Here is a 115343-nt window from a genome sequence, read left to right on the forward strand (position 1 = left end):
GTGCAAAAGCAGGTAAACACATCTTGTGTGAAAAACCAATGGCCATTTCTTCTAAGGAATGCGAAGAGATGATCGCAGCGTGTGATCGTGCGAAGGTTAAACTCATGGTCGCTTATCGGATTCAATACCAACCACACAACAGAAAACTCCGGGAACTGGTGCAGAACAAAACCTTTGGCGTGCCGAAGCTCATTGAAGCCTGCAACTCGCAGAGCAGTGCAAATCCGGCACACTGGCGACATAAAAAAGCACTTGCAGGTGGCGGTGCGCTACCCGATATTGGACTTTACTGCCTTAACACGAACCGGTTTATTTTAGGTGAGGAACCAATAGAAGTGTTCGCCTATCAGTATAGCACACCAGGTAATCCTTTGTTTACTGAAGTGGAAGAGTTGATGAGCTGGCAGATGCGCTTCCCTAGCGGTGTGATTGCGAGTTCTTCTACGGACTACAATGTGCACGAAAGCCGACGGTATCGCGTGATGTGTGAAAAAGGTTGGCTGAATATGGACAAAGCTTATGCGTACAAAGGGCAGAAACTGACTACAGCCCGCGCGGAAGGCAAGATGGAACGTCAGGAAGAGATCGGGCTAGCAGAGACGAATCAGTTTGCTGCGGAAATGGACCACTTCTCTGATTGCATCCTAAAGGATAAACGACCGTTTACACCCGGCGAAGAAGGCCTGCAGGACCATGTCCTGATGGAAGCGATCTATCAGTCGGCCAAAGAAGGCAGGCCCGTAAAGCTTACTCATAACGTTAACCGGCCGCTGCGCGGTCCGGAACCAGAACTTGATTCGTAGTACTAGGCCTCGAATACAGCAATTTCTGCCCTGGAACCAAATCTGATCGGCAACAAACTTGTGCCAAGTCCTTTAGATACGTAAAGATCAATGTCTCCGACGGTGTACCATCCTTTGATGTATTTGCCACTACCTCTGGGCAAAAAAGGAATATACCCAAACAGGTTAATTTGGCCGCCATGGGTGTGCCCGGAGATAATTGCATTTGGAGCCATTTCGGGTGCCAGTTCATTGGAAATACTTTCCGCGTACTGTGGGCAATGATTGAGGATGATGTGGCAATCGCTGGCTTTGTATTCTTGCATGGCAAGGCTGATGCTGGCATTTCCACCGATAAAATCGTCCACTCCAGTTATCAGGACTTGATTGCCCCTTATCTGGTACTGCCTGGCCTGATTAACCAGGAGATCGCAGTTATGTTTCATGTATAGTGTCTGAAGATCGGAGAGGTTAACGTTACCCCAATATTCCCAATTTCCTAAGATTGCAACTTTCTGGATGTCATGGCGGAGAAGCCCTAAAAACGCCTCCAGCACAGGTAATTGCTCGTTACTTTCTACAGCATCTCCCGTCAGGAAAATGAGGTCAGGATTTTGGGCATTGATTTGTTTGGCCAGCCGTTTCAACTGGCTGTTTACAGACTTAAGGTGAAGGTCAGAGATTTGAATGAACTTCAATCCCAAACTCGATCTAGCCTTGGATTTCAGGGTAAACCGGTTCGTTTCTATAAAAAACTTCTCTATCCAGAACGCATCAAGCAAGAGCGCTGCCGTTGATAAAAAGATTCCACTTTTGATAAAAGTACGTCTGGTCCAGACAGTTTTCAAGCGCTATAATTCTTTAACTCGTTTACTCTAATAGTCATTCAGCTGATCTTATAAAAGCTCTGCTTTTCAGATAGCGGTTGTCCTTACCTGCAGTATAGTTGCTTCAGTCAGAATGATTTCAGGAAATTAACACAATTTATCGACCTCTACTACTCTTGTGCCCAAATATCATTATAAACTAAGACGGCTTAAGGTCTCCCGTGAAACGCCGAGGTAAGCTGCCAATTGCGTTTTCGGAACCCGCTGCAGTAATGCAGGATGCTGCCGGACTAACTGCTCATACCTTTTCTGCGCACTGGAGGTCAAGAGCGAAAGGATGCGTCGCTGTGCAGCAAGGAAACCATAGATTGTTTTTTCAAGGAAGAAATGCTCGATCTTGGGCAATCCGGCACATAGTGCGCGATAGTTCTCCAAAGAAAGGCAAAGGACTTCGGTATCTTCGAGGCAAACCAGCGATAATGTTGCTGGCGACTGGGTGTAATATGCCTGGAAATCATTGTCCCACCAATCTTCCATGGCGAAGGCCAGAATGTGTTCTTTACCGGTCTCGTCTAAATAAACCAACTTCGTCAGGCCAGACACCACATAGTAGTTGAAGTGCACAAACTCGCCTTGCTGTACCAAAAACTGGTGCTTTTTATATCGCTTAGGCAAGAAATGTTTGGCAACAAATGCAAACTCCTCGTCTGTAAGCGGCACAACTTTTTCAATGTGGCTTCTTAGCTGTTGATTCATGGCTTACAAACATACAAGTTTAACAGGAACCAAGGCTGCAGTAACGGACCATGTTGTGCCGACCTTAGATCAATAGGTCCTTAGACTTGTTTAGATGATAGTTTTCCAGCTTGGTTAGAATTCTGATCAACTCAAACTTTTCGTGCTCCGTGATATCACCCACGACATCGACACTTGCCTGTCGGAATTTATCCATACTATTTTCAAGTGCTTCAATGCCTTTCGCAGTGATGCTGATGATTTTGTTGCGTTTGTCCTGATCACCCGGAGATTGTTCAACCATTTCATTCATGATTAATCGATTGATAATCTGGATACCTGCAGACTTTTCATGCACATTAAGACGTATCAAAGCGGTTTTCGTCATATTGCCAAATGCCCTAAGGTTGATCAGATAGATTAACTCGTCCGGGGTAGCGAAATTCGAGTTTGAAATAGCGGCTTTTGCATGTAACCTGGCATAGCGATACAGGTGCACCAAAGAGGTGTTGATTACACTTTCCGGGCTGCGGCCCTTGCTCTTGCCTGACCATTCGGGTTCAGGTTGGCTGGCTAAGCGCTCCGCTTCGATCCGCGAGAAAAGCCAGCGTCCGAATAACGCTACATCCTGCTCAGAAGTACTGGCGGTCTTTTCGTACGCTTCAACCAGAAGTACCAATTGATTTAATAGTTTATACATCATCTTTAGGTATATACAAATCTAGTGCAAATAGTGCTTAACTGCACTATATACTACATAATTAATGGTTATGTGTTAAGCATCACATCTTAAAGGGCTTAGCTTACATAAAAATTAGTATAATAATATACTTTATGGCATCTAAATTGTTCCACATGCTACACTAATGGTTCATTAAAAAACTAAATTATGAAAACAATTTCTGCTTTAAAAAAGACCGCGATGGTGTTTGCTTTAGCTGTAATCAGCATCGCCACCTCGTGTAAAAAAGATGATGATGAAATGCCGGTAATTTCCGATCAAAACATTGTCGAGATCGTAGTTGGTGATAACGACTTTTCACTTTTGGAGGCCGCTGTTAAACACGCGGACCTGGTAGCAACCTTATCCGGCAACGGGCCGTTTACGGTGTTTGCGCCTACCAATGAGGCATTCGCTGCCGTTGGCCTGGATACGGAAGCCAAGATCAATGCGCTACCCAAAGAAACCTTGAAGAAGATCCTGTTATACCATGTTGCCAGCGCGTCTATTCCGGCCTCAACAATCCCGGCTACAGCAAACACTGCTGTTAAATCCGCAGCTGACCTTGATCTTTATGTAACCAAGACCGATAGAGGAGTTTTTATCAACGGCGCAACCGTGACTCAGGCCGACATCATGGCAACAAACGGCATTATCCATGTAATTAACAAAGTATTGATGCCACCAAGTGGTAACATTGTTGAAGTTGCACAGGGCAATCCAAACTTCAGCTTTTTAGTTGCCGCGGTGTTGAGAGCAAGTCAGGGCCCGACGAATGTAGCTAACGTACTTTCTGGCGATGGTCCGTTTACGGTATTTGCACCAACGAATCAGGCCTTTATGGATGCAGGTTTTGCTAATGTTGCTGCGATACAAGCAGCTGATCCTGCTGCATTGACCAGCATTTTAACCTACCATGTTGTTGCAGGTCGTGTATTCTCAACGGATCTGGTAGACAATAGTTCACCCGCTACGGTAAACGGCGCTAATGTGACCATTACTTTAAATGGTGGTGCAAAAGTGAAGGGTGCTAAAAATGCGAGTGCTGCTACCATCTCCCCTGCAGACCTGGTAACCACGAATGGTGTGATTCATGTAATTGATCAGGTATTGTTACCATAATAGCGTTTCCATTTTATACTTAAAGCCGCCATAACGAAATTTGGCGGCTTTTTTTTGAATTCAATGCTCCTGCAAGGACTGCGCTAGCATACTGGTTATACCCTGAAAGGGAGATGCTTTGGGGTTGACCCGCCCTCAAGCCGCCCTCTACCCGGGGTCGATACGCCCTTGGCCGCCCTGCTGCCGGATCAAGGCCTTGCAGATACCCCTGCAAGGCAGGTTCAAGCCAATAGCAATTATACTTTCATAACTTTTTCGCTACCGCGCGTAACCTTAAGGCGCTCCGCAAGCCGGTTCTGCTTTTGCTCCTCATCCCCCAGGATTATGCCCCAAGGTTTCATGCTTTCTATCCGGTCGAAGATGATCTTCAATACAGCAATGACTGGGATGGACAGGAACATCCCTGATATTCCCCAGATCATTTCCCCTATGATCACACCAAGCACCGTTATTAATGCATTGATTCTCACCTTTGATCCCACAACAACCGGAAGTAAAATATTGCTGTCGATGAGATGTATCACCACAAGTGCAATTACGACGAGCAGGACTTTACTTAGCACCGTTGCAGTGGCAAAAGTGATTAAAGTGCTAAGTACGATAGCTATAAATATTCCGATATAAGGAATGATGTTTAGAATTCCGGTAATCAGCCCAAGCAAAAAAGCATACTTGATGCCCAGTGCCCAGAAAGTCAGGCTTACCGCTAAGGCGATAACCCCCATTTGGATCAGCAATCCAATGATGTATTTGCGGATGATGTATTGCACCTGTTCGATAATATCATGCACCAAGGATTTATTCTCCTCCAGAAAGACGGAGACAAGGAAACGCATAATGAGGCTTCTATAAAGCAGGAAGAAAAAGGTGTAAATAAAGGTAAACACCAGGAACAGCAGTATGGAAGAAAGTGATAGAACTGTTGCCCCAACCACCATAGAGCTGGAGGCTAGTGCTTTTGTAGTTGCAGAGTGTACATAATTTAACTGCTTAGCTGCGTCTATATCAAACCTGGATTCTATCCAGGTTTGAAGGTCGTTCAGGGTTACGGCGAGCTGCTCCTTAAATTGCGGCCAGTCACTTGCAAGCCTGCTTAGCTGCGAACCGATAACGTATAAGACCAAGCATACCGCAGTAAGCATTAACACGACAGAAATCATGGATGCCGCGCTTCGGGGCAGCTTTAGCTTTCGTTCAAAAAAGGCAGCCATCGGCAGGAGCAGGATGGAGAATAGACAAGAGAAAATCAGCGGAGATAAAATATCTTTAGCAATGATCACCAGGTAACCAAATGCGATAAGACTGACCAATACACACATGGTTTTCACGTAGAATGGCCTTTGGGGAATGTTTAGATCCATATTGTTCTTTAAGGTAACTTATGAACAACAAAACCCTGAACATAAAGTTGTGGATCATCAGGCGCAGTTTCCGCATGTTCCCACAAGCACACAGTTGAATTTCTCCACCTGGTAGGTTTCGGGAACAGAAAACTGAACCATCTCCCGCAAACATTCGATCGTCTGACACTTTATGCAGCGGAAATGGAAATGGTTTTCAGGTAAGGCTTGCTGGTCACATTTCTTGCACATGGCGAAATACTGCCTGCCATCATCAGCTACAACCTTGTGTACAATGCCGTCTTCGCAAAACTGGTTTAAGGCGCGGTAGACGGTAGCGCGATCAATCTCGATCTCTATCTTCTGCTCTATTGCTTCCTGACTCATCGCCCGGTTACTTGCACTAAGCACAGCGATCACCGCTTCCTTGGTTGGTGTATTCCTACGTTTCATCTTATTGCGACTATGTTGTAATAATTATTGCGATTTAGTTGCAATAATAGCAAGACTAATTAACTTTGCCAAACCGGTCTAAGAAAATAACGGGTACCTGTTCCACATATTTTTAAAACATTGCATATGAAAAGCAGCAAGAACTATGAAGTAATCATTATTGGCGGAAGTTATGCGGGTTTGTCTGCAGCTTTAGCTTTAGGAAGATCATTGAGGCACGTCTTGATCATTGATAGCGGCATGCGCTGCAACCGGCAAACACCGCATGCCCATAACTTCCTTACGCAAGATGGCGAAGCGCCTGGCGCAATTGCTGAAAAGGCAAGACAGGAGGTATTAAAATATGAGACCCTGGAATGGATCGATGACCTGGCGGTAAGCGGAAGCAAAACAGAAAACGGCTTTGTGATCAGCACCCAGCAAGGCGCCGAGTTTAACAGTCAGAAACTGCTGTTTGCATCAGGCATAAAGGATATTATGCCAGAGATTCCAGGTTTTGCCGCTTGTTGGGGTATTTCGGTAGTGCATTGCCCTTACTGCCATGGCTATGAATTCCGGAATCAGAAGACCGCAATTTTGGCGAACGGCCCCAGAGCTTTTCACCTGGCCTCCCTCGTGAGCAATCTAAGCAAGGAAGTCAGCATATTGGCCATGGGGAAAGCAAATTTCAGCGAGACAGAACGGGAGCGCTTGAACCGTCAACATATCGAGATTATTGAGGAAGAGCTTGCCGAAATCGTGCATGAAAATGGACATGTGAAACACTTAAGCTTCAAAGATGGCGGGGAAAAAACATTCGGTGCCGTCTATGCAGCACCCGAGTTTGTTCAAAGTTCAGACATCCCAGTAGCGCTGGGCTGTGAACTTACCGAGCAAGGTTTCCTTAAAGTGAATAACATGCAGGCTACGACCGTGCCCGGTATTTATGCTTGTGGTGATAACTCGGGAATGCTACGTTCCATTGCAAATGCTGTATACAGTGGCAATCTTGCCGGTGCCGTGTTGAATAAAGAGCTTACCGAGGAACAGTTCTGATGTAGAATGCTAAAGATCTGGGTAAAAACCGTACCGGGCATAGACATCAATGACCTTTCTTGCAGATTGCTCGATCAAAATCAACTTAGCTTTTCGAAGTTGAGCAAGTGCTTCCTCATCATGTATAGGATCATCCTGTGCGGCCTTGATCACCTTGTCCATATCCTCGATCCTGGACAAGTACCAGGTTTTAAATTCTAAAAGATCATTTTGCAGGTTGGAATCCATGGTAGATACATCGGGGCAAAAATGATCTCTAACAACGCGTCAGTTGCTTATATGCCTGCAGATCGTGTTGCAATTGTAATGCCGCCTTTAAAGCATTGTAAATTGAACCGTGGATGGCAGCATGCACTATTCTGTAACATAAACAGCAAGTAACGTTCACTTTACCTTAACATGCATGCCCCAAACTTTATTCATATTTGCAGTTCTAAAATATAGCATACTATGAAACGACTTTTAACACTTGGAATACTCGCACAACTGGCCTTATCAACCGCATCTTTTGCACAGACAAAGGTTGTTGCACACCGAGGTGCCTGGAAGCATACCGGCGCTCCTGAAAATTCCATTGCTGCGCTAAAGGAAGCGATAAAGATGGGCTGTGAAGGCTCAGAATTCGATGTCCATATGTCTGCAGATTCCGTGCTCTTTGTTAATCACGATGCGGACATCCAGGGCTTACCGATAGAAAGAACTTCAGCAAAGCAGCTGTCTGCCGTAAAACTTTCCAATGGTGAGACCTTGCCTACCTTGGAGGCTTATCTGAAGGAAGGTATCAAGCAAAAGAAGACAAGACTGGTACTGGAAATTAAACCTTCCGCTGTAAGTAAAGAACGGGGCATTGCTTTGACCCGCAAAGTAGTGGCTATGGTAAATGCGCTTAAAGCTGCTCCAAAGGTAGATTACATCAGCTTCGACTACGACATCTGCAAAGAGATCACCAAGATTGCTCCGAAAGCGACAGTTCAGTACCTCAATGGCGACAAAACACCTGATGAACTGCTGGCAGACGGTATACACGGTTTTGACTATCATTATAGCATACTGAAGAAGAACCCAAGCTGGATCAAGGAGGCAAAAAGTAAAAAGCTGATCACCAATGTATGGACGGTAAATGACGAAAAAGATATGGACTGGCTTATCAGCGAGGGAATCAGCCTGATTACCACCAATGAACCGGAATTACTTATTCAGAAACTGCGTAAATAAAACTTAAGAACCTTCAACGGAAAGAGTGATCTATTCAGGTCACTCTTTTTCATTTGAGGCATGCTGAACCTCGTTCAACTTAGCCATCAATCTTTCCTGTATCCTGCTGATCGTGCCCGCCTTATCACGCTGAAGCTGTTCTATCAGCGGTTGATCCAATCCCGGTGGATTATACAAAGATCCCCAAAGGCCGATCTCAACCAGCACAGGCACCAGGTCTATCCCCTTCTTGGTAAGATGATAAACGAACTTCGATTTCTCATCTGCCGCCATGAGCAATACTTTCGGCTTTGGCGGGCACAATGGCATCGTAATTTTCAAGAAGTTTATTTAATCACGATACGCTTTTTTACCAAATGGTAACTGCTGACTTAGTACAGGCCAATACATTTGTACTTTAAGAACACGAAAATGGCATGGCATGAACAAGCTTAAAACAGCATTAGCCTTTGGAGGGCTTCTTTCAGAGAGCAACATTGATCAACTCAGTATGCTTTTTAAACGGCGGACGCTCAAGGCTGAAGAATATGTACAGGAGTTCCGTACGATCGTGAAGGAGATTGTATTCATCCAGCAAGGTGCCCTCCGGGTCTATGGTGTGGACAACAACGGAAATGAGGTCACCAAATGTTTTATCCGGGAGAACCAGTTCTTTGCAAACCTCGAAAGCTACTATTCAGGCCAACCGACCTTCGATGCAGTTCAGGCGGTCATACCTACGGAAATCTACACCATTCCATTTTCGGTATTCGAAAGACAGTACGAACAAATCCCCAACCTGTTTATTTTCTCCAAGACGCTTGCGGAGATGACCTTATTAAATGGCATTAAGGACAACGACTTCCTGAACTTTGGAGATGCAAAAACTAAATATGCTGCATTTCTGCAACGGTATCCGCAGTTGGCCCAACAAGTACCGCAGCAGTATATTGCCTCCTACTTGAAGATTACGCCCCAATCACTGAGTAGAATCAGAAACCGCCTAGCCAAACAAAAATGAAAAGAACAATCTTAATCACTGGCTGCTCTTCCGGTGTTGGAAAAGCCGCCGCCTTATTGTTTGCTGAACGAGGGTTCAATGTAGTTGCAACCATGAGAGATCCCGACAAAGGCCGCGATCTTAGTGCTCTACCGGGTATTTATGTGCAGCGAATGGATGTGACCGATGTCGGTTCTGTTGAAAAAGCAATCAAAGCAGGTATTGCTTACTTCGGGAGCATCGATGTTTTGCTGAACAATGCCGGCATAGGTGTGCTCGGCGCTTTTGAAGCCGCAGATCCAGCTTTAATACAGCAACAATTTGACACCAACGTCTTCGGGGTCATGCGAACGATCAAAGCAATACTGCCACACTTCAGAGCAAAAAAGCAGGGCATGATCATCAACATATCCTCGGGTGTAGGTATCATTCCAATTCCCATGCAGAGCCTCTATGACTCGACCAAGTTTGCACTGGAAGGTTTCTCTGAGTCCCTGTATTATGAGCTTGCAGCAATTGGAATCAAGTTAAAAATTGTACTCCCGGGCGCTATAAAAAGCAACTTCTTCCATTCCATGCGCATTACAGATGTCACCGACTATCCGGATTACGGCACTTACCAGCGGACAGTGTTGCAGAACGTTAAGAAAAGTAACGAGCATTCCGGAGCAGATCCAAGACTGATAGCGGAAGTCATTTATCAGGCTGCGACCGATAACCGCAACAAGCTTAGATACCTGGCGGGTAAAGACATCAGGCTTTTTGCTAAGGTGAGAAGACTTCTTCCTGAAGGCCTATTTATGCGTATGGTCAAGAAGACCTTTGAAAAGTCCTGACTAGACATCTTGAGGCATTTGCCACCAAATACAAAAAGCTTAATATTGCCTTAACGGCATTCAAAATTGGGCATGTTAGTTTAGCGGTGTGAAAAAGAACCTAACCCTACTACTCGCCACAGGACTACTATGTTCAGGTGGCGTCTTCGGACAACAGAAAATCGATGTACAAGCGCATCGTGGAGGCATGGCCTTAATGCCTGAAAATACAATCCCTGCGATGCTCCATGCGGTAAAACTGGGCGTCAAAACCCTGGAACTGGACGTAGTCATTTCCGGCGACGGGAAAGTCGTTGTTTCCCATGATGCCTATATGTCTTCCGACTTCATGCGTAAGCCCGACGGCAGTGATATTAAAAAGGAAGAAGAGCGAAATATTGCGCTGTATAAAATGACCTATGACAGCATCAGCCGCTTCGATGCCGGCAGCAAACCACACCCACGTTTTCCAGATCAGTTGAAAATGAAAACCCATAAACCGCTGTTGGAGGACTTGATAGACAGTGTTGAAGCCTATGTGAAGACAAATAAGCTTAAACCCGTTTACTACAATATCGAAACTAAAATATCACCTGCCGGCGATGGTCTATATAACCCATCACCAGAGGTTTTTGTCAATACGATGATGGCTGTGATCAATTCAAAGTCGATCAAGGATAGGGTAATCATCCAGTCGTTTGATGTCCGTACACTGCAGATCCTCCATAAAACCGAGCCCTCGGTTAAACTTTCACTGCTAACGTTTGGAAAGCAAGATGCCTTAGCCAAACTAAGAACCCAGGGATTGTCTGCTGAAGATGAAAAGAAGCTGAAACAATCGCCCCTTTTCACAGGAAAAGGTGGCTTAGCGGATGACCTGGAAAGACTAGGCTTCAGTCCCGACATCTATAGTCCATACTATACTTCGGTAGATGCAGAAATGGTCGCTAAAGCACATGCCTTGAAGATGAAAATCCTCCCCTGGACCGTAGATGAAGAAAAAGATATGATTGCTTTAGGCGAGCTAAAGGTGGATGGCATCATCACCAACAGCCCCGACAAGATGATCAAGCTGTTTGGTAATTATCAAAAATAAATTTCAGGTCACACAATATAACTGGCATTTCTACGCTATATATCTGAGAGCGTTAATTTAGATAAAGGGGCTATGATCACAGATCATGGTCCCTTTGTTTTTAAATATGCTGATGCGAGCCCGCATGAACGCAAATTGATCTATATTTAAGGCCTGAAAGCAAACAGCATGAAAACAAGATTCCTAATACTCGCAATATCGGCATTGATGATCACCAGTTCATGTTATACGACAAGAACCGCAGGTAATAGCGGTAAAGTTCCTCCGGGACAAGCGAAAAAAAGATCAGGAGCAAAGTCTGCTAAACCTTTTGCACCCGGTCAGCGAAAGAAATAAATCCGGCAACACCGCCTTCAATGATGCAAAACACCTTCAATCCGCATCTTTCGCATTTCCTGAAAAAGTTAGCGGTCGGGTAGTTTGCAAGCTGAATACTATGGAATTCCAGATCCCGGTTCTGATATACGATAATGTTCATGTCCGTGCTTTTTAACAAATTACGCAGCAGACATTAATAGCATATCATGTAAATGTTAACGATTATGCGTACTAAAGAAATTAAGATGATTTCTCTATAAACGTTAAAGAAACCATCCCGATTTACCAGTGACTACGCTTGTAAAACGCTCCATGTAAACTGTTATGCGCGATCTACAGTAAGACCTGCAGCCTTTAGCATCAGGTTATGCAGTTCGAAGTTGCGTACAAATGGATTTAAAAGTTCAGCTCCCGGGCCAAGCATTGCCAATTCTACATAATCTGCGGAATGATCCATTGAACCCCAACCCACAGAAGTATAGGCGGTTTGCAGTTGTGCGAGCTCACGGTAGGGAAGTTTTCTCGGATTGTAAATGCCTTTTTCGTCCAGGGTCTGGTAATGTTTGAGTACTGCAGAAGCTTCTTCCTTAGTGATTGCATAACCTTGTGCCTCCACAATCTTCTCCATTAAAGTTGATGCACTCGTATTTTTATCAACCCCACTTAAGATCCACTCATTGGTGTGCTTAAAAGTCTGAATCCTGTCGAAGTTCTGGTTTGCCTTAGCGCCGGAAAACAGTCCAGGATTCGCATTTCCATGATCGGTTGTAATAACAACCAGGGTATCCTTATGCTTCGCTGCAAAGTCCAGAACAATCTTTAGGGTGTCATCAAAAGCCACCTGATCATAAAGTAATGCACCAATATCATTCGCGTGTGCCGCCCAGTCTACCTTGCCTGCCTCCACCTGTAAGACAAAGCCTTTAGGGTTCTGGCTAAGCTTCTTAATGGCTGTGGCAGTCATCTCGGCTAGCGTTGGAATGCTCTTAAGTAAGTTGGCATCATTCGCACGGTCCAGGGTATATGGCAGTCCGTCCTCGTTGAAAACACCAAGTAGTTTATTGCCGGTAGTATTTGCCTGCAGCAGGTCGTTTCTGTCTTTCAGGACAGCATACCTGGCATCACTAAACTTTTTAAACACGTCATCTTTATCCTCCCGAAGTGAGGAACTGAAGAATTCCAGTCCACCGCCTAAAAGAACATCGAAGCCTGAAGAAAGGTATTTCAACGCGATACCCGCCTGATCATTTCTACCTTTGCTGCTTACGCAGAAGCCCGCAGGCGTAGCATGAGTGATTGGCACGGTCGTCACACAGCCTGCAGATTTCCCTGCCGCCTTAAACTTCATCCAGATAGGTGTGTTTTCCGACCCATCGGGATTGGTGTTCAGCGATCCGTTATTTACCCGCTTGCCACCGCCCCAGGACGAACTTGCCGCCGCGGAATCTGTGACCAGTGAATTGGCGGAAGCGGTATCCATGAATGCGCGTTTAGCCTGGTTCTGCTCATAGAGTGAAATCCAGTTGCTCGGACGCCCTTCTTTTCTACGCAGCAGCATGTCCGTCATATTCAACGTACCGGTGCTCATGCCGTCACTGACCATGAAAATGATGTTCCTGGCCTGACCAGCATTCAAAGCTGTTTGCTCCTGTTCCTGAGCAAAAATTGCTGATGGTGAAATAAGTGAAGCACCGATCAGCGCTGAGCCTCCTTTAAAAAAATCTCTTCTTCTCATGGCGTAAAGAAAAGACTCTTATTTAACGTTAAATTAAAGTTATTGTAACCTAATCACACATATGGCTGCTACAGCGATGGGCTAGCCTACTTCACTGGCCTGTTCTTGTAGCGCTGGTAAGATACAATCGCCATGATCGCCACAACAATAACTGTGATATAAACCCAAGCTGGAATAGGTACTGGATCGCCCTGTGCATACGAGTGCAGACCACTCAGGTAATAGTTCACGCCAAAATAGGTCATGATAATCACCGAAAAGGCTAGTAGTGAAAGTAGATTGAACAAGTATTTGCCGCGTAAACCAGGAATCAGTCTGATGTGCAGTACAAACGCATATACAATCACCGAAATGAATGCCCAGGTTTCTTTAGGATCCCAGCTCCAGTAGCGCCCCCAACTTTCGTTGGCCCAGATACCGCCGAGGAATGTTCCGACGGTAAGCAAGAATATACCCACGGTGAGCGACATCTCATTCACAATCGTCAGTTCCACGATAGATGCTTTTACTTTGGCACTGATCTTTTTATGGTCAATGATGTACAGGATGAGCACCACGGTGCCCAGCAGTGCACTCAGGCCGAAGAAACCATAACTGGACGTGATAATGGCCACATGTATCATCAACCAGTAAGATTTGAGAACCGGAACGAGTGGCGTGATCTGCGGGTTCATTTGTGATCCACCATGTGCAAACCCCATGAGGATCACCGCGATTAAACATCCTGCCGCAGGAATAAAGGCATTGCTGTTGCGGTATAGTAACAAGCCCGACATCACCCCGATCCAGCTGATGAACATCACCGCCTCATAGCCATTGCTCCAGGGCTCATGCCCGGAAATGTACCAGCGTACGCCAAGCCCGAACATCTGCAGGAAAGCCGCAATACTAATCAGGGCTAAGACGAAATTCACGGTCTTAGAAAGCGCTTTCGAGTCTTTGAAGAGTCTGCCAAAGGCTAGTGCGAGAATCACAGTTCCTAGAATAGCATAGCTGATCATTAGGTTCAGGAAGATGTTCCAGGAATTATAACGCAGCTCCATCTCTATTTTGGTCGAAGACGGCACCACAGCTTTCCCTAATTCCGTCTGCACCTGTTTCAATGCTGTTAAACTTTGTTCAGCAGCATTCCAATCGCCGTTTCTGTTCGCTTGTAAAACGCTCATCAGGTACTGCGTGGCCGGATTTTGCGCCGCTGAAGCGTTTTCCGACGGTGTAGGTGCTACAATCCAGGTATTGTTCTTATCTCCTGCTACCGGAAAGATCCGGAGGTACTGCCCATTTAGCAGTTGCTGCATCACCTGCAGTTTATCGTTCAGGTCGATGACATCTTTGTCGTACGTATTCTGTTCAGAAGCTTTCTTGGCAAATGCCTTTAAATAATCCGCCTTAAGGCTATAATCCAGGCTGCCATCAGGTGTCAGTGCCAATAGGTTCACCATCGTCGTATAGCCTTCAGCATTTGCTTTAACGGTGGCAAGTAAACCAGGTCCACTTTTGCTGCCCACCTTAATCAGCGGCACATTTACCCAGTCGAACGGCAAAGTAGATATTGATAAGAAAAACTGGTTAGCACTAAGCCCATGAAACTTGTCCTTGTGGTACAATTTCCGAAGTATCTCCAGCGCCATTGTATTCACAGGCTCAATACGCCCGTCGATGTTCTGCACCAGCAGGCTACCGAAGCTATCCGCATGGGTAGCATCAATCTTAACAGCAGCTGCAAAGTCCTTCCCATTGACCATTTTACCCGCCAGAATACGTTCCAGGCTTGCTATGTGGTTATGATCTGGTGCTGCCGGTGCTTTGACCACGCTGTCCGGACCGTGATCATGATCATGACCGTCGCCATGATCGTGTGCATGGTCATGCTGAGTACCATCCTTGCCATGCATATCGATCTCCTGCCCGTGGGCTAATGCACCTGGCATCAGTAACAACAACACCAATAGCGTTTTAGAACGGGAGATTGTCTTCAGCTGCTGGTTTAGTTTAGAAAAGTGTGTTCCTTTCCAAAACAGTGTGACAAACAAGCCGCCGAAAAGCAGGATGTAGCCGAGATAGGTGATGTTGGTGCCCCAATAATCGTGATTTACGGAAAGCACGGTACCAAGTTCATCCTGATCGAAGCTCGCCTGAAAGAAGCGATAGCCATCCTGATCAAGGACATGGTTCATGAATATCTTGTAAGGACGCTCATTTGGCCCCTCTTGTATCATAATATCAGAAGAATAAGCTGCTGGGCTATTACTTCCGGGATATTTTTCCATTTTGAAGTCTACAAGCTTCAGGCTAAACGGCGTTCTGTATATTTTCGAACCATAACCCATGGCAATAGGCAATCCACCTACTGCGCCCTGATAATTGAAGTTCGTCAAACCTCTACCTCCATATATAGATACCGTATCTGTAGCTGAGGGGGTGGTGACTTCAACCCTAACCAGATCCAGGTCATGCTCGTGACTGCGTTTATCACCTTCATAATTGATGATATTTCCAGTTCGTGCAGGTTCAGGTATCACAAAAGCGAGGGCCCCATAGGTGTAAAGGCTCCGCAGGTGAAATTGCTGGGGACTGTCGGGCGCCACTGTTTTCCGCTCCTGAGTGGCCATAATCATGTAATTACCCTCATAAGGTGAGGTAATGGTATAACCTTCCCGGCCATCCGCAATATTAATTGCTCCGGTCGTCGGGGCATTATAACTAACCACCATCCCTGCAATCAGCTTTACACCACCACTTTGAATATATTTATTGACCCGTTTGCCTTCTTCCAGCACCACCAGGTGAAGTGTTGGCTTACCCGCAGGACTGAGTACAAGCGAATCCTGTGCCCTTGCGTAGAAGTCTACAACTTTCACTTTAACTCTGGAACCCTTGTAATCATATTCCGCGGCAAAAGTCTTTTTAAATGGCTTTAAATACCAGGGTATGCGGTTGGAAATAAGGGTAGCAGGCACATCATCATAGGCCAGGGCATCATCATTTTGCCCGATTTGAATTTTGAAGAAAGTGGCATCAGAAACCACCTCATCACTTGATGCACCCTCCCGGATATGCATGGAACCTTCGAAGCTGATGTACCGCGTTACAAAACCACCAATAAAGATCACGATAAACGCCAGGTGGAAGACCAGCAGTGGCAGTTTCTTGAAAGACATCAGCTGATATCTTTTAATATTTCCAACGAAATTAAGAATGAGGATGAGCATGATCAGCTCGAACCACCAGCAGTTATAAATCAAGGCTTTCGCCACCGGCGTACCATAATCATTTTCTACAAAAGTGGCCATGGCCATAGAAAATGCATAAAGAAGTAAGAGGGTACCCATCGTGCGGGTAGAGAAGAGAATTCGGGTCAGCTTTGCTATCATTTTCAGAAATCCTGCCGTCTACTTGCCGGCAAAGCCGCATAATAGATATTTTCCCCTAGGCGGGCCTAACTTTTCTTGAAAAAAGATAATCCTATGATATTTAACGGCAGGACATTATAGCCCTATCTAGGAAAAGTTATTTTTCTGATCTGATGATTTCCCCGATCGGTGATCAGTAGATTTCCGTCTACGTCGATCGCAATGCCTGATGGTTCAAAAAACGACGCCGAGTGCGCAGGTCCGTCAACAGCGCCATACTGGTCAGTTCCAGCGATTGTACTTACCAGACCAGCAGTGGATATCATCCTAATCTTATGGTTACCTCGATCCGCTACGTAGATATTTCCAGTCTTATCAATTGCCAGGCCCTGAGGGAGATTGAAGCTTGCTTCACTGGCCAGCCCATCCGCATGACCTGCCATACCAGAGCCGGCTACAACGGAAACTTCATCATTGGCGTTTATCTTCAAAATCTGGTGCTTTCCATAATCCGCTATAATCAGCTCCTTTTGGGCATTAATGGCAATGCCTAAAGGGAACCGGAATGGAGATTGTCCGTCGTCTATTCTCAAGCCGCCAGCTAAGGTCTTTATTTCTCCATCTTTTAGGCGCTTTACATAACTGGTAAACTGGGTTATATAAATAGAACCAGAAGCATCATCTATCGCCAATGCTGATGGCGAACTTAACCTGTTCGAGCCGAGTGGCCCATCTACATCGCCCTTCGTGGATCCTGCTATAAGTTTAATTTTCCCGGCTGGACTAATTTGTTTGATGTTATTATTCTCTGAATCGCCAACAAATACATTCCCATACCAATCTACCGCAATGCCTGAGGGCCCCGTAAATGCACTTGAAGCCAACTCGGTGTTTCCAGATCGCCCACCCGCAAGCGTTGACACGACACCTTCAGGTGTAACTTTCCGGACTGCATGATTAGCATAATCTGCGACATAAACATTTCCAAAAAGATCAATAGATATTGCTGTAGGGCTTAAGAACTTGGCTGTTTCACCTGTTCCATCCTTAAATCCGTGGTTAACACTGCCAGCAAATGTGGACACAACTGGCCCCTTCACTTCGACTTCTTCCGGCTCGTTCTTTTTATCCTTTTTACAAGCTACAAAGCAGGATAGAGAAATCAAAAGCAGGAACATTGCTTGCTGGCGTATTGCCGGATTGATATTCATAGATAGGTTTGGGTGTGAATTATTCGCTGTGCAGTTTACTTTCTTTTTCAAGATATGCAAGGATACTCACATTTCAAAGCGCAAGCGATTAATAGTCATCACGTTTCTTTCAATTCCAAATGTCAATCATCCGTTTTCCGTTTTCGTGTTCCTTTCTTACGCTCATTGATAGCCTTGTTAAGCAAGTATTCAATCTGTCCGTTGATACTTCTAAACTCGTCATTGGCCCAATCTTCGAGTTCTTTAAGCATCTCCGGACTTACCCTAAGTACAAAAGGTTTTTTATCAGCCATAACTATGTTGCTGCTGCCGCGGCATGTCTTTGTCTTGTTAAATGAATTTGCAAAGCTAAAAAGGCCAGTAAAAGCATCCAGCGATTTTGTTGAGCCTGCACATCAATATAGATCACCGGCATCTTAAAACCCCTGCTTTTGATGCTTAACAATGCTGTGCCATCTTCCGCTTTCCAAACCGTTGTATTCTTCCAAATGGAAGGTTTCGTAAAGGTCGCCCTGAACCCATCATGAGCACTGAAGGTAACTGTTGTTCCCAAAAGATTACCAGAGGTTGTTGCAGAAGAACCATCGGTAGTACTATTTATCTCGGCACCTGACCATCCCTTGCCCGTAATTACCCAATTTCCATCTGCAGTCTCAATGATCGACTTTGTACGCCAAAAACCTTCATGACGGAGTATGCCATAACTGTGTACCCCATCAGTGAGTTCATACCGAGGCCTCCACAATCCATGCCGTTTTACGTTGAGCTCAAGCGGCATGGCTGATTTCAATGTTAAAAAGTCGTTCATTATTAATGGTATAAGGTACCCGTATTTACGACTGGAGATACTGCCCGTTCGCCACAAAGTACCACAAGCAAGTTGCTCACCATTGCAGCTTTACGCTCTTCGTCAAACTCCACAATATTTTTCTCAGAAAGACGTGAAAGCGCCATTTCCACCATGCCTACCGCACCCTCCACGATCTGTTTACGTGCAGCAATAATCGCCGAGGCCTGCTGCCTTTGGAGCATCGCATTCGCAATTTCAGGCGCATAGGCCAGGTGCGATATGCGGGCCTCAAGGACTTGTATACCGGCACGTTCAAGCCTTTCATTCAGTTCCTGCTCTAACATTTCACTTACCTGCTCTGCCCCACCTCTCAAGGTAAGTGCCGCGGATTCGTCCTCCAAGTTATCATACGCAAAGCTATTGGCAAGATGCCTTACTGCAGCTTCGCTTTGGATATTAACATACTGCAGGTAATTTTCAACCGAGAAAACAGCCTTGGCGGTGTCTGTTACCTGCCATACGATGACGGCGGCAATCTCAATTGGATTCCCAAGCTTGTCATTAACCTTCAGCTGTTGACCGTTGAGGTTATAGGCTTTCAGGGATATATTCTTTTTAACCGTAAAAGGATTCACCCAGAAAAAACCGTCTTTTTTCACCGTACCAACATACTTACCAAACAAGGTAAGCACCTTGGATTCATTCGGATTAACAATAGTCAATCCAGGTAGTACCAATGCAATGTCAATGATCGATACCAGTATGCAAGCTGTGATGTACCGGTTCATACCCAGGTAAATCGCTACAGCTGCAAGTAGCAGAGATAAGATCAGGGCGCCGTAGCCTGATGGAGGATTCGTAGTCTTTTCAGTTTCCATATGTTCTATATTTGATTTAAAGTGATATCATAAAGATATCAAAATAGCAATAAAAACAAAGGATCAATCACCTATAAATTGAGCTACTATAAAAAAAAAGAGGTTGCACATCTTCCGGTGATACAACCTCTTTCTCAGCACTTTAATCTCTGTTACTGCGCAATCAATCGCGGCAACTGCGCTTCAAACTGGCGGGTAAACTCCTGTGCAGTCAAAATATGACCCTGTTTTTGTGCTTTATCAGCCACTTCATAACCCCATTTCGCTGCTGCCATGCGCTGCGTAGGCGTACCATGATGGCCGTCACTTGTAAATGAACAATCACCAATGTTGAAGAAGACGTTTAAGAAAAGTTGTACCCTTTTCCACTGCATAGAAGCTCCACGTGCATGCGACAAGTAGTAAGCAGAGTAAGCATCTGCCATTAGCTCTGTCCTTCTGGTTGCTTCCGGACCCGACTGATCTCCAAAAAGATTCAGATCGAACTGAATATGATGTCCAAACTCATGAGCCAGGATGGCTTGCGGAGCCACATCAGCATAACCGATCGCCGCAAAAGCATCCATGATGCCGTCGCCCATAATGATCTTATCTGGAATAACGCCGTAAGGTGGAAAATTGAATGACGATTGTGCAAATGCATTAAAAGTAAACATCGGATGATTACCCCCTCTAAGTTGAGGATAGGCATCTACTACCGCTAAAACTAAATCAGCATAGTAGTTCGCGCTTGCATCATCAAGGCCAAATGCCGCTTTATAAGTCCTTAAAATTCTAGCCCTATCAGTCAGCATCGTTCCATGCATGGCAGCAAGCACGATATTTTCGGAATCGATGTTCCAGAAGCGTTTCAAATCTTTGAACGCCTTGCTGAGCTTTTGTGAATACTGCCCGTTCGCCCCAAAGGTCTGATTTGCACTGCTATTCTCAAAAAGCAGTGCATCATAGGTCGGCAGATCGAGCATAGCTGCTGTTAACACATAATCGATGATCGTGCTGTTCCAATCGGAAAGTTGCTGATCTAACCACTGGCTGGACGCCGTATTATCGTCACAGCTGGTTTCCTCAAGCTTAAGCGCCTTTCTAACCTTGCCCCGGTATTCCGGGTGCATATTCAGCTGCAGTTTGGCTGTGCCACGCACCTTTGCTTTCGCTGCTGCGGGAATCTTAGCATACAAAGCCTCAATTTTTTGCTGAACATCAGGAGAAAGCGTAATGGACTGGTTTTTTACAGACTTTCCAAGTTCCTCTTGGTTCAGAATAGCGTTTGTACTTTCTTTTTTACAGCCCAGGAAGCACGCAAAGACAATTGCAGCACTGGCTACGAGTAGGTTGGTTTTTTTCATAAAGTAGGTTTAATGATTACTAACATTAAGATAGCAACATTCACCACTAAAAACCTGAACTTTTTCTTATTTATCCGACCAAACCCCGAGCTCGTTACCAGCAGGGTCAAGAAAATGAAATCTGCGGCCGCCCGGAAAGGAGAAAATCTCTTTTGATATGATGCCCCCGGCCCGAATTACTACATCTTGCAACTGCTCCAAATCCTCATGATAAAGAATCACCAAGGCGCCGTTTATAACCTCATCTGTGCTTTTCTCAAATCCGCCATCAAGCCCGGCATCTGCAAAAGCGACATAGTCCGGTCCATAGTCAGTAAAGCTCCAATTAAATGCAGCAGTGTAGAAATTCTTGATTGCTTCAAGGTCCTTTGCCTTAAATTCAACGTAGTTGATGTGATTGTTTGCCATGTGATTTAAATTCCATGAATTTACAATTTCAGGCACATATTACAACTGCTTCGAACTATTTCCCAGGCAAACAGGCAGCTTTATTGAAGCGTTGGTAAGGTAAACCAGAAGCTACTCCCAGCGCCCAGAACACTATCAACGCCGATCTGCCCGCCATGTCGCTCCACCAGCTCAGCACTGATATACAGCCCCAGCCCCAAGCCAGACACCTGCTTACCAGAAGCATCTGCCCGGTAATAACGATCAAACAGCTGCGGAATCTTGTCCGGCGCAATTCCAGGACCTGTATCCCGGACCGTTATTTTCAGAAACGAACCTTCATTTTTGATATGCGTAAAGATCCTATACGACTCAGGCGCATACTTGATGGCATTATTTACCAGATTTACGACAACCTGCTCGATGCGATGTTCATCCGCAAAAACAGATGCATTCAAGTCTCCTTCCAGAACAAGGGAATACCTGGAAGTTTCTTCGATATGGCTGAAGGCACGTTCGAGCATCTCGGCCACTTTGAACCAATCTTTACGCAGTTCCACCTGCCCTTGATTCATTCTGGACACATTCAACAGGTCCTCCACCAGCTCCGAGATCTTGTTCATACTTCGGGTTGCCTGATCCAGCAGTTTCGGAAACAGCGTATGATTTGGGGTTTCCCTGATCCTGGTTATGAGCTGTAAAGAAGCCTTTAGCGATGTGATTGGTGTTTTCAGCTCATGACTGGCTATCGAAATAAAATCATCTTTTTGCTGCTGAAGTGCCTTCTGCTGGGTAATATCTATTGCCGTTCCCAAAGTACGTTCGGGTTGCCCTTTGTCGTCAAAATAAACTTTAGCCTGGAATCTCACCCACTTCATTGCGTCCGTTTCAGAAACCAACCTGGCTTCATAGAAAACTCTTCCAGTCTTTCTAGCTTCCAACAGCGCCTGATCGCTTAATTTCTTATCCTCCGGGTGATACTGACTTACCAGTTCTTTCCTGGTGATGCCTGCTTTTAGCCCGACGATTTCATCAAAACGTTCCGAGGTTACAAAATCATCCGTATTAAAGCGGTATTCATAAGTACCAATGTCCGCAGCATCAGTAGCAAGTCGTATCCTTTCTTCAACTTCTTCTATAGCCTTTCTTGCATTTACTTTTTCAGATACGTCAATCCCGACAACCATCACGGCCGAAACATTACCAGTAATATCAAAGACCGGTTCATAGGTGAAATCTATAAAAACCTTCTCTGACCGGCCATTTCTTAGCAGGTTAACGTCAGCTTCTTTGGCCTTGAAAGCTTCTCCAGTACGAATTACTTCCTGCATAATTGGCGCATAGGATTCGGCAGCCTCCGGCACGCCCTCCCATATACTAAGCCCATCTAACTGCTCGAGTTTCTTTCCAACCAGTTCCAGATAACGCTCATTAACATCTGTGACCTTAAGATCACTGGCGCTAATCACGCAGATTGCAAATGGGGCCTGTAAAATAAGATTTCTAAAGCGCCTTTCGCTTAGCTCTAGTAAATGGTTAGATTCGGTTAATTCTTCATTTATGGTTGCAAGTTCTTCGTTGAAAGCCTCAAGCTTCCTGTTGGTAGAAGCGAGCTGTTCGTTCATTAACAACGCCTGCTCGCCGAGTTCCTTGATCTTCTCTTTAGACTCCACAAGTCCGGTAACATCCGTTGCATAACATACCACACCAATGATCTTGCCTCCACTATCCTTTAAGGGTTGATAAGAAAAGGTAAAGTACGACACCTTTACCTGCCCGTCAATGAGGAAGGTTGCGCGATCGTTAACGGCATAATAAGGCTCTCCAGTTGCCATGACCTGTCGTAATAAGGACTGAAAAGGCTGGTCCTGAAGCTCGGGTAGTGCCTCAGAAAAGGATTTCCCAACTACAGACTTATCCTTCCCCCAAGCCTTAAGCGTCGCTGCGTTGGCAACGGCTACAATAAGTTCGTCACCCAGGATCAAGTATATTGGATATGGAGAGCCTTCAATCAGGCCCGCCAGAATTTCATTATTAGGAATCATTATTCGATACTAGTTCGACATGCAGATTTGCTGCAAAAACGAAGTTAGAATAAGATTGCAGTTCCAAGAAATAAAGGCGTATAAATAAGTATTAATTCCAGACTGGTGTTGGAAACCACATTGATCCTATTCCCTGGATTTCAGCAAAGGCATCACCTGGGTTCCGATCAATTCAATAGATTGTACCAGTTGGTTGTGCGTTAAACCGGCGTTATCCATTTGAAAGGTAAAGCGGTCAACCCCACCAAGTGCTTCGCTATGCCTTAATAACTTTTCGGCAACCTGCTCAGGGCCACCCACCACCAACACTCCTCTAGGCGCGATAAGATTGTTGAACTGTGTTCTTGTTACCGGAGGCCATCCACGTTCCCTACCCAGTTTCGTCCATAACTCCGCGTAACCTGGATAATAATCTGCAATAGCCTGCTCTGTGGTAGCAGCAACATAACCTGGTGAATGCAGACCAACCTTCAGCTGTTCAGGACTAAAACCAGCCTGGCGTCCCGCCTCGCGGTAAAGGTCTACGAGTGGACGGAAGCGTTCGGTTTCACCTCCAATAATGGCAACCATCAAAGGCAAACCTAATGCGCCAGCCCGGGCAAATGATTCGGGGGTGCCACCTACACCGAGCCAAACCGGAAGTTTTTCCTGCAGCGATCTGGGGTATACCGGCTGATTTTGTAGCGCAGGCCTGAACTTTCCTGACCAGGTCACAAATTCCTGATCGCGGATCTGTAACAGCAATTCCAGTTTCTCCCTGAATAAGGCATCGTAATCTTTCAGATCATAACCGAACAGCGGATAAGCATCTATGGCTGATCCACGGCCAACAACCAATTCCGCTCTACCTTTGGAGATTAAATCCAGGGTAGCAAAATTCTGGTAAACCCGAACCGGATCTGATGTACTCAACACCGTAACTGCACTCGTAAGGCGTATACGACTTGTTCGTGCAGCGGCTGCAGAAAGGATTACCGCAGGTGCAGAATCTAAGAATTCTTTCTTATGATGCTCTCCAATACCGTAGACATCTAGTCCGGCCCGATCGGCCGAAACGATCCTATCCAGTAACTGTTCCATCGCATCAACACTGCTCAAGGTATTTCTACCGTACATTGCAGATGCAAAACTATCAATTCCTATTTCCATGACTTATCCTATTAGCTGGTGATTATAGAATCAAATTTACGATGCAGCACAAGGAAGAATGATGATCTATGATAAGAAATGAGGGAATGCTTTAGTGCGGAAATTCCCCTTCCTCCTGGCACACTTCTGCAATTATTTCTGTTTAGGATATAACATCCGAAAAGCATTAAAGACTGCCTGATGTGTGATGGTCGAATGGTCTTCCTCTGGCAAATAGTCAAAATAAACATTTACATGCCTGGAGAGTCCTTTCTGAAGTTTGTCGGCCAATAAACGGGCATCCTCTTCCATGATATGCTCCTTGGAACCATCAATGGAGCCTTCCTTGCCTACGCCAATATATATTTTTGTCGGAGCAGAATAATTAGAGTTTAGGATGGACGGACTGCTTCTGAGCAGATAACCATCCCGCCACCATAAACTCGGACTGATAATGATGTACTTGTCAAAAAGCTGAGGTTTGGTGAATAGTATCTCCGTGGCCAGCAATCCACCTAATGATTGACCAATAATGGTGTTACCTTCGCTAGAGCCATATTTCTTTTCCACGTAAGGCTGAAGCTCCTGCTCTATGAAAGAAATAAATCGAGTAGAACCACCATTTCTAGGAACCAGTTTATTGTCACTGCTACGATCACTTTTTGAAGTAAAATCATACTTGCGGTTGATATTGGCAATACCAATGACAATGGATTTTGGAAGTCGATTTACCCATGGAAAGGTGTTGAATTGCACAATACCAGCTACATGGATGAAATCCTCATCTGCGGAACCATCCAGCAAATAGATTATCGGGTATCTTGCTGTACTGTCATAGCCTTCCGGCAGATAGACATTGAGGATCCGATTTTCCGATAGGATGCTAGAATGTAATACCTCTACTTTACCTAAGACAAACTTTTGATCTGATCCAAGACTGTCATTGTTTTGAGCCGAAGCCAGGATACAAGTACTGATGTTTAAAAGAGATAAAAGTAATACGGAGCACAGTAATTTCATTTACCCGCAATCTAATGATTTCTGAGCCATTCCAACCGCCTTTGATCAGGAAGATGTTTGACAGAAAAGCTTTCGAACTTAGCCTGAAAGCCATCTCCATCCGGACAAGCGGCCATCAATCCGACCATAACTGGCGCATTATCCTGCAAAGGCGCATTCCGGGTCATGATGTATGTACGATCATCCAGTGAATAGAATATCTCGATGGCATCTAACCTCCGCACGACTTTAATCCAAATGAAAGGCGGTACTTTGTCTAATGTCGTAACACTCCAATCGCTTTTCTCATGGGTGACCACAGTACTTACGTTGAACTTACCGTCTACAAATTCCACCCCAGCTTTGATGTAATTCTGGTGATCCGTACGAACCATCAGGCCCATTTGATCGAAACGAGCTTTATATCCCCCGGTGAGTTTAACTTTAGCTTCAAATTCTCCTCCGTAATTCGCATAATAAAAAGGCGCATCATCTACGGTAAAACCATAATACGAGATCCGCCAATAATCACTTTTTGGGGTCACTTGCATGATTAAACTGTTATTCTTAATCTCCCAGCGCTCAGGCTCATTGAACCATTGCATCTTTTCAAGGGTTTGTGCCTCGACGGTAATCGCAGTGACGATAAAGCTTAATGTGAATAGAAACTTAGTCATAAAGATATTCTTTTTTAGCAGTTGAAAGCTTGTTCAACTTTGTAAGTTCGCAAGGTAATTAACCATCGGAATTCCCTCAATGGCGAAAAATAACCAATACAAAATGGAAAAAATCCGCAAGGAGCTAGACAGGAACTTGTTAACACAACCTTTTGCAGGATTGTCGCTTTACGAATCGCAATTGGAACATGGAAAACATATTGCCCGCTTCTATTCAAAATTAGAACATTGCATCAGTGTACTCAGCGACATGAAAGCAAGAAAAAGTTACATCTACTATGGATCATTGGCCAAGGAATTTGGCTTCCAACTGTATGAATCCTCGATAGACTCCATATGGGAAGACCAATTACTAAGTTTGATTAATTCCGATGATCTACAAAAAAAATACAAGGTCGAACTTCAATTTTTTAATTTTCTAAATTCCCTCGACATCAATGAACGCACCAACTATGAGGTGGTCACAAAGCTAAGGGCAAAAACCGCTACTGGCGAATTTGTATTACTGCAACACCGTTTACGCTATCTAGATGCAGCAGCTGAAGACTGCCTCTCGTTAGCACTTTGCCTGTATCAGAAAGTGCCCCATCACGCAGCATTCAACACTCCCGATGCAGTCATCATTAATAAAATTTCAGGGCAGGTCATTGAATGTAGCCAGAACAAGCTTGCTGAAATATTATCGCCCCGGGAAAAGGAGGTGATGCAACTCATGAAGTGCGGCTACCCAAGTAAAGAAATCGCCAGCAGACTAGCGCTTAGCATCCATACGATTCACCGGCATCGACAAAACATCTTTGAAAAACTGAATGTGACCAATGTTATTGAGGCCTGTAGAATTGCAGATGGCGCTGACCTACTTTAACAACAGAGGTATATAGCGTCTTAGTTACCTCTATAGGTTGAATATCCATAGGCCGAAAGTGTGATTGGCACATGATAATGCTTGTTATCTTTTATCTCAAATACAACATCAACAAAGGGGTAAAAGGTATCAGCCTTTTTGCTGGAGAAATAGTCTTTCACAAAAAATATCAGTTTATAGATGCCCCGGTTTTCCTGCCGCTGATCTAGAAAGGCCTTGATTCTACCTTGCTCATCTGTTATGTTCTTGTCTACAAAAACCCATGCCTTAGTTTTTTCATTTAACTTTTCCAACTGAACCGTAACTCCTGGAGCTGGCATACCCGAAGATACATCCAGAATATGAGTTGACAGTTGATAGGTTGGTGTTTGTCCATATGCAATGTTCAGGACTAACCCTAGCAGGACACTTAAAATAATCTTCTTCATTTTTTTAATCTTTTTTAACTGTAATCTCTTTAATTTTTGTTGCTGCAGATTTTGCAATCTGGTCATCAGCTTCTGCACTGCCACCTCCAGCTACACCAATGGCTCCAATAACTTTATTATTATACCAAAGCGGAACACCTCCACCAAGCAATAGCAATTCTGGTAAGTAAGCCAAGTTTTCAGTGTCTGGATTTGTCTTTGCCTTTCGTCCCAACAGGAGCGTTCCGGTTTTAGTTGAAAGTGCCGTAAATGCTTTTCTTCGGGCGGCCTCGGTATTATGAGGTCCTACCCCGTCACCGCGACTGAGGAGGATGGTAAGTCCGGATTGATCTACAACAGCAATACTAACTTGCTTTCCAAGGTCAGTTGCGGTAGCTCTTGCAGTCGAAGTTAAGGCATTGGCTCCTTCCAGGGTAAGTTGATAGCTTGGTGTCAAATTCTGGCTACGCTGAGCCATAACAAAGCCGGGTGTACTAAGAATGATTATTACATATAGCAAACGCTTTTTCATCACACAAATGTACCGGGGTATTGATGAAAAAACGTTGCTCTAGCGCAACGTTTTAGATTCTGGACTTTATCCGACTAAGCGTCGAAGGGGAGATACCCAGGTAGGAGGCAGCCATCTTATTAGACAGCCGAAGAAGAAAGTCAGGCTGAAACCTGATGATCCAGCGTACCTTTTCCAAAGCATCAAAGCCCTGAAAGCCATAAATTCGCTTTTGAGCATTAACAAAACCAAGTTCAAGAATTTCCCGATAGATCATCGCAAATTGGGGAACTGTATCAACAAGTTGATAAAAATCCCGACGATTGATGTACAACAACTCCGATTTGGCGACCGCTTGTAGGTATTCCTGAGTTACTGTTTGTTCAATGAAGCTGGGCAAAGCTGTGCAGAACCCACCTTTAAATCCAAAATATCTGGTGGATTCGTTTCCCTCGGAATTGTAAGTAAACAAACGTAAGCAACCATCATTTACAAAATAATAGCCTTTGCAAACTTCATCAGAATTAATTAGTATCTCATTCCGCTGAGCTTTCACCAGTGTAAAATGACTGCAAATTAATTCTAAAGTCCCAACAGAGACATCGCTCCTGCTTACGATATAGTTTTTTAATAAATCAAACATAGGTTATCTCTGGAACTAGCAAATAAAAATACCTATTTTGTCTTAAAAAATCATGGACCACAAACAACAGGCTAAATTCGATCTTACCATAAACGAATCTACAGTCACTCCAGCAATTCATTCCAAGGTTGACATCATGCAGTTTATCACAGATTGTTGCTCAAACTTTGCTGAACAAGTTAATCTAACTGATGATGGCGATGAACTTACCTTGATCATCAATGAAATTCAATCACAAGACTACAAAGACCTGGATAAGGAACTCAGAGACCAAACCTTCTTCACGGTTAACCATTCCGCTTTCGGATCGTAAGACTTGAAGTTAATGTATAGCAAGCTTTAAGCTTCTTTACAAGGCTGTGTGCCTTGAGTATTTCTATGTAGAACATCTCTATCTCTGGCAATTTCGCTGCGGTTGATACATTTGATCTTGTAGCCAGCTTTTTTGCATTTCTCCAGGAAAAGATCACTGGGAGGATTTTTCAGATCAAGTCGATACTCATTGCTCTTATCGTTGACGAACAGGACGTTGAACCCAGCTCCAGCGCTTTTAGGTATGCCTTGGTGCTTTAAGGTTAAGAGAAGATTGTACCGTTCCAAGAGGTCAATATACTTTTCCATCCAGGTGTTTATGACTTCCTGATTGTCGCTGGTTGAGGCGGATTCCGCTTTCGCATCCACTATGAAATCCTCAGGCAAGAATAGCTGTGGAAACTCCACAGAAAAATCGTGTCCTATTGCTTTACCAATTCTAAGAATGATCTCTGGTTTAAGTCTTGGTTGCAAAAACCAATTGTAGATGGAGCGCCTGTTTACGCCCATCATTTTCGCTAAATCTGTTAAGGAGTGTCCGCCTCGTCTAACCGCTTTCTCTACGATTTCTCCGTAATGTTCTGCCATCTTAATTTTGTTTTGTTTATCCAGGTAGGATGTGTTGTTTGTATTTTTCATCAGCAGGCAAGAATTACACACAATTGCTCGTTATGAGTAATTTATCTACATACTATATATCACATGCTATCGTATTTATGCAACAGAAGCGAATAAGCATGTTTGTTGCGCCTGTCCAATTCAGTGTTGCAAAACCTAATCCGCTTTCTTAACCGTGTATGATTTACACCATCTTTCTAAAAAATGTAACCATAGGATTGTACCCGAAGCACATTTTGTAAATCAATGTGCAACAACATGTAAACACATGTGAAATGCGTATTGCTTACATTTAGCAGTAGAAATTAACCTGCTTTAACCTGAAAAATTATGGAGTCAGTAATGCTCATTTTGCTAGCCTGCCTTGTTGTTTTTGCTATCGGACCTTTCGTCCGTATCGTTGATCGCTGGAATCAAAGGAACTCACTTTAACAAGCTGGAATTTCCGGAATATCCGTTCTCAAGTATTAAACCTGTGTATCACACCAAGCCAGTATTTCGGTATATAGGTCGGCTGCTGCCCGCGATCGATCCAACTGATGCAGACGCATCAACTCCTCGTTAAATGCTTTAAATCTGATGAAGCTTCTTCGCTCTTCCATGATTTTAACCCGATCTCCGATTATGAAATCTGCAGTTTCTTTATCGTAAACATCACTGATGTAGAGGCAAAATAACGCATGCGTCATGTACTCATTGAAAACTGCAGCAGGGCTCGCATAGGAAACGTTGTAAGCATCTTCCCGAACCCAGCCTTGTCGTTTTCCGAATGCCGCATTGATCCGACTGGCATATTTGTTACTGGTCGGATTTACATAGTTGTGGTCGATTTCCGTAAAAACAATACCAGACATCAGACCAGCGCGCTGTTTTTCCGTAAGATCAACATTTCGGTCATACCGATCAGTACCACAAACGAACATTACGTTTTCTGCAAACCTTTTATCGTCTACATAAGTCGTATACCGCTGCGTGCTATGCGTTCCGCCAATGAGTGGGGAGGAGACTACCTTGTAGGAATGATACGTGATTTTTGGAAAGTTGCGCTCCAACCAGGTCCACATCTGTTTAACAGGCAAAAGTTCACGCTGTCTGGAAAGTTGTTCCCGATAAAACTTAAGGTTTGCTTTATAAAATTTTCTGAAGCCGGACCTTGCCGCAAAATTTTCTACAGCTGGCTTGAGCTTCCCGAAGAGGCTGCTGTCTGCCAGCTCCCTGCCAAATACGTAATAGTATGGGCCGTTAAAAGTCAATGTTGTATGCTTTGAACCCAAGGTAGTATCCTGGAAATTAAAAGCAAAGCTGTTTTCCCTGAAGTCATAGTAATGCCCGGTGGCTATGCTATCGGGATAGTCCAGAAGTTTGAAGATGGGATCATTCATGTAAGGCTTAAACCATTTCATAACCCTCTGGTAATAGGCACCCTCCTTGTTTAGGTCTGTGGCTTTTTGACCGGCTGGAGAGATTGTCCAAAGGATATTTGCAAGTTCATAGGGCTCTGGAATATCAAACTGGACGTTTCCCGTATTGCGCATGATGTAGGACTTCGGAAACATCACCCGGAGATCGTTAAAGTGTAACTTCAACGTACTTTTTCCCTTAGGAGAGGCTAAGTTGACCAAAATGTAATGCGCATAAGGAATCTTGTTATGATAATTGAACTTTAAAGAATCCTTGCCAAAGTATAATGTTATGCCCAGCCCATAGGCTGCGTCTCCGCCAAGGCTTGTTTTAAGGGTACTAACCTGATAATGATCCCGCTCCTTCAGGTTCGAAAATTTCAGGCTGATGGTATCATTTGGACACCATAACGTTTTTGGATAAGTCTCCGTAACAGTCTGAGCAAAGCTGACTTTAATGCAGAGCATCATCAGCAGGAGAGCGAAAAAGCGCATAGTTTTTTAGATGAGTCGTTAAATAGATATCGGCTTTTAAGCTTTAGCCCTGCTTCTTCCCATCGGCGTAGCTGATCCTGAAGATCGTGCCTTTGACATCATCAGCTACATATAAGGCGCCGTCAGGCCCTTGTGCAATCCCCATTGGACGATGCTTGAAAGAACTTTTAGACTCTGCATCTACAGCCATGAAATTGTCGGCAAAAACTTCCCATGGACCAGATGGCTTACCGTTCTTGAATGGTACAAAAGCAACAAGATATCCTTTCTTCAGCGGTTGCGACTGTCCGTGAAAAACGATGAATGCTCCGTTTTTATATTTCTCCGGAAACATATTACCAGTGTAAAATAGCAGATCGTTGGGTGCAAGGTGTGCCGGAAAATCGGCAGCAGGATCAATGTACTTCTTGTCCACCGACTTCTTTCCATCGCCTCCATATTCAGGGGAAACAATTTGTTTGTGCTCAAAAGGATCGTAGTACACGTATGGCCATCCCGCATCATCGCCTTTATGCAGCTCATACATCGTCTCTGCTGGTAGGGTCATATCCTGTTCCGCGGTATAGATCTTAGGAAACTTATCATGCAGTCCCCCACGGCCATGCTGGGATGCAAAAAGTGATTTCGACACCGGATTCCAATCCATTCCAACCACATTCTTGAGCCCTCTTGCATAATGAACCCCGCTGGAGTAGCCTTGATTGAGCTTATTCGCACTGAACTGCCACACGCCACCCACGGAATCAAGCAGCGTACAATTATTCAACCCACGATCTGCTGCGTCGGTGCAGGTCTCATCATAGGAGCCAATGGCGACATACAGGTTATTTTCAGCATCCAGCGATAAGGCTTTTGCATTGTCCCGGCCTTTATCTACCAACCCCTGAACAATTAGTTCCGCTTTACCCGTATCGATTACCTGTCCTTGATCATCCAGCTGGTACCTGTATACATTACTGTTAGAAGATGAATACAACAGGTTCCCCTGAATGCGGATGCCTGTACCTGGATAATTTCCAAAGCCCATGGTTTTGTCCATCCTTCCATCATGATCCGTATCGCTCAGAAAAAGGATACCCTTTCCATCTTTCATTTTGCTAAGCTTAACATAGATGTCACCGTTTTTATTCAATGCAAGATGACGTAGCGGGCCTAAGGAATCTGCAACAACGCTGGCAGAGAAGCCTTGTGGCAAGACAAGCGCCATTGCGGCGCTGTCGGTTACGGTATTTGCGGAAGATTCTTTATTTGCACTTTGACAGCTTGACAGGAGATGGATACACAGCAGGAATGCGCAGCCTTTTTTAATTGGGTTCAGGATATTATTCATGGATATCAGGAGCATATTTTAAGATTCCGCTCGCTTTGTTAAGATAATACATCAGGAAGTAATTCAGTATTAAGGATATAAATTGTTACACAAAAGATGAATTGCTGGGGATTTGCATCGCAGCTTCGCCGGCTGTTCATCGCCTCTTGGCCGCCTATTGTTCGCCTATGCTTCGCCTGCAGCCGAACAAAACGCGCTGGAGAGGCTTTGAATACGCGGTACTTAGACAAACTTGATAAACATCAAATCTTTGTTTACCTTGAAGAATCAATAACGCAATCAGCATGGCAAGAATAAAGAATGGCATATTGGGTCCCATTGAGGGACCAGTATCGCAGGTTACTGGCTATATCCGTCTTGGAGTACCCGTACTTCGAAAAAAGCGCGAGCTTGACCCCACAAAACCCCGCAGCGAAAAACAGATCGCGGCAAATAACCGCTTCGGCTTTGCCATGAAGTTCGTTAAGCCTGCAACGCCTTTTCTTAACGTTGGATTCTCCCTGGGCCGGGAGAAAGGACAAACCGCCCACAATATCGCAGTCTCCAAAGTGTTAAGTGTTGTTGAGGGGCTAAATCCCGACTTCCACTTCAGGTACGAAGATCTTTTGGTTGCAGAGGGTAACCTGCAGGAAGCACTAGGTGCAAGGGTGGAAATGACAAGCCCGCGCACTTTAGAGTTTTTCTGGGAACAGCCGGACAAGCAAAGTTATGTGCGCAGCCAGGATCAGGCCATGCTACTTGCCTATATGCCGGAAGAAGATGTCGCATTTTACGTCACCAGCGGAGCACGGCGCAGCGCAGGGCAAGACCTGCTGGAAGTCTGCTCGGGCAAACCGGGGCAAGTATTCGAAACCTATATCGCCTTCATCTCAGACGACCGTAAAAAAATTTCTAAAAGCACCTATACCGGGCAGGTCGTTATCGCGTAGTTGCAATCTCAGCAAGACAAACAAAAAGGGCTGATCAACCCAATGACCAGCCCTTTTTTATATCAATTATATACGACTAAGATTTAGCTTTCTTCGCTTTAGAAGCTTTTGCAGCTGGAGCAGCGGCAGTAGTTGAAGTCGCAGCAGCCGTATTCGCACCTAAAAGTTCAGCAAGCTTGGTTTGTAAAGCCTCTTCCCTCAGGTTTCTGGCAACGATTTTACCAGTTGGATCTACCAGGAAGTTGAAAGGAATGGCCTGTACGCCATACATCTTCGAAGCAGCATTATCAAAATATTTTAAATCTGAAACATGGCTCCAGGTTAAGCCATCATCCTGAATCGCTTTAACCCAGGCTTCTTTCCCATCCGGACGGTCCAAAGAAACACCCAGCACGGTAAAGTTTTTGTCCTTATATGTGTTATAAGCTTTTACCACGTTCGGGTTTTCACGACGACAAGGTCCGCACCAGGAAGCCCAGAAATCAACCAGCACATACTTACCTTTGAAATCAGAAAGTTTGATTGGTTTTCCACTTGGATCATTTTGTGTAAAGTCTGTCGCCATGGTACCTACCTGCGATTTCTTTGCGCCATCAATTGCAGTCTGAATGCTTTTTCCAAGTGGCGTTGCTTTCAGCTCTGCAGAAAACTTATTGAAAGCAGGTTCAGCAGTCGTTGGGTCAATATCGTACCCCAACACCGAACGGAAGGCATTTAGAGCAACGTATGAATTTCTGTTGCCATCAATGAAAGTCTGGCTTAGGTCCTGCATTTCTTTTTCTATGGCATTGGAACGTGCATATACGGTTTCCATGTAACCCGGAGCCTTACGCTCTTCATCGGTTTTCGCAGAAAACTCCGCCTGCAAGGCTTCCATCTTCGCTACTGCTGGTTTCATCAAGACAGCAAGTTTCGCATTATCTTCATTTACCGGTGAGCCAGTGATCACCGCATTTTTCACGGAATCTTTGGCAGAAATGGTGATGTTTTTATTTTCGATATAGAATCCAAGTACATCCAGTGGTGTTTTGGCCGCTGTTGCTTGTGCATGTTTTACCCTGATGTTTGCACTTACCGGCATTTCCACCTGTCCTTTGAAGCTGAAAGCACCGTTGACGATATTAGTCGAGTCGGCGAACTGCCCAGCAGGGGTTCTATAGATCAGATAAGCTTTGGCTGGTGCGTTTAGTGCGCCTATTTTACCGTTGATGGTAAAGCCCTGCTGCGCCATTGCCGCAAAAGGCAATATCATGGCAGCAGATAAAATGAATTTTTTCATTGATTGTAATTTGGTTGGTGTTAATTAGATTGCGTTAGCTTATCAAATATAAAATATTGATAATACCATAACGATTCTTTACCAGTAAAATTACAATCGTAGCGCCGCTGGCTGACCAGGGATTATAGTAGCTTCTGGAAGGTGCGCCACCAAAGATCAGGCATTTCCCCATTCACAGCCATCGTATAGTCTTCATAGCGGCAGGGCACCAAGTGATAACGCTCATTCTTGGATACACCTGTCGGATAAGGCACCTGCATCCACCAGCGGTCAGACTTCTTGCTTTTCACGAAGAGCATCTCCCCTGTTCCATCGCTTAAAGTCGTGCGGTAGGTAATGTATTGCGACTTCGGACTTAATGGAAAATCTTTTTTTCGGTTGTAAAAACCATCTACGAAATACCAGACGATCTGTGCAAGTAAGAGTGCCGTCTGACTGTTATTATCATAGGCTGGATTGAACTCATAAAAACCGATGGACGTCAGCTTGTCGTTCATTCCTGCATACCGGGCAATCCTGCAGGCCTGTTCGCCATAGAAGCCGTTTGGCGTGGCATTGGCATTGGCTCCGGCATCGGATGAACGGATGGCAGAGATATCAAAGCTGATCATATTCGAGTTCCGGATGATCGGCTCTGTCAGGCTGATATCGGTTGTAAATTCTCCAAGGCGATGTGCATCGAAGTATAACTTGCTCATCACTTTCAGACTTTCCTGGTTAACGAAATAGGTTTGATAACCTAGGTTGCTGAAGTTGAACAGGTAATTTGGCTGATGTAAAAAGATCTTGTTCAGATAGGTATCTGAACGGGTTGCGATGCCCTCTTCATCATCTTCATCGAGGTCGAACTTGTTGTCGACCACAACCAGATCTACCTTTTGCTCCATGCTTTCATAAGCCAGATATTGCGGGTAAGTGAGGTCTTGTCCGCCACCGATAATCACCGGCAGGATGTTCAGCTTCATCAGCTCCGAAACAACCATTTTCACTGCAATATAGGTGTCGGAGATGGCAGCACCAGCCTTGATATTTCCAAGGTCGATGATCTTACATTGGAAATCGCCCTCATTTAAAAGGTAGAATTGTTCACGGAAAGCATCTGGCCCCAGTGAACAGCCACTGTTATTGACCGCTGCGCGATCATCCTGTACACCAATTATGGCAATATCGTAGGCATTCTCTTCCAGTTCAGGAAACCTGTCGGTATAAAAACTGGCTTTCATGCCCAGCTGGCTGGTCAGGAATCCGTTTTTAGGGCTAAGTTCTTCCAGTGATAAGGGAGAAAAGAAGTCGGAAAGGCTCATAAATGTCAATATGTGGGCTCAAATATCTATTTTTGAGCCCACATATTGATGCACAACCTTAAATTAATGAAATGATCCTGATCACTGGTGCCACCGGATTTTTGGGCGCTGAACTGACCCAACAGTTAACATCGCAAGGGCTCCGGGTGCGTGCTTTAAAACGCGAAACAGGAAGAATTCCCGATCTGCTGAAAGGGAATACCAACATTGAATGGTTCAGTGCAGACATCAATGATCTGGCAACCCTTGAAGATGCTTTCGAAGGTATCCATCAGGTTTACCATTGTGCTGCAGTCGTTTCTTTTGATCCAAAAGACAAAGCAAAAATGATCCATGTGAATATTGAAGGCACCAGTAATGTGGTTAACCTTTGCATGGAATATGGCGCGCGACTGCTACACGTGAGTTCGGTAGCTGCCCTGGGTGAACCGAAGAAGGGACAGGAAATTACAGAAAACGATTACTGGGAATATAGCGCGCATGTGCATACTTATGCCATTTCAAAGTACGAAGGTGAGATGGAAGTCTGGCGTGGCATTGCCGAAGGGTTGGAAGCGGTTATTGTAAATCCATCTGTGATCATCGGTGCAAATGCGGGTTATCAGGGAAGCGGCGCTCTATTTAAATTGGTACAAGATGGTCTTTCCTTTTACACCAATGGCGCTACAGGTTTGGTGGATGTCAGTGATGTGGCCAAAAGCATGATCCTGCTGATGAACAGCGAACAGCAGGCGGAGCGGTTCACCATTTCAGCAGCCAACCTGAGCTACAAAGAACTGTTCAGCCTGATCGCTAATGGGTTCGGGAGGAAAGCACCAGCCCGGGAAGCCAAACCCTGGATGCTGGGCATCGCCTGGCGTGCCGCAAGGGTGGCAACGTTGTTTACCGGCCGGTCATTCGGGCTCACCAGTGATACCGCGAAAAGCAGTACCAGCTACAGTTATTACAGCAATTCAAAAATAAGAAACACGATAGGCATCGCATTCAAACCACTGGAGCAAAGCATCTCTGAGGTTTGTGCTGCATTGACAAAAAACAATCCATGACACCTAAAAACTACTACATCATTGATTTCGATAGCACCTTTACACAGGTAGAAGCGCTGGATGAGATGGCTAAGATCTCCCTCAAAAATCACCCGCAAAAAGAAGAAATTCTAAAGCAGATTGAGGATTATACCAACCTTGCCATGGAGGGTAAGTTGTCATTTACGGAAAGTCTTGCAGCACGTGTCCGCCTGCTTAATGCCAACCAGGATCACTTGAAGCAGCTGATCACACGTTTGAAAAAGAAGGTTTCGGCCTCTTTCTCCCGCAATGCGGAGTTCTTCAGGAATCATGCAGATGAGGTATTAATCGTTTCAGGTGGGTTTAAGGAGTTCATTACGCCAGTAGTGAGCCAGTATCACATCAAAAAGGAGAACATCTATGCCAATACTTTCGTAACCAATGAGGAGGGTCAAATCATTGACTATGATCATGACAACCCATTGAGCGAGGAAGGTGGAAAGGTGAAACTACTTCAAGGCATGAAGCTGGATGGTAATGTTTATGGCATCGGCGATGGCTACTCGGATTTCCAGCTGCGCGAAAGCGGATTGATCAAGAAGTTCTTCGCTTTTACAGAGAACATCGCTCGCGACAGCATCGTTAGCCGTGCGGACCATGTTACGCCAAGTTTCGACGAGTTCCTGTATGTAAACAATTTGCCGAGCGCAATATCTTATCCAAAAAACAGGATTCTTTGCCTGGTGATCGGTGATGTACCGGAACTAAGCATCAACATGCTGAAAAGGGACGGGTTTTCCGTACGCCACAAAGCAGATTTCGAGGAGAAATATGTAGCTGACGTACACATGGTGTTGCTTGCTGCAGATGAAAGGATTGATCATGAAAAGCTGAAGCGTGCAAACAAGCTGAAAACGATTGGCCATTTGGGCAAGGCGAAGTCGCTGGATTTAACGGCCTGTACGGAGATGGGTATTGTTGTTTTTGACAATCCGAGGAACAATCCTAGAAGTTCTTCTTTCATCCCGCAGCGCATGATCGATTTCATGAACACCGGTGCAACGTATCTGAGTGTAAACTTTCCAAATCTGCAATTACCGAGAATGGAGAAGTCGCACCGCTTGATCCACATTCACCAGAATATTCCGGGCATTATGGCGCAGATCAATACCATTTTTGCTGCGCACGATATCAATATCGTAGGGCAGTTCCTGATGACAAATGCCCAGATCGGGTATGCCATCACGGATATCAATGCGGAGTACGATAAGGAGCTGTTCAAGTCGTTGAAGCAGATTGAACAGACGATCAAGTTCAGGGTGTTGTACTAGGCCGGGTGAAGGATTTTTATTTATCAAAAACCCATTATCAAAAACTGGAAAATAGGGTTTGATTAATGGAATGGGTTTTTGATAATTTGAGGTGAGGACCTGGTTTGTTTTAGCAGGTTACAGCTGGCGTTTTCTTAGGAATTATGAGGGAGCGTATGTTTTTGTGGGTTATCGATAAAGGAGGGAATAATAAGAATCTTTCTTATTGTGGTTAACGGATTTGCAGGCTTGATAATTGCGATATTATTTTCAGAATCTCTGTCAGCCCGCACTCAATTTATTTCAATTTTATTGTGAGCTATCCAACGTTTTAAATTTCCAACCGTTCTTTTTAGATGATCTTCATTCAAGAAGATGTTAGTCCAATATTCAAATCGGTCGCACTGAACACTTATGTAATATGCCATAATTGCTAAACAAGCAAAAGGCAAGAACTTTTTTTCTTCATTGCTAATTTCAGTTACAGTTTCGTAACCTTTTAAAAAGCTGTCTGCTTTTATTTGATATTCCTCTTCGTTCAAATTGGTTGCAAGTAACTGAAATAGGAAATAAGAAATGTCGAAAGATAAATAACCGTTGCCACAAAAATCAAAGTCAAAAAATGTTATTTCTTTTTCATCGTCAATGTGCAAATTGTCAAACCAAACGTCAAGATGAACACTTCCATATCTCATTTTCTGACTGTCAATGTTGTCAATTTTTATCGTCAAAAAAGCCGACAGGTTTTCCAAAAACTCAATTTCGTTATTGTTCTTATTAAAGAACTCTTTTGTTCTTAGAATAGCACTATTAATCAAATTTTGAGTGTTGTAAGATATCCTCTTCAGTTCAAAGTTTTCCGTCGACTGATGAACTTTTGCTAATGCTTTTCCAATTAAAAAGCTTGTATGTTTTGAGAATTTTGCTGTCTTTGTGCCTTTGGCATATGAAAATAGAACACCGAACCTTTTTCCTTCTGGTGCTTCAATTTCTTGAATGTATTCGTTTGATTGGTCGGCAATTGGAAAAGCAACTTGTCGCTCAGCTTCTTTTAAATGAAGCAAAAGTCTTAATTCTTCTTCAATTTCTAATTTTGTCCGCCAATTGTAGGTATAAACTCTAAAAACGTATTTCTTTTCGTCATCGTGAACAAGGTATAAATGGTTCATTGCTAATCGAAATATACTACATTCTGTTTTGTTGCCAAGGCCATATTTTTGTTGGATACGTTTGCCAAGTTCATTCGGTGAAAGTGTACTATTTATTGTCGGAAATTTCTCTGTCATCAGTTCTTCTTTTGTCTATGGTTACGGTGGTTCTCCAATGACGGCTAACTTACATCTAAGTCTAACTATGTTATCCACCCAAATTAGGGCGGAGAGGTATTACAGTTCAAGTTTTTTTAATAGTCAAATCTAAAGATAAATTCTGCAACATTAATTGAAGAGGCTTTGTTGACGTATACACAGAGGCCGTTTTGGGATAACATGTGTGTTCGTTGTTGTAAAAGTGAAATTCTCATAAAACGGTGGAATAATGATAGTCCAATATCACTATATTTGGGGTGGATCACTTCACATTCGGCAGCTGCTACTAGCCAAGCTATCTATTTTAAGAAAGGTTATTTGATAGCACGTACAACATAACGTACATTTATATGTACTTAGGCGTTAATTATGAAAGCGGTAACTATCTCGTCCTTGAGGACAAACATGAAAAATTACTTTGATGAAGTAAGTGCAACACAGGATGTTTTGACTATTCCACGTAATAATAATGAGGATGATGCTGTTGTGGTAATTTCTATTAAAGAATATAATGCCCTTATTGAAACTTCACATCTAATGTCAACAGATGCTAATCGTAGGCGTCTTGAGCGGTCTATTGACCATTTAAAGCAAGGTGACACCAAATTGTTTACGCTAGAAAACGAACTTCCAGTGAAAGCATAAGGTATGAATCTAGTTTTTACACCTGAAGCTTGGGAAGATTTTGAGTTTTGGATGGATAATGATGAACAGGCTGCAAACAAAATTAGAGAGTTGTTAAAAGAGATTAAGAGAACTCCTTTCCATGGCATGGTTAAACCTGAAGCTTTGAAAAATAATTTAAAGAGCTTTTGGTCCAGACGCATTACGGGTGAGCATCGCCTTGTTTATTAAATATCTGGAACCAAGGGGAAAGACCAAGAATGCGCGATTGTCCAATGTCGATTTCATTATAGTGATTAATAGTCAATTTATAATCAACTGATAATCTGTTGCCTGACGAGCGCCATACCAGCCACTCAACCCTACCTTAGTGTACTCCAAACACCGGTAAATCTGAAATAAACCTGCATTGAAATATATTTTTCCCTAATATTGTACAGAATTAGAATTTACCGCAGTGATAGATACTTTAGATATTAAATTAACCAAAACCGGTCAGTCTAAACTTGCTGAAACCGAGTTAACAGACCTGCCGTTTGGGAAAGTTTTCACCGACCATATGTTCGTTGCAGACTACATTGACGGCGAGTGGAAAAACTTTGAGGTGCTGCCTTACGGACCAATTGCAATGAGCCCTGCGATTTCAGCGCTTCATTATGGCCAGGCAATTTTTGAAGGCATGAAGGCCTACCGCCTTCCTGATGGTAGCATCAGCGTGTTCCGCGCCGACAAGAACTTTGCCCGCTTTAACAAATCAGCAACACGTATGGCCATGGCCACCATTCCTGAAGAGGTCTTTATGCAAGGTATTGCTGCTTTGATTAACCTGGACCGGGATTGGGTTCCAAGTGCAGCGAATAACTCCCTTTACATTCGCCCTACCCTTTTTGCTATGGATGCTGTATTAGGCGTAAAAGCTTCTGCAGACTATAAGTTTGTAGTACTTACCACCCCTGCTGGTCCATACTACAACAAACCATTGCGTGTTAAAATTGAAACCCACTATACCCGTGGTGCAGACGGTGGCGTTGGTGCCGCGAAAACCGCTGGTAACTATGCCATGTCTATGTTACCTACACAGCAGGCGCAGGCAGAAGGTTACGATCAACTGATCTGGACGGACGCGAAAGAACATAAATATGTGGAAGAATCTGGTACAGCAAACCTGATGTTCGTGATGGACAATAAGATTGTAACCCCTGAGGTTCGTGAAACCATCCTGGACGGGGTAACCAGAGATACCGTACTTGAAGTAGCGAAAAGCCTTGGGTATGGCATCGAAGAACGTCGTGTTTCTGTGGATGAAGTACTGGAGAAGATCGGTACTGGCGCACTTACCGAAGCCTTTGCTGTTGGTACCGCAGCAACCATCACTCAGATTGCGGAAATTGGTTTTAATGGAACCATTCATACGCTGAATGATCCGGCTAACCGCCCGGTTTCTGCAGCAATCGCCAAGAAAGTAAATGACATCCGTTACGGCCTGGTGCCTGACGAGTTTGGCTGGAACTGGATCATCTGATCCAACCTATCTTAATATTAAGAAGCCGTACATTAAAGAAATGTACGGCTTCTTAAGTTTATGCCGATTAAGTCCTGGATAATATTGTCCTATATTTCGACCAAATTTAGCTTCATTGGCAATCATAAAAAACGCCGATAGAGGCTTCAAACCGCAAATGCCGGAAGTATGAATGTTCAGATTAGCTCATTATGGGTTAAAATAGTACTACACTGGGCATCCTATCTACTCTTAATTTTATAACCTGTTTAAATAACCAAATTTTAAATCTTATGAATAAAATTCTACGAGCAATCTGGCTTGTGATATTGTGTTTCGGAACATTAATGTCTATGGCTCAAACGCCCGCAACCAGAACCATCACGGGGACGGTTTATGATGATTCAGGTGTCGCCCTACCAGGTGCCGGCGTCATCATCAAAGGTACCAAAACCGCAGCTTCAACAAATTCTGAAGGCAGATACAGCATTAGCGTTCCAACTACGCCAACAGTCCTTGTATTCTCCTACATCGGTACAACTTCCCAGGAAGTGGAAGTTGCCGCAAACAGAACAACGGTTAATGTTACCCTCCGATCCTCAGCAATGGACCTGGAGAACGTTGTGGTTATCGGTTACGGAACCGCAAAAAAATCAGAGGTTACCTCTTCCATTTCATCCATTAGCGCTAAAGACATTAAAGATCTTCCCGTTTCAGGTGTAGATCAGGCTTTACAAGGAAAACTATCCGGTGTTAGTGTATCTACAAACGGTGGACAGCCAGGCGGCGGTGTTTCTGTACGTGTAAGAGGTATCACCTCGGTTAATGGAAACGAGCCATTGTATGTGGTTGATGGGGTGCCTTTGCAGACCACCAGAAACACGATTTCTCAGGATCAGTTAGGTGGTATGGGTGGCCAAACCACGCAAAGTCCATTGGCTTCGATCAACCCTTCAGACATCCTTACCATTGACATCCTGAAGGATGCTTCTGCTCAGGCGATCTACGGTTCATTAGGTGCAAATGGTGTGGTATTAATCACCACCAAAAGAGGTCAGGCTGGGGAAGGTAAAATCACTTATGAAGGCTATTACGGCTTACAGGAAGTACCGAAAAAACTTGATATTATGAACCTAAGCGAATTTGCGGAGTACAACAATCAAGTATTAAGCGAAATCGCAACAACAAACAATACTACTTTTACACCAATTCCGGAGTTTCAAAACCCTGGCATCTTAGGTGTAGGTACCGACTGGCAGGATGAGGTTTTCAGAAGGGGCGCAATGCAGAACCATCAGTTGAGCTTCTCCGGCGGCCATGAGAAAACCAATTACTATACTGCATTAAACTATTTTGATCAGCAAGGTACCATCATCGGATCAGACTTCAAGAGATTGTCCCTTCGCTTTAACATCGATCAACAGGTAAAAAGCTGGTTTAAAGTTGGTTTAAGCTCTAACTTAACCAGGAGTAATCAACGTGTATCCTTGACGAACGGATCAGATGCAATCGTAACCATCGCAACAGCAAACAGCCCTGCTTCTCCTGTTTTTGATCAAAACGGAGGTTATGCAACAACTGTAGGCATCGGCGGCTATAACTTCGGAAACGTCCGGAATCCGATAGCCCTTGCCCTTGCACGTGAAGTACGGAACATCCAGTCTAAAGGTTATGGAAACCTTTATGGCGAAATCACCTTCAACGAAAATTTCTCCTTCAGATCTGAGGTAAACTTCGACTATACTGTTGGCGACAATAGTGCTTTCCAGCCTTATATCGACAACATTCTAACCCCAAGCAGATTGGTAGAACAAAGGTCTACTAATGTTTACTATGGCGTAAGAAACTTCCTGAACTATAACCAGAGCTTCGGTAAACACAAGGTTACTGCATTATTAGGTCATGAATTCCAGGAAAGTGAATACGATCAGCTGGATGCTTCCAGACAAAATCTTGCACAGAACATTCCTGCAATTGGTGCTGGTGGAGAAGCCGGTCAATCTTTAGGCTCCTACCTGGGCGACTTCGCGATGGAGTCTTACTTTGCCAGAGCAGGTTATACTTACAATGACAAATATGCCTTAAACCTGTCCATCAGACGTGACGGATCATCTACTTTCGGACCGGATAACCGCATCGGTTACTTCCCTGCAGCATCAATTGGCTGGACAGTTACCAATGAAGATTGGGCTAAAAACATCAAGTTCCTGGATTACCTTAAAGTAAGAGCAGGTGCAGGTGCAGTAGGTAATCAGAACTCGCCTCAACAAAATGCTTATGTAACCCGTGTAAGGCTTGTATCTACCGCACCTTTCGGACAAGGTGGTATTCCACAGAACGTGGGCAACCCTGCTTTGCAATGGGAGTCTGTGAGAACTTACAACGCTGGTCTTGACTTTGGATTCCTGAACAGAAAGCTGGATGTTACCTTGGACCTTTACCAGAAGGAAACCACTAATATGATTCTTCCAAGTTCACTTCCAGTATTTACTGGTATCGGAACCGAATACAATGATATTCAGGCGCCAGTGGTAAACGCTGGAAAGATGACCAACAAGGGTATTGATATTGGCATTACGTCATATAACATGACCTCTAAGGATTTCGAATGGAGAACAAACTTTGTTTTCTCTAAATACAAGAACACGTTAAATTACTTAAACAGTCCATCTTCTACTTATCTGGAATTTGTTGAATATGGTAATGCAATATTGCTAACCAGAACCGCAGCGGGCCGTGCTGTAGGTGGATTCTATGGCTTCCAGACAGATGGCTTGTTCAGAACCATGGATGAATTGAACAATGGTCCGGATCAAGGATTGCCAGTTAGCCCTACAGGTACCTGGTTAGGTGATGTACGGTATAAAGATCTGAATGGCGATGGCAGGATTGATGATCAGGATCTAACTTACATCGGCGATCCAAACCCATCATTCACCTTTGGTTTAACCAATACTTTCAGATATAAAAATTTCGACTTATCAGTTTTCTTACAAGGAACCTATGGTAATGACGTTTTAAACTATACCAAAAGGACAACCGAGCAACTGAGCAACGTATATAACAATCAGTTGAATACGGTTAAAGACCGCTTTACACAAAGTAACCCTAATGGAGCACTTCCAAGGTACAACCAGTGGCACAACAACAACTTCAGGGTGTCTGATCGTTTTGTGGAAGATGGTTCTTACCTGCGTATCCAGAACGTGACCTTTGGTTACAACTTGCCACAAACCCTGATCAGCAAAGCTAAGATTGCGAATGCAAGGGTATTTGTAACTGGTCAAAACCTATACACGTTCACAAATTACACAGGATATGATCCGGAATTGGGTGCATTTAACAGCAGCGCTACCTTCTTTAACATCGACAACGGAAACTATCCTAACCCACGCACATTCACCTTTGGTGCAAACATTACCTTTTAAGAATTAAGAACATGAAAATGAAATTTATATATTCAACGGTATTGCTGTCGGCATTGACGGTAGTAACCAGTTGTAAGAAGGATTTTCTTGAAAAACCTTCCAGAAATGAACCCACCCTGGAAACCTATTATGAAAATGCGGAACAGGTAAGAGGGGCTACGGGCTTATTATATAATAGCATCTGGTACGAATATCAGGATAAAGCTTTCCATGCCATCGGCGAGGTACTTAGTGGCAACATGTACACTGGCGATCCAAAATATAACACCTACCTGAACTTCTCTATCTCCGGAACGGATGAGCAGGTAACCAGATCATGGTATGCCTTCTATAAAATAGCAGGTAACGCAACCGTTCTGATCAACACCTTTGAGCAGAAAAAGGCTCAGGTTTCAGATCCTTCTTACTTGAACCAGGGGATTGCTGAAGCAAGGTTCATGAGAGGTGTAGCTTATTTCTATCTTGCACGCGTTTTTGGTGATGTGCCTATTATTACCGATCCGGTTGACCTGGCTCAAAGTGGACAGTTTAACGTTCCACGTTACATCCAGTCGGACGTGATCAAGTTTGCCATTGAAGATTTGCAATTTGCTGAGGCAAACCTGAAAGCAAATGATGATCCAGGCCGTGTAACGCAGTTCTCGGCAAAAGGTATGATGGCAAAAGCTTACCTGTACCTGAAAGATTACGCAAATGCAAAAGCTAAAGCCGGCGAGGTAATCAGTTCCGGCAAGTATTCTTTATATCCGGACTACCAGAAAATGTTTACAGACCCTTCTGCAAACAACAACCCGGAAGTGCTCTTCGCCTTGCAGTGGCTTGCTTCTGGTGGTTACTCGATAGGAAACCCGATCCAGGCGTATGTGGCGCCTTCGACTTTGCTACTACCAACTACAGGTGCAGGCTGGTCGGCCATCATTCCATCGATTGACTTGCTAAACAGCTATGAGTTCAACGACAAGCGTAAACAATGGTCTATCATGGAGCATGGTTTTAAGAAAGAGAACTGGGTGAATGTGAATTTTCCAAATGGTTTTACTTACGATACAACCTATGTAACCAATGCGGATGAAAAGCTGAAAATTAAAACAGGTACACGTTCCAATGCTTTGAAATATGTTGTTGGTCCGGGTGGCAATGGTGTGAATGTAAATGGAACATCAACCGACATGAACACTTATATCTTGAGGTATGCTGATATCCTGTTGATCTATGCAGAAGCCACTTTAGGAACTGCAGCATCTACAAGTGACGCCTCTGCGCTTGAAGCATTCAATCAGGTGAGACATCGTGCAGGATTTGGCGTCTCAGCCGACAAGACCGTGCTTACCCCAGAGCTGATCCTGCATGAAAGAAGGGTAGAGTTTGCATTTGAAGGTGATTACTGGTTTGATATTCAAAGACAAGGTTTTGCCAAGGCTAAACAAATTGTTGACCAGCAGGAAAGAGGTATTTACAGCTCGGCTGGTAAACACCGCATTGAGAGTGTTAAAGCAACCTTGACTTCAGAAGCTAATCTGTTTATCCCAATTCCAACAACAGAGATCCTGACAAACCCAGAATTGGGTAAACCTGCCATTCCTTACTATTAGACCATTATAAAATATTCGATATGAAACGATTTAAATTAAAAAGCTTTGCGTTGGTGCTCCTGTTTGCATCCACCTTCCTTGCTGCCTGCACGAAGGAAGAGGAGCGGCCTGAAGCCTCGGAAAGTCCAAGAGCCAATGCGCTTGAAATAACTGAAGGTTCTGCAGGTGAGGTCATCACCGTAACGGGCGACAAATTAGGCGGCATAAAAACCATTTTGTTTGAAAAGGATAGTGTATTAGCACCGTTTAATCCAGTGCTAAATAATGATGGCGCAATTGTGTTCCGGGTGCCGGACGAGGCTGTTGGTGGTGAACAAAACATCATCCTGACCAATACCCTGAACAAGCAGATCATTATTCCGTACAAAGTCATTGCGTTGCCGACCGTTACTGGAGTATCTAACTATAACTTCGTACCAGATGGCCCAGCGATAACATTAACCGGTAACAACCTGGGTGATGTAACTTCTGTTACCTTAGAAGGCAGCAGCGCAGCCGCAACCATTGTATCGCAGTCGAAACGTGAACTTGTGATCACTTTCCCTGCAACAACGGTAAACAGTGCAAAACTTGTTGTTACAAACTCAACCGGTCCGATCACCACAAATCAGGAGTTCGTAAACATGAACAATGCCTTCAAGATCTTCACCGATGATTATGAGAATGGCTTTGTAAATGGCTCTTGGGGACCTGCAGATATTTCAACCGAATTCTTTAAGTCTGGTTCGAAATCATTCAAAGTTGGTTACAACAAAGGCAATTGGAGTGCAGATGGTTTTGCATATTGGGATGGCCTGGCAAACATGCCGGAGTACAAATTCCTAAGCTTCTGGGTTAAAGGTGGCTCAACGAACTACACCTTGTACCTGACTGGCGACCAACGTGCAGGTGGATACGGAAACTCCGATAAATCTATTCCATTGAACATCCCTGCCAATGTCTGGACCTACTTTAAAATCCCGATGTCGACCATTAAGTTCTGGGAAAAGGGCGCTCCGATGAAGCAATTTGGCTTCTGGATCGAAGGTCCGGATGCACAGGATGAGGCGTTTTACTTTGATGACGTAATCTTCATTAAATAGATCACTAAATCTTCTTTAGCTGGCTTGTAATTCATTTTACAAGCCAGCTTTTTTTTGGAGGTACCTGGCCGGAGTGGTCATCTATAATGCTGAGTCCAAATTGTGGAGGTCTAGGGTAACATCTATCAAACATATTTTGCAGCATGGCTTTAACTTCTTACTTTCAGCCTTTAAACTGTTTTAAAAATGAATAAAACTCTACTGTTTACCTTAACTGCCGGCTTGCTCTATATGTCGCCCGCCCAGGCGCAGCTTAAGCGATTAAGTCAGCAGCAAACGCTGGGAAATCAACCTTCTCTGACGACTCCATTGAACCCGGTTACGGGCTGGGCGGATGCACAGCATTACATTGAAATGGATATAAAGGACCGCAGCCTGAAAGCGGTCGACGTGAATACCGGCAAGAAGGAAAGCTATACCCCACCACCGAAAAGCAATGTTAGTGTGATGGTGAAAGACGCTGACGTTTTCATCCAGTATGGAAAAGATGCACCGAAGCGTTTAACGAACGATAAAGACGAGGAGAAGAACCCTACCCTTTCTCCGGATGGAAAATATGTTGCTTTTACCCGCAACAACGACCTGTATGCCGTTGATGTAACGACCGGCAAAGAGATTCGCTACACCAACGATGGTACAGACGTGATCTATAACGGTTATTCTTCTTGGGTATATTTCGAGGAGATCTTAGGCCGCGCAACAAAATACAAAGCTTTCTGGTGGTCGCCAGACAGCAAACACATTTCTTTCATGCGCTTTGATGATACCAAAGTACCGATGTTCCCGATCTATGGATCTACCGGTCAGCATGGCTATACGGAGAAGACCCGTTACCCTAAAGCTGGTGATGCAAACCCGGAGGTTAAAATCGGTTTTGTACCGGCAGTGGGTGGTGCTGTGGTTTGGGCGGACTTCAATGCTAAAGATGACCAGTACTTCGGTACCCCATACTGGAGCTACGACGGCAGCAGCATGATGGTGCAATGGCTGAACCGCGGTCAGGATAACCTGAAGTTTTACTCGGTTGATCCGCTTACCGGTGCCAAAAAGGAGATCTATGACGAGAAACAGAAGTCTTGGGTTGACCTGGACTTTGATGAGCGCATCACCTACCTGGAAGACAAAAAGCACTACATCCTGAGAAGTGACAAAACTGGCTGGTCGCACTACTACCTGTACACGTTGGGCGGTAAACTGCTGAATCCACTAACCAGCGGAAAATGGCAGGTAACCAAACTGGTGCATGTAGATGAGAAAAATAAAGTGGTTTACTTTATGGCCCGTAAAGAAGCTTCAACCCGTACCGACTTTTACCGCGTAAATTACAATGGTAAAAATCTGAAACGTTTAACTTTTGGCGAATACAGCAATCAGGTGGAGATGGCCCCAGATGGCAGCAAGTTCATCACCACCTACTCGAACGTTTCTACCCCACAGAAAAGAACTTTGATAGACAACAATGGTAAGATCATTAAGGAACTTGGAGACAGCAAATCTCCGGATTTCGCTTCTTATGAATTCGGTAAAACGGAGATGATTACCATTCCAACAGAAGATGGCTACAACCTTCCGGCCGTAATCACCTACCCTACTGGCTTTGATAAAACGAAGCAGTACCCTGTTGTGTTCAGCATCTATGGCGGACCAAATGCAGGTACCGTGACCAACACCTGGAAAGGTACTGCGCCCCAATACTGGGCGAATGAAGGTGTGATTCAGATTGCTGTAGATCACCGCGCCTCTGGCCAGTTTGGCAAGAAAGGTGTTGCTTTGATGCACCGCAACCTTGGTAAATGGGAGATGAAAGATTATATGACCGCAGGTCGCTGGTTGAAATCACAACCTTGGGTTGATGGTAAAAAACTACTGATCACTGGCCATAGTTACGGCGGCTACATGACTTGTATGGCTTTAACTTACGGTGCTGATGTCTTTGATTTCGGTTATGCCGGCGCACCGGTTACCAGCTGGGAATTGTACGACAGTCACTATACTGAACGTTTCATGGACACGCCACAGGAAAACCCTGAAGGTTACAAGAATGCGTCTGTATTGACCTACGTAGATCAGTACAAAGGGTTACTACGTGTGATGCATGGCGATATGGACGATAATGTTCACATGCAGAATACCATCCAGTTTATTGACAAGCTGCAGAATGCAAACAAGCATTTTGAGTTGATGATCTACCCTGGTGGCCGTCATGGTTGGGGTGGTGTGAAAACCCCGCATGATCGTGCTGAGCGCTTCCGTTTCTACTATGAGAACTTATTGAATAAGCCGATGCCGGCTTCCCTGGCTAACTAAAAGCCTTTGATAATGCAAAAAGCCCCTGGACTTCGTTCAGGGGCTTTTTGTTTTTAGTTCCGCTTTCGGCGGTTCTCGCGCCGTTGTTCACGATCTGCTTTCATCTTTTCAAACTTCTCGATCTGTGCCTTAATCTCTTTTTCTTTCTCCACGGTAAACCCTATGCTGTGCCGTATGCCTTGAAACAGGCTCTTATGGATAAAGCTAAAGAAGGATGCCTTTGCCGGTCGCTGGTAATTGATCTTCGCAGAGACAAACTTACCTTCCCGGTCGGGGTTGCCGGAGTTGATGATCAGGTTATTTGCAAGAAAGGACATAAAGCCTTTACGCACCAGACGGTCGGAATCTTCAGCGGGCTCCAGCAGTCTTACACCAAGGTTATGATACCGGAAGTCGAGCGTGCCTAAGGCGAGGCTTTCGTTGGCTCGAATGTCAAAACGGAGTTCATCAATAAATCCGCTCTTAATCTGCAGCATGGCTACCGGTCTGGTGATCTTATTCAGCAGCCGCCCATCCATGTTCCGCAACCTGCCTTTGTAATTGAAGAATCCATTTTTAGCCGAGAGGTGGAATTTGAAATCGACATCCAAGGCACCTTTTCCCATGAACCGGCTCTGCAGTTTCGCCGTCATCACCGGATTTAGTGCTTTGTACTTTGGAGCATTCGTCAGGTTGCTGATCGTTCCGGAGGTCTTGTTAAACGTGATACTCCCCTTCTGTTTACTGCGGCGATTGTAGGCCGAGTAACTGAAATCAATGTCATTCAGATGAAGCTTCTGCACGGTCACCGTACCACTTAGATTCTGTAGCAGCTGATGCGGAAACTGTCCGCTTTTAGGAAGGCCTTTGCCGGGTATAACATTGGAACTAAAAACAGCAACAAAGCCGTTATTGATCTGCATGTCCTTTGCAAATAGCTCCTGCGTCGAGATATAGAGGGGAAAATCAATGCCGCCCAGGCTGATCTCATTGAAAGAAATGTTGAAGCGGTCCTTAGCATAACCGGCGGCTTTTGAGAAATCCATTTCCGGATGTTGCGGCACTACGGTAAACTGCCTGATCTTTAAACGGCCAGTGGATGCCCGGAAGTCCAGTTTGTTCATCTTAATGTGGTACAGGCTATCCGGGCTTCGGTATACATAATCGTTCATGCTGAGCACAACATCTTTAAGCAGGTACAAACGTTTGGGGTCCTCCGCAGATTTGGGATCGATGAGCCAGTCTTTAAGCGTGATGTTCAGGTTGGATAGGGAGTCGGCTACTGGCTTTTCACCGTTGTTGTTGATGTACTTAAACTTGATGTCGCGCAGATTGATATTATTGACCTGCAGCTCTGCCAGATACTTGGAGATGTAGTCGTAAGGATTGTACCTGGGCCTTGGCGGTTTTCCTTCATTGTAGGGCTGTTGCTTATTGACCATCGTGATATCCGGTCGCAGCAGCAGCAGCTCATCAATTTGCAGTTTATTTTTCCTGTACAGTGTAAAGGGGTGAAAGCCCCGGATCATCACGCGCTTTACGCGGATGCTATAGATGTTATTCGGACCGGCGGCCCGGGCATTTAAGCGTTTAAGCGCCAGAGAATCGGGGATGATGTTTACGTCGTATAAGGAAGCATTACCGGTAATCCAATTGGTGCGGATGGTGGAGAACTCAACATGATAGAGGCTGTCTGTAGCGGTAAAAACCAGGTCTTTTAATTCCTGGGTAATGACCGGGCGGAGTTTTTCAGAATAGTACCAGGATAATGCAGTGGCGAAGATAGATACCGGCAGCAGAATGGCGGCGATATACTTAACAATCCGGAAGTTTTTATGCGCATGATCTGACATATCCGGCTAAAAGTTACTACTTTTTTTCCTCACGTGCTTGCTTTCTTTCCGCACGTTTTTGCTGCCGTTTTTCTTTACGTTCTTCCTTGCGCTCTTCGAGCTTCTCCTCTATTTTCTCGTGCGACTTCGCCGCACTTTTCGGTTTGATAAAGCCAATACCTACGGTTTCCCGGATACCGGTAAAAACACTTTTCCAGAGTAAACTGAAGAAAGATTGCGAAGGCGATCGGGTAAACTGTACCGCTGCAACGCGGAGTGGCTCTCCTTTTTCCGGATTGGCATCCTTAATAACCAACTTGTTCGCCAGGAAGGACAGCAGACCTTTCTTCTTAGGCGCCTCACCATCTTCAGCCTCCTTAAGCAGCTGCACTTTGAGGTTGTTGTATTGCATTTTCAGGCTACCTGTAGAACCCACAGCATTGCCCTTAATATCGAACTCCACCTTCTGAATATTTCCGGTTTCGATCTTGACCAATCCAAGTGCAGAAGCCAGTGGATTTAGGGCGGGCATATTCATGGAACCTATATTTCCCCGGAAGCTGAAGGCGCCATCTTTAGCGTTCAGGTTAAAACGAAGGTGTGCATCAAGATCTGCCGCCTTAATGATCTTCGCTTTTAGATCTGCCGCCATGAAGGCATTTTTGCTTTTCTGCAGGGAATCGTTCGTCACGTTTTTGATGGTACCGGTCAGGTTATCAATATGCACGGTACCTCGCTCCTGCGCAATTGGATTATACTCGGTATACGCTACATCAACGTTTTTCAGGTTTACCGTATCAATGATCAGGGGCAGTTCTACCCTTTGCAGTGCGATGTGTGGAAAGTTGCGGCTCTTGTTCTCCTTTGATGGTGGGAGTTCGCGGTTCATGAAAATCTTCACTTTGGCGGAAGCAATGGTCAGGGCCTCCGCATACAAGCGCCCCTCCACATTGAAGCGCTCCAGATCTAAACCACGAAAATTGATGGTCGGAAACTTCAGGTCATAGCGATCCCGTTGGGTCTTGTACTTCCTGCTGAACTCCAGGTCCGGATACATCGGGATCATCTGAAATCCCTTCATCCGGATATCCCCTTTGTTGGCAAAGCCGGTAAGGGTATCCACCTTCATGGTGTACAACTTATCTTTGCTGATCGACTTGTACCCGATCAATTCAAATGCAACGTCTTTGCTGTAATAAAACCTTTCTTTATCATACTGGGATACACTGTCAATAAGCACATCAGTAATGCTGACATTAAGCTTTTGCACCGCATTCAGAACTGTCCCTGTTTCTCCACGAATGTAATCGAAGTTTGCATTAAGCACTTTGATGCTCCTGATATGCACAGATTCCAATGATTTGGAGATCTTCTGATAAAGATTGGTTGCTGTTTTTGTAGTGTCGGCCTGCGGTTTAACATTGAAGCGCAGCATGTTGATGGAGGGCTCGTCTATCACAATTGCATTCATGTTGATCCGCTTTTTGAAGTATGCTTCTAAAATGCTGATGCGGGTAAGTTTAAGCTTTGCAAGTTTGATTTCGAACAGGTGCACCGGGGCAAGTTCTTTTTTTCTTAGTTCATGGAACACTGAGGTATCCGGATAAAGTCGTACACTATCCAGACTCACCGTACCGGTAAGCACGTTCAGGTTGAGGTCTGTAAAATCTATGTTGTATAAATGGTCTGAAGCCTCATATATGCCGGTCTTGATCTTTTCCGTAAGAAAGGGTTTCCACTTCGCTGCAATGTATATCGCGGAGGTTACGACAATTACAAGTAGTGCAATTAAGCTGCCTGCGATCCATTTCAGGAGCTTTCTTTTCTTCGGGTTAAGGTTCGTCATGAAGCAGCTTTCATTGGTTTATAGTATAATAAGGAAAATCAAAAGCAAAATGTTTGACACCCATTTAAATCTGACACTTTGTCATTTTAAAAATTAATTGCTTAATTTTGTATTTCAGTAATAAAGCATACAGCAATGATTGAATTAGAGCTAGCAGACAAGACACACGATGAAGCGCGCCAGGGTGAAGCTTTAATAATTGATACGCCGAAGCTTCAGAATGCACGTAAACTGTACATTGAAAGCTATGGCTGCCAGATGAATTTCGCCGATAGCGAGATTGTGGCTTCGATTTTAGGTGATAACGGTTTTGAAACAACCGGTGATTATAAAGAGGCAGATTTAGTATTCATCAACACCTGCTCCATCAGGGAAAATGCAGAACAAAGGGTGCGTAACCGTTTGTCGCAATTTGGTGTGGAGAAGCGCAGAAATCCAAAGCTTATTGTGGGTGTTCTGGGCTGTATGGCCGAAAGATTGAAGTCTAAATTCCTGGATGAAGAGAAGCTGGTAGATATGGTTGTTGGACCGGATGCTTACCGCGACCTGCCACAACTGATCGGTCAGGTGGAAGATGGACAAAAAGCGATCAACGTGTTGCTTTCCCGCGAGGAAACCTATGCAGATATCAGTCCGGTGCGATTAAATGGAAATGGCATAACTGCTTTTATCTCCATTATGCGCGGCTGCGACAACATGTGTTCTTTCTGCGTGGTACCATTTACCCGTGGACGTGAGCGCAGCAGGGATCCTTATTCCATAGTTGCGGAAGCGCAGGATCTGTTTGATCGTGGCTACCGCGAAGTGACCTTACTTGGGCAGAACGTGGATTCGTACAAGTGGAAGGGCACTGAAGGAACAGAATCAGCAGAGGTACAAGTGAACTTCGCTCAACTGCTGGAGATGGTTGCCTTGATTAGCCCGGATTTACGGATTCGTTTCTCGACCTCCCACCCTAAAGACATTACGGACGAGGTACTTTATACCATTGCCAAATACGATAACATCTGTAACTATATACACCTGCCGGTACAATCGGGCAGCACCCGCGTGTTGGAACTGATGAACCGCACTTACACCAGGGAGTGGTACATGAACCGTGTGGATGCCATCAGAAGGATCATTCCGGATTGTGCAATTTCTTCAGATATCATCGCAGGTTTCTGCACGGAAACGGAAGAAGAGCACCAGGAGACCTTAAGCATGATGGACTATGTTGGTTATGACTTCGCCTTTACCTTCAGCTATTCGGAGCGTCCGGGAACATTGGCTGCGAGAAAGCTGGTGGATGATGTACCTGAGGAAGTGAAGAAACGCCGCTTGGCGGAGATCCTGCAAAAAGCGCAGGAAACTTCCCTGTACCGCCTGCAACAGAATGTGGGTAAAACCCTGCGTATTCTGGTGGAAGGGACTTCTAAGAAATCAAAAACAGATTTTTGCGGTCGTAATGACCAGAATGCTATGGTGGTTTTCCCGGCAACGGCGGAAATTAAACCAGGGCAATATGTGAATGTAACTATTGAACGTTGTACATCAGCGACCCTATTGGGTAGAATTGCGGAGTAATTATGGACGTACAGGATATTAAAAACAGGTTCGGGATCATTGGCGGCTCACCGCTGCTGAACCGGGCGATAGATATAGCGAGACAGGTTGCACCTACGGATATGTCGGTTTTAATTACCGGTGAAAGTGGTAGCGGTAAAGAGGTGTTTTCGCACATCATCCACCAGATGAGTGCAAGGAAGCACGGTACTTTCATCGCTGTAAACTGTGGTGCCATTCCGGAAGGCACGATCGATTCGGAGCTATTTGGGCATGAGAAAGGTTCTTTTACCGGTGCGCATGAAGCACGTAAAGGTTACTTTGAGGTGGCCAATGGCGGAACGATCTTCCTGGATGAGGTCGCCGAGTTACCGCTGGGTACACAGGCACGTTTGCTGAGGATTCTGGAGAGCGGGGAATACCTGCGCGTGGGTTCTTCAAAGGTGCAGAAAACAGATGTACGCATTATTGCGGCGACAAACGTAGACGTTTATAACCGGGTGAAAAATGGCAAGTTCCGTGAGGATCTTTACTACAGGCTGAACACCGTGCCTTTGCGCATTCCTGCGCTGCATGAGCGTAAGGAAGATATCTATCTGCTGTTCCGCAAGTTTTCAGCAGATTTTAGTGATAAGTACCGCAGTCCGGGTATACAATTAGAACCCGATGCCATTCAGGTGTTGAGCAACTACAGCTGGCCGGGTAACGTACGACAGTTGAAAAACATCGCCGAGCAGATCTGTGTATTGGAGAAAGACCGCAACGTTACGGCGGCCGCATTGCTAAACTATATTCCGAATGAAAGCGGCGCTAACCTGCCGATGGCCATCAACGGCAATAACAACAAGGAAGATTTTACCGAAAGGGATATTCTATACAAGGTTCTTTTCGATATGAAAAAGGACATGGTGGATCTGAAGAAACTCGTTGCGGAGATCATCCAAAGCGGCGGCAACACGGCCCACATCATGGAGGATAACCCGCATTACATCAACCAGCTTTATCAGGAAATTGACCGGCCGAAGTTTGAGCCACAGGCATTAACAATTAACAAGCCTGCGCCAAATGCACCGATGGAATACAACTACGCACATGAGGCGGAGGAAGTAGAAGAATCACTGTCACTGGTGGATAAAGAATCTGACCTGATTAAGAAGGCACTGAAAAAGCATAAAGGCAAACGTAAGTTTGCAGCGCAGGAGCTGGGTATTTCTGAGCGCACCCTATACCGCAAAATCAAAGAACTGAACTTAAATTAATGATGAAGAAGATATATATCCTGCTTTTTGCGGTTGTTGCCCTGTTTAATTCTTGTTCAATCAAATTCAATGGAGCTTCAATCCCACCAGAGATGAAGACCGTAACCGTGAATTTCTTCGAGAACAATGCGCCGCTGGTAATCCCTTACCTGAGCCAGCAGTTTACAGAGGACCTGCGTACCAGGATCAGGAACCAGTCGCGCCTGAGCATTGTGCAGAATGACGGTCACGCGATATTTGAAGGCCGGATTACGAACTATGAGATCCGCCCGGTGACGCTTACCGACAACAACCAGATGAACTCCAATACACAAGGTTCAAACAGGCTATCGATTACTGTAAACGTGAAGTACACGAACAATATTGACGCTAAACAGAGCTTTGAAGAGTCGTTTACAAGATTCAAGGATTTTGTACTTTCCGGCTCTAGCTTGCAGGCACTTGAGCCGCAATTGATCAAAGACATCAATACGCAGTTGACTGAGGATATTTTTAACAGGGCTTTTGCTCAATGGTAATAATTGTATCTTAGCGACGTGGAGCAGGGAATAGACCATAATAAACAGCTTAGTTCTATCATTAATGATCCGGATAGCCTGCGGCATTCGGACATTCCTTTATTGCGGGAACTGCTGGAGCTGTACCCCTACTTCCAGCCCCTGCGGTTAATTCTGGCGAAGCTCTCCATGGAAACAGCGGAAGCGGAGCACACCCTCACCACCACCGCCTTGTACACCAACGGCGCCATGTTGCACCAGTTTCTGCACCGGAAGCCGGTAATGCAACCTGCAGCACCTGCTGTAGAAACCACGTTTGAAGATAAATCCATTTTTGAAGAAGCAACAGACCTGGAGGCGGCAAGTTTACTGGAAGAAGTATATGCCTTTGGTGCCGCTGACCCGGAACAGCCTGAGGAAATCAATAGCGTTGAAGAGGTAAATGATACCGTTACTGACGATCAGGCCACTTACGACGAGATTGCGGAAATCAATATCCACGACTACGACAATCCTATTGATCATCTTTCTGCAGCGCAGAGCGATGACACCTACGAAGAAATATCAGAGATAAATATTCACGACTATGACGGGGACGCTCCTGTAGAGCAATCGGCTGCAGTAGATAATAGCACCTTTATAGAAACTGCTGAGAATATTGACGGAAGCATTGATGACAATGATGTTGGGGTTGCAGATCATAGTTCAACGGGTGCAGAGGATAATGATGCCCAGGAAATATTTGAAGAGATTTCTGAAGTTGATGGCCATGACTATCAACAGCCTGCTACCGAACAGACCGCACCTACTCCTGTGCCGGTCATTGAGACTTTAGAAGATAACTTCGTTGAAAATATAGCCGCAACTGATTTCTTCACTTTTGAAGAGAAGTTCATCGCGGATGATGCGCAAAACAATAGCAAAGCAGTTTCTGCACCTCCAGCCCCGGCTTGGACGGATCAAAAACAGGCAAATCCAGGAGAGAAGGACACCAGTGAAATCACCAATTACGACGATGACACACTTCCTTACACCTTCCTGTGGTGGCTGGCAAAAACCCGGAAAGAGCATTCCACGATCTTCCAACCCTATGCTACGCCGAAGCGGCAAACACAAAGTGAGCTCCATCAGCAATATGTGGAGCACATTTTCCATATTCAAAGTCCCTTCAATGCAGAAGAGATCCTGAACAACGTTCCGGAGCACCAGGCAGATCCGAAGGATGCTAAGATCATTGACGAGTTCATCAAGAAAGACCCGCAGATCACGCCGCCAAGGCCAGAGCAGATCGACACGGAAAACAAGGCCAAGCGCAGCGCCGAGGACCACAATGATCTCGTTTCAGAGACCCTCGCGAAGATCTACATCGAGCAGATGCTTTACCACAAGGCCATAGATACTTATGAAAAATTAAGTTTGAAGTTTCCGGAAAAAAGCCGTTACTTTGCCGATCTTATCCAATCTATAAAAAAGAAAATTTAACCATATAACAGACTATGCTTTTTTTAATTATTCTATTGATCATTATTTGTGTCGCTTTAGCAATCTTTGTATTGATCCAGAACCCTAAAGGTGGTGGATTAGCAACAGGATCGTCAGCCAGTAACATGTTCGGCGTACAGCGCACAGGAGATGTTCTAGAAAAAGGCACCTGGATCCTGTTAGCCGTAGTTGTTGTAATTACTTTATCTATTACAACCATTGCTAAAACCGGTAACGGCGGTTCAACCGGAGCGTCGAAAATTCAGGAACAACTGAACAGAACACCTGCTCCATCGCCAATTGGAAATGCACCTGCTAATAACAATGCTGCACCTGCTAACAACAACACAGCACCTGCAGAAACACCAGCGCAGCCAGCACCATAGTTCTAAATAAAGATTTTAAGCCCGTTAAGACAACTCTTAACGGGCTTTTTTATGTCAATTCACTTAGGCATTTCAGCTTAGGTATACCTCTGACACTCTGACACGAGTTCACACAAATCTTTACGCCTTGCTGACAGCAAATGCAAATTTGTCAAGCAAAAACCCCTTGGCATAGAAACTGTGTATAGGCAGGTATAACATTTAAATTTTTACACTAAAAAATAATTAATATTAAGTTATGGCATTAAACCTTAAACCCATTTCAGGCACAGCGAACAGAGTTATCGTTGAACCTGCAGCGGCTGAAGAAAAAACTGCATCGGGTATCTACATTCCTGATACTGCAAAAGAAAAACCATCTAAAGGAACTGTAGTATCTGTTTCAGACGAAGATTCAGAAGGCAAAAAACCTACTGTAAAAGTTGGTGATGTTGTTCTTTACGGAAAATATGGTGGCACTGAGCTTCCAGTAGATGGTAAAGACTATCTGATTATGCGTGAGAGCGATATTTACGCTATAGTTCAATAATAATATTTTTTAAAATATATAAAAATGTCAAAACAAGTAAAATATAACGTTGAAGCCCGTGACGCCCTGAAAAGAGGTGTTGATATTCTAGCTAATGCTGTAAAAGTAACTTTAGGCCCTAAAGGTCGTAACGTTATTATCGATAAGAAATTTGGTTCACCAGCAATCACTAAAGATGGTGTTACTGTAGCAAAAGAGATCGAATTAAAAGATCCAATTGAAAACATGGGTGCACAAATGGTGAAAGAAGTTGCTTCTAAAACTGCTGATATTGCAGGTGACGGAACAACTACTGCTACTGTTTTAGCGCAGGCAATTGTTACTGCAGGTATTAAAAACGTAGCTGCTGGTGCAAACCCAATGGACTTAAAACGTGGTATTGACAAAGCAGTTGCTGCGATCGTTGATAACCTTAGACAACAATCTCAAACTGTTGGTGAAGACAACAACAAAATCAAACAAGTTGCTTCTATTTCAGCGAACAACGACGAGGTTATCGGTTCCTTAATCGCAGAAGCAATGGGTAAAGTTGGTAAAGACGGTGTAATAACTGTTGAAGAGGCAAAAGGTACTGAAACTGAAGTTAAAACAGTAGAAGGTATGCAGTTTGACCGTGGATACTTATCTCCATACTTCGTTACCAACGCTGATAAAATGGAAGCGGAATTAGAAAACCCTTACATTTTAATCTACGACAAGAAAATCAGCAACATGAAAGAATTGTTGCCAGTATTGGAAAAACAAGTTCAAACTGGTAAACCACTTTTAATCATTGCTGAAGACTTAGACGGTGAAGCACTAGCTACTTTAGTAGTGAACAAGATCCGTGGTTCTCTGAAAGTTGCTGCTGTTAAAGCTCCAGGTTTCGGTGACCGCAGAAAAGCGATGTTAGAAGATATCGCAATCTTAACTGGTGGTACCGTGATCTCTGAAGAAAGAGGTTATAAATTAGAAAACGCTGACCTATCTTACTTAGGTACTGCTGAAAAAGTTGTTATCGATAAAGATAACACTACTGTAATCAACGGTGCTGGTCAGCCAGATGATATCAAATCTCGCGTTTCTCAAATCAAAGCTCAAATCGAGACTACAACCTCTGATTACGATAAAGAAAAACTACAAGAGCGTTTAGCTAAATTAGCTGGCGGTGTTGCAGTGCTTTACGTAGGTGCAGCTTCTGAAGTTGAAATGAAAGAGAAAAAAGACCGTGTAGATGATGCTTTACATGCAACCCGTGCGGCTGTTGAAGAAGGTATCGTTGCTGGTGGTGGCGTTGCTTTCATCCGTGCTATTGAAGCACTAGAAGGTATGAAAGGTTCTAACGAAGATGAGACTACAGGTATCGCTATCGTTAAGCGTGCTGTTGAAGAGCCTCTTCGTCAGATCTGCCAGAATGCTGGTATTGAAGGTTCTATCATTGTACAAAAAGTTAAAGAAGGTAGTGCTGACTTCGGTTACAATGCCCGTACTGATGTATATGAGAACTTAATCGCAGCTGGTGTTATTGACCCAACTAAAGTAAGTCGTGTAGCATTAGAAAATGCAGCTTCAATCGCAGCGATGTTGTTAACTACAGAATGTGTATTGGCTGATGATCCTGAGGATAACGCCGGTGCTGCTGCAATGCCTCCAATGGGCGGTGGCGGTATGGGTGGTATGATGTAATCATCTTCCAACAAACCATATCAAAGAGCCCCGCAACTTGCGGGGCTCTTTTTGCGTTATTAATAGATAAACTGTTTAGCTTTATAAGCTTATGCTTCGAGAAGAAATCTCTGTTTTTGATATATTTAAGATCGGTGTCGGGCCGTCGAGTTCACATACCCTGGGTCCATGGCGTGCTGCGCAGCAGTTTACCCTGGCCCTGGAGGCGAATGATCACCTCAACCATGTGGTGCAGGTGAAGATCCTGCTGTACGGCTCACTGGCGAAAACCGGTAAAGGGCATGGAACCGATGTTGCCATACTCCTGGGTTTAACCGGCGCAGACCCGGTGACCTTCGATGTAAATGCCATCGACAGCAGCATTGCAAACATCAAAGAACAACAGATTCTTAATCTCGCAGGCATCAAACACCTGGGTTTTGATTACAACGAAGACCTGATCTTCCTGTACAACGAAAGTCTACCCTATCACCCTAATGCGGTAACCTTTCAGGCCTTTCTGGAAAACGGGAAAGCATTCTCCGAGACCTACTACTCCATCGGTGGTGGATTTGTGGTGAAGGAAGGTGAAGCGGGACGTGAGAAGACCCTTGTGGAACTCCCTTTCCCCGTTGAAAAAGCCGCAGACCTGCTGCACTGGTGTTTAACCACCGGACTGAAGGTATCTGAAGTGGTGATGGAAAACGAACTATCCTGGAGACCGGAGGAAGAAACCCGTCAAGGCATCCTGCAGCATTTCCATGTGATGAAGGACTGTACCTACCGCGGCTGCCATACCTCAGGCAAACTTCCTGGAGGGCTGAATGTTGGCCGCAGAGCCGCAGCACTGAATAAAAAGCTGCTGAAAGACCAGCCTTACCACGATTATGCAAGCTGGCTGGAGGCCATCCGTAAAGGCGGAAATGGTTTTAACTATATTCTTGACTGGGTAAGCTGCTTTGCGCTCGCTGTGAACGAGGAAAATGCCTCTTTTGGACGTGTGGTAACTGCACCTACCAATGGCGCTGCTGGTGTAATCCCGGCGGTACTGCAGTATTATATGGTTTTCTGTGACGGTTACAAAGAAGAAAAGATCATTCAATTTATTGCCTGCGCTTCGGAGATCGGCAGTATCTTCAAGAAAGGCGCCACCATATCGGCAGCGATGGGCGGTTGTCAGGCGGAGATCGGTGTATCTTCAGCGATGGCTGCAGCAGCACTGACGGAAGTTATGGGTGGATCCCAGCGGCAAGTGCTTATGGCAGCAGAGATCGCCATGGAACACCACCTCGGCATGACCTGCGATCCTATCGGCGGACTGGTACAAATACCATGTATCGAAAGAAATACCATGGGCGCCATCAAAGCCATCACAGCTAGCCAGCTGGCACTGCAAACCAACCCTGATCAAGCGAAAGTAAGTCTGGATGCGGTGGTAAGCACCATGTGGGAAACGGCACAGGATATGAACTCCAAGTACAAGGAAACTTCCGATGGTGGATTGGCAACAAAAAACATCCCGCTCAGTTTACCGGAGTGCTAAGCTTTTAACCCTGCAGCTCCATTTTAAACAGTGCGGCAATGTGCATCTTCAGCTGCTCTTTAACCACATTGATGTCTAAAGCTTGTCCAAGCTCACGCTCCATGGACGTTACATCCTTGTCATCAATGCCGCAAGGCACAATGTTCTTGAAGTAGTCAAGGTTCGCGTTTACATTGAATGCGAAGCCGTGCATGGTTACCCAGCGACTGCAGCGGACACCAAGTGCGCAGATCTTACGTGCTTTCTCGTTATCCGCATCCAACCAAACACCTGTATATCCAGGGTAGCGGCCGGCGATGATTCCATAATCTTTTAACGTTAAAATTACCGCTTCTTCAAGTGTTCTCAGGTACAAATGAATGTCCGTGAAGAAGTTATCCAGATCCAGGATCGGGTAACCCACGATCTGTCCAGGGCCATGATAAGTGATATCCCCACCCCGGTTTATTTTGTAGTAGGTCGCTTGCTTTTCCTGAAGACCAGCTTCATCAAGCAAGAGGTTTTCCGGGTGCCCGCTCTTTCCGAGCGTATAAACGTGTGGGTGCTCACAGAAGATCAGGTAGTTTGGTGTTTGCAGTTCCGTGTTATCCGTACGGTTCTTGCCCTTTAATGCGACAATGCTGCTGAAAATCTCATCCTGTTTATCCCAGGCTTCCTGATAATCAACCAGGCCCCAGTCTATATATTCTACTTTTTTATTCATCCCTAGCTTTTCTATTCAGGAATACTGCCTGCATTAAGCATGTCGAAATATTTCCAAGATCAGTGGCAGTTTAGCAGGTGCTTATTCCAGAAACAAAGTTAGCTAAATTAAGCCGTTCTTCTGCGGGTCATTGAAGCAGCTTTACAACGTCGCAGCCACGTAGCCCAGCATATAATCTGCTTCAACTTTAAAGTACTCCACCTCCAGCATCACCTCTCCCTCCGGTAACACCGCGCGTGCTCTGACCACTCCGGCATCCTGCGGCACAAAAGGATAGATATCGATGTGTTGTTTGAATTCCAGTCCTTTTTTACCGTACCATTTGTAGATCGCTTCCTTGGCACACCAGCAGATGTACAAAGCGAGTGTATTATCCTGCTCGGGCAGGCCGGAGAGCTCTTCAGGTTTCAGGAACTTGTTTTTGATCTTCTGGATCTTGTCTTTAATCAGCTCGATGTCCACGCCAACCTGCTTATCCTTGCTGATCATCACCGAAGCATAATCGAAAGAGTGGCTGAAAGAGATCTGGTAATCACCATTAACGAGGTAAGGTTTGCCCTGATCATCCATCCGGCTATCTATATAATCGTTGGTCTGCAGCATGGTCCGCAGCAGGAGCCTGGTACTCAGCCAGTGCAGCAGCCTTTTTCCATTGTTCAATGAGGCAATAAAATCAAGTTCATGCGCTTTCAACTGCAGCCCGCGGAAGAGTTCTTCCTCGGTTTCCTCAATTTTCCAAACGGCCAGTCTGGTATGTTCGTCAATGATCTTATTAAGAATTACAGGCATCTCTATTTTAGAAAATCAATGTAAAAGTATCTAAATTAACCATAATTTAGCGCAAATCTTATTAAATGATACTATCAGACAAGCGCATTCTTGAAGAAATTGAGAAGGGTACAATCATCATTGAACCCTTCAAGCCGGAGTGTTTAGGTACCAATTCTTATGACGTGCATTTGGGTAAATACCTGGCCACTTACAAAGACCGGGTGCTTGATGCCAAGGCGCACAACACGGTAGTGCATTTTGAGATTCCAAAGAGCGGCTTTGTATTGCAGCCAGGTACGCTTTACCTGGGCGTAACCGTGGAGTACACCGAAACCCATGCCCATGTACCCTTTCTGGAAGGCAAATCAAGCACCGGCCGCCTGGGGATCGACATCCATGCTACTGCCGGAAAAGGCGATGTAGGCTTCTGCAACACCTGGACGCTTGAAATCTCCTGCGCACAGCCTGTACGGATCTATGCAGGTATGCCCATTGGCCAGCTGATCTATTTTGCCGTAGAAGGTGAAATCGAAACCATGTACAACAGCAAGCAAAATCCGAAATACAGCAACAAGACCACCCGACCAGTGGAAAGCATGATGTTTAAAAACGAATTCTAAAAGGAAACCCTAAATAATCTTTAAGTACAATCAGCCTGAGCTCGTATTGAACTATTAAAACAAGAACTGCTATTGGAGCAGCTAACAAACCTGCTTATTCCTGATATGCATATAAAGCCTCGATAATTGTATATTGAGGCTTTCTTATTTAACCAAATATCATGAATACCATAAAAGTCACCGTCAAAGACCGCATGGCGATCATTACGCTGAACCGCGGGAAGTCTAACGCCCTAAACCGGGAGATGATCACCGAGCTCAACGACATGATCCTTAACATCGACAAGGACCCAAGCATCGGCGGCGCCATGATCACCGGAACAGGCCATTTCTTCTCCGCCGGGCTCGACTTAATAGAACTTTACAACTACAACGAAGCAGAAACCCGCTCCTTCTGGCAGCTGTTCTTCGAATTCACGCTAAACCTTTGCAGCTTCAAAAAACCACTTGTTGCCGCTATAAACGGCCACAGCCCTGCGGGCGGTTGTGTAATCGCCATTGCCTGCGACGCCCGCGTCATGGCCGAAGGCAAGTATATCATCGGCTTAAACGAAGTGCCAGTCGGCATTATCGTGCCTTTCAGCATCTTCAAGCTGTACGAGTTCTGGCTAGGCAAAGCCGATGCATCCAGAAGTTTACTCGAAGGCAAGCTGTTTAGTCCGGAAGAAGCACTCAAAGTTGGGCTTGTGGACGAACTCGTCAACCACGACAGCATCCTTACCGCTGCCGAAAGGAAAGTGCGCAAATACATGGCTTTCGAAGCCAATACCTGGCAGCAAAGCAAGTTGAACATCCGTCAGGAAGTGATCCAGACCCTTGCCGCAGACCAAACGGAAACCCTCAACAAGATGCTTGAACAGTGGTGGTCGCCAGCAACAAGGAGCATCCTGAAAACAATCATTGATAACCTTCAAAAGAAATAGCCCATGTACAACCAACCTATGCTTAGGGATGATGCCTTAAAAGGAAAAACAATCGTAATTACCGGTGGTGGAACAGGTCTTGGAAAAGCCATGGGCACCTACTTTCTAAAGCTCGGCGCCAACCTGGTCATCACCAGCAGAAAGGATGACGTGATCCAGCAGACGGCCCGGGAAATGGAACAGGCAACCGGCGGCAAGGTACTCGCTGTAGCCTGCGATGTCAGGGAATATACCCAGGTGGAAAACGTGCTTGCGGAGGCGATCAAAGCCTTCGGACAGGTAGACAGCCTGATCAACAATGCCGCAGGGAACTTCATCTCCCCAACCGAAAGGCTGTCGGCAAATGCCTTTTCTTCCATCATCGACATTGTACTGAAAGGTTCCGTGAACTGCACGCTGGCTTTTGGAAAACACTGGATCAAAGAAAAGCAGCCTGCAAGTGTACTGAACATCGTGACTACCTATGCCTTTACCGGCTCGGCCTATGTGGTGCCCTCGGCCTGTGCAAAGGGCGGCGTGCTCGCCATGACCAGATCCCTCGCTGCAGAATGGGGCAAGTACGGCATCCGTACCAATGCCATCGCACCCGGACCTTTTCCGACTAAAGGCGCCTGGGAGCGCCTGCTACCCGGCGATCTTGCAGAAAAGTTCGACTTCAAAAACCGGGTACCCCTAAAACGCGTAGGTGATCATCAGGAATTAGCAAACCTGGCGGCCTTCCTGGTCAGTGACTTCTCGGCATACATCAACGGCGAGGTGATCACCATTGACGGTGGTGAATGGCTGCAGGGTGCAGGTCAGTTTAACGGGCTGGAAGCCATTCCAAACGACATGTGGGACATGCTGGAGCAAATGACAAGAGCAACAAAAGGAAGTTAATACTTCCTTTTGTACAAGAATTTACCAGCGTATCAAGGCACTTGCCCAGGTAAAGCCCGAGCCAAATGCTGCCAGGCAAACCAGATCGCCTTCCTTAACTTTACCGGCTTCCCAAGCCTCACATAAAGCGATCGGCACGGAAGCCGCAGTCGTGTTCCCGTATTTCTGAATATTGTTAAACACCTTATCATCCGCCAGGCCAAGCAGCTGCTGTACATATTGACTGATCCGCAGATTCGCCTGGTGTGGCACTAAAAGATCAATATCTCCTGCCTGCAGGTTATTCGCTGCAAGCGCTTCCTTAATCACCTCCGGAAACTTCGCTACCGCTTTCTTAAACACAGCAGGACCATCCATATAAGGTAATGCAGCCCCAGTTTCCAGCTGTTCGCTGGTCATAAATAAACCGCCAAGCTCCTGATCCGGGTAGCCCGGTTTATCCGGCATCCACTTATTGGCATGTGCCCCAGGATAATACATCGCCAGCAACTCCGCATCGGCACCATCGCTATGCAGATGCGTACTCAAAATGCCCTGGCCTTGCTGCTGTGCAGGCTGCAAAACCACTGCTCCGGCACCATCACCAAAGATCACGGATACATTGCGGCTGCGCGTTTCAAAGTCCATCGCAAAAGAATGCTTCTCACTACCTACCACCAGAATATTCTTGTACATACCTGTTTTGATGTACTGGTCGGCAATGGAAAGCGCATAAAGAAAACCCGAACATTGATTCCGCACATCAAGTGCACCAACTTCCTTCATCTTCATCTCCCGTTGAAGCAATACTCCACAACCCGGGAAATAATAATCCGGAGACAAAGTTGCAAATACGATGAAGTCTACATCCTGTGCCGTAATGCCGGCACGTTCAATGGCAATTTTCGCCGCCGCTACACCCATCGTGGTAGTGGTCTCGGTCAGGCGATCCGCAAAGCGACGCTCCTGAATCCCGGTGCGCTCGCGGATCCATGCATCATCGGTATCCATAAACCTGGATAAATCATCATTCGTATAAACGTTTTCAGGCACATAGTACCCGATTCCGGCGATCCTGGAGCTTTGCATTTTAGCTGATTTATATTGATTTTTATGTTAAAAATACATTAACTGCCACATTAATTCGAATTAACCTTATTTTTGTTCTATGGCTACAGAAACAAAAGAAGAAACATTTACTTTAGAGGAGATCCTGAGCTCAATTAAAACGACCAACCGTTTGATTCTATGGAACGATGATGTAAATACTTTTGACCATGTGATCCATTGCATGATGAAATATCTGGACTATACCGAAAGTCAGGCCGAGAAAATTGCATGGGAAGTTCACAATAAAGGAAAGTGTTCCATTCTGGAAGGCTCCTACACCGAAATGGAGATCTATCGCAAGATTCTTCAGCAGGAAGGTTTAACCGTGACCGTAGATTAAATTTTCTTTTCACTAACAAGAATATTACCTGAATAAGGGGCTTTAAGGCTGTAATAAAATAGTTACCCTTCTGTTATTAAACTTAACCGCCGTTACTTTGTCAACCTTAAAAAAGACAAGATAAAGTAACCGTTTAAATGAAGAAGTTCTTATACCATTTTTTACTATTAACCTTAACCCTTTCAGCGGCTACGCTGGACACCCTGGCCCAGAGTGGCGGCACCGCACAAATCAACGCTAAAGTTGTTGATGCGAGCAACAACGAAGCCGTTCCTTTTGCTACCGCTGTTGTATTAAACAGCCAGACCAAAGCTACTGTACGTGCTGGTCAGACCGATGTTGAAGGTAACCTTTCCATTAAAAACCTCCCTGCAGGCAGCTATACCTTCAAGATTAGTTATGTAGGCTTTCAAACCATGGTACGCGAAGGCATTCAACTGGCCAACAGCCAGGTTTACAGCCTTGGCACCATCAGAATGAAAGCTGCTAAAGGCACCGAACTGAACGAGGTCGTTATCCAGGGTGAAAAAGCAGCCATGCAGCTGGGTATCGATAAAAAAGTATTCTCGGTAGATAAGAGTTTAGTGAGTGAAGGTGGTACGGCAACCGACCTGCTGGCCAACGTTCCTTCCGTTCAAACCGACATGGATGGTAACGTTTCCCTTAGAGGATCATCTGGTGTACGCGTGCTGATCGACGGCAAACCATCTCTTATTGGTGGTGGCGATGTATCTGTGATCCTGCAGTCTATCCCTGCAAGTTCTATCGAAAGCGTGGAGGTGATCACCAACCCAAGCTCCAAGTATGATGCTGAAGGTCAATCCGGTATCATCAACATCGTATTGAAGAAAAACACCAAGTTGGGCTTAAACGGTAATGTGGCACTAAGTGCCGGTAACCGCGAGAACTACAACGCAAACACCAGCTTAAGCTTTCAGAACAATAAAGTAAACCTTTTCGGTAACTACAGCTACCGTTCTGGAAACCGTCTTGGTGGTGGCTTTAACAACATCCAATACCTGAATACTACGCCAGAAGGTACTGCATTTGCAGATCAGAATACCGACTCCAGATCGCACGACCAGGGCCACAACGTAAAAGCAGGTATCGATTACACACTTGCGCCTAAAAGTGTGCTGAGCTTTTCAGGAGGCTTCAACATGCGTGATAATGATCGCAGGGAAACCTTGTTAATCAACCAGTTTAACACTGCAAATTCGCCGGTTAGATTAAGCAACAGGCGCAATGAAAATGAAGGTAAAGGCAATAGCTTTGATCTGAACCTCGACTTTGTACAGAAGTTTAAGAAACCTAAAGAAGAATTAACCTTCAACCTGAACTACTCCGAAGGTAACAACGATAACTTCCAGTTTTATAATACAGACATTTACTTTCAGACCAACCAAAGCTTGTCTAACCTGGTACTGGAACGTAACTTAAGAGATGGCTGGAACCGTAACTATAACATCCAGGCAGATTACGTACGTCCGATTGGTACAGCTGGCCGCATTGAAGCAGGTTACCGCTCGCAGTTCCGTGACTCTAAGAGTATGACCGATGCAAGCACCTTCCTGGATTCGCTGGATGCTTATCAGCAAAACTTCCTGGTTTCAAATGCCTTTGAAAGCGGGGAGCAGATCCACGCTTTATACCTGAACTACCAGAACCAAATTGGAAACTTCGGTTACCAGTTGGGCTTAAGAGGTGAAGATGCTGAATTAAACACCACTTCAGGCAGGTTCCAGGAAACTGGAAGCACCATTTACACCCCTGGAAAAATTGCTTACACCAGACTTTATCCAAGTGTCTTCGTGAGTCAGAAGCTTAAAAACGAACAACAGGTACAGCTAAGCTATACCCGTCGTGTAAACCGTCCGAGAGGCTGGGATACCAACCCATTCCTGGATGTATCTGATCCATTGATGTGGAACCAGGGTAACCCGAACCTTAAGCCGGAAGATGTACATGCCTTTGAATTTGGTTACAGCAAGTATTTCAAGAAAGTATCCTTCATCAGTTCACTTTATTTCCGTCAAACCAATGATCTGATCCAGCGCGTGCGCTCAGAACCTAATGCGCAGGGTGTAACGATATCTACCCCTCAAAACTTGACCCGCAATATTGCGACGGGTTTAGAGTTGATCAGCCGTGTTGACGTTGCAAAACCTTGGAACTTTACCGCTAACGTAAACTTGTACCAGAGCAAAATTGACGGTGCACCAGAGTATGGTATCATCGAGCGCTCAGGCTTTACCTGGAATGCGAACCTGACCAATAACTTCAACCTGCCATACAACATTACCTTGCAGTTAAGAGCGGATTACCGTGCACCAGAAGTAATGGCACAGGGTAAACGTAATGCGATGTATGGTGTGGATGCAGGTGCGAAATACGATTTCAAAGACAAGAAATCATCTTTGAGCTTAAACGTAAGAGACGTTTTCAGCACCAGAAGATGGAGCATGACCACCGAAGCAAACAACTCCATTGTTGATTTTGAAAGATACATGCAAGGCACCATGGCCAACCTGACCTATTCTTACCGTTTTGGTAAAACGACTTTTACCGCTAAAAAGCCTAAAAGAGATCAGGAACAGCGCGGCGGTGATGATGAGCAACAATTCTAAACCTCTTTAGATCCACAAAGCGGATGATCTAAAAAAAGCCTGCAGCACTCCTGCAGGCTTTTTTTATGTGTTAAATTTTGTAAAACCAGCATCCGCAGCCAGAACAGACTGGACACAGCTTTTCCATTGTGACGTACTTGACAGGTGATTGCGACGTACTTGCTACGTACTTTGTACGTATGGAGACGTAGCAAGCACGGGTCAACGGCCTTGCAAACATTGATCAAAATTCAAACAAATCGCTGCCTGGCTTAACTTCTTTACCCTTATTCCTGCGGATTGAATAGAATGTGATGATTTTGTATCTTGCGGCATGGAAGAAACGAACCCATGGACCATCACCGGTCAGCGGCAGGTATATGATAACAACTGGATCGGGTTAACCGAGTTTGATGTAATTAATGGTTCTGGCGGCAAAGGCATCTATGGGAAAGTGCATTTCAAAAACATCGCCATTGGCATCGTTGCACTGGATGAGGCCTACAACACCTGGTTGGTTGGGCAGCACCGCTTTCCATTGGATGCCTACAGCTGGGAAATACCGGAAGGTGGCGGTCCACTGGGGCAGGAACCCCTGGATAGCGCAAAACGTGAACTGCTGGAAGAAACCGGCATGACGGCCACGAACTGGCAGGAGATCCAGCGTATGCACTTATCTAATTCGGTGAGTGACGAACAGGCAATCATTTATGTTGCCACCGGCCTTACCATGGGCGAAGCACAACCCGAAGAAACCGAGCAACTCAGCCTGCGTAAACTGCCCTTTAAAGATGCATTTAACATGGTGATGAAAGGTGAGATCACCGACAGCATGAGCGTCGCCGGGATCATGAAAACCTATATCCTGATCCAGGAAGGAAAAATTTAAATCATTTCAGCCATTAACAATGAATAAAATACTGGGTTATATTCTTTCCCCGATCTTCTACCTCTTTTTCGGCCTGGCCTTACTGATCTTCCACCCCATCCAGTGGATCTGTCACCGCTGGTTCGGCTATGAAGCACACAAGAAATCGGTAGATTACCTGAACTTCTTTCTACAGTACTGCCAGATCTTTCTGGGATCATCTTTAAAGTTTAAAAACGAGCAGGACCTGCCTGTGGGTGTACCCAAGATCTTTATCGCCAATCACCAGAGCATGTATGATATCCCTGCTTTTTTCTGGCACTTGCGGAAACATCACGTGAAATTTATTTCGAAGATCGAGCTGACCAAAGGTATTCCATCCATCTCTTTCAACCTGAAGTATGGTGGTGGTGCAAACATCGACCGTAAAGACACCAAGCAAGCCGCGGTAGAGATCATTAAGCTGGGGCGCCGGTTGAAGGAGCATAACTGGTCGGCGGTGATTTTCCCGGAAGGTACACGTGCCAAAGACGGCAAACTAAAGCCCTTTAAGGTTGGTGGTATTGCCACCCTGCTGAAAGCGGCTCCAAACGCAATGGTGATACCTGTTGCTATTGAAAACTCCTGGAAAATTGTACAGTACGGGCCTTTCCCTTTAAGCGTGGGGGAGCAACTCCGCTGGACGGTTTTAAAGCCTATAGACACCATGGGTAAAACCCCGGAGGAGATTACCCGCGAGGCAGAAGAAGCGATTCACAGCGTCTTAAAACAGCCGCTGCTCGATTAAATATTATTCCCCTCGATGCGGCGGAAGAACTCATCACGATAAGTATCCCCTACAGGGATCATTTTCCCGCAAATGGTGATCCGGCTGCGTTCGATGCTTTCGATCTTATCTAACGATATGATATACGATTTATGCACCCTGATGAATTGCGAGGAAGGTAGTGTTTCTTCCATCTTTTTCATGTTTTGTAGGGTGATCACCCGCTCTGTTTTGGTAAAGATGGAGATGTAGTCTTTTAAACCTTCAATATAAAGGATGTCATCCAGCTCAATCTTCTGGATCTTATGTTCGGTTTTCACGAAGATGAAATCCTGTACCGGCTGTACAACTGTTGGTTTTGGCGTTTCTTTCAGCACAGGTTGTACTGGCGCCGCATAATCTTTCACTTTAACCAGGTTGTGTACCTTTTCTACCGCTTTATAAAAACGATCGAAGGCGATTGGCTTCAGCAGGTAATCGGAAACATTAAGGTCGTAGCTTTCCAGCGCGTACTGCGAGTAAGCGGTGGTTAAAATGAAGTTGGCTTTTCCACCCGCTATTTTAAGGAACTGAATACCGGTAAGTTCAGGCATCTGGATATCAAGGAATACCAGGTCAATACCTCCAGCCTGTACAAGCTGCAAGGCTTCTATAGCATTTTCAGTTCTTTTTACGAGCTCCAGAAAAGGCACTTTAGAGACATAATCTTCAATAATATCTAGCGCCAGTGGCTCATCATCAACGGCAATACACTTCAGTTTTATCATATATCAAGCATTAATTCGCTGGTATAATGGGTAGTCGAATTTACAATATTTAATTTATATCTGCCCGGGTAAAGCAGCTGCAAACGCCGTTCAACGTTGCTAAGCCCTACACCGCCCATTTCGTCTTTGTTGTGGTTGTGCTTCTTATTCGTGATGCTGAAATGGAGGATCTTCTTGTTTGCAATGATGTTGATCTTGATGGGATCGGCGGGATCGTTGGCCACACCATGTTTAAAGGCATTTTCAACAAAGGATATCAGGATCAGCGGTACGATCTTCTGCCCGTCGATTTCGCCGTTTAACGTAAATTCTACAGCAGCGCCATCTTTGAAACGCAGTTTCTGCAGCTCAATGTAGCTCTGCAGGTACTCAATTTCTTTGTTTAGGGACACCCAGCCGTCGTTACTTTCGTAGATCATGTAACGCATGATCTCGGACAGCTTGAGCACGGCATCAGCGGTCTTGTCCGACTTCTGGTAAGCCAGGGAATAGATGTTATTTAAAGAATTGAACAGGAAGTGTGGGTTAAGCTGCGACTTCAGGAACTGCAGCTCCATATCCTTTTTCTCGGTTTCCAGGTGCCGGTTTACACGTTCATTGGCAAACCAGTCTACCGCAAACTTGAGCAGGCAGCTTATGACCACGAAGAAGCCCGACATAAAGATCGCTTTAACGATATAGCTTGGAACGCTTTCGTAAACTTTCTTGTTGGTGGCTTCATTGGTATAGGTCAGGATGATATCGCTGTTCAGGGTGGCAATAGCCGTTTTCACCACGCACATCAGGGCAATCAGAATGGTGATGGAAAGGATATACATCCAGTACTGCTTGCGGATCTTGATGAGCTGCGGAATGAGCAGGGTATAGTTGATGTAAAAAATGGAAACGTTGATGACGCCATAATACCCGAAGGTAACCAGCAGATGGTAGCCCGACAGCGGGGTTTTGGAATACAGGATGGCAAGGGTGCAGAGGGTTGTAATGAACAACCAGAAAAGAACATTGACAATGAATGATCCTTTATTTTCCATTCAGTTTACATTTTATAATTAGATCCAAAGTAAAAAAACTATCAGCGGAAGGAATTTACATTCGACGAACAGCCATTTTTTTTCTACCAACGGGTAAAATCGGTTATTTTCTTCAAAACTATTCAATATTGCCATTGGTCGAGAATTTTTTCGGCTTGGTCTAACAGATTTTCACAGCCTGATTTTTATCTGAAAATTTGATTCAACAAAACGATACAGATATGAAAAGGTTGTCCAACATCTCGCCATTTATACTTTTACTAGTTCCTGTTTTCTTCATGATGATCTTGGCTTTCGCCGCTCCGGTAGCGTCAGAAGATCAAAACAATGAAGTGGCTGTTAAAGCTAGCAGCGTAAAAGTTGTGAACGTTTCAAATGTCTTAAGTAAATAAGATGTCTGAACTGGCCATTGAAACCAAAGGGCTAAACTACCATTTTGGAAATCAAAAGGTGGTTGATGAGCTGTCTTTGCAGGTACCCCGGGGTAGCATTTACGGGTTTTTAGGACCAAACGGTGCGGGTAAAACCACCACGATCAAGATCCTGCTGAACCTGCTGAAGTCGCCTGAAGATACCGTGTTCATCTTTGGTCAGGAATTAAACCATAATCGCATCGCCAGCTTGAAACGTATGGGTTCACTGGTGGAGCAGCCTGCCATTTATGGCCACTTGACCGGCAAAGAAAACCTGTACAACCGCTGCATCCTCCTGGGTGTAAACAGAAGTCGTGCATTAGATATGCTGCAACTGGTGGGTTTGTCGCAAGCGGCAGATAAGAAAGCTTCGGAATACTCCCTGGGTATGAAGCAACGCCTGGGTATCGCGCTGGCACTGTTGGCAGACCCGGAGCTGCTGTTGCTGGATGAGCCGACAAACGGGCTTGATCCGAATGGCATTATTGAAATTAGAAATCTTATGGTGGAACTGACCACCAAACGTCATAAAACCATCCTGGTGTCGAGTCACCTGCTGGCTGAAATTGAAAGGACAGCGACACACCTGGGTATCATCAATAAAGGAAAGCTACTTTACCAGGGCCGGATTGAAGGCCTGCAAGAGCTGAATAAACCACCATTAGAAATCGAGGTAGATCGTCTGGACAAGGCTTCTGCCTTTTTAATTGAACGCGGCATAGCCGTGACCCTGGCCGGCAATTGCCTGCAACTGCCTTTCGTTTCTGCGGCGGAATGTGCCAGAATAAACAGCCTGCTGATACTGAATGGCTTCAACGTTTCTGGTTTGAAACAGCAAAAGAAAGATCTGGAACATCTGTTTCTCGATATTACTAACCCCAATTAACATGCAGGCGCTCCTGATTTCACTACGATCTGAATTTTACAAGTCCAGAAAGACCCTGGCATTTTGGGCAGCCATCCTGCTGCCGGTTCTTATTTGCGGCATGATCACTTCCGGCACTTACCTGAAGTCGGAAAAGATCCTGAGCATGAACTATCCCCCAAACATCCTTTGGATGAACTTCGCTGGTGCTGCATTGGGTATCATGGGCAGCTTGATCCTGCCTTTCTATGTGATCTTTATGGCTTTTTCGGTGAACAACATCGAGCATAAGAACGATACCTGGAAAACGTTGTTCTCGCAACCCCTGAACAAGTTCTCCATTTACAGCGCTAAATACCTGTACGCGGTACTGCTGATCTTCATTTGCCTGGCTTTATTTCTATTGCTGACCTATGGTTCCGGGCATTTACTGCACTTGCTGAATCCTCGGTTCAGATTCGATGAATTCTCCCCTTGGGAGATGCTGTCCCGGGTATATTCCAGGTTGTTCCTGGCATCCCTGGGTATTCTTTCCCTACAGTTCTTCATCAGCTTGGTTTGGGCAGACTTCCTCAAACCAATGGGCTTAGGTTTTATCGGCCTGATTGCGGGTTTGATTTCTGCTTCCAAAGGCTGGGAATATGCGTATACCATCCCCTACTGTCACCCGGTGATGGCCTTGTCCATGAAAAAACCTGGTCCGATCGTGATTTTCACGCAGGAGATCTATTCGAGCCTGATCTATGCGCTGGTATTCTTCCTTATCGGATACTTCATTGTAGCGAAAAAGAGCATTAGGTAAAATTGTCGTGAGAGAATTATTATCCTGGAGATTTAATCTATCTTCCGATATTAATTTAAATGATAATGATTAAAAGATTTACTACGACAATTTTTGCTATTGGTTTCTGTTTTTCTGCCTTAGCGCAGGAAGCTGTAGACATGGCGGCGGTGCAGAAGATCCGTAAGGAAGGGCTGGAAAATTCCAAGGTGATGGATCTGGCTTTTCAGATGACGGATGTTGCCGGGCCAAGACTATCGAACTCTCCAGGTTTGAAACGTGCGCAGGAATGGGCAATGAAGCAGTTCAATGAATGGGGTTTGAAGAACGTTCACTTGGAAGCTTGGGGAACTTTTGGTAAAGGTTGGCAGGTAGATAAATACTATGCGGCAACCACTACGCCGTACTACAGACCGGTGATTGCATCTCCAAAAGCATGGACCCCTGGTACCAATGGCGTAATTAAATCTGAAATCGTGTTGATCAAAGCGGATTCGCTTCCTCAACTGGATCAATATAAAGGTAAACTAGCTGGTAAGATTGTAATGTTCGATAACAGCAGCATCCGAATGCTGGAAAACTCTTATAAAGCTGATGTAGTTCGCTACACAGAAGAAGAGTTGGACAAGATGGCAAAACAAGAGGCTCCAAAGCCTAATGCACAGGCTCCGGCCAGAGCTGCAAACCCTGCGATGGCGGCAATGATGAAAATGCGCGCTGCAAGAGCGGCAATGTCCAAGCGTTTGCAAGAAGAAAATGCAGGTTTGATCCTGACTTACGCTCGTGGTAGCTATGGTACTTTCTTCACCAGCAATGGTGCTTCTTACGCTTTAGATGCGCCTGCAGTATCTCCGGAGTTAGAGGTATCTTCAGAAGATTTCCTTCGTATTTTGAGGCTTTTAAGAGCTGGCCAGAAGGTAGAGATGGAAGCGGAGATCAAAACTACTTTCTTCGATCAGGATCCTCAGGGTTATAACGTGATCGCGGAAATCCCAGGCACGGATAAAAAACTAAAAGATGAAGTGGTAATGTTGGGTGGTCACTATGACTCCTGGCATGCAGGTACCGGCGCAACAGATAATGCTGCTGGTTCTGCGGTTATGATGGAAGCGATGCGTATTTTGAAAAGCATTGGTTTCCAACCGAAACGTACGATCCGTATTGCATTGTGGAGCTCTGAAGAGCAGGGCTTACATGGTTCAAGAGGTTACGTAGCGAAACATTTCGGAGATCCTAAGACCATGAAATTAACGGCAGACCAGAAAAAGGTTTCTGCATACTATAACCTGGACAACGGTACTGGTGCGATCAGAGGTATTTACGCACAAGGTAATGCGGGTGTAGCGCCGATCTTCCAGGAGTGGTTGAAGCCTTTTAACGACATCGAAGCAACAACGGTAACGATTGGCAATACTGGCGGTACAGATCACCTGGCCTTTCAGGCAGTGGGTATTCCGGGATTCCAGTTCATTCAGGATCCTATGGATTACAACACCAGAACGCACCACAGCAACATGGATACCTACGACCGTCTGGTTGCGCAGGATCTGAAGAGATCTGCAACCATCGTAGCGGCTTTCGTTTACCATACTTCTGAGCGTGCAGCAGCAATGCCAAGAGTAGAATTGCCGAAGGCAAATCCGGCTGGTAGATAATTTAATGTTGCTTTATTTTTAAGCAGATTAGTGGTTAATAATTCTGAAGCCTCCCCTATGGGGAGGTTTTTTTATGCGCTGCTTGAAAAATAATTCAAACTTTCCTTGGATAACTAAGTTGTTAGTTATATATTGTACTAAGGATTTAGTTATACAGCCTTTACAAGCGCTATGCTTTTGAGGATCAAGATGTAAGCGAGATAATCTAAGCGACCAAGACACAAACATAAACACGACATAAAATGGAAATTAAAGATTTAACAAAGGCGGAAGAGCAGATCATGCAAATCCTGTGGCAGATTGAGAAGGGGTTCGTTAAGGATGTAATTGACCACATTCCAGAGCCTAAACCGGCTTACAACACGGTTTCTACAATCATCAGGATCTTGGAAACTAAGGGTTTTATCGGCCATGAGGCCTTCGGAAAAGCGCATCAGTATCATCCATTGATCAGCAAGGAAGATTACAAACGCTACGCAACAGAAAAGCTGTTGGGTAACTACTTCGAAAATTCGGTGGAGAGCATGTTCTCCTTCTTCGTAAAAGAGGAAAAGGTCGACCTGAGCGACGTGGATGAAATTTTAAAAATGATTCAAAAACTTAAAAACAAAGCAAAATGACCTGGGCACACTATCTTTTGCAGGCTAACATTTACCTGGTAGTATTTTACGCCTTTTACAAGCTGCTTTTAGAGCAGGAGACATACTTTCAGCTGAACCGCATTTATCTGGTCGCCTCTGGCCTCTTTGCGAGCTGTATTCCGTTTATCAGGCTCGACTGGCTCACGCAGCAACCTGTTGCGCAGCAATTGTCCGTAACTGTTGGTCAACTGGACATGATGGTACTACCGGATGATCAGCAAGGTTCGGGCTTTTTAGCTCCTGGTAATGTGATTGCGATCGTTTATTCCGCAGGATTACTGTTCTTTTTGCTCCGGTTCTGCGTACAGCTTTGGTTTGTGATAAGAAACCTCTACTTCAGGGCCGGGCATCAGGCCGTTCAACAAGGCACAGCGTATTCTTTTTTCAGCCGCAAAGCGGTAGATCAGAGCTTGCCAGGCCAGGAGATCATCAACCATCACGAGGATGTACATCTAAAGCAGTTCCATTCCCTTGATATCCTCTTGTTTGAAGCCATCACTATCTTGAACTGGTTTAATCCAGTGGTGTACCTCTATAAAAAGGCTTTGAAGGATAACCACGAATTCCTGGCAGATGAAGCTGCTGCGAACTATCAAGGCGACAAGGAGACCTACTCTCTGCTGTTGTTAAGTGCTGCCTTTAAAGTTAGTCCCCAGGCGCTTACAAACAGCTTCTTTACTAAACAGTCACTCATTAAAAAAAGGATTTATATGCTACACAAGGAAAAATCAAAGAAAGCTGCTGTATTGAAATATGGCATCTACCTGCCCCTATTTTCAGGCATGTTGCTGTTGTCGTCTGCTAAGCTGCAGGATAACCCTTCAGTTGTTAAAGCTGTTGAGGAGATTCCATTCAATGACCCGCTTAATCTTGCCAGGCAAGCGCTACCAACAGCTGAACCAGCTGCTAAATCACTTGTCACCGGTGAGGCTGCAGCAAACCTGCCTTCAAACCTTAATACGAATGTGAATAGCACAGCCCTTCCTGCTATTCCTATGCAGGACAAACCCTACGATTTTGTATCGGTAGACCAGGTTCCAAAATTTCCGGGTGGTATAGAGGAATTCTACAAGTATCTGGGCGAAAACATCAAATACCCGAAAGAAGCTGCCGACAAGAAAGTTGAGGGCAAGGTATTCATGCAGTTTGTTGTGGAAAAGGATGGCAGTTTGAATCAAATTAAGGTTATTAGCGGTCCTGGATCTGGCACAAATGAAGAAGCTGTTCGTGTGCTGACAGCTTCGCCGAAATGGAATCCTGGAAAGATGAAAGGCAAACCAGTACGGGTAATGTATCACCTACCAGTCTCCTTTGCGCTGAGTAAAAAGAGCAATGGAACTCGCGATACCAACTCGACGACTGAAAAGACGACTACCATCAATGGAAAAGTGAGTAATGTCGTAGTTGTAAAATCTAATGGAGGCAGTGTTGAAACACAGCTGAGCTCCTTGAACCTGAAAAATGGCAAGGAACCAGTTTATATCATTGATGGCGTGGTTGCGAACAGAAATGCCATGCAAAAGGTAAATCCGAATGACATTGAAAGTATTCACGTAAATAAAGGGGAGACCACGGTAAACGGCAAATTGGAATCTTCGGGCACGATCAACATCACCACGAAGAAAGCCGGCAAGTAACTGAGCATCAACGACAAGACACTCCAAAAGAAAACCCCGACCAATACTGGCCGGGGTTCTTTATGTTAACCTTGTCTCGATGACTAAATTTACTAAACTTCCTCTTCAGAAACAAATTTAGCATGGTAAAAGTCTCTGTTCATTCTAGCGATGTTTTCCAGAGAGATTCCTTTAGGGCATTCTGCCTCACAAGCACCAGTGTTGGTACAGTTACCGAAGCCTTCAGCATCCATCTGCGCAACCATGCTTTGTGCTCTTCTATAACGCTCAGGCTGTCCTTGAGGTAATAGGGCAAGCTGAGAGATCTTAGCAGAGGTAAATAGCATTGCAGAAGCATTCTTACAGGTCGCTACACAAGCACCGCAAGCGATACATGCAGCAGCTTCGAAAGCTGCGTCAGACTGTGACTTAGGAATCGGAATCGCATTTGCATCTTGTGCATTTCCGGTATTTACCGAGATGAAACCACCTGCAGCGATAATTCTGTCGAAAGCAGTACGGTCTACCGCTAAATCTTTAATTACCGGGAAGGCCTTTGCTCTCCATGGCTCTACAACGATGGTGTCTCCATCTTTGAAAGAACGCATGTGTAGCTGGCAAGTTGTTACCAGCTCTTTTGGTCCGTGTGGACGGCCATTGATGTACATGGAACATGCACCGCAAATACCCTCACGACAATCGTGGTCAAACACAATCGGCTCATCGCCTTTTGTAATCAGGTCCTCGTTCAGAACATCAAACATTTCTAAGAAAGACATGTCTGGTGATACATCAGCAACCTTATAGTCGACCAAATTGCCTTGGGATTTATTATCTTTTTGACGCCATACTTTCAGCGTTAAATTCATATTTTCTGTACTCATGATATCCGAGTTTTTGTGCTTAGCAATTATTTATAACTTCTTTGAGCAACTTTAATGTTCTCAAATTTCAGTTCTTCTTTATGTAGCTTAAACTGGGTATCTCCAAAATATTCCCATGCTGCTACATATGAATAGTTCTCGTCGTCCCTTAGGGCTTCACCCTCTGGTGTTTGGTACTCTTCTCTGAAGTGACCACCGCAAGACTCGTTCCGGTTTAGTGCATCGATACACATCAACTCACCAAGCTCAATGAAGTCGGCAACACGGCCAGCTTTCTCCAGCTCAGGGTTAAACGACCCAGTTGTTCCAGGGACACGAACGTCTCTCCAGAACTCCTTGCGAAGCTCACGAATCTCTTCAATAGCTTCAGTAAGTCCTTGTGCGTTCCTGGCCATACCACATTTCTCCCACATAATCTTTCCTAACTTCTTATGGAAGTGATCCACGGATTTCGTACCGTTGATCGACAGGAACTTGTCAATGGTAGCTCTAACCTGATTTTCAGCCTCTACGAATGCAGGGTGATCGGTAGGGATAGGCTTGGTTGCAAGCTCTTTAGAAAGATAAGAACCAATAGTGTAAGGAATAACGAAGTATCCATCAGCAAGTCCTTGCATCAAAGCAGAGGCACCTAAACGGTTTGCACCGTGATCGGAGAAGTTCGCCTCACCTAATGCATATAGACCCGGAACAGTGGTCATCAGGTTGTAGTCAACCCACAGACCGCCCATGGTATAGTGCACTGCAGGATAGATACGCATTGGCAACTCATATGGATCTTCTCCGGTGATTTGCTTGTACATATCGAACAGGTTACCATATTTCTCTTTAATCACCTCACGACCTAAGCGCATGCAGGTTGCTTTATCAGGATTATGGATGTTGTGCTTGTTTGCCTCGATACGGCCGTAACGCTCCGTGTTGGCAGTGAAGTCAAGGTATACCGCTAATTTGGATTTACCTACACCATACCCTGCATCACAACGCTCTTTAGCGGCTCTTGATGCCACGTCACGTGGTACAAGGTTACCGAAAGCAGGGTAACGACGCTCCAGGTAATAATCTCTTTCATCTTCAGGGATCTCACTTGGCTTACGGTTATCGTCTTTTTTCTTAGGCACCCAGATACGACCATCGTTACGTAACGACTCAGACATCAGGGTTAATTTAGACTGGTGTTCACCAGATACCGGAATACAGGTCGGGTGAATTTGTGTATAACAAGGGTTACCAAAGAATGCACCTTTTTTGTGTGCTTTCCAGGCTGCAGTAACGTTACTGCCCATTGCGTTTGTAGAAAGGTAGAATACGTTTCCATAACCACCACTTGCAATTAATACGGCATGGCCGAAGTGTCTTTCCAACTCACCGGTGATCAGGTTACGTGCGATGATACCGCGCGCTTTACCGTCGATGATTACCACATCAAGCATTTCGTGGCGGGTGTACATTTCAACTTTACCCATACCAACCTGACGCTCCAATGCACTGTATGCACCTAAAAGCAACTGCTGACCAGTTTGTCCGGCGGCATAGAATGTGCGCTGAACCTGTGTACCACCAAAAGAACGGTTGTCCAAAAGGCCACCATACTCCCTTGCTAAAGGCACACCCTGTGCAACGCACTGGTCAATAATGTTTGTACTCACTTCAGCCAAACGGTGTACGTTGGCTTCACGAGCGCGGTAGTCACCACCTTTTATGGTATCATAAAACAAGCGGTACGTACTATCGCCGTCATTCTGATAGTTTTTTGCAGCATTAATCCCCCCTTGTGCAGCGATAGAGTGCGCACGACGCGGAGAATCCTGGAAACAAAAACATTTAACTTTATAACCCATTTCAGCCAGGGTAGCCGCAGCGGATGCACCGGCCAATCCAGAACCAACAACGATGATCTCGATGCCTCTTTTATTTGATGGATTTACCAAAGGCATAGAGGAACGAAGTTTCGTCCATTTCTCGGTTAAATCACCTTCTGGTATATTAGCATTCAATTCTGCCATTTTATTAAGCTTAAACGTTCTAAAATTATTTAATTAAACCTGTATAAATTGCCACAGGCATTAATGCGAAAAGCACAGAGATAATGATGGAATACCAAAATCCAAATGCTCTGATGATAGGCGAATACTTCTTGTGGTTCCAGCCTAAAGTTTGGAATGCAGACGCAAATCCATGTAATAAGTGGTATGCAAGAGATACCATCGCAAGTACATAAAGAATAACAATTCCAAGGTTCTGGAACTTGTCAACCATTACCGCATAAAGGTCTTCTCTACCTAAAGCATCCTCAGAAGGGATACCAGTGAAACGGGATACTACCCAGAAATCAGATAAGTGAACAATCAGGAAGATCAGGATTAAGGTTCCCAATAAACCCATTGAACGGGAATACCATTTACTGTTCGCTGATCCATTGTAAGCAGCATATTTTACCGGACGTGCAGCTTTATTTTCATACACCAACTTCAAGCCCTGGTAAATGTGTGCCAGTAAACCAACAAATAGAACGATCTCACCTGCTCTGATAATCCAGTTGTGCGCCATGAAGTCTGCACCTTGGTTAAATGTCTGTCCGCCATCGTTCAAAAAGATCAATGAATTCAGGAAAACATGCACAATTAGAAATAAGATTAGAAACAGGCCGGTAATACCCATTATTAGTTTTTTTCCAATAGAAGAGGAAAAAGCGTTTCCGAAACTAGCCATTTGATATTGTTTTTGTTTTTTGTTAGGCAAAAGTATTTAATAAAAGAATTAATCCGGTCCTAACACCTATAAAACTACCCATAAACTTCAATTTAGAAACATTCTAAGTTTAGTGTAAAAAAAAATGGGAGACAGTTTTCACCGCCTCCCATCATCGAATTAAAAAACCAATTAAAATTTGAACGTATAGTTACCGTTAGGACCTACAGCGACAACTGTAGTCATCCCGGTTTTTGAAGTCGGCAAGGCCGCTTTCACATCAGCGCTGCTGTTCACAGGCTTTCCATTTACCGACGTAATGATAATACCTTCTGGCAGATCCAAGGAGTCGAACAACTTGCCTGGGGCTACTGAGCTTACTACCACACCGTTCTTCACGCCATATTTAGCTTTCAGTGCCGTTGAAGCTGGCGCAAACGAAGCACCCAGTTGCTCAATTGAAGTTCCGGTAGCTTTACCTGCAGCAGCAGTTTTTGGCTGGTCAAGGCTTTCATCGCCTTTAAGCGTTACCGTCACATCCCTGGATTTACCATCTCGCATGATCGTTAACTCCACTTTATCACCAGGACTCATACGGCCAATTCTCTCTTGTAAGTCTGGCGAATCAAAGATTTCAATACCTTGAACCTTTTTGATGATGTCACCTGCTTTGATACCTGCAGCGGCACCACCGCCGTTAGGAACCACGTCGCTAACATAAAGGCCGCTGATTTCTTTCACACCAAGTTCTTTGGCATAATCTGCATCAAGTTCGCGGAAAGAAACGCCAATGTAACCACGTTTAACTTTACCATACTTCTTGAAGTCTTCCAGGATCTTTTTAGCCAGGTTAATCGGAATCGCAAAACCATAACCTTCATTACGGCCAGATTGCGAAGCAATTGCCGCGTTGATACCGATCAGTTCACCATTTGCGTTCACCAAAGCACCGCCACTATTTCCTGGGTTGATGGCCGCATCAGTCTGAATGTATGACTCTATACTTCTGCTTCCAGGACGTTCAGGCAACTTTCCAGTTCTTCTGTATTCTTCATATTCTTCTCTGGTTGGTTGTTGTGCCTGATCCAGAATACCTATTTTACGAGCTTTTGCACTAACAATACCTGCAGTAACCGTGGTTTGAAGATCCAGCGGGAAGCCTACAGCCAATACCCATTCACCCACCTGCACTTCATCAGAGTTACCCATTTTAACTACCGGTAAATTGGCTCCATCTACTTTAATTAAAGCTAAATCGGTATTCGGGTCACGACCCACAACAGTGGCTTCTACCTTTCTTCGGTCGGAAAGGATCACTTCTATTTTAGATGAGTTTTCCACCACGTGGTTGTTGGTCACGATATAACCATCCGGCGTTAGGATCACGCCTGAACCGGATGCCGCTCTAGGTGCGCTGCGCATTCCGCCGCCACCGCCAAAAAACTCCTCCATCATATCAAAAGGAGACTCCACTCTTCTTCCCGAGCTCGTAAATGTGGTCCGGATATGAACTACTGCCGGCGAAACCGCTGAAGCGGCTTGGATAAAATCTACAGATCCTGCTGACGATATCTTTATGGGGTTATTTGCAAACAGCACATTCTGCCTTTCAGCCAACGTCATTCCATCCGTATTGCGCTCTAAAAGTTTATAGGCGCCAATTGCTGAAGCACCACCAACAAGCGCAGCGATCAGTATTATTCCTATTTTTTTCATATATGTGTTTTAGTTAATTTTTATTATTTATCCTGACAGTTCAAATTTAATACCATATAAACGATATTTGTGCCATCCTAACCTGTTTGGTTTTGTTAAAAAATGTTAAAGGAAAATCCGGAAATGAACAATATACCCTTTTTTAAATACCAGGGCGCTGGTAACGACTTCATTTTGATTGATAACAGAGGACTGGATTTCTCCTATTTAACTGAAAAACAGGTAAACATACTATGTAACAGGCGTTTCGGCATTGGTGCCGACGGCCTGATGCTGCTCCAGAACCATCCAGATTACGACTTCGAAATGCATTACTACAATGCAGACGGCCGTCTGGGAAGTATGTGTGGAAACGGGGGGCGCTGCATTGTCGCGTTTGCGAAAGCGCTTGGCATCATTGACCAGGAAACGAACTTTCTGGCAGTTGACGGTGCACATTATGCCAAAATTTCAGCGACAGGTAACTGGGTAGAGCTACAAATGATTGACGTTCAAGAGATCCAGCTTGATGAGAAAGCCTTTGTGCTTAATACAGGATCCCCGCATTACGTACTGGAAGTTAGCAACCTGGAACAACTTGATGTTTTCGCTGAAGGAAAAAAGATCCGCAACAATGACACCTATAAAGAAAAGGGCATCAATGTAAACTTCATTGAAGATAAGGGTGATCACTATTTCATCCGGACTTTTGAGCGTGGCGTTGAAGATGAAACCTATGCCTGTGGCACTGGCGTAACTGCTGTAGCACTTGCTAAAGCGCATGAAGCGAAAGCAACAGGTCACTTTTCCAAAGCTATAAAGGTTCTAGGCGGCGATATGCGTGTGGAATATGACTACGATGGCAAATCGTTCAGCAACATCTTTCTGTGTGGCCCTGCTGAGCAGGTGTTCAGCGGCCAGATTCAGATCTGAACTTAATCACTGGTGAGTGTATATCCTGATGCTGACGCTGCAATTCAACACTGTTAGACCTTGCTTACAAATGCTATTCTGATTCCGCCAGATGCGCCGCCAGGCCGATCTTGATTTCCCCAAAACTGTAATCCCTGCCTAAATGCTCGCGGATTGGGTTAAGCTGCATGGTTTTTAGCTCCCTGATCGCAGACATGATCTTGCTCAACTTCCTTTTATCCATCAGCCCCGTAGCAGGAATCTCCTGAGTAGCTACATAATGTGCTAAATGCGCTTCTACAGTGCCAGCAACAAGCTTGCGCTCCCTGGCAATCTCCGCAACCGACAATCCTTGTCTATGTAGCTGCAAGGTAAGCTCTTTGGTATCCACTTTTGGAACCTTCTCCTTAGGCTCCGCTTTCTTCTTTGTCGTTCTGCTTTTTGGCTTTGCCTTGACCTCGTTAAAGTCGAGCGTGTTATTCGGCATGTTGAAAACCTTCTGCAACTGAAACGCACGATCTGCCTCGTTCAACAGCTTGTTTACATCATCCTTTGTAAACTCCTGCTGCTCCATCGTCGCCTTCAATAAAGCTGTCGCCTTGCGGATAGACTTGAACTTCTCATAAAACAAGGCCTCCATCTCCAGCAATTCCGTCAGAAACGCCACCACCTGCTTGTCTTGTTTCACCAGCTCCATGCGCTCGAAGATGTTCTTAGACATCTGCTGCAACTGCGGATTGAAGTAGTTCTCCGCAGCCAGCGTACGGTCCAGCAGTAATTGCATCCCTGCTTCAGTCCTATCCTGGTACAAACGCAAGATCTGCGACATGAACTTGTTCGCATGCTGCTTCAGCGCAGTAAGCTCCTTTAGCAGGGCTTGCGCCCATTTATGATGCTTCTGCTTGGCCGACTTACTCATGTCCTTTGTGTAAGAATGCACGTGCTCATACACGTAGTTGTCCAGCGCAGATAGATCGAAACACTTCAACAGGTAGTTCCTCAAGAAGTGCTCGCTTTCCTCTTTAACCTGTTCCCCTAAAGCATCCACCTGCTGTTTGCGACGCGAGAACAGATCTACATTCGGATCCTGACGGATACCTGAACCCGCAAGCAGGGAGGTTAAGATTAAGCCATCCAGCGACCGTAACCTCGACAGCGCTACATAGATCTGGCCAGGTGCAAAAGCACCTCCGATGTCAATATTGGCCTTATCGAAAGTTAAACCTTGACTCTTATGGATGGTTATCGCCCAGGCCAGCTTGATCGGGTATTGCGTAAACTTACCAATAACCTCTTCCTTGATTTCATTTGTGACTTTATCTGTGGTGTACCGGATGTTCTTCCAGGTATATTTCTCCAAGATGATCTTCTCATTTACCCCTTCTGTCTGCACCGTAATGGAATCCTTCTGCAGATCGGTAACTGTGGCAATCTTGCCATTGAAATATCGCTTCTCTGGTGTCGGGTCGTTTTTGATGAACATCACCTGAGCACCCACTTTAAGCTCCAAAACATGCTCTGCCGGGTAAGAAGATTCGCTGAACTCATCCTCCACCTCCGACTTATAAAACCAACTCGGAGCCTTCAGTGCTTCCAAACTGCTTCTGTTCATCAGATCAGCCTTTTGGTTATGCGTCGTTAAGGTGATGTATTTATCATTTAGATCCGGCACAAAGTTCTCGCGGTAGTAAGATTTCAGCAGGGCCATATCCTGCTCCGTTACGGAGTTGTTCCGAAGGTTGTTCAGCAGACTGATGAAAACCTCATCTGCCTGCCGGTAGATCTTCTCCAGTTCAATGTACACTGGTGGATTTTGCTGTAAAGCTAAAGCATCAAAAAAGAAAGCGCTCTTGTAAAACTCCCCAAGCAGGTTCCATTCTGAAGATTTTACCACGGGCGGCAGCTGGTGCAGGTCGCCGATAAAAAGCACTTGCACACCCCCAAAGCTCTCGTTACTCTTGCGCACATAGCGGAGCACCATTTCAATGGCATCCAGAAGATCTGCTCGAAGCATACTCACCTCATCAATGATCAAGAGTTCCAGATCCAGAAAGATCTTCCGCTTGGTCGCATTCATTTGCAGGTGACGGGTGATGGTTTTCGGCGTGTTGTATTGTTGATTGTAATGACTGTCGCCCGAAGATGGCTGCTTCGGCAGGTAAGTCCCGAAGGGCAGTTGAAACAGCGAGTGTATCGTTACCCCGGCAGCATTAATGGCAGCAATACCTGTTGGCGCCACAATGACCGCCTTTTTATGCGTAACCTGGATCAGGTTTCTAAGAAAGGTTGTCTTACCTGTACCCGCCTTTCCTGTAAGAAAAATATGCCTTGAAGTATAGTTGATAAATTTGGCAGCCAGTTCAGCAGGATTCGAATCAGTCATGCACAAATTTACAAAACTAAATCGGTCAACTGGCCAGAATTAAGAATACGTAAAGCAATATTAACTTCAATAACAGTGTTGCTTCCGAATTATTTAGTGCTTTTCAAACGAAGTAAAAAGACACCTTTGAAAGTTCCAGATTCACGTTCAGGATTGTCGCTAAAATCTATTGCTGTGACCAGAAAAACGCCACTTACATACTTATTCTCTATAGGAATCTCCATCCCCTGCTGCGGCAGTTCATAACCCTGAATACCCGTTTTAATAAACTTGAGTTGCCCTGCAGCAAAGGCGGCATCGACCCGGTCTTTCACCTCACTAACATCTATGGTATCTGTCATTTCCTGCATCTTAACCGAAAGCTTATAAGGCCCGAGCACTGCTACCTCTACTTGCAAGCCTTCAACTGCAAAGGAGAGATCATTTCTGTACTCCGGTAGTGGAATCGCATAATCAAAGCCCTTCACCTGAAGCGGCCGTTGAGATGTCGCCCGATAAACTTGGAAGTTTCCGGTGTTAAAGTTATCCTTAACCTTCAGAATTGCCAGTGCCGTATCAATTTGCCTGGCTTTGACATCATACTTTAATTCGCTGCCTCCTACCCGTTGCTCAAAACGATCTTGCAACGGCTTTAGATCCCTTGAAGTAAAGGACTGCAGCGACATTATACCATGATTTTGCACCAGATACCTGATGATCTGTGGCTTTTCTTTCTGGGCAAAAGCATCATCCTGCTTCAGCATCTTTTCCAATCGTTTCGTCTGTGAATACTTCGAAACCATAAAAGCACTCTGCGGTCCATAAACAGCAAACAAAGCCAGAATACATAAGCTCACCGGTATAAATTTGATGTTCTGCTTTTTACTGAACAAATTGTACCCCGTTACAATCGTGAGCCATAGCGCAAGAAGAATCAAAATGTACCTTGCCTCGGTTATTCCATAAACAGAGACCCGCTTCCATACTGCCAGCAGGAGTAGCACAACAAGGGGAACCATCATCACATAGAAGAACCTGGCGAAAATGCGCATCCAACCATTCCCTTCCTGGTCTTTAATCGGATAGATCAACAATAACGACAAGATTCCTGCGACAGCATAGCCTAGAATCAGTGTAGACACATAACCTTTGGGAAGCGACCAGCTCATGAGAATTTTCCCCTCGTAAGCCAGCAGAATAAGCAGGTAAACACTTAACAGCGGTATCAGTACATACTGTGTAAAGATCTTTAACCATTTAGGATATTCCTGCGGCACTTCGTTGATCGCCTTATAATCCTTGGGCACGCCAGATAAAAAGAATATGGTCATAAACCCGACCATCGTCAGGCACACAATATAGCCATACACATTGCCCGACATTTTCAAATCAAAGAGCGCATTGGTGGAACCAACAGCGATGTACAAGCCGATTGTAAGCACAACCGAAAAGATTCCGGCGGCTATGAGCTGCAGGAACAAGCGCTCATTATACGCCCAGAAACCATTAACATTACCCCGGCTAATGAAAGGCGCAAATGAAACCAACAGGTGAAAAGCAAAACCCAGTAACAGCATACGAAGTACATCCGCATCATATAATGCCGGATTTAGCATCACATACAAGAAAATACAAATCAGAACTGCAGCTAGCCGTAGTCCCCACTTTCTCATTGACGAAAAACCATGGCTTTCTGCAAACAAATCAGCAGCAAGTAGCAGTGTCAAAGCAAAGTTGCAGCACGCCAGCAGCTTATCGATAAAACCTAATGATGGTTTCTCAATGCGCAAAATGCAAACACCAACGGCAACAATCGTAACTAAAACTTGTAAGGGAAAGCGGCGGAACACCGCCAGGGCTTCATGCCAGAGGGATTGAAGTGAAGGTAATTTCATGCTGAATGCTGCTAATGTTCATCTATCTTTCCGGCTATTTGCAAAAGGATCACCCATTATTCAATAGCTCATCCTTAGATATCTTAAGGCTTGCCGCTACGTCATTCAAAATCGAAGATAACGTACCGATCTTTAGTGGATCATGATTTGGAATTGTAATATGATGAGTCGTGTTCCCAGTGGTTCTCGATAGACGTATATGGCTTCCTTTTTGCCTGGAAACTTCATAACCATATCGTTCCAAGATTTTTATCAAGTCAGACGAAGAAAGGTTTCTTATTGTCTTCAAATTATTAGAGGATCAAAATTTCTTCTTTTACCAAATGTAAACGAAGGATTTTAGGGAGCTTATCTTCTTCAAAATGACAGCGCACAGCCTCTTTGATGTTCACCTTCAATACCTCCAGGGTCTCTCCATCAGTGAAAATAGACTCACCTAAGGCTTTAGCGGCATAGCCGCCTTCCAAGTCTTCCTCAACCAAAAAGATTAGCTCATTCATAATTATAAAGCTAACAAATTGACATCAAACACGCTATCAGTTTCGAATTTAGTTGCAATATTCAACCTAATTAACCAATAATTTATACCCCTTACCATGAACATTTAAAATCTCGACATTCGGATCTTCTTTCAAATACTTGCGCAGTTTGCTCAAAAACACATCCATACTGCGGCCATTGAAGTAATTATCATCATGCCAGATGCTCAATAAAGCTTGCTCGCGGGTCAACACCGAATTCTTGTTCAAACAAAGCAACTGCAATAACGCCGCTTCCTTGGTCGACAACTTTTGCTGCTGCCCATTGAAGTAGATCATCTGTGTCGTGAAATCGAAAGTGTACTTTCCTATTTCGAACTGCGTCTGTACAGGTCCACTAGGTTCAGGCTCTTTTGCTGCCACACGTTTCAGCAGCGCATTAATCCGCAGCAGCAGCTCTTCAATCCGGAAAGGTTTGGTGATGTAATCATCACCACCCAGATTATACGCCGAGGCCTTATCCTCCATCATGGCCTTTGCTGTCGCAAAGATGATCGGTACATGTTCATCAATCGCCCGGATCTCTTTACCCAGGGTAAAACCATCCTTTTTCGGCATCATCACATCCAGAATACAGAGGTCGAACTTATGTTTGTTGAACGCCCGTAAACCTTCATCTCCATCGGTAGTTAAAACCACATCAAATTTCCCCTTCAGCTGCAGGTACTCCTGCAACAATATACCCAGGTTTGGATCGTCCTCTACTAATAAGATTTTTTTCATCGGTTTATATTCTAGTTAATGTGATGCATGCATAGACCTGGAAAACCCAGGAAGGTTTCATTTGATCAGCGGTAAAGTAATGATAAACACCGTACCCTTGTCTTTCTCGCTCTGCACTTTGATCGTACCACCTAGTTGCTTTACAATATCCTGAACATAGTTCAGCCCAAGACCGAAGCCTTTTACATCATGCAAATTCCCGGTAGGCACGCGGTAAAACTGGTCAAAGATCCGCTTGGAATGTTCCCGTGTGATCCCGATACCCTTGTCGGCAACCTCTACAATCAGGTTTTTCTCCGTGTTTCTCGTGCGACAAGTGATCTGTGGCGCATCAGCGCTGTACTTGATGGCATTATCGATCAAGTTATACATGACGTTCGACAAATGCAGTTCATCGCCCATAATGGTTGACTCCGTAGCATCCAACTGCATGGTTAACGTTGCACCATGTTTCTGAAGCTGCAAATGCATACTTTCAGTTACCGCAACCATAAGGTCATTCATGTCTACCGCATTCCTTTCCAGTTGCAGCTCATTTTTTTCCAGCCTTGCGATGCTCAACACGCGTTCGATATGGTTGCCCAATCGTACATTTTCATCATAGATAATGCCTGCAAGCCTGTTAATGCGACTGGTGTCTTCAACAACCTCAGGGTCTTTCAGTGCTTCACTGGCAATCATGATTGTCGCTACAGGCGTTTTAAACTCATGCGTCATGTTGTTGATGAAATCATTCTTCATCTCCGATACTTTTTTCTGCCGTAGGATGGTATACAAGGTATAGGAGAAAATAAAGATTAGCACCAACAAAAGGATACCTGAAGATGCCATCGTCACACGCATGGTGTTAAATATTGCCACATTCTTATCCGGGAAACTCAGGTACAACATACCGGGATCGCGGATGATATCATTAAACAAGGTCGTTTTGAAAGTATTTGCCGGCACCACCTCATCCATCGGATTAGAAGCCTTACTATAAAGTACCGAATCCTGTTTTGCCAGCTTCACCCAGAAGTCGTAATCCAGCGTAATATTTTTATTCAGCAGTTCCTTTCGGATCAAGGTATCCAGCACGTCTTTGGAAATCCGCTGGGTTAGTGGTTCATTCACATTGTGCATCTCCTTTGCCGCCTCTTCCACTACATCCACATCATCCGTATTGTACAGCCAGGAAGTATCAGATTCCAGTTGCTTTAAACTTTCCTGGTACCTGCGCTCCGCAATAGCCTCTTCACTTCTAAACTTGGCAGCAAGTCCCGCATCCACGCTGGGCAGGGAGATCTTATACGGGCGGCCATCAACCTTGCTATACGCAAGATAGCGAATGCTGTCTGGCAGCTTACTTAGCCCCATGGTGAAGGTTTTCGCATTCTCATGCTTCATGCTGTTCCGCATCTTACCGTTTACCATGTTGAAGTTTTCATCCAGGCCGATACTCACATCAAAGTTCAGTGGTGTTTTCTCCTGGTCGCCAAGGGCGATGAACTCCGCTTCAGAAACAATGGTTGGGTACAGGAACTCCGCGCGGATTACGCTATCCTGAAAGTTCAGGTCGGCAAGTATCCTTTTCTGCTGATTGAACCGGCGTTCACGTTCATCCTTCAGCTGCTGCTCCTTTAGTGCCGCAATGGCCTTAATCTGGTTTGCACGGTCCATACGGCGCTTGGTACGCCATTCTACGTCTTTTTTGTTGTAGTGCTTAAACGCATACCGGCGCTGCACCTTACTTACCACCTGACTGAGTGCCTGGTTCACATTCTGCTCAAACAGCTGAGAATTGAGACTATACGCCTGCTTGATGTAATACAACTGCATTACAACAACACCCAGCAAAGCTGCTGTCATCAGTCCTGTGATAAACCAAAAATTCCTCTTCTTCATTATACTCAGGTAAAATTAACGAAGCCCTGTGGGAAAGATTTTAATTTAACATTTTTTAACAGCATAAAAAAAACCGGGACCCGCCCGGCTTTCGCATTAAATTGTTTCCTTAAAAAGCTCTTAGAAAGGCAAGTCGTCGTCATCACCTGGCTTGCTGCTCAGGTCAATCGGCGGTGCATAATCAGGTGTAGCACCTGCGCCTGCATTATTGCTTATAGTATTGATTCTCCAAACAACCATACTGTTGAAGTATGATGTTTTTCCAGTTTTATCTGTCCAGGCACGTCCGCGAAGGTTGAAAGAAACTTCAACTTCATCTCCTACTTTTAAGCCATCAAACAAAGAGGTTTTATCCTGCATTGCTTCAAATCTTAAATATTCCGGATAGGTCGGGTTTTCTGCATACTCCACAATCAGGTCACGTTTTTTGAACGTTTCACTGATTTGTTGTACTGCTCCGATCTCGTGCACTCTTCCTTTAATTTCCATAACAAATACGCTTTTATTCTTCTTGCAAGTTCAAATCTCTATAATTTTATTGATAACTTCGCACAATAATTATGCAAGTTTTCCACACCAAAAGTAAGGTTATTATAACCTGTAACAAGAGGCTAGCCAGCTACCTTGCCGATGAAGTTTCCGCATTGGGTTACACCATCATCAGGTCTTTTCCTACCGGCGTTGAGCTTAACATTACCCTCACGGAATGTATAAAACTCAATTTAAACCTTCGCTGCGCAAGCCAGATCCTGTACCAGCTGAAAAGCTTCAAGATCAACAGCCCCGAAGAACTCTACCGCGAAGTGGTCGACATGCCTTGGGAAGAGCTGATCGATTTCGCCGGATATTTCTCTGTTACCTCAAATGTGGATAACGAAACCATCACCACACCACTGTTCACCAACCTGAAAGTTAAGGACGCAATTGTTGACCGCATCAAAGAGAAAAAGGGTATCCGCCCGAATTCTGGTGCCGACGCCAACAAGACCGTAATTCACCTTTACTGGAAAGACGAAAACGCAGATATCTTCATTGACACCTCGGGTGAAACACTTGCCAAACACGGCTACCGTAAGATTCCTGGAAAAGCGCCCATGCTTGAAGCGCTTGCTGCAGGTGTAGTCATGAGCACCAAGTGGGATATGAAATCGCCTTTCATCAACCCCATGTGTGGATCTGGAACTTTAGCCATTGAAGCGGCATTACTGGCCACCAACCGTCGCCCGGGACTGTACCGCATGAATTATGGTTTCATGCATATCCTTGGCTATGATGAGCAGGTTTTCTTCGCAGAACGCCGCATACTTAAAGATCAGGTAGTTAAAAACGTAGACCTGACCATTGTTGCTTCTGATATTTCAGAAGATGCTGTTGATGTAAGTCGCAAAAACGCGAAAACTGCAGGAGTGGATACGCTGATCACTTTCGAGGTCTGCGACTTCGCTGAAACCCCAGTTCCACAGGATGCCAACGGCGTTGTGGTTTTCAACCCGGAATATGGCGAGCGTCTTGGAGTGCATTCACAGCTCGAGCTTACCTACAAACGCATTGGTGATTTCATGAAAAAAGAATGTAAAAGTTATACCGGCTACATCTTTACGGGCAATCCAGATCTTGCAAAGAAGATCGGACTTAAAGCTGCACGTAAACTCGAGTTCTACAATGGTAAGTTAGATTGCCGTATGCTGGAGTACGAATTGTATAGCGGTAGCCGCAGACCAGAAGGCGAACGCCCGGTAAAAGACTAGAAACTTCAAAGAAGCATGCAAGAAAAGGAAATCATTCAGCAAACTATTGCTTTTGTAAAAAGAACACTGGCTGGTGCTGAAGCAGGCCACGACTGGTTTCATATCGAACGTGTTTACAAAACTGCATTAACCATAAACGAATCTGCACAGGCCGATACCCTGGTGGTATCGCTTGCGGCTTTGCTGCACGACATTGCCGACAGCAAGTTCAATAACGGCGATGAAGAGATCGGTCCACGCATCGCCGGTGAGTTTATGGCAAGCCTGAACCTTGCGCCTGAAATCATCCTGCATGTAAAACAGATCATCCTGAACATGAGCTTTAAAGCAAGCCTGGGTACCGTGAGTTTCCACTCCAAAGAACTTGAGGTAGTTCAGGATGCTGACCGCCTGGATGCTATTGGCGCCATCGGCATTGCCCGCGCTTTCACCTATGGCGGTTTCAAGAACCGCGTGCTTTATGATCCTGCCATTCCTCCGGTAGAAAACATGAGCAAAGAAGCTTATAAGAACACCACTGCACCGACCATAAACCATTTCTACGAAAAGCTACTGCTGCTAAAAGACTTGATGAGAACGGAAAAAGGCAAAGCAATGGCGCAACAAAGACATGACTTCATGCTCCAATACCTGGAACAATTTTACAAAGAGTGGGAAGGCAAACGCTAATATACTAAAATTTTTAGCCTGATATTTGCTATCTTTGTTAGTAAATATCATCCTATGTCTGAACGTATTAGAGAAAAGCTGAATATTCTTGCTGATGCAGCAAAATATGACGTTTCTTGTTCCTCCAGCGGCGGCACCCGTAAAAACGACAACAAAGGCCTTGGCAATAGCCATGCTTCCGGAATCTGCCATACCTACACCGAAGATGGCCGCTGTGTTTCCCTGCTAAAGATCCTGCTCACCAACCACTGCATTTTCGATTGTGCCTACTGCGTGTCCCGCAAAAGCAACGACATTCAACGTGCTGCCTTCACCGTAGAAGAAGTGGTAGAACTCACCATGAACTTCTACCGTCGTAACTTCATTGAAGGACTGTTCCTCAGCTCCGGTATCTTTAAGAATGCTGATTTTACGATGGAGCGATTATTACGTGTGGTTAAGAAACTCCGCCTGGAAGAGCGCTTTAACGGTTACATCCATTTGAAGACCATCCCGGGTGCCAGTGAAGACTTGATCCGTGAAGCGGGTATGTATGCCGACCGGATGAGCATCAACCTGGAAATGCCAACGGAAAGCGGACTTAAACTGCTCGCACCTGATAAATCACACCAGGAAGTGATCGATCCCCTGAATATGGTGCAAAAGCAGATCCTGCAGTTCAAGGAAGAAAAGAAGCTGATCAAAAGCGTTCCGAAGTTCGTACCTGCAGGCCAGAGTACACAGATGGTGATCGGAGCTACACCGGAAACAGATAAGGACATCATGCAAACCGCAGATACTTTCTACAAAAACTTTTCTTTAAAGCGCGTCTATTATTCCGGATACATCCCAATCAGTAACGATAACCGACTGCCGATGCTGGGCAGTCAGCCGCCATTAATTCGCGAAAACCGGCTCTACCAGACGGACTGGCTCATGCGCTTCTATGGCTTCAATGTCAACGAACTGCTGAATGATGCCAATCCACACCTGGACATTGATATTGATCCCAAGCTAAGCTGGGCACTGCGGAACCTGCATTACTTCCCGATAGACATCAATGTAGCAAACTACAAGATGATCCTGCGTGTACCAGGCATCGGCGTTGGCTCTGCCAAAAAGATTGTACAGGCGCGTAAGTTTGGCAAGCTGCGCATCGACCAGCTAAAGAAGATCGGAGTGTCCTACAACCGCGCAAGACACTTCATCAAATGTGCAGATACCCCCTATCAAATGAAGGATTATCAAAGTACCCAGATCAAGTCTTTCATCCTGGCCGAAAGTCAGAGTAAGTACCTGAAACACGACACCAATCAACTTATACTTTTTTAATGCAGACCTACCTCTTTGATGGCAGTATGGAAGGCCTGCTCAGCGCGGTCTTCGAGTGGTTCGAGCGCAAGCCCGGTGAAGTCAGCCTGCGCAATGAACGGCTGTACCAACCAGGTGCATTTGAACAATGTATGCAAATCCTGTCCAACGAGCAGCAGGCTGCCCGCGTATGGAAAGGCTTGCAGCAACGGCTGGATAAAGGCTGGGTCCGTCGCCTCACCTGCGCCTACCTTTCCGAAAAACCTGAAACACATGAACACCTTTTCCAGCTGATTTGCTACCTGTTTCAAAACCCGCCAGGGGCCGAAAACAACTACGGCAATGAACATGTGCTTGAAGTGGCGCAGATGGCGCGCAAGGTAGAACGGGAAAAGCATCGTATGGAAGCCTTCATCCGTTTTCAGCATGCCGCAGACGGGATCTTCTATTGCGGCATCGACCCTGATTTCAATGTACTGCCCCTGCTTGGTAAACACTTCCGCAACCGATATCAGGATCAGCAATGGATCATCTACGACCTGAAACGCCATTACGGGCTCTTTTTCGACCTGAACTCGCTGGAAGAAATCACCATGCAACGGGCAGAAGAGCACAACCTGATGAACACTAAGCCGGATGTACTATCAGAGAAAGAAAACCTCTATGCCCTTTTATGGAAAGACTACTTCAAAAGCACCAACATTCCTGCCCGTAAGAACACCAAACTACACGTACAGCATGTACCGAAACGCTATTGGAAATACCTTACTGAAAAACAGGTATAATTTTGATGAAATCATCATGTCAGCTTAATTTGAAATTTAAATAATACTCGTAGCTTACACACATGAAGTTAAGCGTCCTCGTATTAATCACTGCTTCAGCAGTAGCCATCTCCATTGCTCTGGTAAACTTCCATTTTCAGGGTAGCCTTTATTACATGCTGGTATCTTTCGGGGTATCATTCATCACCAGCTTTATCGTATTCTACTACCTGTTAGAGAAGTATATCTACTCTAAAATCAAGCTGATCTATAAGCTTATCCATAACCTGAAACTTGGTAAGGATCTCAAAGATGCTTTGGGTGAATACGTAAGCAGCGACCCGATCAATGATGTGGAACATGAGGTTAAAGAATGGGCACGCGAGAAAAAGAAAGAGATCGATGTGCTTAAAAAGCAAGAACAATTCAGGCGCGAGTTCCTTTCCAACGTATCACATGAATTTAAAACGCCATTGTTTGCCATTCAGGGTTATGTGGAAACCGCGTGTGACTGCCTGCATGATGACCCGGATACCGCGAAAAACTTCCTGAACAAGGCCGGCAAAAACGTAGAACGTTTAAGCTACCTCATCAATGACCTGGACTCCATTTCCAAGCTGGAAACTGGTGAGATCCCAATTAATTATGAGAAGTTCGACTTTGTACATCTTGCCCGTGAAATCATGGATGGCATGGAAGACAAAGCAAAAGCTAAAGGCATAGTGCTGTCTTTCAAAGAAAAATACACCACGCCGGCAATGGTCTGGGCAGACCGCGAGAAGATCCGTCAGGTTATGATCAACCTGATCCAGAACTCCTTAAAATATGGTAAAGAAAATGGCTCTACCGCCATCAAGATCTTTGAACTGCATGATCAATACCTTATTGAAGTGACGGATGATGGCATCGGCATCGACGAAAAACACCTGCCAAGGCTTTTTGAACGCTTCTACCGGGTAGACTCTCACCGCGCCCGTGAAGTAGGTGGCACAGGGCTTGGTCTGGCCATCGTGAAACATATCCTGGAGGCACATCAGCAAATCATCTCTGTAAGAAGCACCCTACAAATCGGGACCACATTTGCCTTTACTTTAGAAAAGAAGAGTTAGGTTGTCAAATTCTAAAAAGGTGCCCATTGGCTAAAACCAACAAATTAGTCTACTTGATCGAGCAGTCTCTTGGGACGTAAAGTATGGCGGTACCGGATCTTGGAATACATATCATCAATCATTTAATCATGAGTCGAGTAAGGTTCGCTTTTTTGCTATTCGTACTAACAATCTTTAGTTGTGAAAAAAAGGTTACCGAGGAGGAGTTTGAACAAGATGTTTTTAACGAGATATTTTTAAAGGTTGTTGATTCGACCTATAAGGATCAAAGACTCTATACAAGTTTCCCGGAAAGCGGGAAAGATGTTTTTGATCATAAGGGGAATTGGATTGGAAAAGACACCGTTGGCCAATATAGAAGAGATGTTGTTCATGAAAAAAGATTGAACGCCTTAAAAAATGACACACTTAACCTCATCATTGCTATTGGAAAGGGCGGCTTGATCGACGACAAAACAGAATTACAACGTTTTAATAGTCGGAAGTTCACGTTTAAGCACCTTTCCGAATTACAACCAGCAGCTGAATATGAGAACTGGATTGCTAAGTACCCTAAGTTTGCAGGTGTTTTAGTGTTTTCTAATATAAAGTTTAATGTTACCAAGGAACATGGATTCTTAGATGTAAGTTATTATTGTGGAGGAAAATGTGGTCTGGGCTACAAAATCACTATTAAAAAAATCGACCATAAATGGGTGATCAGCAAAGTTGAAGATACATGGATTTCGTGATCCGAAGCCGGAAGAAGGACTGACGCCCGACTGGAGACATAGAGCGATAAGCCATGTTGCTCAAGGAAAAAGGACATCAATAATCAAATAATCCAAAAAGGAAATCAGTGGGTTGTTGCTTACTGGGGAGAAGCTGAGCTTAGTAAGGCAAACTGATCGTACTAAGGCAGGAACAGCTTACTATTTTCGTCATTGGGAAACGCGCTGAAAATCGAAACAGAATAGTAAAAAATGATTAGTGACAAAACACTAACTCTTTCAACCTTTAGCTATTTTTATAATATGAGAAAGGTATCATTTTGTTTAAACATTAGTCTGGATGGCTATTGCGATCACACCATAGGCGAGCCTACTGAAGAGCTGATGGAATATTTTACCTGGATGATGGATGATGTGGATCTGCTTTTTTATGGCCGGGTCATGTATCAGCTCATGTTTCCATACTGGGCCGATGTTGCAAAAGACCGTTCCGGCTCTGCTGCGGAAATCCGGTTCGCGGAAAGGCTTGTCTCCATTGATAAGGTGGTGGTGTCTCGATCTCTGGAAACCATGGACAGCAAGACTACAATCATCAGGGATGACCCAGCAGCTGAACTACGGAAACTGAAAGCGCAGCCTGGCAAAACGATTTCGGTTGATACCGTAAGCATGTTGCCCGAACTGATGACGGCGGGCCTGATCGATGACTTTTACTTAGTTGTACACCCCGTCCTGGTCGGTAGTGGAAGACATTTACTTAATGCCGGCAGCCTCCCCGAAAAATTTAAGCTTGAACTGGTAGAAACGCGGACCTTCAAGAATGGCTGCATAGCCCTTTACTACCGTAAAAGGAATAATGTTAACTAATTAAAAGGTAATTATTCTAAAGTATAAAATATCTTAGCACCAGAAAACACAAAAATATCCGAACCAATTAATGAAATCACTTTATTGTTCTGTCATCTTCCTACTATTCTCTTTTTACGTTCAAGCCCAAGAAAATACTCGCTTCATCACTGGATTTTCAGATACCATACCTTCAAAGATCTTAAGACAGGATCGTGAAGTTCTGATCCATATTCCTAAAAGCAACGGTGGAGCCAAAATAAAAGATCGAGGTAATTATCCTGTGATTTACCTGTTGGATGGTATCGAAAATTTTAATAGTGTCGTAAGTATTACCGAGCACATGGAAGAAACAAGCCTGTGTCCTCCAATGATTGTCGTTGGGATAGCGCAGTCCGACAGGTTAGCTGAATTAACAACCGGGTCTGATAAAGATTTCAAAGGGTTTGTTGGTAATGGAGAGAAGTTTATGTCTTTTATCGAAAAAGAGCTTATACCTTACATTGATCGAACTTATCCTACCACAACATATAAAACCTTTATAGGCCATTCGGTAGGTGGCTTAACTGTGATGAATACGTTACTTCACAAACCGAATTTGTTTAATGCATATGTTTCCCTGGATGGTGCCTTGTGGTGGAATAAGGCGAAAGTTGTAGAAGAGGCAAAAACCATGTTACCTACTCACAATTATAAAGGAAAAACGCTGTATATGGCTATGGCAAATCGATTGGAAAGAGGAATCGATACGCTGACTGTCCAGAAAGATACAAGTGAAAATACAGACCTTATCCGGGCGAATTTAAGGTTCATAAAAGAACTCCAAAAAGCAAATCAAAATCAACTTCGTTACAAATTCAAGTTTTACGAAGATGATAACCACCCCTCTGTCAGGTTTATGGGGGAATATGATGCACTTAGATACATTTTTGATTTCTATAAACTTAGAATATACGACAGTGAAATGGCAGATCCGAACTTCAGTCTGGATTCGTTGTTAGTGGCGCACTATAACAATGTTTCTATGCAGATGGGTTATACCATAAAACCTGCTGAACGCCAAGTGAATAGTTTAGGTTACCAGATGATCGCTACCAAACAGTTTAAAAAAGCAGAATCGTTATTCAAACTCAATGTTGCAAACCATCCCAACAACGGGGATTGGTATGACTCTTTAGGAGATTTTTATGTTGCTGTCGGCAATAAACCCAAGGCTATAAATGCTTTTAGAACAGCTTTAAAGCTGAAAAATATTCCGGAGAGCAAAGCAAAATTGGAAAAGCTACTTAGTGAAAAGAAGTAATTTTGGAAATAGGCTTAACAGAAGATTACACCAAATCTCCCGATCCTAGCCGAACTTTGATAACCTACCTGTAGCCTACCAAGAATGTACCCCCAGCGTCACATTACCCAATCTGCCTTCAATATTCTTCGGCTCATATTACATTATTGTGAAGTGTTAACATTAACTTAACATTGCAAGGCTACTTTTGCAAGGTATTCAAGTTTCCAAAAACACATACAATGAACAACCTTTTTAAGTTCTTTACCCCAAAAGACAAAAAATTCCAACCCCTCTTCGAGCAGGCTGGCAGCAACATCCTTCGGATCTCAGAAGCTTTATTACTTGCATTAAGCACCACTGATCTTGAAAAAAGAAAAGAACACATTAAAGAGATAGAACGCCTTGAGCACGTGGGCGATGATATTACCCACTCTATCTTTCTTGAACTAAGCAAGAACTTTATCACGCCTTTCGACAGGGAGGATATCCACGCACTAGCCAGTGCAGTTGATGATATCGCAGATTATATTCACGCATCTGCAAGCAACATCGAACTATACGCCATCACCAATATTGGCGATGCCATGATCAAACTTGCAGAACTGCTGGTTGAAATGTGTACTGACCTTGAAAAGGCGATCAAAGAATTGAGAAGCTTTAAAAACATCAGGGTTATTGCTGATGCCTGTGTTAGAATCAACAGCGGCGAAAATCAGGCAGACTACGTTTGTAACCTGGCGATTGCACGTTTATTTGAGTTTGAAACCAATGCCATTGAACTGATCAAGCAAAAAGAAGTGCTGCAGACCCTGGAACTGGCAACAGATAAATGTGAGGATGCAGCAAATGTGCTGGAATCCATTTTGGTTAAAAACGCTTAAAACAAAGTAAAATGATAACTACCTTATTGGTTGTAGTAATTGTACTTGCTATTGCGTTCGACTATATCAATGGTTTCCATGATGCAGCAAACTCGATAGCAACCATTGTATCTACCAAGGTACTCTCCCCCTTCCAGGCTGTGCTCTGGGCTGCCGTGTTCAACATGGCTGCTTACTTCGTTTTCACAGACCATAAAGTTGCAAATACCATTGCCAAAACCGTTTTTGAAGAGTTTATTACCCTGGAAGTGATCTTATCCGGATTGCTTGCTGCAATTGCCTGGAATCTTTTTACCTGGTGGTTCGGCGTACCATCAAGTTCTTCGCACACGCTGATCGGTGGTTTTGCCGGCGCAGGTATGGCGAAAGCACTAACCATGGGTAGCAGCGCCTTTGCTGCGGTAAACTTTGCACCGATCTTAAAAGTAGTTGCCTTTATCGTGCTTGCCCCGGTAATTGGAATGATCATCTCCGTGCTGATCTCCATCATCATCATGCACATCTCCAAAAATGCAAGGCCCTCAACCGCTGAAAAGTGGTTTAAGAGACTGCAGCTGATTTCATCTGCGGCATTGAGCTTTACACACGGTGGTAACGATGCACAGAAAGTAATGGGTATTATCTATGTGGCCATGATCTCTGCCAATGCTTTATCTCCTGGCGATGCCATGCCAGAATGGATCCCAATAAGCTGTTATGCAGCCATTGGTTTAGGTACCATGAGTGGCGGCTGGAAGATCGTGAAAACGATGGGTTCTAAAATTACCAAGGTAAATGCTTTTGAAGGTGTTGCCGCAGAATCTGCAGGTGCCGTGACCCTAGGTATCACCGAACATTTCGGTATCCCGGTTTCCACGACCCACACCATCACCGGTTCTATCGTCGGTGTAGGCTTACTGAAAAGGGTGTCAGCCGTACGTTGGGGTGTAACCGTAAGCCTTTTATGGGCTTGGGTACTAACCATCCCGGTTTCCGCAACCCTTGCAGGCTTAACCTATGCCTTTGTACACTACGTGATCTTATAATGAAAAAACCTGCCGAGGCAGGTTTAAAAATCAATATTCAACTTCATTACAAAAGCTGGATCAGGCGGGATTTCCCAGTTCGGTCCAGCTTTTAACAGTCTTAGGGCTTCCGCATCGTAAGCTTTTCCCAGGCTCTTGTAAACCCTGACATTCTCCGGCCTGCCGTCTTTCCCGATCGTAAAAGACAACTCTACGGCCTTACCAATCGTCTCTTTTTTCGTCAGCTGATTATTTTCTTTTAAATAACTGAAATAGCCTGGCCAACCAACCGTTGGTTTAGCCTTGTCCATGGCATGTGCCGGATCGAGGTTTACCTCAACTACTGCCGGCACTTTTGCCTTTTGATTGTTGTTATACTTCATCCAGAAGATGATACCCCCCAGGATGAAGATCAACGCTGCCGTAGCAGCAATACTCAGGCGCTGCCCGGTAATCACTGATTCTTTTTTACTTTCTTCATGGCCAGCAATGCGGGTTTCAAGCTGCTTTTGCAACAACGATAAGGACTGCCTGGATCGCTTTGGCGACTGGCTCAATCCAGCCAAGGCCTGCGCAACAAAAGGGTCTTCCAGGGCTTCACGTTCCACCCGGTACATCATCTTGTCATCAAGCTTACCATCCAGGTAATCTTCAAGCACATCAATATCTAACCAGTTACTGTCCTCCACTATTTTTTTCAATACAGATTTTTAAATTTCTTTTGCCATTCTGGATGTAGCTTTTAACCTTTTGCAGGTCGTATCCGGTAATAGCTGCCACTTCTTTGTAGTTCTTCTCCTGCAGGTAAAACAGGTCTACACTGATCCTTTGTTCCGGGGGAAGGGTTTCCATGCACTTTTCCATGGTACTTAGCTGCGTTTCCTTAGCATTATCCATATCAAGATGCACAAAATCACTGTTTTCCACAAGTCCTTCCTCCAAAGAGACCACATTATTTTTGCTCAGCTTCCGCAGCGCCATTAAACAATGGTTCCGGGTAAGCACATGCAACCAGCTTTTGAAGTTCTGAATCTGGTGCAACTTAACTTTCAGCACGAGCTCCTCGAAGATCTGCATCACCGCATCTTTGCTTTGCTCCTCATCCTTGAAGTAATTCAGGCAAACACCATATACCAGGTGCATGTAGCGATTGTACAGCACACCAAGCAGTTCCAGGTCGCCCGTTTGCTGGTACCTGGATATTAATTCAGCATCTTCCAGCTGTTTTAATTTGGTGTTATCTTTTATAAACTTCAAAGCGTTATCTTATAAAATCAAGTATAAAGATAATTTCTCATTCCTCTTAGGAGAATCAACGACAAACCGCCCGAAAAAATTACTGGCTGAAAATTTGCAATTTTGCCGGTATGAAAAAATCATCTTTAAGAAATGCTGTGATGCTGACCATTGCCTCCTGCTTTCTATTTATCAGCAGCTGCGATGTGCAATCAAAAGCCCAACTGGGAAATATTCTGAAGCAGGCAGGTGCCACAGGCACGCCGAGCACGCTTGAGATCGCCTCAGGCATCAAACAAGCACTGGAAATCGGAACTTCAAACGGGGCAGACAAGCTATCCGAGAAAGACGGCTTCCTTGGGAATATGGCCGTAAAGATCCTTTTCCCACCTGAAGCGCAGAAAGTTGAAACCGCCCTTCGTGGTGTGGGTTTGGGCAGCGTGGCTGATAATGTAATCACCAGCTTAAACCGGGCTGCGGAAGATGCGGCGAAAGAGGCCAAGCCGATCTTTCTTGCCGCCATTAAACAGATGACCATTACAGATGCTACAAACATTCTGTTGGGTAAACAAGACGCTGCCACAGACTACTTCAAACGTGTTACCACCGCACAGCTGATGACGAGGTTCAGCCCGATCATAGGCTCCAGCCTCAATAAAGTAGGTGCAACAAAATACTGGACCGAAGCCGCGAACAGCTATAACAAGATCCCATTGGTAAAACCCGTTAATGCAGATCTTACAGCGTATGTAACTCAAAAAGCAATTGACGGCATGTTTGTACAGGTTGCCCAGGAAGAACTACAGATTCGCCAGAACATCAACGCACGCTCTACTACCCTGCTTAAAAAAGTGTTCGGTTACGCAGATAAAAACAAGTAATTAAGTGGCATAAATCGAGGTAGCACTTTCGGTTCCTGGTCGCCTCTTCGCCGCCTATTGTTCGCCTTTTCTTCGCCTATGCTTCGGCTCCAGGCGAAGAAAAGGCGCTAGGGAGGCGCTGAATAGCCGAACCAGGTCTTTTTGATATCCTGATTTTTTAGTATTTTTCAGAAAATTAACTGCTTATGTTATTGACGTTCATCAATCTGGGAGCAACAGAAATATGGCTCCTGATACTCTTCATTTTCTCTACGGTAGTCTTTGCTGCCTACAAAGTATTAAGAAACGAACGTGGAATTTCCATGATCTTTTGGCTGGTTGGGATCTTTGGTGTTCCACCAATCTTTGCAATGATCTATCTGCTGAAGACTTACGCATTCGGCAGCAGCTTAGCAAGAACTGGCGAACGATAAACGCCTATTTAGATCATATGATTGTTAAGGGCTGCTTTCAGGAAAAAGCAGCCCTTAACAATTAACTCAGATGCCCCTGAATTTTGGTAACCAGGTCATTCACATCGAATGGCTTAGCAATGAAAGCTGTAGCACCTGCTTCGGCGGCTATTTTATTTCCTTCAGTGCTGGCGGAGATCACAATAACCGGCAGCTCCTTTGTTCTGGCATTCTGGCGAAGTGTTTTCAGCACCTGGTCACCCGAAAGTACCGGCATCCATAGATCCAGCAGCACCAGATCGGGCTGTTTCTTTTCAATCAGGTTGTAAATATTCAAGCTATTCTGTTCAGGAATGACGTCAAAGCCGGCATCTTCCAAGATCAGGCCGAGCATGTCCAAAATGCCTTCATTATCATCACAAACTAGTATTGTCTTATTCGTCATTTCCCTTTTGTTTTAATGGCAACGTAAAACTGAATGTTGAGCCTTTTCCTTTTTCACTATCCACCCATAATGAACCTCCATGATTCTTCACGATCTGGTCACATAGGTATAATCCGATTCCCATTCCAGGAAAACGTTGCTGGATCTCTCCAACGCGGAAAAACCGTTCAAAGATCCGCTTTTGATTTTCATAACTGATCCCCATTCCAGAATCCATCACGGACACTTTAATGTAGTCGCTTACCAAGGATAAATAGACCACCACTTCCGGAGATTCAGGCGCGTATTTAATCGCGTTAGAGAGCAAATTTGTTATTACTTGAACGATGTGCGGTTCATCACCATTATATGCTATGCCAATTTTTCCCTTAATAACAATTTTCGGGCCTACAGAAGCAAGCTGCATGGCTTCGACCGTTTCTGCCACCATCTTATCAAAGTCAAAATAGGCCCTATGTACTTCTATGTTACCCGTTTGAATCCTGGAAACATCCAATAACTCAGCAATCAGGTTATTCAATCGGTCGATGTAGCTGGCAGTTTTAGTGACAATAGACCTGTACTTTTCACTTGCATTTTCGGGCATTAAGCGTTCTAATACCTGTACATACCCTTTTATGGTTGTAAGCGGTGTTTTCAGCTCGTGACTGGCGATAGAAAGAAAATCGTCCTTTCTCCGGTCTATCTCCCGGCGCTCCGTGATATCTTCAATTGCAAGCAGGATCCGATCTTTATAATTTCCCTTCAACTCCACCCGGTAGGCGTTCAGCAGCATTAGCTTCTTGCCGATGTATGGAAAGTCATGTTCCACCTCAAAATTCTCCACTGGATTGCTGGTTGGTAAAATGCTTACCAATAATTCTTTAAGTTTAGGGATATCCCACTGCCCATTACCAAGATCATAAAGGTGCTTTCCAATGGTATCTTCAATATTTACTTTGAATGTTCTCAAAAAATGATCATTGGCACTTAATACGTTGAATTTTTGGTCGAGCACAATTAAGCTCTCCCGAACGGTCTGGATAATACTTGCCAAATAATCTTCACTATCTTTCAAGCTTTGCGTACGCTCTTCGATACGCTTTTCCATCAGGTCCTGCTGCATCTTAAGCTCCTGCTCCGCTTTTTTGCGAAGGGTGATGTCATTCTGCACCCCTATGAAATGGGTTACTGTACCTTTTTCATCCCGGATGGCCGACATATAAAGCTCGTTCCAGAAAAGTTCTCCGTTTTTACGGTAGTTGCGAATTTCTACACAGCAGTCCTGACCATTCTGAACCGCGTCCCGCAATACAAACCTCATTTCCTGATTACGATCGTCTTTCTGCAAAAAGCGACAGTTATGGCCAATGATCTCAGATCTCACGTATCCGGTCATTTTTTCGAATGCAGCATTGCAGTAAATAATGGGATTATCCGGCTGTAGGTTATCGGTCAGGATGATACCGGAAATTGAAGCATCGATAGCCTTTGAAATAAGTTCAAAGTCCTTTTTGGTGTCTTGGTGGCTAAAAGAGAACTCACCGTTGTTGATATTGTCCAATGGTAATGTTTATTGAAAATCTGAGATTCAAAGTAAGTTATTATTCCGCTAACAACAAAAAAGCCGCCAAGGTTCTCCTGGCGGCTCAATTATAGGATGATGATCGTTAAGGAAGTAAGGTATCTTTGATATTTTCGATGATGCCTTTATCCATGCCACCTGTCATTTGTTGCTCTTGAGCAAAACCTTTAACATCCGGTGGGCCTAGTTGAGGCTCGCCACCAAATGGCTCAGCAGGCACGTATCTGAACTGACCTTTTCCATCAATCGATGGTCCACTAGCCCAGCGTGCATCGGGAGCAACAGTAGGTTTTTCGATGTTTGTAGATACAAAGGCATAGTCAAAGGCCTCGACATGATCTGCCATTGGGAAAGTGTTTGGTATCGGTAAGTTTGCACTTACGCCGCCTAAATCTTCCAATACTGCCAGCCACTGGTTCTGGTGCATGGCATCACGGGTAATCAGGAAGGACAGCATATCTTTCATACCAGGATCGTCGGTTAAGCCGTATAAGCGGGTAGCCAGCACACGGCCAGTAGATTCGGCCATCACGTTTGCATACATATCCGCAGCGATATTTCCACTACCTACAACCCATGAACCGTTGAATGGAACGCCGTTCGCATCAACAGCCATGGCCGCAAGTCCTGAAGACAGCACGTGTCTAGGATCCATTCCACCTAGAATATTACTCACCAATGGATTTTCTCCGGCAATTTTATCTCTCAACTCGTGCGTTGCACCTTCAAGGTTCAGGGCAACAGCAGTGCACAGCATTTCAATGTGCGCGATTTCCTCGGTACCAGTATCCAGTAGCATGTCGCGGTATTTGTTTGGACCACGGTTTCCCCATGCCTGGAAAAGATATTGCAGACAGACTCTGATCTCTCCTTCAATACCGCCAATGGCTTGTTGCAGGAGCTTAGCAAATGCGGGGTTTGGTTTTTCTACGCGTACCTGGTACTGTAGCTTGTTGTCATGATAGAACATAGTTAATTCGTTTTTGGTTGTTTAAAATAGGTTGACGGAGATTTCAACAAGTCAGCTTCCGCGGAGGTTTCAGAAACCGGAACTTCAGGTAGTAAGAGAAGAAAAGAAGGGTATATTTAATCGTACAAAGAGCAGCCAAGAAGGTAGAATACCCAAGCAGCTACATGGATTCCTGCAACTTAACGAAGCACACCCTCTGAGCCCTACATACATGATTAAAATTACACCCGGAGTTTGTAGGCATTAATCCTAAGGTCGGTTTGCTGATCTCCTTTGTTACAATAATCTTATGTAATTGTAATCCGCAGATTGCTTTATTGCTGATTGATAATCTTAGCTTAACATCGTTGTAATACTTGCTTGATAGTTTCGCCTCATCAAACAGCAAGTACATGATAAGACGATTACTACTACTTCTATTTATTTCCGTTTTGGGCTTAAGCGCCTCTGCACAAAAAACAGGGATTATTTCTGGTAAGGTCACCAGTCTGGAAGGCAATATCTCCATGCCAGGAGCAACCATCCGACTGTTAAATGCCGGAAATAAATACACCGTATCCAATCAGATCGGCGATTTTGAATTCCTGAATGTACAAGCTGGCACCTACCAGATTGAAGTAATGTATATTGGCTATGGGTCGCAACGGAAAGAGGTTGTTGTTGATGCTGGCAGAAATACCAGTGTCAATCTTGTATTGGGCAGTACCGCAGAAAACCTTCATGACGTGGTGATCCGCGGCGACCGTGGCCTTGGCCAGGCACGGGCACTGAACCAGCAGAAAACAAACCGTAACATCAGCAATGTCATATCATCCGATCAAGTTGGAAGGTTCCCGGATGCTAACATAGGCGACGCATTAAAGCGTGTGCCGGGCATCACCATGCAAAACGATCAGGGGGAAGCACGAAATATCATCATCCGCGGATTAGCACCTGCACTGAACTCCGTTACCCTAAACGGCGATCGCATACCATCCGCCGAAGGCGACAACAGGAATGTGCAAATGGACCTGATCCCATCTGATATGATCGCAACGATCGAAGTGAATAAAACACTGACCCCGGATATGGACGCCGATGCAATTGGTGGCTCAGTAAACCTGATTACCCGGGCAACACCGAATGCTGAGCGCATCTCCGCAACACTTGCAGGAGGCTATGGCCCCATTCGTAAAAGCGGCATTGTGACCGGCGGACTTGTTTACGGCAACCGTTTCCTCAACAACAAACTTGGTGTGGTGGCCAGTGGATCCTATAACAACAATGACTTTGGATCGGATAACATCGAAGCCGTTTGGGTGAAAGATGAATTCAATAACACTTATGTGCAGGAATCTGATATCAGAAAATATGATGTGCAACGGATTCGCAGGAGTGCCGCCCTGGCTTTAGACTTCAAGTTTAACGAGAACAACACCATCTTTGCCAATGCCATATACAACTGGAGGGATGACCGCGAGAACCGGTTCAGAACGACCTATGACAACCTTGTACCGACTTATAATGGAGAGACCATTACTGGCTTTACGGGGGACATTAAGCGGGAAACCAAAGGCGGCAGTGCAAACAGCCGGAATAGAAGCCGCAGGCTGGAAGATCAGCGCGTGCAAAACTATGCTTTAAGAGGTGAGCACCTGCTGAATGCCAAGCTGGATCTGGACTGGTCCGTAAACTATGCTACCGCCAGGGAATTCAGGCCAAATGAACGATATATTGAGTTTGAACAAGAGAATGCAAGCATGTCTGAGGACCTCAGTAACTTGCGGAAACCATTGGTATTTCATACCGGTAATGCCTTGAACTTATTTGAGCAATCTGCACTTTCGGAAAACAGAGACCATACAGAAGAAACTGAACTTGGTGGGAAGTTAAACATCAGGATTCCTTTTTCAGTGATTTCAGGTCAAAAAGGAAGATTGAGAACTGGTCTGCGCGCCAGGATCAAAGATAAATCCAGGAACAACATCTTCTATTCTTATGAACCTGAGGATGAGCGTACCCTTTCCGAAGTACCGGGGAACTATTATAGCGGCCAGGGTTTCAATCCTGGAAGCAAGTTCGTACCTGGTGCATTTGCATCCGCAAGCTACCTTGGCAACCTGAACCTGTACGACCCCGAGCTATTTACACCTGAACTTGATCCTTCGGAATTTCTCTCGCAAAACTATAAGGCCAAAGAGCACATCTATGCAGGTTACATCAGGTGGGACCAGGATTTCAATGATAAACTGTCTATGATTGTCGGCGCAAGGATTGAAAATACACGCATCAACTACACCGGGAACCGTGTACTGGATGAAGAAGAACTGGAAGCTGAAATCAACACCAAAAACAGCTATACGAATGTGATGCCCGGGCTTTCTTTCAAGTACGATGCAACCAATGACCTGGTACTTCGGGCAGCATTTACCACCGCACTTGCCCGCCCCGATTATTATGCGCTTGCACCTTTCGTGAATAACAATGCTGCAGATACGGAAATCTCGGCAGGTAACCCGGCCTTGAAGGCGACCTATGCATACAACTTTGACTTCATGGTGGAGAACTACTTCAAGTCGGTCGGTCTGGTCTCTGCAGGTGCATTTTACAAGAACCTGAATAACTTCATCTACACCTATAGCAACAACCAGTACACTGCTGCAAACTTCGCTGGCGACTTCCCTGATCAGGCAAACCCAATCCCTTCTACTGAAAGCTGGACCTTTATCCAGTCCAGAAACGGCGATAACGTTGATGTATATGGGTTTGAATTCGCTTTCCAAAGACAGCTGGACTTTTTACCAGGAAAATTTCTGAAGGGTTTTGGTATCTATGCAAATTATACCTACACCAAATCCAAGGCAAAAGGAATTGCAGATGAGGGAGGCACGGAACGATTGAATGTTACTTTACCTGGTACTGCACCACACATGCTCAATGGCTCCCTGTTTTGGGAAAACAAGAAGTTTTCTGCCAGGATATCTGCTAACTATACCTCAAGCTACCTCGATGAACTTGGGTCTGAGGAGTTCAACGACAGCTATTATGACAAGCAGTTCTTTCTTGACCTGAATGCTTCATACAAGATCCAAAAGCACATCCGGATTTTCGCTGAAGCCAACAACATTACCAATCAGCCCTTGCGTTACTACCAGGGATCCACTGCACTAACGAAACAACTTGAATACTATCAGGCACGTTATAACCTGGGACTTAAATTCGATTTCTAGGCTGCAAGACAGAAAACCCGCAGAACCCAGGCCTAAACTAATGCCCTCCGGGCGCCAAGATTATGATACAAAGAACAACAATATTATACCTCGCGATCCTTGCTGCACTAAGTTCATGCAGTAGCAGCAAACTGGCTTCCATCCAACCCAATGCCTTAAAACCTGTGGTGGTCACCCAGCCGACACCACATGATACGGATGACCCTGCAATCTGGATCAATCCAGCAGACGCCAGCCAAAGCCTGATTGTGGGAACAGATAAAGACAGTGATGGCGGACTTTACCTCTACAATCTTAAAGGAGAAATCATCAACAAATCAGAACCACTGAAAAGGCCAAATAATGTTGACATCGCTTATCAATTTCAGCTCGGCAACCGAACTTTAGATATCGCAGTGACGACGGAACGGGAAACAAATAAGATCCGCATCTTCTCCTTACCGGACCTGAAGCCAATTGACAACGGCGGGATCCCTGTATTTGAAGGCGAAACGGAGCGTGATCCAATGGGCCTCTCTATTTATACCAGGCCCTCAGATAAGGCGATATTTGTGATTGTGGGACGTAAGACCGGCCCATCCGGCAGCTATCTGTGGCAGTATAAACTGGAAGAAAGCAAAGGCGCAGCGACGGCTACGGTGGTTAGAAAGTTTGGCAGCTTTAGCGAAAAAAAAGAGATCGAAGCGATTGCTGTGGATAATGAACTTGGCTACATCTATTATTCAGATGAACAGGCTGGCGTAAAAAAATACTATGCGGATCCTGATAAGAAGGACGATGCGGAGCTGGCTTTCTTTGGACAGAACGACTTCAAGGCAGACCATGAAGGTATTGCAATCTATAAGAGTTCAGCAACGACAGGTTACCTGTTGATTTCGAATCAACAAAAGAACACCTTCATGGTTTATGCTCGTGAAGGCAGTGATGGTGATGCGAATAAGCATACGCTATTGGCCGAAATCCCGGTTTCTACCATTGAATGTGATGGTGCCGATGTGACTAGTGTAAACCTGGGCGGACAATTCCAAAAGGGCATGTTTGTAGCCATGAGCAATGGTATGACTTTTCATTTGTATGACTGGAGACCTATACAGGCTTTGATCGATCAGGCTGGTAAATAGCTTGTTGCTGCTCCCGTAACTAGTTTAAGATACATCTGGATTTTAAATTAATAAAGGTTACTTTTATAGGAGTAATAACAAAAAGTATATTGGATTTTAAAGATTTTAATTTTAACCCTGATCTATATGAGGGTTTATCGGCGATGGGCTTTCGAAATGCCACGCCAATACAGGAGCAGGCCATTCCTTTAATTCTGGCAGACAAAGACCTGATTGCCTGCGCGCAGACGGGTACAGGTAAAACCGGCGCCTATCTACTGCCGGTGATGAACAAGATCAGTTTACAGGAAAACCGTCATAATAACACCTTGATTCTGGCTCCGACCAGGGAACTTGCACAGCAGATCGATTTGCAGGTGGAGGCCTTGTCTTATTTCACCAACATTAGCTCACTGACCGTATATGGTGGTGGGGACGGGATCGCCTATGAGCAGCAAAAACGCTCAATGCGTGAGGGTGTAGACATCATCATTGCCACTCCAGGCCGGTTGATCTCCCACCTTTCCTCCGGATTACTGAAGCTGGATCAGCTACAACACCTGATCCTGGATGAGGCAGACCGCATGTTGGATATGGGCTTCTATGATGATATCATGAAGATCATCAGTTTCCTGCCGGAAAAGAGACAAACCATACTTTTCTCGGCAACCATGCCGCCAAAGATCAGAACACTTGCGGCAAAGCTGTTGCATAAACCTGAACAGGTGAGCATCGCCATTTCACAACCCGCAGCAGGTATTAACCAACAGGCGTATTTTATTCACGATAGTCAGAAGGTAAAGCTATTGACGGAAATCATGAACCCGGAGGTTTACCCAAGTGTACTCATCTTTGCTTCGACCAAGGAGAAAGTTAAGAATTTGGGTAAGGTGCTGCGAGGATTGAAGTTTAAAGCGGAAGCTTTCCACTCTGACCTGGATCAGAAAGAACGTGAAGCGATATTATCAGAGTTTAAAAATAAACGTGTACCTGTACTGATTGGTACGGATGTACTGTCGAGGGGAATTGATGTGGAAGGTATTTCACTGGTGATCAATTTCGACGTACCACATGACCCGGAAGATTATGTACACCGGATTGGTCGTACAGCTCGTGCAGCAACTACCGGAACGGCCATCACACTGGTAAATGATAAGGACAAGCGTAAGTTTGCCAATATTGAAAAGCTGATTGATAAGGCGATTAACCGTATTCCACTGCCTGAGCATTTTGGCCCTGTAACGGAAAGTGAGACCGCCGAAAAGCCGGCGCACAATAAGCCAAGGCGCAAGTTCTTTAAGAAGAAACCGCAAGCGAAATAGCCTATGCCGAACCTAGCTCCTTTAGCAGAGCGCATGCGCCCACAGAATCTGGACGAATATGTTGGCCAGAAACACCTGGTGGGTCAGGATGCGGTACTGAGAAAAGCCATTCAAAGCGGTCAGCTGCCTTCGATGATCTTTTGGGGCCCTCCGGGTGTGGGTAAAACCACCCTGGCCTATATCATTTCGAAAACACTGGACCGCCCTTTTTTTAATCTT

109 protein-coding genes and 1 pseudogene (2 of these 110 running past the window's edge) are annotated in these 115343 nt (G+C 44.8%); 58 read left to right on the forward strand and 52 right to left on the reverse strand.

Annotation, left to right across the window (positions count from 1 at the left end; genetic code table 11):
• Positions 1-803: the 3' portion of a Gfo/Idh/MocA family protein gene (locus ACTHQF_RS03175; RefSeq protein WP_440428401.1), read on the forward strand. Its footprint begins 238 nt before the window's first position; 803 of the gene's 1041 nt are visible here — the last part of the coding sequence; the start codon falls outside the window, past its left edge; its stop codon occupies positions 801-803.
• 2 nt (positions 804-805) lie between these two features.
• On the opposite strand, the gene ACTHQF_RS03180 is transcribed toward ACTHQF_RS03175, so the two are convergent.
• The 3 genes from ACTHQF_RS03180 to ACTHQF_RS03190 all read right to left on the reverse strand — a co-directional run bounded on the left by ACTHQF_RS03180 (position 806) and on the right by ACTHQF_RS03190 (position 3047).
• Positions 806-1630, reverse strand: coding sequence for a metallophosphoesterase (locus tag ACTHQF_RS03180; RefSeq protein ID WP_440428402.1), 825 nt, complete (start codon positions 1628-1630; stop codon positions 806-808).
• A 171-nt stretch (positions 1631-1801) separates the two neighbouring features.
• Positions 1802-2365 (reverse strand): Crp/Fnr family transcriptional regulator, encoded by a 564-nt coding sequence (locus ACTHQF_RS03185; RefSeq protein ID WP_440428403.1) that lies wholly within the window; start codon positions 2363-2365, stop codon positions 1802-1804.
• 64 nt (positions 2366-2429) lie between these two features.
• Positions 2430-3047 (reverse strand): MarR family winged helix-turn-helix transcriptional regulator, encoded by a 618-nt coding sequence (locus ACTHQF_RS03190; protein WP_440428404.1) that lies wholly within the window; start codon positions 3045-3047, stop codon positions 2430-2432.
• Between the two features lie 186 nt (positions 3048-3233).
• Here ACTHQF_RS03190 and ACTHQF_RS03195 point away from each other — a divergent pair, with 186 nt between their 5' ends.
• Positions 3234-4187 carry a fasciclin domain-containing protein gene (locus ACTHQF_RS03195; protein WP_440428405.1) on the forward strand — a complete coding sequence of 318 codons (954 nt, stop codon included), beginning with the start codon at positions 3234-3236 and terminating at the stop codon, positions 4185-4187.
• 236 nt (positions 4188-4423) lie between these two features.
• Here the strand turns inward: ACTHQF_RS03195 and ACTHQF_RS03200 are convergent, their stop codons facing one another.
• A complete protein-coding gene (locus ACTHQF_RS03200) occupies positions 4424-5548 on the reverse strand; it encodes an AI-2E family transporter (RefSeq protein WP_440428406.1) in 1125 nt (374 codons plus the stop codon).
• Positions 5549-5605: 57 nt separating this feature from the next.
• Entirely contained in the window at positions 5606-5980 is a 375-nt protein-coding gene (locus tag ACTHQF_RS03205; protein ID WP_440428407.1) for a Fur family transcriptional regulator, read from the reverse strand.
• Between the two features lie 126 nt (positions 5981-6106).
• On the opposite strand from ACTHQF_RS03205, the gene ACTHQF_RS03210 reads away from it, so the two are divergent.
• Positions 6107-7015, forward strand: a complete 909-nt coding sequence (locus tag ACTHQF_RS03210; protein ID WP_440428408.1) for an NAD(P)/FAD-dependent oxidoreductase — start codon at positions 6107-6109, stop codon at positions 7013-7015.
• Positions 7016-7024: 9 nt separating this feature from the next.
• Here ACTHQF_RS03210 and ACTHQF_RS03215 read toward each other — a convergent pair whose 3' ends face one another.
• A complete protein-coding gene (locus ACTHQF_RS03215) occupies positions 7025-7243 on the reverse strand; it encodes a hypothetical protein (protein ID WP_440428409.1) in 219 nt (72 codons plus the stop codon).
• Positions 7244-7465: 222 nt separating this feature from the next.
• On the opposite strand from ACTHQF_RS03215, the gene ACTHQF_RS03220 reads away from it, so the two are divergent.
• Positions 7466-8230, forward strand: coding sequence for a glycerophosphodiester phosphodiesterase (locus ACTHQF_RS03220; protein WP_440428410.1), 765 nt, complete (start codon positions 7466-7468; stop codon positions 8228-8230).
• A gap of 39 nt (positions 8231-8269) precedes the next feature.
• Here ACTHQF_RS03220 and ACTHQF_RS03225 read toward each other — a convergent pair whose 3' ends face one another.
• The gene (locus ACTHQF_RS03225) at positions 8270-8551 is read right to left on the reverse strand and encodes a hypothetical protein (RefSeq protein WP_440428411.1); all 282 of its coding nucleotides are present in this window, start codon (positions 8549-8551) and stop codon (positions 8270-8272) included.
• Between the two features lie 100 nt (positions 8552-8651).
• Here ACTHQF_RS03225 and ACTHQF_RS03230 point away from each other — a divergent pair, with 100 nt between their 5' ends.
• The 3 genes from ACTHQF_RS03230 (at position 8652) to ACTHQF_RS03240 (ending at position 11120) form a co-directional block, all read left to right on the forward strand.
• Positions 8652-9230, forward strand: a complete 579-nt coding sequence (locus ACTHQF_RS03230) for a Crp/Fnr family transcriptional regulator (RefSeq protein WP_440428412.1) — start codon at positions 8652-8654, stop codon at positions 9228-9230.
• Positions 9227-10045: an SDR family oxidoreductase gene (locus ACTHQF_RS03235; RefSeq protein WP_440428413.1), complete on the forward strand. Its 819-nt coding sequence runs from the start codon at positions 9227-9229 to the stop codon at positions 10043-10045. The genes ACTHQF_RS03230 and ACTHQF_RS03235 overlap by 4 nt, the downstream gene beginning before the upstream one ends.
• Positions 10046-10133: 88 nt before the next feature.
• Positions 10134-11120, forward strand: coding sequence for a glycerophosphodiester phosphodiesterase family protein (locus ACTHQF_RS03240; RefSeq protein WP_440428414.1), 987 nt, complete (start codon positions 10134-10136; stop codon positions 11118-11120).
• A gap of 301 nt (positions 11121-11421) precedes the next feature.
• On the opposite strand, the gene ACTHQF_RS03245 is transcribed toward ACTHQF_RS03240, so the two are convergent.
• From ACTHQF_RS03245 to ACTHQF_RS03305, 13 genes are all read right to left on the reverse strand, one after another.
• Positions 11422-11598: a hypothetical protein gene (locus ACTHQF_RS03245; RefSeq protein WP_440428415.1), complete on the reverse strand. Its 177-nt coding sequence runs from the start codon at positions 11596-11598 to the stop codon at positions 11422-11424.
• Positions 11599-11760: 162 nt separating this feature from the next.
• A complete protein-coding gene (locus ACTHQF_RS03250; RefSeq protein ID WP_440428416.1) occupies positions 11761-13173 on the reverse strand; it encodes an alkaline phosphatase in 1413 nt (470 codons plus the stop codon).
• Positions 13174-13259: 86 nt separating this feature from the next.
• Positions 13260-16547, reverse strand: coding sequence for a c-type cytochrome biogenesis protein CcsB (gene ccsB / locus ACTHQF_RS03255; protein ID WP_440428417.1), 3288 nt, complete (start codon positions 16545-16547; stop codon positions 13260-13262).
• A gap of 122 nt (positions 16548-16669) precedes the next feature.
• Positions 16670-17737 carry an NHL domain-containing protein gene (locus ACTHQF_RS03260; RefSeq protein ID WP_440428418.1) on the reverse strand — a complete coding sequence of 356 codons (1068 nt, stop codon included), beginning with the start codon at positions 17735-17737 and terminating at the stop codon, positions 16670-16672.
• A gap of 122 nt (positions 17738-17859) precedes the next feature.
• The gene (locus ACTHQF_RS03265) at positions 17860-18030 is read right to left on the reverse strand and encodes an Arc family DNA binding domain-containing protein (RefSeq protein ID WP_440428419.1); all 171 of its coding nucleotides are present in this window, start codon (positions 18028-18030) and stop codon (positions 17860-17862) included.
• A gap of 2 nt (positions 18031-18032) precedes the next feature.
• The gene (locus ACTHQF_RS03270; protein ID WP_440428420.1) at positions 18033-18545 is read right to left on the reverse strand and encodes a hypothetical protein; all 513 of its coding nucleotides are present in this window, start codon (positions 18543-18545) and stop codon (positions 18033-18035) included.
• A 2-nt stretch (positions 18546-18547) separates the two neighbouring features.
• Complete coding sequence (locus ACTHQF_RS03275; protein ID WP_440428421.1) at positions 18548-19405, reverse strand: SPFH domain-containing protein; 858 nt, start codon at positions 19403-19405, stop codon at positions 18548-18550.
• A gap of 152 nt (positions 19406-19557) precedes the next feature.
• A complete protein-coding gene (locus ACTHQF_RS03280; protein WP_440428422.1) occupies positions 19558-20751 on the reverse strand; it encodes a hypothetical protein in 1194 nt (397 codons plus the stop codon).
• A 66-nt stretch (positions 20752-20817) separates the two neighbouring features.
• A complete protein-coding gene (locus ACTHQF_RS03285; RefSeq protein WP_440428423.1) occupies positions 20818-21159 on the reverse strand; it encodes a VOC family protein in 342 nt (113 codons plus the stop codon).
• A gap of 80 nt (positions 21160-21239) precedes the next feature.
• Positions 21240-23183 (reverse strand): PAS domain-containing sensor histidine kinase, encoded by a 1944-nt coding sequence (locus ACTHQF_RS03290; RefSeq protein WP_440428424.1) that lies wholly within the window; start codon positions 23181-23183, stop codon positions 21240-21242.
• A 126-nt stretch (positions 23184-23309) separates the two neighbouring features.
• Positions 23310-24332: an LLM class flavin-dependent oxidoreductase gene (locus tag ACTHQF_RS03295; RefSeq protein WP_440428425.1), complete on the reverse strand. Its 1023-nt coding sequence runs from the start codon at positions 24330-24332 to the stop codon at positions 23310-23312.
• A 132-nt stretch (positions 24333-24464) separates the two neighbouring features.
• Positions 24465-25331, reverse strand: coding sequence for an alpha/beta hydrolase (locus tag ACTHQF_RS03300; protein ID WP_440428426.1), 867 nt, complete (start codon positions 25329-25331; stop codon positions 24465-24467).
• Between the two features lie 11 nt (positions 25332-25342).
• Positions 25343-25987, reverse strand: a complete 645-nt coding sequence (locus ACTHQF_RS03305) for a DUF1349 domain-containing protein (protein ID WP_440428427.1) — start codon at positions 25985-25987, stop codon at positions 25343-25345.
• Positions 25988-26090: 103 nt separating this feature from the next.
• On the opposite strand from ACTHQF_RS03305, the gene ACTHQF_RS03310 reads away from it, so the two are divergent.
• Positions 26091-26852, forward strand: a complete 762-nt coding sequence (locus ACTHQF_RS03310; RefSeq protein ID WP_440428428.1) for a LuxR C-terminal-related transcriptional regulator — start codon at positions 26091-26093, stop codon at positions 26850-26852.
• Between the two features lie 20 nt (positions 26853-26872).
• On the opposite strand, the gene uraH is transcribed toward ACTHQF_RS03310, so the two are convergent.
• From uraH to ACTHQF_RS03325, 3 genes are all read right to left on the reverse strand, one after another.
• The gene (uraH, locus tag ACTHQF_RS03315; protein ID WP_440428429.1) at positions 26873-27280 is read right to left on the reverse strand and encodes a hydroxyisourate hydrolase; all 408 of its coding nucleotides are present in this window, start codon (positions 27278-27280) and stop codon (positions 26873-26875) included.
• 4 nt (positions 27281-27284) lie between these two features.
• Positions 27285-27737, reverse strand: a complete 453-nt coding sequence (locus ACTHQF_RS03320) for a heme-binding protein (protein WP_440428430.1) — start codon at positions 27735-27737, stop codon at positions 27285-27287.
• A 106-nt stretch (positions 27738-27843) separates the two neighbouring features.
• Positions 27844-28413 (reverse strand): Crp/Fnr family transcriptional regulator, encoded by a 570-nt coding sequence (locus ACTHQF_RS03325; RefSeq protein WP_440428431.1) that lies wholly within the window; start codon positions 28411-28413, stop codon positions 27844-27846.
• A gap of 52 nt (positions 28414-28465) precedes the next feature.
• On the opposite strand from ACTHQF_RS03325, the gene ACTHQF_RS03330 reads away from it, so the two are divergent.
• Complete coding sequence (locus ACTHQF_RS03330; protein WP_440428432.1) at positions 28466-28726, forward strand: hypothetical protein; 261 nt, start codon at positions 28466-28468, stop codon at positions 28724-28726.
• Positions 28727-28752: 26 nt separating this feature from the next.
• Here ACTHQF_RS03330 and ACTHQF_RS03335 read toward each other — a convergent pair whose 3' ends face one another.
• From ACTHQF_RS03335 to ACTHQF_RS03345, 3 genes are all read right to left on the reverse strand, one after another.
• The gene (locus ACTHQF_RS03335) at positions 28753-29313 is read right to left on the reverse strand and encodes a helix-turn-helix domain-containing protein (protein WP_440428433.1); all 561 of its coding nucleotides are present in this window, start codon (positions 29311-29313) and stop codon (positions 28753-28755) included.
• Positions 29314-29810: 497 nt separating this feature from the next.
• A complete protein-coding gene (locus ACTHQF_RS03340; protein ID WP_440428434.1) occupies positions 29811-31238 on the reverse strand; it encodes a DUF4932 domain-containing protein in 1428 nt (475 codons plus the stop codon).
• A 43-nt stretch (positions 31239-31281) separates the two neighbouring features.
• Complete coding sequence (locus ACTHQF_RS03345; protein WP_440428435.1) at positions 31282-32583, reverse strand: PQQ-dependent sugar dehydrogenase; 1302 nt, start codon at positions 32581-32583, stop codon at positions 31282-31284.
• Between the two features lie 269 nt (positions 32584-32852).
• Here ACTHQF_RS03345 and ACTHQF_RS03350 point away from each other — a divergent pair, with 269 nt between their 5' ends.
• On the forward strand, positions 32853-33497 hold the full coding sequence (locus tag ACTHQF_RS03350) for a DUF6266 family protein (RefSeq protein WP_440428436.1): 645 nt from the start codon (positions 32853-32855) through the stop codon (positions 33495-33497).
• A 76-nt stretch (positions 33498-33573) separates the two neighbouring features.
• Here ACTHQF_RS03350 and ACTHQF_RS03355 read toward each other — a convergent pair whose 3' ends face one another.
• Together ACTHQF_RS03355 and ACTHQF_RS03360 are read right to left on the reverse strand one after the other, a co-directional pair.
• A complete protein-coding gene (locus tag ACTHQF_RS03355; protein ID WP_440428437.1) occupies positions 33574-34776 on the reverse strand; it encodes a redoxin domain-containing protein in 1203 nt (400 codons plus the stop codon).
• Positions 34777-34898: 122 nt separating this feature from the next.
• Complete coding sequence (locus tag ACTHQF_RS03360; RefSeq protein WP_440428438.1) at positions 34899-36080, reverse strand: formimidoylglutamase; 1182 nt, start codon at positions 36078-36080, stop codon at positions 34899-34901.
• Between the two features lie 71 nt (positions 36081-36151).
• Between ACTHQF_RS03360 and ACTHQF_RS03365 the strand changes: the two genes are divergently transcribed.
• Positions 36152-37126 carry an SDR family NAD(P)-dependent oxidoreductase gene (locus ACTHQF_RS03365; protein ID WP_440428439.1) on the forward strand — a complete coding sequence of 325 codons (975 nt, stop codon included), beginning with the start codon at positions 36152-36154 and terminating at the stop codon, positions 37124-37126.
• Positions 37123-38418, forward strand: a complete 1296-nt coding sequence (locus ACTHQF_RS03370) for an HAD-IB family phosphatase (protein ID WP_440428440.1) — start codon at positions 37123-37125, stop codon at positions 38416-38418. The genes ACTHQF_RS03365 and ACTHQF_RS03370 overlap by 4 nt, the downstream gene beginning before the upstream one ends.
• A gap of 272 nt (positions 38419-38690) precedes the next feature.
• On the opposite strand, the gene ACTHQF_RS03375 is transcribed toward ACTHQF_RS03370, so the two are convergent.
• On the reverse strand, positions 38691-39683 hold the full coding sequence (locus tag ACTHQF_RS03375) for a phosphotransferase (RefSeq protein ID WP_440428441.1): 993 nt from the start codon (positions 39681-39683) through the stop codon (positions 38691-38693).
• 390 nt (positions 39684-40073) lie between these two features.
• Between ACTHQF_RS03375 and ACTHQF_RS03380 the strand changes: the two genes are divergently transcribed.
• The 7 genes from ACTHQF_RS03380 (at position 40074) to ACTHQF_RS03410 (ending at position 50238) form a co-directional block, all read left to right on the forward strand.
• Complete coding sequence (locus ACTHQF_RS03380) at positions 40074-40349, forward strand: type II toxin-antitoxin system Phd/YefM family antitoxin (protein WP_440428442.1); 276 nt, start codon at positions 40074-40076, stop codon at positions 40347-40349.
• A gap of 3 nt (positions 40350-40352) precedes the next feature.
• Complete coding sequence (locus tag ACTHQF_RS03385) at positions 40353-40559, forward strand: Txe/YoeB family addiction module toxin (protein WP_440428443.1); 207 nt, start codon at positions 40353-40355, stop codon at positions 40557-40559.
• 226 nt (positions 40560-40785) lie between these two features.
• Positions 40786-41850 (forward strand): branched-chain amino acid aminotransferase, encoded by a 1065-nt coding sequence (locus ACTHQF_RS03390; RefSeq protein ID WP_440428444.1) that lies wholly within the window; start codon positions 40786-40788, stop codon positions 41848-41850.
• 272 nt (positions 41851-42122) lie between these two features.
• Positions 42123-45257, forward strand: a complete 3135-nt coding sequence (locus ACTHQF_RS03395; protein ID WP_440428445.1) for a SusC/RagA family TonB-linked outer membrane protein — start codon at positions 42123-42125, stop codon at positions 45255-45257.
• 17 nt (positions 45258-45274) lie between these two features.
• The gene (locus ACTHQF_RS03400; protein ID WP_440428446.1) at positions 45275-46849 is read left to right on the forward strand and encodes a RagB/SusD family nutrient uptake outer membrane protein; all 1575 of its coding nucleotides are present in this window, start codon (positions 45275-45277) and stop codon (positions 46847-46849) included.
• A gap of 20 nt (positions 46850-46869) precedes the next feature.
• The gene (locus ACTHQF_RS03405) at positions 46870-47931 is read left to right on the forward strand and encodes an IPT/TIG domain-containing protein (protein WP_440428447.1); all 1062 of its coding nucleotides are present in this window, start codon (positions 46870-46872) and stop codon (positions 47929-47931) included.
• A 186-nt stretch (positions 47932-48117) separates the two neighbouring features.
• A complete protein-coding gene (locus tag ACTHQF_RS03410; protein ID WP_440428448.1) occupies positions 48118-50238 on the forward strand; it encodes a DPP IV N-terminal domain-containing protein in 2121 nt (706 codons plus the stop codon).
• 53 nt (positions 50239-50291) lie between these two features.
• Here the strand turns inward: ACTHQF_RS03410 and ACTHQF_RS03415 are convergent, their stop codons facing one another.
• Both ACTHQF_RS03415 and ACTHQF_RS03420 read right to left on the reverse strand, forming a co-directional pair.
• Complete coding sequence (locus ACTHQF_RS03415; protein ID WP_440428449.1) at positions 50292-52070, reverse strand: hypothetical protein; 1779 nt, start codon at positions 52068-52070, stop codon at positions 50292-50294.
• Between the two features lie 16 nt (positions 52071-52086).
• Positions 52087-53895 carry a hypothetical protein gene (locus ACTHQF_RS03420; RefSeq protein ID WP_440428450.1) on the reverse strand — a complete coding sequence of 603 codons (1809 nt, stop codon included), beginning with the start codon at positions 53893-53895 and terminating at the stop codon, positions 52087-52089.
• Between the two features lie 135 nt (positions 53896-54030).
• On the opposite strand from ACTHQF_RS03420, the gene miaB reads away from it, so the two are divergent.
• From miaB to ACTHQF_RS03460, 8 genes are all read left to right on the forward strand, one after another.
• Positions 54031-55461, forward strand: a complete 1431-nt coding sequence (miaB, locus tag ACTHQF_RS03425) for a tRNA (N6-isopentenyl adenosine(37)-C2)-methylthiotransferase MiaB (protein WP_440428451.1) — start codon at positions 54031-54033, stop codon at positions 55459-55461.
• Positions 55462-55463: 2 nt separating this feature from the next.
• On the forward strand, positions 55464-56699 hold the full coding sequence (locus tag ACTHQF_RS03430) for a sigma-54 interaction domain-containing protein (RefSeq protein WP_440428452.1): 1236 nt from the start codon (positions 55464-55466) through the stop codon (positions 56697-56699).
• The gene (locus ACTHQF_RS03435; protein WP_440428453.1) at positions 56699-57217 is read left to right on the forward strand and encodes an LptE family protein; all 519 of its coding nucleotides are present in this window, start codon (positions 56699-56701) and stop codon (positions 57215-57217) included. The genes ACTHQF_RS03430 and ACTHQF_RS03435 overlap by 1 nt, the downstream gene beginning before the upstream one ends.
• Before the next feature lie 3 nt (positions 57218-57220).
• Complete coding sequence (locus ACTHQF_RS03440; protein WP_440428454.1) at positions 57221-58678, forward strand: hypothetical protein; 1458 nt, start codon at positions 57221-57223, stop codon at positions 58676-58678.
• Between the two features lie 14 nt (positions 58679-58692).
• On the forward strand, positions 58693-59064 hold the full coding sequence (gene secG / locus ACTHQF_RS03445; RefSeq protein ID WP_440428455.1) for a preprotein translocase subunit SecG: 372 nt from the start codon (positions 58693-58695) through the stop codon (positions 59062-59064).
• Positions 59065-59302: 238 nt separating this feature from the next.
• Positions 59303-59593 carry a co-chaperone GroES gene (locus tag ACTHQF_RS03450; RefSeq protein WP_440428456.1) on the forward strand — a complete coding sequence of 97 codons (291 nt, stop codon included), beginning with the start codon at positions 59303-59305 and terminating at the stop codon, positions 59591-59593.
• A gap of 24 nt (positions 59594-59617) precedes the next feature.
• Positions 59618-61258 (forward strand): chaperonin GroEL, encoded by a 1641-nt coding sequence (gene groL, locus ACTHQF_RS03455; protein ID WP_440428457.1) that lies wholly within the window; start codon positions 59618-59620, stop codon positions 61256-61258.
• A 91-nt stretch (positions 61259-61349) separates the two neighbouring features.
• Complete coding sequence (locus ACTHQF_RS03460) at positions 61350-62780, forward strand: L-serine ammonia-lyase (protein WP_440428458.1); 1431 nt, start codon at positions 61350-61352, stop codon at positions 62778-62780.
• 4 nt (positions 62781-62784) lie between these two features.
• Here ACTHQF_RS03460 and lipB read toward each other — a convergent pair whose 3' ends face one another.
• On the reverse strand, positions 62785-63483 hold the full coding sequence (lipB, locus tag ACTHQF_RS03465) for a lipoyl(octanoyl) transferase LipB (protein ID WP_440428459.1): 699 nt from the start codon (positions 63481-63483) through the stop codon (positions 62785-62787).
• Between the two features lie 141 nt (positions 63484-63624).
• Positions 63625-64272: a 4'-phosphopantetheinyl transferase family protein gene (locus tag ACTHQF_RS03470; protein WP_440428460.1), complete on the reverse strand. Its 648-nt coding sequence runs from the start codon at positions 64270-64272 to the stop codon at positions 63625-63627.
• Between the two features lie 65 nt (positions 64273-64337).
• Between ACTHQF_RS03470 and dcd the strand changes: the two genes are divergently transcribed.
• From dcd to ACTHQF_RS03485, 3 genes are all read left to right on the forward strand, one after another.
• Entirely contained in the window at positions 64338-64874 is a 537-nt protein-coding gene (gene dcd / locus ACTHQF_RS03475; RefSeq protein WP_440428461.1) for a dCTP deaminase, read from the forward strand.
• 161 nt (positions 64875-65035) lie between these two features.
• Positions 65036-65797 carry an enoyl-CoA hydratase/isomerase family protein gene (locus ACTHQF_RS03480; RefSeq protein WP_440428462.1) on the forward strand — a complete coding sequence of 254 codons (762 nt, stop codon included), beginning with the start codon at positions 65036-65038 and terminating at the stop codon, positions 65795-65797.
• A gap of 3 nt (positions 65798-65800) precedes the next feature.
• Positions 65801-66676: an SDR family oxidoreductase gene (locus ACTHQF_RS03485; protein WP_440428463.1), complete on the forward strand. Its 876-nt coding sequence runs from the start codon at positions 65801-65803 to the stop codon at positions 66674-66676.
• A gap of 21 nt (positions 66677-66697) precedes the next feature.
• On the opposite strand, the gene ACTHQF_RS03490 is transcribed toward ACTHQF_RS03485, so the two are convergent.
• Positions 66698-67744, reverse strand: coding sequence for a 3-oxoacyl-ACP synthase III family protein (locus tag ACTHQF_RS03490; RefSeq protein ID WP_440428464.1), 1047 nt, complete (start codon positions 67742-67744; stop codon positions 66698-66700).
• Between the two features lie 79 nt (positions 67745-67823).
• Between ACTHQF_RS03490 and ACTHQF_RS03495 the strand changes: the two genes are divergently transcribed.
• The 4 genes from ACTHQF_RS03495 (at position 67824) to ACTHQF_RS03510 (ending at position 72366) form a co-directional block, all read left to right on the forward strand.
• Positions 67824-68105: an ATP-dependent Clp protease adaptor ClpS gene (locus ACTHQF_RS03495; protein ID WP_440428465.1), complete on the forward strand. Its 282-nt coding sequence runs from the start codon at positions 67824-67826 to the stop codon at positions 68103-68105.
• A 137-nt stretch (positions 68106-68242) separates the two neighbouring features.
• Entirely contained in the window at positions 68243-70732 is a 2490-nt protein-coding gene (locus ACTHQF_RS03500; protein ID WP_440428466.1) for a TonB-dependent receptor domain-containing protein, read from the forward strand.
• 313 nt (positions 70733-71045) lie between these two features.
• Positions 71046-71600: an NUDIX domain-containing protein gene (locus ACTHQF_RS03505; RefSeq protein ID WP_440428467.1), complete on the forward strand. Its 555-nt coding sequence runs from the start codon at positions 71046-71048 to the stop codon at positions 71598-71600.
• Positions 71601-71619: 19 nt separating this feature from the next.
• Positions 71620-72366 carry a lysophospholipid acyltransferase family protein gene (locus tag ACTHQF_RS03510; protein ID WP_440428468.1) on the forward strand — a complete coding sequence of 249 codons (747 nt, stop codon included), beginning with the start codon at positions 71620-71622 and terminating at the stop codon, positions 72364-72366.
• On the opposite strand, the gene ACTHQF_RS03515 is transcribed toward ACTHQF_RS03510, so the two are convergent.
• Both ACTHQF_RS03515 and ACTHQF_RS03520 read right to left on the reverse strand, forming a co-directional pair.
• Positions 72363-73112 carry a LytR/AlgR family response regulator transcription factor gene (locus ACTHQF_RS03515; protein WP_440428469.1) on the reverse strand — a complete coding sequence of 250 codons (750 nt, stop codon included), beginning with the start codon at positions 73110-73112 and terminating at the stop codon, positions 72363-72365. The two genes, ACTHQF_RS03510 and ACTHQF_RS03515, sit on opposite strands and share 4 nt — an antisense overlap.
• Entirely contained in the window at positions 73109-74143 is a 1035-nt protein-coding gene (locus tag ACTHQF_RS03520) for a sensor histidine kinase (RefSeq protein ID WP_440428470.1), read from the reverse strand. The genes ACTHQF_RS03515 and ACTHQF_RS03520 overlap by 4 nt, the downstream gene beginning before the upstream one ends.
• A 221-nt stretch (positions 74144-74364) precedes the next feature.
• Between ACTHQF_RS03520 and ACTHQF_RS03525 the strand changes: the two genes are divergently transcribed.
• The 6 genes from ACTHQF_RS03525 (at position 74365) to ACTHQF_RS03550 (ending at position 80135) form a co-directional block, all read left to right on the forward strand.
• Positions 74365-74535 carry a hypothetical protein gene (locus tag ACTHQF_RS03525; protein WP_440428471.1) on the forward strand — a complete coding sequence of 57 codons (171 nt, stop codon included), beginning with the start codon at positions 74365-74367 and terminating at the stop codon, positions 74533-74535.
• 1 nt (position 74536) lies between these two features.
• On the forward strand, positions 74537-75442 hold the full coding sequence (locus tag ACTHQF_RS03530) for an ABC transporter ATP-binding protein (protein ID WP_440428472.1): 906 nt from the start codon (positions 74537-74539) through the stop codon (positions 75440-75442).
• A gap of 1 nt (position 75443) precedes the next feature.
• Positions 75444-76223, forward strand: coding sequence for an ABC transporter permease (locus tag ACTHQF_RS03535; protein WP_440428473.1), 780 nt, complete (start codon positions 75444-75446; stop codon positions 76221-76223).
• Between the two features lie 65 nt (positions 76224-76288).
• Positions 76289-77857, forward strand: coding sequence for a M28 family metallopeptidase (locus tag ACTHQF_RS03540; protein ID WP_440428474.1), 1569 nt, complete (start codon positions 76289-76291; stop codon positions 77855-77857).
• A gap of 242 nt (positions 77858-78099) precedes the next feature.
• Complete coding sequence (locus ACTHQF_RS03545) at positions 78100-78477, forward strand: BlaI/MecI/CopY family transcriptional regulator (RefSeq protein ID WP_440428475.1); 378 nt, start codon at positions 78100-78102, stop codon at positions 78475-78477.
• The gene (locus tag ACTHQF_RS03550; protein WP_440428476.1) at positions 78474-80135 is read left to right on the forward strand and encodes an energy transducer TonB; all 1662 of its coding nucleotides are present in this window, start codon (positions 78474-78476) and stop codon (positions 80133-80135) included. Before ACTHQF_RS03545 ends, ACTHQF_RS03550 begins: the two co-directional genes overlap by 4 nt.
• 92 nt (positions 80136-80227) lie before the next feature.
• Here the strand turns inward: ACTHQF_RS03550 and ACTHQF_RS03555 are convergent, their stop codons facing one another.
• From ACTHQF_RS03555 to ACTHQF_RS03570, 4 genes are all read right to left on the reverse strand, one after another.
• On the reverse strand, positions 80228-80998 hold the full coding sequence (locus tag ACTHQF_RS03555; protein WP_440428477.1) for a succinate dehydrogenase/fumarate reductase iron-sulfur subunit: 771 nt from the start codon (positions 80996-80998) through the stop codon (positions 80228-80230).
• A 26-nt stretch (positions 80999-81024) separates the two neighbouring features.
• Positions 81025-83004 carry a fumarate reductase/succinate dehydrogenase flavoprotein subunit gene (locus ACTHQF_RS03560; protein ID WP_440428478.1) on the reverse strand — a complete coding sequence of 660 codons (1980 nt, stop codon included), beginning with the start codon at positions 83002-83004 and terminating at the stop codon, positions 81025-81027.
• A 25-nt stretch (positions 83005-83029) separates the two neighbouring features.
• Entirely contained in the window at positions 83030-83710 is a 681-nt protein-coding gene (locus tag ACTHQF_RS03565) for a succinate dehydrogenase cytochrome b subunit (RefSeq protein WP_440428479.1), read from the reverse strand.
• A 171-nt stretch (positions 83711-83881) separates the two neighbouring features.
• Entirely contained in the window at positions 83882-85405 is a 1524-nt protein-coding gene (locus ACTHQF_RS03570; protein ID WP_440428480.1) for a Do family serine endopeptidase, read from the reverse strand.
• A 102-nt stretch (positions 85406-85507) separates the two neighbouring features.
• Between ACTHQF_RS03570 and dapF the strand changes: the two genes are divergently transcribed.
• The gene (dapF, locus tag ACTHQF_RS03575) at positions 85508-86317 is read left to right on the forward strand and encodes a diaminopimelate epimerase (protein WP_440428481.1); all 810 of its coding nucleotides are present in this window, start codon (positions 85508-85510) and stop codon (positions 86315-86317) included.
• Positions 86318-86390: 73 nt separating this feature from the next.
• Here dapF and ACTHQF_RS03580 read toward each other — a convergent pair whose 3' ends face one another.
• The 7 genes from ACTHQF_RS03580 to ACTHQF_RS03610 form a co-directional block, all read right to left on the reverse strand.
• The gene (locus tag ACTHQF_RS03580; RefSeq protein WP_440428482.1) at positions 86391-88679 is read right to left on the reverse strand and encodes a helix-turn-helix domain-containing protein; all 2289 of its coding nucleotides are present in this window, start codon (positions 88677-88679) and stop codon (positions 86391-86393) included.
• Between the two features lie 89 nt (positions 88680-88768).
• Positions 88769-90553: a DUF4153 domain-containing protein gene (locus ACTHQF_RS03585; RefSeq protein WP_440428483.1), complete on the reverse strand. Its 1785-nt coding sequence runs from the start codon at positions 90551-90553 to the stop codon at positions 88769-88771.
• A 49-nt stretch (positions 90554-90602) separates the two neighbouring features.
• Positions 90603-90842, reverse strand: a complete 240-nt coding sequence (locus ACTHQF_RS03590) for a type II toxin-antitoxin system HicA family toxin (protein ID WP_440428484.1) — start codon at positions 90840-90842, stop codon at positions 90603-90605.
• Between the two features lie 4 nt (positions 90843-90846).
• Positions 90847-91053 (reverse strand): 2-oxoisovalerate dehydrogenase, encoded by a 207-nt coding sequence (locus ACTHQF_RS03595; RefSeq protein ID WP_440428485.1) that lies wholly within the window; start codon positions 91051-91053, stop codon positions 90847-90849.
• 66 nt (positions 91054-91119) lie between these two features.
• Positions 91120-91815, reverse strand: coding sequence for a response regulator transcription factor (locus ACTHQF_RS03600; protein ID WP_440428486.1), 696 nt, complete (start codon positions 91813-91815; stop codon positions 91120-91122).
• A 57-nt stretch (positions 91816-91872) separates the two neighbouring features.
• A complete protein-coding gene (locus ACTHQF_RS03605; protein WP_440428487.1) occupies positions 91873-93699 on the reverse strand; it encodes a sensor histidine kinase in 1827 nt (608 codons plus the stop codon).
• Positions 93700-93819: 120 nt separating this feature from the next.
• A complete protein-coding gene (locus tag ACTHQF_RS03610; RefSeq protein ID WP_440428488.1) occupies positions 93820-94188 on the reverse strand; it encodes a DUF3127 domain-containing protein in 369 nt (122 codons plus the stop codon).
• Between the two features lie 71 nt (positions 94189-94259).
• Between ACTHQF_RS03610 and ACTHQF_RS03615 the strand changes: the two genes are divergently transcribed.
• The 10 genes from ACTHQF_RS03615 (at position 94260) to ACTHQF_RS03660 (ending at position 104026) form a co-directional block, all read left to right on the forward strand.
• Positions 94260-95447: a THUMP domain-containing class I SAM-dependent RNA methyltransferase gene (locus ACTHQF_RS03615; RefSeq protein WP_440428489.1), complete on the forward strand. Its 1188-nt coding sequence runs from the start codon at positions 94260-94262 to the stop codon at positions 95445-95447.
• Positions 95448-95462: 15 nt separating this feature from the next.
• Positions 95463-96116: an HD domain-containing protein gene (locus ACTHQF_RS03620; RefSeq protein ID WP_440428490.1), complete on the forward strand. Its 654-nt coding sequence runs from the start codon at positions 95463-95465 to the stop codon at positions 96114-96116.
• 54 nt (positions 96117-96170) lie between these two features.
• Complete coding sequence (locus tag ACTHQF_RS03625) at positions 96171-97427, forward strand: putative DNA modification/repair radical SAM protein (protein WP_440428491.1); 1257 nt, start codon at positions 96171-96173, stop codon at positions 97425-97427.
• Entirely contained in the window at positions 97427-98191 is a 765-nt protein-coding gene (locus ACTHQF_RS03630) for a TIGR03915 family putative DNA repair protein (protein ID WP_440428492.1), read from the forward strand. The genes ACTHQF_RS03625 and ACTHQF_RS03630 overlap by 1 nt, the downstream gene beginning before the upstream one ends.
• Before the next feature lie 62 nt (positions 98192-98253).
• Positions 98254-99279, forward strand: coding sequence for a sensor histidine kinase (locus ACTHQF_RS03635; protein WP_440428493.1), 1026 nt, complete (start codon positions 98254-98256; stop codon positions 99277-99279).
• Between the two features lie 128 nt (positions 99280-99407).
• Positions 99408-100010 (forward strand): hypothetical protein, encoded by a 603-nt coding sequence (locus ACTHQF_RS03640; RefSeq protein ID WP_440428494.1) that lies wholly within the window; start codon positions 99408-99410, stop codon positions 100008-100010.
• Between the two features lie 282 nt (positions 100011-100292).
• Positions 100293-100856, forward strand: a complete 564-nt coding sequence (locus ACTHQF_RS03645) for a dihydrofolate reductase family protein (RefSeq protein WP_440428495.1) — start codon at positions 100293-100295, stop codon at positions 100854-100856.
• A 70-nt stretch (positions 100857-100926) separates the two neighbouring features.
• Positions 100927-102138: an alpha/beta hydrolase-fold protein gene (locus ACTHQF_RS03650; protein ID WP_440428496.1), complete on the forward strand. Its 1212-nt coding sequence runs from the start codon at positions 100927-100929 to the stop codon at positions 102136-102138.
• Between the two features lie 221 nt (positions 102139-102359).
• On the forward strand, positions 102360-103001 hold the full coding sequence (locus ACTHQF_RS03655) for a DUF47 domain-containing protein (protein ID WP_440428497.1): 642 nt from the start codon (positions 102360-102362) through the stop codon (positions 102999-103001).
• Between the two features lie 11 nt (positions 103002-103012).
• The gene (locus ACTHQF_RS03660) at positions 103013-104026 is read left to right on the forward strand and encodes an anion permease (RefSeq protein WP_440428498.1); all 1014 of its coding nucleotides are present in this window, start codon (positions 103013-103015) and stop codon (positions 104024-104026) included.
• A gap of 23 nt (positions 104027-104049) precedes the next feature.
• On the opposite strand, the gene ACTHQF_RS03665 is transcribed toward ACTHQF_RS03660, so the two are convergent.
• Together ACTHQF_RS03665 and ACTHQF_RS03670 are read right to left on the reverse strand one after the other, a co-directional pair.
• Complete coding sequence (locus ACTHQF_RS03665; RefSeq protein WP_440428499.1) at positions 104050-104706, reverse strand: energy transducer TonB; 657 nt, start codon at positions 104704-104706, stop codon at positions 104050-104052.
• Positions 104681-105262: an RNA polymerase sigma factor gene (locus ACTHQF_RS03670; protein WP_440428500.1), complete on the reverse strand. Its 582-nt coding sequence runs from the start codon at positions 105260-105262 to the stop codon at positions 104681-104683. Before ACTHQF_RS03670 ends, ACTHQF_RS03665 begins: the two co-directional genes overlap by 26 nt.
• Positions 105263-105372: 110 nt before the next feature.
• On the opposite strand from ACTHQF_RS03670, the gene ACTHQF_RS03675 reads away from it, so the two are divergent.
• Complete coding sequence (locus tag ACTHQF_RS03675; RefSeq protein WP_440428501.1) at positions 105373-106122, forward strand: DUF4197 domain-containing protein; 750 nt, start codon at positions 105373-105375, stop codon at positions 106120-106122.
• A gap of 185 nt (positions 106123-106307) precedes the next feature.
• A complete protein-coding gene (locus tag ACTHQF_RS03680) occupies positions 106308-106535 on the forward strand; it encodes a hypothetical protein (protein ID WP_440428502.1) in 228 nt (75 codons plus the stop codon).
• A gap of 61 nt (positions 106536-106596) precedes the next feature.
• Here ACTHQF_RS03680 and ACTHQF_RS03685 read toward each other — a convergent pair whose 3' ends face one another.
• The 3 genes from ACTHQF_RS03685 to ACTHQF_RS03695 all read right to left on the reverse strand — a co-directional run bounded on the left by ACTHQF_RS03685 (position 106597) and on the right by ACTHQF_RS03695 (position 109493).
• Complete coding sequence (locus ACTHQF_RS03685; RefSeq protein WP_440428503.1) at positions 106597-106959, reverse strand: response regulator; 363 nt, start codon at positions 106957-106959, stop codon at positions 106597-106599.
• Positions 106949-108502: a PAS domain-containing protein gene (locus ACTHQF_RS03690; RefSeq protein WP_440428504.1), complete on the reverse strand. Its 1554-nt coding sequence runs from the start codon at positions 108500-108502 to the stop codon at positions 106949-106951. The genes ACTHQF_RS03685 and ACTHQF_RS03690 overlap by 11 nt, the downstream gene beginning before the upstream one ends.
• A 106-nt stretch (positions 108503-108608) precedes the next feature.
• A complete protein-coding gene (locus ACTHQF_RS03695; protein WP_440428505.1) occupies positions 108609-109493 on the reverse strand; it encodes a manganese catalase family protein in 885 nt (294 codons plus the stop codon).
• A gap of 392 nt (positions 109494-109885) precedes the next feature.
• Between ACTHQF_RS03695 and ACTHQF_RS03700 the strand changes: the two genes are divergently transcribed.
• From ACTHQF_RS03700 to ACTHQF_RS03720, 5 genes and pseudogenes are all read left to right on the forward strand, one after another.
• Positions 109886-112702, forward strand: a complete 2817-nt coding sequence (locus ACTHQF_RS03700) for a TonB-dependent receptor (protein WP_440428506.1) — start codon at positions 109886-109888, stop codon at positions 112700-112702.
• Positions 112703-112764: 62 nt separating this feature from the next.
• Positions 112765-113823 (forward strand): phytase, encoded by a 1059-nt coding sequence (locus ACTHQF_RS03705; RefSeq protein ID WP_440428507.1) that lies wholly within the window; start codon positions 112765-112767, stop codon positions 113821-113823.
• A gap of 89 nt (positions 113824-113912) precedes the next feature.
• Positions 113913-115124, forward strand: a complete 1212-nt coding sequence (locus ACTHQF_RS03710; protein WP_440428508.1) for a DEAD/DEAH box helicase — start codon at positions 113913-113915, stop codon at positions 115122-115124.
• Positions 115121-115189: pseudogene (locus ACTHQF_RS03715) on the forward strand (hypothetical protein); the annotation flags it as partial. The gene ACTHQF_RS03710 and the pseudogene ACTHQF_RS03715, both read left to right, overlap by 4 nt.
• On the forward strand, positions 115158-115343 hold the beginning of the coding sequence (locus ACTHQF_RS03720) for a replication-associated recombination protein A (RefSeq protein WP_440428984.1). It continues 1065 nt past the right edge of the window; only the first 186 of its 1251 coding nucleotides appear in the window; the start codon lies at positions 115158-115160; its stop codon lies beyond the right edge, outside the window. The pseudogene ACTHQF_RS03715 and the gene ACTHQF_RS03720, both read left to right, overlap by 32 nt.

This window comes from Pedobacter sp. SAFR-022 (genome assembly GCF_051965375.1).
Lineage (GTDB): Bacteria > Bacteroidota > Bacteroidia > Sphingobacteriales > Sphingobacteriaceae > Pedobacter.

What these genes read in the sequence shown, in the direction of transcription:
- ACTHQF_RS03185 (WP_440428403.1), bottom strand. Translation starts at nt 2,365, where the DNA reads ATGAATCAACAGCTAAGAAGCCACATTGAAAAAGTTGTGCCGCTTACA.
- ACTHQF_RS03190 (WP_440428404.1), bottom strand. Translation starts at nt 3,047, where the DNA reads ATGATGTATAAACTATTAAATCAATTGGTACTTCTGGTTGAAGCGTAC.
- ACTHQF_RS03195 (WP_440428405.1), top strand. Translation starts at nt 3,234, where the DNA reads ATGAAAACAATTTCTGCTTTAAAAAAGACCGCGATGGTGTTTGCTTTA.
- ACTHQF_RS03200 (WP_440428406.1), bottom strand. Translation starts at nt 5,548, where the DNA reads ATGGATCTAAACATTCCCCAAAGGCCATTCTACGTGAAAACCATGTGT.
- ACTHQF_RS03205 (WP_440428407.1), bottom strand. Translation starts at nt 5,980, where the DNA reads ATGAAACGTAGGAATACACCAACCAAGGAAGCGGTGATCGCTGTGCTT.
- ACTHQF_RS03210 (WP_440428408.1), top strand. Translation starts at nt 6,107, where the DNA reads ATGAAAAGCAGCAAGAACTATGAAGTAATCATTATTGGCGGAAGTTAT.
- ACTHQF_RS03215 (WP_440428409.1), bottom strand. Translation starts at nt 7,243, where the DNA reads ATGGATTCCAACCTGCAAAATGATCTTTTAGAATTTAAAACCTGGTAC.
- ACTHQF_RS03220 (WP_440428410.1), top strand. Translation starts at nt 7,466, where the DNA reads ATGAAACGACTTTTAACACTTGGAATACTCGCACAACTGGCCTTATCA.
- ACTHQF_RS03230 (WP_440428412.1), top strand. Translation starts at nt 8,652, where the DNA reads ATGAACAAGCTTAAAACAGCATTAGCCTTTGGAGGGCTTCTTTCAGAG.
- ACTHQF_RS03235 (WP_440428413.1), top strand. Translation starts at nt 9,227, where the DNA reads ATGAAAAGAACAATCTTAATCACTGGCTGCTCTTCCGGTGTTGGAAAA.
- ACTHQF_RS03245 (WP_440428415.1), bottom strand. Translation starts at nt 11,598, where the DNA reads ATGAACATTATCGTATATCAGAACCGGGATCTGGAATTCCATAGTATT.
- ACTHQF_RS03250 (WP_440428416.1), bottom strand. Translation starts at nt 13,173, where the DNA reads ATGAGAAGAAGAGATTTTTTTAAAGGAGGCTCAGCGCTGATCGGTGCT.
- ccsB (WP_440428417.1), bottom strand. Translation starts at nt 16,547, where the DNA reads ATGATAGCAAAGCTGACCCGAATTCTCTTCTCTACCCGCACGATGGGT.
- ACTHQF_RS03260 (WP_440428418.1), bottom strand. Translation starts at nt 17,737, where the DNA reads ATGAATATCAATCCGGCAATACGCCAGCAAGCAATGTTCCTGCTTTTG.
- ACTHQF_RS03265 (WP_440428419.1), bottom strand. Translation starts at nt 18,030, where the DNA reads ATGGCTGATAAAAAACCTTTTGTACTTAGGGTAAGTCCGGAGATGCTT.
- ACTHQF_RS03270 (WP_440428420.1), bottom strand. Translation starts at nt 18,545, where the DNA reads ATGAACGACTTTTTAACATTGAAATCAGCCATGCCGCTTGAGCTCAAC.
- ACTHQF_RS03275 (WP_440428421.1), bottom strand. Translation starts at nt 19,405, where the DNA reads ATGGAAACTGAAAAGACTACGAATCCTCCATCAGGCTACGGCGCCCTG.
- ACTHQF_RS03280 (WP_440428422.1), bottom strand. Translation starts at nt 20,751, where the DNA reads ATGAAAAAAACCAACCTACTCGTAGCCAGTGCTGCAATTGTCTTTGCG.
- ACTHQF_RS03285 (WP_440428423.1), bottom strand. Translation starts at nt 21,159, where the DNA reads ATGGCAAACAATCACATCAACTACGTTGAATTTAAGGCAAAGGACCTT.
- ACTHQF_RS03290 (WP_440428424.1), bottom strand. Translation starts at nt 23,183, where the DNA reads ATGATTCCTAATAATGAAATTCTGGCGGGCCTGATTGAAGGCTCTCCA.
- ACTHQF_RS03295 (WP_440428425.1), bottom strand. Translation starts at nt 24,332, where the DNA reads ATGGAAATAGGAATTGATAGTTTTGCATCTGCAATGTACGGTAGAAAT.
- ACTHQF_RS03300 (WP_440428426.1), bottom strand. Translation starts at nt 25,331, where the DNA reads ATGAAATTACTGTGCTCCGTATTACTTTTATCTCTTTTAAACATCAGT.
- ACTHQF_RS03305 (WP_440428427.1), bottom strand. Translation starts at nt 25,987, where the DNA reads ATGACTAAGTTTCTATTCACATTAAGCTTTATCGTCACTGCGATTACC.
- ACTHQF_RS03310 (WP_440428428.1), top strand. Translation starts at nt 26,091, where the DNA reads ATGGAAAAAATCCGCAAGGAGCTAGACAGGAACTTGTTAACACAACCT.
- uraH (WP_440428429.1), bottom strand. Translation starts at nt 27,280, where the DNA reads ATGAAGAAGATTATTTTAAGTGTCCTGCTAGGGTTAGTCCTGAACATT.
- ACTHQF_RS03320 (WP_440428430.1), bottom strand. Translation starts at nt 27,737, where the DNA reads ATGGCTCAGCGTAGCCAGAATTTGACACCAAGCTATCAACTTACCCTG.
- ACTHQF_RS03325 (WP_440428431.1), bottom strand. Translation starts at nt 28,413, where the DNA reads ATGTTTGATTTATTAAAAAACTATATCGTAAGCAGGAGCGATGTCTCT.
- ACTHQF_RS03330 (WP_440428432.1), top strand. Translation starts at nt 28,466, where the DNA reads ATGGACCACAAACAACAGGCTAAATTCGATCTTACCATAAACGAATCT.
- ACTHQF_RS03335 (WP_440428433.1), bottom strand. Translation starts at nt 29,313, where the DNA reads ATGGCAGAACATTACGGAGAAATCGTAGAGAAAGCGGTTAGACGAGGC.
- ACTHQF_RS03340 (WP_440428434.1), bottom strand. Translation starts at nt 31,238, where the DNA reads ATGCGCTTTTTCGCTCTCCTGCTGATGATGCTCTGCATTAAAGTCAGC.
- ACTHQF_RS03345 (WP_440428435.1), bottom strand. Translation starts at nt 32,583, where the DNA reads ATGCTCCTGATATCCATGAATAATATCCTGAACCCAATTAAAAAAGGC.
- ACTHQF_RS03350 (WP_440428436.1), top strand. Translation starts at nt 32,853, where the DNA reads ATGGCAAGAATAAAGAATGGCATATTGGGTCCCATTGAGGGACCAGTA.
- ACTHQF_RS03355 (WP_440428437.1), bottom strand. Translation starts at nt 34,776, where the DNA reads ATGAAAAAATTCATTTTATCTGCTGCCATGATATTGCCTTTTGCGGCA.
- ACTHQF_RS03360 (WP_440428438.1), bottom strand. Translation starts at nt 36,080, where the DNA reads ATGAGCCTTTCCGACTTCTTTTCTCCCTTATCACTGGAAGAACTTAGC.
- ACTHQF_RS03365 (WP_440428439.1), top strand. Translation starts at nt 36,152, where the DNA reads ATGATCCTGATCACTGGTGCCACCGGATTTTTGGGCGCTGAACTGACC.
- ACTHQF_RS03370 (WP_440428440.1), top strand. Translation starts at nt 37,123, where the DNA reads ATGACACCTAAAAACTACTACATCATTGATTTCGATAGCACCTTTACA.
- ACTHQF_RS03375 (WP_440428441.1), bottom strand. Translation starts at nt 39,683, where the DNA reads ATGACAGAGAAATTTCCGACAATAAATAGTACACTTTCACCGAATGAA.
- ACTHQF_RS03380 (WP_440428442.1), top strand. Translation starts at nt 40,074, where the DNA reads ATGAAAGCGGTAACTATCTCGTCCTTGAGGACAAACATGAAAAATTAC.
- ACTHQF_RS03385 (WP_440428443.1), top strand. Translation starts at nt 40,353, where the DNA reads ATGAATCTAGTTTTTACACCTGAAGCTTGGGAAGATTTTGAGTTTTGG.
- ACTHQF_RS03395 (WP_440428445.1), top strand. Translation starts at nt 42,123, where the DNA reads ATGAATAAAATTCTACGAGCAATCTGGCTTGTGATATTGTGTTTCGGA.
- ACTHQF_RS03400 (WP_440428446.1), top strand. Translation starts at nt 45,275, where the DNA reads ATGAAATTTATATATTCAACGGTATTGCTGTCGGCATTGACGGTAGTA.
- ACTHQF_RS03405 (WP_440428447.1), top strand. Translation starts at nt 46,870, where the DNA reads ATGAAACGATTTAAATTAAAAAGCTTTGCGTTGGTGCTCCTGTTTGCA.
- ACTHQF_RS03410 (WP_440428448.1), top strand. Translation starts at nt 48,118, where the DNA reads ATGAATAAAACTCTACTGTTTACCTTAACTGCCGGCTTGCTCTATATG.
- ACTHQF_RS03415 (WP_440428449.1), bottom strand. Translation starts at nt 52,070, where the DNA reads ATGTCAGATCATGCGCATAAAAACTTCCGGATTGTTAAGTATATCGCC.
- ACTHQF_RS03420 (WP_440428450.1), bottom strand. Translation starts at nt 53,895, where the DNA reads ATGACGAACCTTAACCCGAAGAAAAGAAAGCTCCTGAAATGGATCGCA.
- miaB (WP_440428451.1), top strand. Translation starts at nt 54,031, where the DNA reads ATGATTGAATTAGAGCTAGCAGACAAGACACACGATGAAGCGCGCCAG.
- ACTHQF_RS03430 (WP_440428452.1), top strand. Translation starts at nt 55,464, where the DNA reads ATGGACGTACAGGATATTAAAAACAGGTTCGGGATCATTGGCGGCTCA.
- ACTHQF_RS03435 (WP_440428453.1), top strand. Translation starts at nt 56,699, where the DNA reads ATGATGAAGAAGATATATATCCTGCTTTTTGCGGTTGTTGCCCTGTTT.
- secG (WP_440428455.1), top strand. Translation starts at nt 58,693, where the DNA reads ATGCTTTTTTTAATTATTCTATTGATCATTATTTGTGTCGCTTTAGCA.
- ACTHQF_RS03450 (WP_440428456.1), top strand. Translation starts at nt 59,303, where the DNA reads ATGGCATTAAACCTTAAACCCATTTCAGGCACAGCGAACAGAGTTATC.
- groL (WP_440428457.1), top strand. Translation starts at nt 59,618, where the DNA reads ATGTCAAAACAAGTAAAATATAACGTTGAAGCCCGTGACGCCCTGAAA.
- ACTHQF_RS03460 (WP_440428458.1), top strand. Translation starts at nt 61,350, where the DNA reads ATGCTTCGAGAAGAAATCTCTGTTTTTGATATATTTAAGATCGGTGTC.
- lipB (WP_440428459.1), bottom strand. Translation starts at nt 63,483, where the DNA reads ATGAATAAAAAAGTAGAATATATAGACTGGGGCCTGGTTGATTATCAG.
- ACTHQF_RS03470 (WP_440428460.1), bottom strand. Translation starts at nt 64,272, where the DNA reads ATGCCTGTAATTCTTAATAAGATCATTGACGAACATACCAGACTGGCC.
- dcd (WP_440428461.1), top strand. Translation starts at nt 64,338, where the DNA reads ATGATACTATCAGACAAGCGCATTCTTGAAGAAATTGAGAAGGGTACA.
- ACTHQF_RS03480 (WP_440428462.1), top strand. Translation starts at nt 65,036, where the DNA reads ATGAATACCATAAAAGTCACCGTCAAAGACCGCATGGCGATCATTACG.
- ACTHQF_RS03485 (WP_440428463.1), top strand. Translation starts at nt 65,801, where the DNA reads ATGTACAACCAACCTATGCTTAGGGATGATGCCTTAAAAGGAAAAACA.
- ACTHQF_RS03490 (WP_440428464.1), bottom strand. Translation starts at nt 67,744, where the DNA reads ATGCAAAGCTCCAGGATCGCCGGAATCGGGTACTATGTGCCTGAAAAC.
- ACTHQF_RS03495 (WP_440428465.1), top strand. Translation starts at nt 67,824, where the DNA reads ATGGCTACAGAAACAAAAGAAGAAACATTTACTTTAGAGGAGATCCTG.
- ACTHQF_RS03500 (WP_440428466.1), top strand. Translation starts at nt 68,243, where the DNA reads ATGAAGAAGTTCTTATACCATTTTTTACTATTAACCTTAACCCTTTCA.
- ACTHQF_RS03505 (WP_440428467.1), top strand. Translation starts at nt 71,046, where the DNA reads ATGGAAGAAACGAACCCATGGACCATCACCGGTCAGCGGCAGGTATAT.
- ACTHQF_RS03510 (WP_440428468.1), top strand. Translation starts at nt 71,620, where the DNA reads ATGAATAAAATACTGGGTTATATTCTTTCCCCGATCTTCTACCTCTTT.
- ACTHQF_RS03515 (WP_440428469.1), bottom strand. Translation starts at nt 73,112, where the DNA reads ATGATAAAACTGAAGTGTATTGCCGTTGATGATGAGCCACTGGCGCTA.
- ACTHQF_RS03520 (WP_440428470.1), bottom strand. Translation starts at nt 74,143, where the DNA reads ATGGAAAATAAAGGATCATTCATTGTCAATGTTCTTTTCTGGTTGTTC.
- ACTHQF_RS03525 (WP_440428471.1), top strand. Translation starts at nt 74,365, where the DNA reads ATGAAAAGGTTGTCCAACATCTCGCCATTTATACTTTTACTAGTTCCT.
- ACTHQF_RS03530 (WP_440428472.1), top strand. Translation starts at nt 74,537, where the DNA reads ATGTCTGAACTGGCCATTGAAACCAAAGGGCTAAACTACCATTTTGGA.
- ACTHQF_RS03535 (WP_440428473.1), top strand. Translation starts at nt 75,444, where the DNA reads ATGCAGGCGCTCCTGATTTCACTACGATCTGAATTTTACAAGTCCAGA.
- ACTHQF_RS03540 (WP_440428474.1), top strand. Translation starts at nt 76,289, where the DNA reads ATGATTAAAAGATTTACTACGACAATTTTTGCTATTGGTTTCTGTTTT.
- ACTHQF_RS03545 (WP_440428475.1), top strand. Translation starts at nt 78,100, where the DNA reads ATGGAAATTAAAGATTTAACAAAGGCGGAAGAGCAGATCATGCAAATC.
- ACTHQF_RS03550 (WP_440428476.1), top strand. Translation starts at nt 78,474, where the DNA reads ATGACCTGGGCACACTATCTTTTGCAGGCTAACATTTACCTGGTAGTA.
- ACTHQF_RS03555 (WP_440428477.1), bottom strand. Translation starts at nt 80,998, where the DNA reads ATGAGTACAGAAAATATGAATTTAACGCTGAAAGTATGGCGTCAAAAA.
- ACTHQF_RS03560 (WP_440428478.1), bottom strand. Translation starts at nt 83,004, where the DNA reads ATGGCAGAATTGAATGCTAATATACCAGAAGGTGATTTAACCGAGAAA.
- ACTHQF_RS03565 (WP_440428479.1), bottom strand. Translation starts at nt 83,710, where the DNA reads ATGGCTAGTTTCGGAAACGCTTTTTCCTCTTCTATTGGAAAAAAACTA.
- ACTHQF_RS03570 (WP_440428480.1), bottom strand. Translation starts at nt 85,405, where the DNA reads ATGAAAAAAATAGGAATAATACTGATCGCTGCGCTTGTTGGTGGTGCT.
- dapF (WP_440428481.1), top strand. Translation starts at nt 85,508, where the DNA reads ATGTTAAAGGAAAATCCGGAAATGAACAATATACCCTTTTTTAAATAC.
- ACTHQF_RS03580 (WP_440428482.1), bottom strand. Translation starts at nt 88,679, where the DNA reads ATGACTGATTCGAATCCTGCTGAACTGGCTGCCAAATTTATCAACTAT.
- ACTHQF_RS03585 (WP_440428483.1), bottom strand. Translation starts at nt 90,553, where the DNA reads ATGAAATTACCTTCACTTCAATCCCTCTGGCATGAAGCCCTGGCGGTG.
- ACTHQF_RS03595 (WP_440428485.1), bottom strand. Translation starts at nt 91,053, where the DNA reads ATGAATGAGCTAATCTTTTTGGTTGAGGAAGACTTGGAAGGCGGCTAT.
- ACTHQF_RS03600 (WP_440428486.1), bottom strand. Translation starts at nt 91,815, where the DNA reads ATGAAAAAAATCTTATTAGTAGAGGACGATCCAAACCTGGGTATATTG.
- ACTHQF_RS03605 (WP_440428487.1), bottom strand. Translation starts at nt 93,699, where the DNA reads ATGAAGAAGAGGAATTTTTGGTTTATCACAGGACTGATGACAGCAGCT.
- ACTHQF_RS03610 (WP_440428488.1), bottom strand. Translation starts at nt 94,188, where the DNA reads ATGGAAATTAAAGGAAGAGTGCACGAGATCGGAGCAGTACAACAAATC.
- ACTHQF_RS03615 (WP_440428489.1), top strand. Translation starts at nt 94,260, where the DNA reads ATGCAAGTTTTCCACACCAAAAGTAAGGTTATTATAACCTGTAACAAG.
- ACTHQF_RS03620 (WP_440428490.1), top strand. Translation starts at nt 95,463, where the DNA reads ATGCAAGAAAAGGAAATCATTCAGCAAACTATTGCTTTTGTAAAAAGA.
- ACTHQF_RS03625 (WP_440428491.1), top strand. Translation starts at nt 96,171, where the DNA reads ATGTCTGAACGTATTAGAGAAAAGCTGAATATTCTTGCTGATGCAGCA.
- ACTHQF_RS03630 (WP_440428492.1), top strand. Translation starts at nt 97,427, where the DNA reads ATGCAGACCTACCTCTTTGATGGCAGTATGGAAGGCCTGCTCAGCGCG.
- ACTHQF_RS03635 (WP_440428493.1), top strand. Translation starts at nt 98,254, where the DNA reads ATGAAGTTAAGCGTCCTCGTATTAATCACTGCTTCAGCAGTAGCCATC.
- ACTHQF_RS03640 (WP_440428494.1), top strand. Translation starts at nt 99,408, where the DNA reads ATGAGTCGAGTAAGGTTCGCTTTTTTGCTATTCGTACTAACAATCTTT.
- ACTHQF_RS03645 (WP_440428495.1), top strand. Translation starts at nt 100,293, where the DNA reads ATGAGAAAGGTATCATTTTGTTTAAACATTAGTCTGGATGGCTATTGC.
- ACTHQF_RS03650 (WP_440428496.1), top strand. Translation starts at nt 100,927, where the DNA reads ATGAAATCACTTTATTGTTCTGTCATCTTCCTACTATTCTCTTTTTAC.
- ACTHQF_RS03655 (WP_440428497.1), top strand. Translation starts at nt 102,360, where the DNA reads ATGAACAACCTTTTTAAGTTCTTTACCCCAAAAGACAAAAAATTCCAA.
- ACTHQF_RS03660 (WP_440428498.1), top strand. Translation starts at nt 103,013, where the DNA reads ATGATAACTACCTTATTGGTTGTAGTAATTGTACTTGCTATTGCGTTC.
- ACTHQF_RS03675 (WP_440428501.1), top strand. Translation starts at nt 105,373, where the DNA reads ATGAAAAAATCATCTTTAAGAAATGCTGTGATGCTGACCATTGCCTCC.
- ACTHQF_RS03680 (WP_440428502.1), top strand. Translation starts at nt 106,308, where the DNA reads ATGTTATTGACGTTCATCAATCTGGGAGCAACAGAAATATGGCTCCTG.
- ACTHQF_RS03685 (WP_440428503.1), bottom strand. Translation starts at nt 106,959, where the DNA reads ATGACGAATAAGACAATACTAGTTTGTGATGATAATGAAGGCATTTTG.
- ACTHQF_RS03695 (WP_440428505.1), bottom strand. Translation starts at nt 109,493, where the DNA reads ATGTTCTATCATGACAACAAGCTACAGTACCAGGTACGCGTAGAAAAA.
- ACTHQF_RS03700 (WP_440428506.1), top strand. Translation starts at nt 109,886, where the DNA reads ATGATAAGACGATTACTACTACTTCTATTTATTTCCGTTTTGGGCTTA.
- ACTHQF_RS03705 (WP_440428507.1), top strand. Translation starts at nt 112,765, where the DNA reads ATGATACAAAGAACAACAATATTATACCTCGCGATCCTTGCTGCACTA.